This is a genomic window from Pseudomonas putida group bacterium ESBL64, assembly GCF_045277175.1.
GTDB lineage: Bacteria > Pseudomonadota > Gammaproteobacteria > Pseudomonadales > Pseudomonadaceae > Aquipseudomonas > Aquipseudomonas alloputida.
In genome coordinates this window covers 2233489-2347595 of sequence record NZ_CP145799.1, presented here as the reverse complement: position 1 = coordinate 2347595, position 114107 = coordinate 2233489, and the positions used below count along the sequence as shown (strand labels likewise).

The 114107-nt window shown below is 61.7% G+C and carries 108 protein-coding genes and 6 tRNA genes (2 of these 114 only partly in view); 98 read left to right on the top strand and 16 right to left on the bottom strand.

The annotated features are described in order from the left end of the window. From astD to V6093_RS10610, 12 genes are all read left to right on the top strand, one after another. A protein-coding gene (astD, locus tag V6093_RS10665; protein ID WP_004577069.1) for a succinylglutamate-semialdehyde dehydrogenase crosses the window boundary here: on the top strand, nt 1-782 show its 3' portion. Its footprint begins 682 nt before the window's first position; the window shows 782 of its 1464 coding nt (coding positions 683-1464); its start codon lies beyond the left edge, outside the window; the stop codon is at nt 780-782. 23 nt (nt 783-805) lie between these two features. Beyond that, the gene (gene astB / locus V6093_RS10660; protein ID WP_004577068.1) at nt 806-2155 is read left to right on the top strand and encodes an N-succinylarginine dihydrolase; all 1350 of its coding nucleotides are present in this window, start codon (nt 806-808) and stop codon (nt 2153-2155) included. Between the two features lie 14 nt (nt 2156-2169). Continuing rightward, nucleotides 2170-2460 (top strand): topoisomerase II, encoded by a 291-nt coding sequence (locus V6093_RS10655; protein ID WP_003254508.1) that lies wholly within the window; start codon nt 2170-2172, stop codon nt 2458-2460. Between the two features lie 10 nt (nt 2461-2470). Beyond that, nucleotides 2471-3478 carry a succinylglutamate desuccinylase gene (gene astE, locus V6093_RS10650; protein ID WP_003254507.1) on the top strand — a complete coding sequence of 336 codons (1008 nt, stop codon included), beginning with the start codon at nt 2471-2473 and terminating at the stop codon, nt 3476-3478. A gap of 384 nt (nt 3479-3862) precedes the next feature. After that, the gene (gene alaS / locus V6093_RS10645; protein ID WP_003254505.1) at nt 3863-6487 is read left to right on the top strand and encodes an alanine--tRNA ligase; all 2625 of its coding nucleotides are present in this window, start codon (nt 3863-3865) and stop codon (nt 6485-6487) included. Between the two features lie 102 nt (nt 6488-6589). Beyond that, a complete protein-coding gene (locus V6093_RS10640; protein WP_003254504.1) occupies nt 6590-7825 on the top strand; it encodes an aspartate kinase in 1236 nt (411 codons plus the stop codon). 166 nt (nt 7826-7991) lie between these two features. After that, nucleotides 7992-8180 (top strand): carbon storage regulator CsrA, encoded by a 189-nt coding sequence (gene csrA / locus V6093_RS10635; RefSeq protein ID WP_003254503.1) that lies wholly within the window; start codon nt 7992-7994, stop codon nt 8178-8180. A 72-nt stretch (nt 8181-8252) separates the two neighbouring features. Next, nucleotides 8253-8343: transfer RNA gene (locus tag V6093_RS10630), tRNA-Ser, on the top strand. A gap of 106 nt (nt 8344-8449) precedes the next feature. Continuing rightward, nucleotides 8450-8526 (top strand) — tRNA-Arg (locus tag V6093_RS10625). Nucleotides 8527-8597: 71 nt separating this feature from the next. Beyond that, nucleotides 8598-8674: transfer RNA gene (locus V6093_RS10620), tRNA-Arg, on the top strand. A gap of 74 nt (nt 8675-8748) precedes the next feature. Beyond that, nucleotides 8749-8825, top strand: a tRNA-Arg gene (locus V6093_RS10615). Between the two features lie 73 nt (nt 8826-8898). Further along, nucleotides 8899-8975: transfer RNA gene (locus V6093_RS10610), tRNA-Arg, on the top strand. Between the two features lie 20 nt (nt 8976-8995). Here V6093_RS10610 and V6093_RS10605 read toward each other — a convergent pair. Beyond that, nucleotides 8996-9178 (bottom strand): hypothetical protein, encoded by a 183-nt coding sequence (locus V6093_RS10605; RefSeq protein ID WP_127644222.1) that lies wholly within the window; start codon nt 9176-9178, stop codon nt 8996-8998. A gap of 193 nt (nt 9179-9371) precedes the next feature. On the opposite strand from V6093_RS10605, the gene mgtE reads away from it, so the two are divergent. Beyond that, nucleotides 9372-10814: a magnesium transporter gene (gene mgtE / locus V6093_RS10600; protein WP_003254500.1), complete on the top strand. Its 1443-nt coding sequence runs from the start codon at nt 9372-9374 to the stop codon at nt 10812-10814. A 106-nt stretch (nt 10815-10920) separates the two neighbouring features. Here mgtE and V6093_RS10595 read toward each other — a convergent pair whose 3' ends face one another. Continuing rightward, on the bottom strand, nt 10921-11247 hold the full coding sequence (locus V6093_RS10595) for an Arc family DNA-binding protein (RefSeq protein ID WP_003254499.1): 327 nt from the start codon (nt 11245-11247) through the stop codon (nt 10921-10923). Nucleotides 11248-11316: 69 nt separating this feature from the next. Between V6093_RS10595 and V6093_RS10590 the strand changes: the two genes are divergently transcribed. From V6093_RS10590 to V6093_RS10580, 3 genes are all read left to right on the top strand, one after another. Beyond that, nucleotides 11317-11520, top strand: a complete 204-nt coding sequence (locus tag V6093_RS10590; protein WP_014755754.1) for a hypothetical protein — start codon at nt 11317-11319, stop codon at nt 11518-11520. Nucleotides 11521-11591: 71 nt separating this feature from the next. Then, nucleotides 11592-12185, top strand: a complete 594-nt coding sequence (gene phnN, locus V6093_RS10585) for a phosphonate metabolism protein/1,5-bisphosphokinase (PRPP-forming) PhnN (RefSeq protein WP_406669789.1) — start codon at nt 11592-11594, stop codon at nt 12183-12185. A gap of 111 nt (nt 12186-12296) precedes the next feature. Continuing rightward, nucleotides 12297-12373, top strand: a tRNA-Arg gene (locus tag V6093_RS10580). An 82-nt stretch (nt 12374-12455) separates the two neighbouring features. On the opposite strand, the gene V6093_RS10575 is transcribed toward V6093_RS10580, so the two are convergent. Together V6093_RS10575 and V6093_RS10570 are read right to left on the bottom strand one after the other, a co-directional pair. Next, nucleotides 12456-13838, bottom strand: a complete 1383-nt coding sequence (locus V6093_RS10575; protein ID WP_265978553.1) for an amino acid permease — start codon at nt 13836-13838, stop codon at nt 12456-12458. A gap of 312 nt (nt 13839-14150) precedes the next feature. Further along, nucleotides 14151-14678: a hypothetical protein gene (locus tag V6093_RS10570; protein WP_003254492.1), complete on the bottom strand. Its 528-nt coding sequence runs from the start codon at nt 14676-14678 to the stop codon at nt 14151-14153. Between the two features lie 215 nt (nt 14679-14893). On the opposite strand from V6093_RS10570, the gene V6093_RS10565 reads away from it, so the two are divergent. Next, nucleotides 14894-15892: a diguanylate cyclase gene (locus V6093_RS10565; RefSeq protein ID WP_014861695.1), complete on the top strand. Its 999-nt coding sequence runs from the start codon at nt 14894-14896 to the stop codon at nt 15890-15892. Between the two features lie 272 nt (nt 15893-16164). Here the strand turns inward: V6093_RS10565 and lpdA are convergent, their stop codons facing one another. The 4 genes from lpdA to V6093_RS10545 are packed head-to-tail and all read right to left on the bottom strand — an operon-like array spanning nt 16165 to nt 21111. After that, nucleotides 16165-17544, bottom strand: a complete 1380-nt coding sequence (gene lpdA / locus V6093_RS10560) for a dihydrolipoyl dehydrogenase (protein WP_144000356.1) — start codon at nt 17542-17544, stop codon at nt 16165-16167. Nucleotides 17545-17546: 2 nt separating this feature from the next. Then, the gene (locus V6093_RS10555) at nt 17547-18818 is read right to left on the bottom strand and encodes a dihydrolipoamide acetyltransferase family protein (protein ID WP_010955112.1); all 1272 of its coding nucleotides are present in this window, start codon (nt 18816-18818) and stop codon (nt 17547-17549) included. Continuing rightward, a complete protein-coding gene (locus V6093_RS10550) occupies nt 18819-19877 on the bottom strand; it encodes an alpha-ketoacid dehydrogenase subunit beta (protein ID WP_003254487.1) in 1059 nt (352 codons plus the stop codon). A gap of 1 nt (nt 19878) precedes the next feature. After that, the gene (locus V6093_RS10545) at nt 19879-21111 is read right to left on the bottom strand and encodes a 3-methyl-2-oxobutanoate dehydrogenase (2-methylpropanoyl-transferring) subunit alpha (protein ID WP_003254486.1); all 1233 of its coding nucleotides are present in this window, start codon (nt 21109-21111) and stop codon (nt 19879-19881) included. A 198-nt stretch (nt 21112-21309) separates the two neighbouring features. On the opposite strand from V6093_RS10545, the gene bkdR reads away from it, so the two are divergent. From bkdR to V6093_RS10530, 3 genes are all read left to right on the top strand, one after another. Further along, nucleotides 21310-21795 carry a Bkd operon transcriptional regulator BkdR gene (gene bkdR, locus V6093_RS10540; protein WP_003254485.1) on the top strand — a complete coding sequence of 162 codons (486 nt, stop codon included), beginning with the start codon at nt 21310-21312 and terminating at the stop codon, nt 21793-21795. 253 nt (nt 21796-22048) lie between these two features. Further along, nucleotides 22049-23290 (top strand): glutamine synthetase family protein, encoded by a 1242-nt coding sequence (locus V6093_RS10535; RefSeq protein ID WP_173881374.1) that lies wholly within the window; start codon nt 22049-22051, stop codon nt 23288-23290. A gap of 132 nt (nt 23291-23422) precedes the next feature. Next, nucleotides 23423-24757, top strand: a complete 1335-nt coding sequence (locus V6093_RS10530) for an MFS transporter (protein ID WP_047604198.1) — start codon at nt 23423-23425, stop codon at nt 24755-24757. A 93-nt stretch (nt 24758-24850) separates the two neighbouring features. Here V6093_RS10530 and V6093_RS10525 read toward each other — a convergent pair whose 3' ends face one another. The 4 genes from V6093_RS10525 to flgA all read right to left on the bottom strand — a co-directional run bounded on the left by V6093_RS10525 (nt 24851) and on the right by flgA (nt 27422). Continuing rightward, entirely contained in the window at nt 24851-25594 is a 744-nt protein-coding gene (locus V6093_RS10525; protein WP_012051591.1) for a flagellar brake protein, read from the bottom strand. A 79-nt stretch (nt 25595-25673) separates the two neighbouring features. Next, a complete protein-coding gene (locus V6093_RS10520; RefSeq protein WP_012051592.1) occupies nt 25674-26141 on the bottom strand; it encodes a flagella synthesis protein FlgN in 468 nt (155 codons plus the stop codon). A gap of 49 nt (nt 26142-26190) precedes the next feature. Beyond that, the gene (gene flgM, locus V6093_RS10515) at nt 26191-26505 is read right to left on the bottom strand and encodes a flagellar biosynthesis anti-sigma factor FlgM (RefSeq protein WP_003254479.1); all 315 of its coding nucleotides are present in this window, start codon (nt 26503-26505) and stop codon (nt 26191-26193) included. Nucleotides 26506-26669: 164 nt separating this feature from the next. Further along, nucleotides 26670-27422 carry a flagellar basal body P-ring formation chaperone FlgA gene (gene flgA / locus V6093_RS10510; protein WP_003254477.1) on the bottom strand — a complete coding sequence of 251 codons (753 nt, stop codon included), beginning with the start codon at nt 27420-27422 and terminating at the stop codon, nt 26670-26672. A 77-nt stretch (nt 27423-27499) separates the two neighbouring features. Between flgA and V6093_RS10505 the strand changes: the two genes are divergently transcribed. The 61 genes from V6093_RS10505 to V6093_RS10205 all read left to right on the top strand — a co-directional run bounded on the left by V6093_RS10505 (nt 27500) and on the right by V6093_RS10205 (nt 95645). Beyond that, entirely contained in the window at nt 27500-28429 is a 930-nt protein-coding gene (locus tag V6093_RS10505) for a chemotaxis protein CheV (protein WP_003254476.1), read from the top strand. A gap of 51 nt (nt 28430-28480) precedes the next feature. Then, nucleotides 28481-29308, top strand: a complete 828-nt coding sequence (gene cheR, locus V6093_RS10500; protein ID WP_004575768.1) for a protein-glutamate O-methyltransferase CheR — start codon at nt 28481-28483, stop codon at nt 29306-29308. A gap of 472 nt (nt 29309-29780) precedes the next feature. Continuing rightward, complete coding sequence (gene flgB / locus V6093_RS10495) at nt 29781-30191, top strand: flagellar basal body rod protein FlgB (protein ID WP_012051595.1); 411 nt, start codon at nt 29781-29783, stop codon at nt 30189-30191. A gap of 2 nt (nt 30192-30193) precedes the next feature. Then, nucleotides 30194-30637 (top strand): flagellar basal body rod protein FlgC, encoded by a 444-nt coding sequence (flgC, locus tag V6093_RS10490; protein ID WP_012051596.1) that lies wholly within the window; start codon nt 30194-30196, stop codon nt 30635-30637. Between the two features lie 15 nt (nt 30638-30652). Next, nucleotides 30653-31357, top strand: coding sequence for a flagellar hook assembly protein FlgD (gene flgD / locus V6093_RS10485; RefSeq protein ID WP_012051597.1), 705 nt, complete (start codon nt 30653-30655; stop codon nt 31355-31357). A 31-nt stretch (nt 31358-31388) separates the two neighbouring features. Beyond that, complete coding sequence (locus V6093_RS10480) at nt 31389-33143, top strand: flagellar hook-basal body complex protein (protein WP_047604196.1); 1755 nt, start codon at nt 31389-31391, stop codon at nt 33141-33143. Between the two features lie 72 nt (nt 33144-33215). Further along, nucleotides 33216-33404, top strand: coding sequence for a hypothetical protein (locus V6093_RS10475; protein WP_265978559.1), 189 nt, complete (start codon nt 33216-33218; stop codon nt 33402-33404). Between the two features lie 205 nt (nt 33405-33609). Continuing rightward, a complete protein-coding gene (locus V6093_RS10470) occupies nt 33610-34350 on the top strand; it encodes a flagellar basal body rod protein FlgF (protein WP_012051600.1) in 741 nt (246 codons plus the stop codon). Between the two features lie 48 nt (nt 34351-34398). Then, entirely contained in the window at nt 34399-35184 is a 786-nt protein-coding gene (gene flgG, locus V6093_RS10465; RefSeq protein ID WP_012051601.1) for a flagellar basal-body rod protein FlgG, read from the top strand. Between the two features lie 36 nt (nt 35185-35220). Then, entirely contained in the window at nt 35221-35916 is a 696-nt protein-coding gene (flgH, locus tag V6093_RS10460) for a flagellar basal body L-ring protein FlgH (RefSeq protein WP_012051602.1), read from the top strand. A 12-nt stretch (nt 35917-35928) separates the two neighbouring features. Then, the gene (locus tag V6093_RS10455) at nt 35929-37038 is read left to right on the top strand and encodes a flagellar basal body P-ring protein FlgI (protein WP_004575771.1); all 1110 of its coding nucleotides are present in this window, start codon (nt 35929-35931) and stop codon (nt 37036-37038) included. A gap of 11 nt (nt 37039-37049) precedes the next feature. Then, complete coding sequence (flgJ, locus tag V6093_RS10450; protein ID WP_047604194.1) at nt 37050-38204, top strand: flagellar assembly peptidoglycan hydrolase FlgJ; 1155 nt, start codon at nt 37050-37052, stop codon at nt 38202-38204. A 12-nt stretch (nt 38205-38216) separates the two neighbouring features. Further along, complete coding sequence (flgK, locus tag V6093_RS10445; RefSeq protein ID WP_047604193.1) at nt 38217-40247, top strand: flagellar hook-associated protein FlgK; 2031 nt, start codon at nt 38217-38219, stop codon at nt 40245-40247. 13 nt (nt 40248-40260) lie between these two features. Next, nucleotides 40261-41844 (top strand): flagellar hook-associated protein 3, encoded by a 1584-nt coding sequence (locus V6093_RS10440; RefSeq protein ID WP_047604192.1) that lies wholly within the window; start codon nt 40261-40263, stop codon nt 41842-41844. 76 nt (nt 41845-41920) lie between these two features. Next, nucleotides 41921-45487 carry a glycosyltransferase gene (locus tag V6093_RS10435; protein ID WP_108078341.1) on the top strand — a complete coding sequence of 1189 codons (3567 nt, stop codon included), beginning with the start codon at nt 41921-41923 and terminating at the stop codon, nt 45485-45487. 219 nt (nt 45488-45706) lie between these two features. Then, entirely contained in the window at nt 45707-49111 is a 3405-nt protein-coding gene (locus V6093_RS10430; RefSeq protein ID WP_052196239.1) for a glycosyltransferase family 2 protein, read from the top strand. A 248-nt stretch (nt 49112-49359) separates the two neighbouring features. Further along, entirely contained in the window at nt 49360-50307 is a 948-nt protein-coding gene (locus V6093_RS10425; protein ID WP_047604319.1) for a ketoacyl-ACP synthase III, read from the top strand. Between the two features lie 209 nt (nt 50308-50516). After that, nucleotides 50517-51185 (top strand): class I SAM-dependent methyltransferase, encoded by a 669-nt coding sequence (locus tag V6093_RS10420; RefSeq protein WP_047604317.1) that lies wholly within the window; start codon nt 50517-50519, stop codon nt 51183-51185. A 30-nt stretch (nt 51186-51215) separates the two neighbouring features. Then, nucleotides 51216-51794 carry an acyltransferase gene (locus V6093_RS10415; RefSeq protein ID WP_047604190.1) on the top strand — a complete coding sequence of 193 codons (579 nt, stop codon included), beginning with the start codon at nt 51216-51218 and terminating at the stop codon, nt 51792-51794. 174 nt (nt 51795-51968) lie between these two features. Continuing rightward, the gene (locus V6093_RS10410) at nt 51969-53099 is read left to right on the top strand and encodes a DegT/DnrJ/EryC1/StrS aminotransferase family protein (protein ID WP_047604188.1); all 1131 of its coding nucleotides are present in this window, start codon (nt 51969-51971) and stop codon (nt 53097-53099) included. A gap of 103 nt (nt 53100-53202) precedes the next feature. Then, on the top strand, nt 53203-56700 hold the full coding sequence (locus V6093_RS10405; protein WP_052196238.1) for a glycosyltransferase family 2 protein: 3498 nt from the start codon (nt 53203-53205) through the stop codon (nt 56698-56700). 173 nt (nt 56701-56873) lie between these two features. After that, a complete protein-coding gene (locus tag V6093_RS10400; RefSeq protein WP_047604187.1) occupies nt 56874-57716 on the top strand; it encodes a flagellin domain-containing protein in 843 nt (280 codons plus the stop codon). 69 nt (nt 57717-57785) lie between these two features. Then, complete coding sequence (locus tag V6093_RS10395) at nt 57786-58145, top strand: flagellar protein FlaG (protein WP_047604185.1); 360 nt, start codon at nt 57786-57788, stop codon at nt 58143-58145. Nucleotides 58146-58223: 78 nt separating this feature from the next. After that, nucleotides 58224-59621 (top strand): flagellar filament capping protein FliD, encoded by a 1398-nt coding sequence (gene fliD / locus V6093_RS10390; RefSeq protein WP_047604184.1) that lies wholly within the window; start codon nt 58224-58226, stop codon nt 59619-59621. A gap of 134 nt (nt 59622-59755) precedes the next feature. After that, nucleotides 59756-60151, top strand: coding sequence for a flagellar export chaperone FliS (fliS, locus tag V6093_RS10385; protein WP_047604183.1), 396 nt, complete (start codon nt 59756-59758; stop codon nt 60149-60151). A 14-nt stretch (nt 60152-60165) separates the two neighbouring features. Then, nucleotides 60166-60462: a hypothetical protein gene (locus tag V6093_RS10380; RefSeq protein ID WP_012051623.1), complete on the top strand. Its 297-nt coding sequence runs from the start codon at nt 60166-60168 to the stop codon at nt 60460-60462. Nucleotides 60463-60631: 169 nt separating this feature from the next. Then, nucleotides 60632-62107, top strand: coding sequence for a transcriptional regulator FleQ (gene fleQ, locus V6093_RS10375; RefSeq protein WP_003254443.1), 1476 nt, complete (start codon nt 60632-60634; stop codon nt 62105-62107). 202 nt (nt 62108-62309) lie between these two features. After that, on the top strand, nt 62310-63527 hold the full coding sequence (locus V6093_RS10370; protein WP_265978575.1) for a PAS domain-containing sensor histidine kinase: 1218 nt from the start codon (nt 62310-62312) through the stop codon (nt 63525-63527). After that, nucleotides 63527-64882 (top strand): sigma-54 dependent transcriptional regulator, encoded by a 1356-nt coding sequence (locus V6093_RS10365; RefSeq protein ID WP_103462202.1) that lies wholly within the window; start codon nt 63527-63529, stop codon nt 64880-64882. Before V6093_RS10370 ends, V6093_RS10365 begins: the two co-directional genes overlap by 1 nt. A gap of 263 nt (nt 64883-65145) precedes the next feature. Beyond that, nucleotides 65146-65478, top strand: coding sequence for a flagellar hook-basal body complex protein FliE (fliE, locus tag V6093_RS10360; protein ID WP_003254438.1), 333 nt, complete (start codon nt 65146-65148; stop codon nt 65476-65478). A gap of 15 nt (nt 65479-65493) precedes the next feature. Beyond that, nucleotides 65494-67272 (top strand): flagellar basal-body MS-ring/collar protein FliF, encoded by a 1779-nt coding sequence (fliF, locus tag V6093_RS10355; RefSeq protein WP_004577671.1) that lies wholly within the window; start codon nt 65494-65496, stop codon nt 67270-67272. Next, on the top strand, nt 67265-68284 hold the full coding sequence (gene fliG, locus V6093_RS10350) for a flagellar motor switch protein FliG (RefSeq protein ID WP_003254434.1): 1020 nt from the start codon (nt 67265-67267) through the stop codon (nt 68282-68284). Before fliF ends, fliG begins: the two co-directional genes overlap by 8 nt. A gap of 162 nt (nt 68285-68446) precedes the next feature. Further along, nucleotides 68447-69241, top strand: coding sequence for a flagellar assembly protein FliH (fliH, locus tag V6093_RS10345; RefSeq protein ID WP_121783068.1), 795 nt, complete (start codon nt 68447-68449; stop codon nt 69239-69241). After that, nucleotides 69231-70586, top strand: coding sequence for a flagellar protein export ATPase FliI (gene fliI, locus V6093_RS10340; RefSeq protein ID WP_054889680.1), 1356 nt, complete (start codon nt 69231-69233; stop codon nt 70584-70586). Before fliH ends, fliI begins: the two co-directional genes overlap by 11 nt. A gap of 6 nt (nt 70587-70592) precedes the next feature. Next, complete coding sequence (gene fliJ, locus V6093_RS10335) at nt 70593-71045, top strand: flagellar export protein FliJ (RefSeq protein ID WP_406669788.1); 453 nt, start codon at nt 70593-70595, stop codon at nt 71043-71045. Nucleotides 71046-71352: 307 nt separating this feature from the next. After that, on the top strand, nt 71353-71658 hold the full coding sequence (locus V6093_RS10330; protein ID WP_003254426.1) for an STAS domain-containing protein: 306 nt from the start codon (nt 71353-71355) through the stop codon (nt 71656-71658). Nucleotides 71659-71666: 8 nt separating this feature from the next. Then, a complete protein-coding gene (locus V6093_RS10325) occupies nt 71667-73358 on the top strand; it encodes a fused response regulator/phosphatase (RefSeq protein WP_003254425.1) in 1692 nt (563 codons plus the stop codon). A 48-nt stretch (nt 73359-73406) separates the two neighbouring features. Beyond that, complete coding sequence (locus V6093_RS10320; RefSeq protein ID WP_004577674.1) at nt 73407-73754, top strand: Hpt domain-containing protein; 348 nt, start codon at nt 73407-73409, stop codon at nt 73752-73754. Nucleotides 73755-73823: 69 nt separating this feature from the next. Further along, nucleotides 73824-75089: a flagellar hook-length control protein FliK gene (locus V6093_RS10315; protein ID WP_047604176.1), complete on the top strand. Its 1266-nt coding sequence runs from the start codon at nt 73824-73826 to the stop codon at nt 75087-75089. A 219-nt stretch (nt 75090-75308) separates the two neighbouring features. Next, the gene (gene fliL / locus V6093_RS10310) at nt 75309-75806 is read left to right on the top strand and encodes a flagellar basal body-associated protein FliL (RefSeq protein ID WP_003254419.1); all 498 of its coding nucleotides are present in this window, start codon (nt 75309-75311) and stop codon (nt 75804-75806) included. Nucleotides 75807-75815: 9 nt separating this feature from the next. Next, complete coding sequence (gene fliM / locus V6093_RS10305) at nt 75816-76784, top strand: flagellar motor switch protein FliM (protein ID WP_003254418.1); 969 nt, start codon at nt 75816-75818, stop codon at nt 76782-76784. Nucleotides 76785-76831: 47 nt separating this feature from the next. Next, on the top strand, nt 76832-77296 hold the full coding sequence (fliN, locus tag V6093_RS10300; protein WP_003254417.1) for a flagellar motor switch protein FliN: 465 nt from the start codon (nt 76832-76834) through the stop codon (nt 77294-77296). A 12-nt stretch (nt 77297-77308) separates the two neighbouring features. Beyond that, nucleotides 77309-77743 carry a flagellar biosynthetic protein FliO gene (fliO, locus tag V6093_RS10295; protein WP_014860286.1) on the top strand — a complete coding sequence of 145 codons (435 nt, stop codon included), beginning with the start codon at nt 77309-77311 and terminating at the stop codon, nt 77741-77743. Next, nucleotides 77743-78498, top strand: coding sequence for a flagellar type III secretion system pore protein FliP (fliP, locus tag V6093_RS10290; RefSeq protein ID WP_003254415.1), 756 nt, complete (start codon nt 77743-77745; stop codon nt 78496-78498). Before fliO ends, fliP begins: the two co-directional genes overlap by 1 nt. A gap of 21 nt (nt 78499-78519) precedes the next feature. Continuing rightward, entirely contained in the window at nt 78520-78789 is a 270-nt protein-coding gene (gene fliQ / locus V6093_RS10285) for a flagellar biosynthesis protein FliQ (protein ID WP_003254414.1), read from the top strand. Nucleotides 78790-78796: 7 nt separating this feature from the next. Then, on the top strand, nt 78797-79573 hold the full coding sequence (gene fliR / locus V6093_RS10280) for a flagellar biosynthetic protein FliR (RefSeq protein ID WP_003254413.1): 777 nt from the start codon (nt 78797-78799) through the stop codon (nt 79571-79573). A gap of 2 nt (nt 79574-79575) precedes the next feature. Continuing rightward, complete coding sequence (gene flhB, locus V6093_RS10275) at nt 79576-80718, top strand: flagellar biosynthesis protein FlhB (RefSeq protein ID WP_004577675.1); 1143 nt, start codon at nt 79576-79578, stop codon at nt 80716-80718. Between the two features lie 673 nt (nt 80719-81391). Beyond that, nucleotides 81392-83521: a flagellar biosynthesis protein FlhA gene (flhA, locus tag V6093_RS10270; RefSeq protein WP_003254410.1), complete on the top strand. Its 2130-nt coding sequence runs from the start codon at nt 81392-81394 to the stop codon at nt 83519-83521. 11 nt (nt 83522-83532) lie between these two features. Next, entirely contained in the window at nt 83533-84840 is a 1308-nt protein-coding gene (gene flhF / locus V6093_RS10265) for a flagellar biosynthesis protein FlhF (RefSeq protein WP_003254409.1), read from the top strand. A 93-nt stretch (nt 84841-84933) separates the two neighbouring features. Further along, nucleotides 84934-85767: a flagellar synthesis regulator FleN gene (gene fleN, locus V6093_RS10260; protein ID WP_003254408.1), complete on the top strand. Its 834-nt coding sequence runs from the start codon at nt 84934-84936 to the stop codon at nt 85765-85767. Next, nucleotides 85764-86504 carry an RNA polymerase sigma factor FliA gene (fliA, locus tag V6093_RS10255; protein WP_003254406.1) on the top strand — a complete coding sequence of 247 codons (741 nt, stop codon included), beginning with the start codon at nt 85764-85766 and terminating at the stop codon, nt 86502-86504. The genes fleN and fliA overlap by 4 nt, the downstream gene beginning before the upstream one ends. Before the next feature lie 107 nt (nt 86505-86611). After that, on the top strand, nt 86612-86986 hold the full coding sequence (locus V6093_RS10250; RefSeq protein WP_010955070.1) for a chemotaxis response regulator CheY: 375 nt from the start codon (nt 86612-86614) through the stop codon (nt 86984-86986). A 22-nt stretch (nt 86987-87008) separates the two neighbouring features. Then, nucleotides 87009-87797: a protein phosphatase CheZ gene (locus tag V6093_RS10245; protein WP_003254403.1), complete on the top strand. Its 789-nt coding sequence runs from the start codon at nt 87009-87011 to the stop codon at nt 87795-87797. A gap of 12 nt (nt 87798-87809) precedes the next feature. After that, complete coding sequence (locus V6093_RS10240) at nt 87810-90059, top strand: chemotaxis protein CheA (protein ID WP_406669787.1); 2250 nt, start codon at nt 87810-87812, stop codon at nt 90057-90059. Between the two features lie 46 nt (nt 90060-90105). Further along, complete coding sequence (locus tag V6093_RS10235) at nt 90106-91218, top strand: chemotaxis response regulator protein-glutamate methylesterase (protein WP_108078019.1); 1113 nt, start codon at nt 90106-90108, stop codon at nt 91216-91218. Further along, nucleotides 91218-91958: a flagellar motor protein gene (locus V6093_RS10230; RefSeq protein WP_003254399.1), complete on the top strand. Its 741-nt coding sequence runs from the start codon at nt 91218-91220 to the stop codon at nt 91956-91958. Before V6093_RS10235 ends, V6093_RS10230 begins: the two co-directional genes overlap by 1 nt. A 3-nt stretch (nt 91959-91961) precedes the next feature. Beyond that, the gene (gene motD / locus V6093_RS10225) at nt 91962-92819 is read left to right on the top strand and encodes a flagellar motor protein MotD (protein WP_047604168.1); all 858 of its coding nucleotides are present in this window, start codon (nt 91962-91964) and stop codon (nt 92817-92819) included. Nucleotides 92820-93042: 223 nt separating this feature from the next. Continuing rightward, complete coding sequence (locus tag V6093_RS10220) at nt 93043-93831, top strand: ParA family protein (RefSeq protein ID WP_003254396.1); 789 nt, start codon at nt 93043-93045, stop codon at nt 93829-93831. Continuing rightward, nucleotides 93831-94727: a CheW domain-containing protein gene (locus V6093_RS10215; RefSeq protein WP_012051648.1), complete on the top strand. Its 897-nt coding sequence runs from the start codon at nt 93831-93833 to the stop codon at nt 94725-94727. The genes V6093_RS10220 and V6093_RS10215 overlap by 1 nt, the downstream gene beginning before the upstream one ends. Nucleotides 94728-94768: 41 nt before the next feature. Beyond that, nucleotides 94769-95248, top strand: coding sequence for a chemotaxis protein CheW (locus tag V6093_RS10210; protein WP_003254393.1), 480 nt, complete (start codon nt 94769-94771; stop codon nt 95246-95248). 1 nt (nt 95249) lies between these two features. Further along, nucleotides 95250-95645: a DUF2802 domain-containing protein gene (locus V6093_RS10205; protein WP_003254391.1), complete on the top strand. Its 396-nt coding sequence runs from the start codon at nt 95250-95252 to the stop codon at nt 95643-95645. A gap of 113 nt (nt 95646-95758) precedes the next feature. Here V6093_RS10205 and V6093_RS10200 read toward each other — a convergent pair whose 3' ends face one another. The 3 genes from V6093_RS10200 to V6093_RS10190 all read right to left on the bottom strand — a co-directional run bounded on the left by V6093_RS10200 (nt 95759) and on the right by V6093_RS10190 (nt 100429). Then, complete coding sequence (locus tag V6093_RS10200) at nt 95759-98470, bottom strand: dermonecrotic toxin domain-containing protein (protein WP_274083486.1); 2712 nt, start codon at nt 98468-98470, stop codon at nt 95759-95761. A gap of 67 nt (nt 98471-98537) precedes the next feature. After that, a complete protein-coding gene (locus V6093_RS10195) occupies nt 98538-98876 on the bottom strand; it encodes an EscU/YscU/HrcU family type III secretion system export apparatus switch protein (protein ID WP_004577455.1) in 339 nt (112 codons plus the stop codon). Continuing rightward, nucleotides 98873-100429 (bottom strand): flagellar hook-length control protein FliK, encoded by a 1557-nt coding sequence (locus V6093_RS10190; RefSeq protein WP_047604166.1) that lies wholly within the window; start codon nt 100427-100429, stop codon nt 98873-98875. Before V6093_RS10190 ends, V6093_RS10195 begins: the two co-directional genes overlap by 4 nt. 170 nt (nt 100430-100599) lie before the next feature. Here V6093_RS10190 and ccmA point away from each other — a divergent pair, with 170 nt between their 5' ends. The 17 genes from ccmA to V6093_RS10105 all read left to right on the top strand — a co-directional run bounded on the left by ccmA (nt 100600) and on the right by V6093_RS10105 (nt 113735). Next, complete coding sequence (gene ccmA, locus V6093_RS10185; protein ID WP_003254385.1) at nt 100600-101232, top strand: cytochrome c biogenesis heme-transporting ATPase CcmA; 633 nt, start codon at nt 100600-100602, stop codon at nt 101230-101232. Further along, nucleotides 101229-101897: a heme exporter protein CcmB gene (gene ccmB / locus V6093_RS10180; protein WP_012051653.1), complete on the top strand. Its 669-nt coding sequence runs from the start codon at nt 101229-101231 to the stop codon at nt 101895-101897. The genes ccmA and ccmB overlap by 4 nt, the downstream gene beginning before the upstream one ends. A 46-nt stretch (nt 101898-101943) precedes the next feature. Continuing rightward, the gene (locus V6093_RS10175) at nt 101944-102711 is read left to right on the top strand and encodes a heme ABC transporter permease (protein WP_012051654.1); all 768 of its coding nucleotides are present in this window, start codon (nt 101944-101946) and stop codon (nt 102709-102711) included. Further along, nucleotides 102708-102884 carry a heme exporter protein CcmD gene (gene ccmD, locus V6093_RS10170; RefSeq protein WP_003254380.1) on the top strand — a complete coding sequence of 59 codons (177 nt, stop codon included), beginning with the start codon at nt 102708-102710 and terminating at the stop codon, nt 102882-102884. Before V6093_RS10175 ends, ccmD begins: the two co-directional genes overlap by 4 nt. Continuing rightward, nucleotides 102881-103336 carry a cytochrome c maturation protein CcmE gene (gene ccmE, locus V6093_RS10165; RefSeq protein ID WP_003254379.1) on the top strand — a complete coding sequence of 152 codons (456 nt, stop codon included), beginning with the start codon at nt 102881-102883 and terminating at the stop codon, nt 103334-103336. Before ccmD ends, ccmE begins: the two co-directional genes overlap by 4 nt. Then, nucleotides 103333-105321, top strand: coding sequence for a heme lyase CcmF/NrfE family subunit (locus V6093_RS10160; protein WP_003254378.1), 1989 nt, complete (start codon nt 103333-103335; stop codon nt 105319-105321). Before ccmE ends, V6093_RS10160 begins: the two co-directional genes overlap by 4 nt. After that, a complete protein-coding gene (locus tag V6093_RS10155; protein WP_003254377.1) occupies nt 105318-105854 on the top strand; it encodes a DsbE family thiol:disulfide interchange protein in 537 nt (178 codons plus the stop codon). The genes V6093_RS10160 and V6093_RS10155 overlap by 4 nt, the downstream gene beginning before the upstream one ends. Continuing rightward, nucleotides 105851-106327 (top strand): cytochrome c-type biogenesis protein, encoded by a 477-nt coding sequence (locus tag V6093_RS10150; protein WP_014860172.1) that lies wholly within the window; start codon nt 105851-105853, stop codon nt 106325-106327. The genes V6093_RS10155 and V6093_RS10150 overlap by 4 nt, the downstream gene beginning before the upstream one ends. Further along, nucleotides 106320-107516 carry a c-type cytochrome biogenesis protein CcmI gene (gene ccmI, locus V6093_RS10145; protein WP_143494342.1) on the top strand — a complete coding sequence of 399 codons (1197 nt, stop codon included), beginning with the start codon at nt 106320-106322 and terminating at the stop codon, nt 107514-107516. Before V6093_RS10150 ends, ccmI begins: the two co-directional genes overlap by 8 nt. 12 nt (nt 107517-107528) lie before the next feature. Then, nucleotides 107529-107945: a hypothetical protein gene (locus V6093_RS10140; RefSeq protein ID WP_003254373.1), complete on the top strand. Its 417-nt coding sequence runs from the start codon at nt 107529-107531 to the stop codon at nt 107943-107945. Nucleotides 107946-108590: 645 nt separating this feature from the next. Beyond that, complete coding sequence (locus tag V6093_RS10135) at nt 108591-108773, top strand: hypothetical protein (RefSeq protein WP_406669786.1); 183 nt, start codon at nt 108591-108593, stop codon at nt 108771-108773. 38 nt (nt 108774-108811) lie between these two features. After that, nucleotides 108812-109750, top strand: a complete 939-nt coding sequence (locus V6093_RS10130; RefSeq protein ID WP_003254371.1) for a 2-hydroxyacid dehydrogenase — start codon at nt 108812-108814, stop codon at nt 109748-109750. 51 nt (nt 109751-109801) lie between these two features. Beyond that, nucleotides 109802-110590, top strand: a complete 789-nt coding sequence (locus V6093_RS10125) for a PhzF family phenazine biosynthesis protein (RefSeq protein WP_108078025.1) — start codon at nt 109802-109804, stop codon at nt 110588-110590. 139 nt (nt 110591-110729) lie between these two features. Next, a complete protein-coding gene (locus V6093_RS10120) occupies nt 110730-111137 on the top strand; it encodes a GFA family protein (RefSeq protein ID WP_003254367.1) in 408 nt (135 codons plus the stop codon). Between the two features lie 127 nt (nt 111138-111264). Further along, on the top strand, nt 111265-111603 hold the full coding sequence (locus V6093_RS10115) for an FKBP-type peptidyl-prolyl cis-trans isomerase (RefSeq protein WP_003254365.1): 339 nt from the start codon (nt 111265-111267) through the stop codon (nt 111601-111603). A gap of 231 nt (nt 111604-111834) precedes the next feature. After that, entirely contained in the window at nt 111835-112497 is a 663-nt protein-coding gene (locus tag V6093_RS10110) for a histidine phosphatase family protein (RefSeq protein WP_014860678.1), read from the top strand. 44 nt (nt 112498-112541) lie between these two features. Continuing rightward, complete coding sequence (locus V6093_RS10105; protein WP_060546496.1) at nt 112542-113735, top strand: D-amino acid dehydrogenase; 1194 nt, start codon at nt 112542-112544, stop codon at nt 113733-113735. 118 nt (nt 113736-113853) lie between these two features. Here V6093_RS10105 and V6093_RS10100 read toward each other — a convergent pair whose 3' ends face one another. Beyond that, nucleotides 113854-114107, bottom strand: partial view of an aspartate/glutamate racemase family protein gene (locus V6093_RS10100; RefSeq protein ID WP_003254359.1) — the end only. The gene runs 475 nt beyond the window's last position; only the last 254 of its 729 coding nucleotides appear in the window; its start codon lies off the right edge, out of view; the stop codon is at nt 113854-113856.

The window sequence follows — 114107 nt, the reverse complement described above, 5'->3', positions numbered from 1 at the left end:
TGCTGCATCAACAGTTCGCAGGCCGCCCAGACAAGATCCTGGCCCTGGAAATGGGGGGTAACAACCCGCTGGTGGTGGACGAGGTCAAGGACCTCGATGCGGCGGTGTATACCATTGTCCAGTCGGCGTTCATTTCCGCCGGCCAGCGTTGCACCTGCGCGCGGCGCCTGCTGGTGCCGCAAGGCGCCTGGGGCGATGCGCTGATCGCGCGCCTGGTCGAAGTGTGCAAAACCATCACGGTGGGGGCGTTCGATGAACAGCCGGCGCCTTTCATGGGGTCGGTGATTTCGCTGCAGGCGGCTCGGGCGCTGCTTGCCGCCCAGGTTGAACTGGCCGCCAAAGGTGGCGTGAAACTGCTGGAAATGACTCAGCCGCAGGCCGATGCCGCACTGCTGACCCCGGGCATTGTCGATGTCACCGCCGTGGCTGACCGCCCGGACGAAGAGTTTTTCGGCCCGCTGTTGCAGGTGATCCGCTACGCCGACTTCGATGCTGCCATCGATGAAGCCAATAACACCCAGTATGGCCTGGCCGCCGGCTTATTGTCTGATTCGCGAGCCCGCTACCAGTACTTCTGGTTGCGCAGTCGCGCTGGCATCGTCAACTGGAACAAGCAGCTGACGGGGGCTGCCAGCAGCGCGCCGTTCGGTGGTGTGGGTGCCAGTGGCAACCATCGCGCCAGCGCCTATTACGCGGCCGACTACTGCGCTTACCCCGTGGCTTCGCTGGAGACCGCCAGCCTTGCCTTGCCGGCGACCCTGACGCCGGGCGTCACCCTATAACAACAGGTCACGGAGCCTAGCCGATGAAATCCTATGAAGTGAATTTTGATGGCCTGGTGGGGCCTACCCACAACTATGGCGGCCTGTCTTACGGTAACGTGGCTTCGCAGAGCAACAGCCAGCAGGCGTCCAACCCGCGTGAGGCCGCGCGCCAGGGCCTGGCGAAGATGAAAGCGCTGGCCGACATGGGCTTCAAGCAGGGTGTTCTGGCGCCACAAGAGCGCCCGGACGTGGCGGCGCTGCGCCGCCTGGGGTTCAGTGGTAGCGATGCCGACGTTATCCAGCGCGCCGCCCGCGAGGCCATGCCGTTGCTGGTGGCCAGTTGCTCGGCCTCGAGCATGTGGGTGGCCAACGCCGCGACAGTCAGCCCGAGTGCCGACACTGCTGACGGTCGCGTGCACTTCACTGCCGCCAACCTCAACTGCAAATATCACCGTAGCATCGAACACCCGACCACCAGCCGCGTGCTGGGCGCCATGTTCAACAACGAGAAACACTTTGCCCACCACGCTGCGCTGCCTGCCGTGGCACAGTTCGGTGACGAGGGCGCGGCCAACCACACGCGCTTCTGCCGCGCCTATGGCGAGGCTGGCGTGGAATTTTTTGTCTACGGCCGCAGTGCCTTCGACAGCCGTTACCCCGCGCCACAGAAGTACCCGGCCCGACAAACCCTGGAGGCCTCGCAAGCTGTGGCCCGGCTGCACGGCCTGAGCGATGACGGTGTGGTCTACGCTCAACAGAACCCGGCGGTGATCGACCAGGGTGTGTTCCACAATGATGTGATTTCGGTCGGTAACGGCGAGGTGCTGTTCTACCACGAGGACGCGTTTCTCGAGACCGACGCGGTACTTGGGCAACTGCGAGCTAAACTGGCCAGCAAGGGTGGCAACTTCCAGGCCATCTGCGTGCCCAGGGCCGCGGTGGCGGTGGAGGACGCGGTGCGTTCCTACCTGTTCAACAGCCAGCTGCTCAGCCGCGACGATGGTTCCATGCTGCTGGTCGTGCCGGAAGAGTGCCGCAACAACGAGCGGGTCTGGGCCTATCTGGGCCAGCTGACCAGCCAGGGAGGCCCGGTGAAGGAGGTCAAGGTATTCGACCTCAAGCAAAGCATGCAAAACGGCGGCGGCCCCGCCTGCCTGCGTTTGCGCGTGGCTTTGAAAGAAGCGGAACTGGCAGCCGTCAACCAAGGCGTTATCATGACGGCCCCGCTGTATGACACGCTGCTGCAGTGGGTCGACAGGCACTACCGCGATCGCCTTGGCGAAGCAGACCTGGCTGACCCGCAACTGCTGGTGGAATGCCGTACGGCACTGGACGAATTGACCCAGATCCTGAAGTTGGGCTCGGTGTATCCGTTCCAACGCCAACCTTGAAGAGAGACTCTGTAATGACCGACGCCTTGCGCCTGATCCTTGAAGATGAAGACGGCACCCAGCTGGAAACTTCCTGCACCCGCTTTGCTGTGGTCTGGCAAGGCAAGGAAGTGTGGATTCAGCAGGATGGCCGTGGCCAGTTGCTGATCGGCGTGGATGTCGAGGAAGACGACACCGAGTATGCCAACTTGCTGCTGCGCCCGATGGCCACCAATCTGGTCAGCCTGCAGCTGGAAATGGAGCCGGCAGAACTTGGCGAAGACGACGATCACGTTCATGGCCCTGACTGCGGTCACCACCACTAAGGAAGCACCTATGCTCGCCCTTGGCAAATTGCTTGAGCTGACCCTCACCGCTCACGAACCGGCTGAGAAGACCCAAGTGACACCCGGGGGCGCGCGTTTGCGATGGCTGGGGGAGGGCGCGCTCGAAGTGCGTCCGGCCGAAAGCGAAGATTGCGGGCTGGACTTGCTGTTGTCCGCCGGCATTCATGGCAACGAAACAGCGCCGATCGAATTGCTCGAACGGCTGCTGCACGGCGTGGCCAACGGCAAGATCAAACCCAGGGCACGGGTGCTGTTCCTGTTCGGCAACCCGGCGGCGATCCGCAAGGGCGAGCGCTTTATCGAACAGGACATCAACCGCTTGTTCAATGGTCGCCATGAGCTGTCCAGCGGGTTCGAAGCACTGCGTGCTGCCGAGCTTGAACAGTTCGCCCGGGTGTTCTTCAGCAAGCCGGGGCGCAACCGCCTGCATTACGACCTGCATACTGCCATCCGCGGTTCGAAGATCGAGCAATTCGCCTTGTACCCTTATAAAGAGGGGCGCAAGCACTCCCGTCGTGAGCTGGCGCGCCTGGCGGCGGCAGGTATGGAGGCGGTGCTGCTGCAAAGCAAGTCGTCCATCACCTTCAGTGCTTTCACCTACGAACAGCTTGAGGCTGAAGCTTTCACTCTGGAGTTGGGCAAGGCCCGCCCGTTCGGCCAGAACGAGCAGGTGAACCTCGACAAGCTCGAAGAGCGGCTGATCCGCATCATCGAGGCTACCGAGCCCGAAAACGAAAGTTCGCTGGATGGCCTGCAGCTGTTCAGTGTTTCCCGCGAAATCATCAAGCACAGCGACAGCTTCCACCTGCACCTGCCGGCGGACATCGAAAACTTCTCCGAGCTGAGCAAGGGTTACCTGCTGGCTGAAGACCTGGCCGAGATGCGCTGGGTAGTCGAGGAGGAGGGCGCGCGCATCATCTTCCCCAATCCCAAGGTCAGGAACGGCCTGCGCGCCGGCATTCTGATCGTGCCGGATTCGGGGCAGCGGCTGGGGTGAGAGCGGTGTCGCCTGTTTCGCGGGTGAACCCGCTCCTACGGGCATGGCGCCACATTAAGGCCTTGCACATACCTTGTAGGAGCGGGTTTACCCGCGAACCAGGCGACACAGTTTCGGATCCTATCCATGATGAAAACCTTTTAATTCACCGCCTGTTCCCTTTTCCCCTCCCTTAAGCGGTAATTGGCTTGCCAGTGGCGAAACACAGGATTTAGCATCCGGTCATGTCGTTTTCGTTTGCATAGCCCGAAAAACCGTCCAAACGATGGCTTCTATCGTATAAACACACTGCATCAAGACTGCAGGACCGATATAATGCGGCCCTTTGCCGTCGTTTCGTCGACGCGTTTGCCCAACAGGGCCGCCGTTTCCGTGGAAGAACCTATGAAAAGCGCAGAAATCCGTGAAGCCTTCCTTCGCTTCTTCGAAGAGCAGGGACATACCCGAGTCGCCTCCAGTTCGCTGATCCCGAACAACGACCCGACCCTGCTGTTCACCAACGCAGGCATGAACCAGTTCAAGGACTGCTTCCTCGGTGCGGAGAAGCGCGCCTACACGCGTGCTGTCAGCAGCCAGAAGTGCGTGCGTGCCGGTGGCAAGCACAACGACCTGGAAAACGTCGGTTACACCGCGCGTCACCACACCTTCTTCGAAATGCTGGGCAACTTCAGCTTCGGCGACTATTTCAAGCGCGACGCCATTACCTTTGCCTGGACCTTCCTGACGTCTGAGCAGTGGCTGAACCTGCCCAAGGAAAAGCTCTGGGTCACCGTCTACGCCACCGACGACGAAGCCTACGACATCTGGACCAAGGAAGTCGGCGTGCCGGCCGAGCGCATGGTGCGCATCGGCGATAACAAGGGCGCCCCGTACGCCTCCGACAACTTCTGGACCATGGGCGATACCGGCCCGTGCGGCCCATGCACCGAGATTTTCTACGATCACGGCCCGGATATCTGGGGTGGCCCACCTGGCTCGCCAGAAGAAGACGGTGACCGTTACATCGAGATCTGGAACAACGTCTTCATGCAGTTCAACCGCACAGCCGACGGTGTGTTGCACCCGCTGCCAGCGCCGTCGGTGGACACCGGCATGGGCCTGGAGCGCGTCAGCGCCGTGCTGCAGCACGTGCATTCGAACTACGAGATCGACCTGTTCCAGAACCTGCTGGCTGCCGCAGCCCAGGCCATCGGTTGCAGCAATGACGGCCAGGCCTCGCTGAAAGTGGTCGCCGACCACATCCGTTCGTGCGGCTTCCTGATTGCCGACGGCGTGCTGCCGTCCAACGAAGGCCGTGGCTACGTGCTGCGCCGCATCATTCGCCGCGCTTGCCGTCACGGCAACAAGCTGGGCGCCAAGGGCAGCTTCTTCTACCAGATCGTTGCCGCACTGGCCGCTGAAATGGGCGAAGCCTTCCCGGAGCTGAAGAGCCAGCAAGCGCACATCGAGCGCGTGCTCAAGGCCGAAGAAGAGCAGTTCGCCAAGACCCTGGAGCAGGGCCTGCGCATCCTCGAGCAAGACCTGGCCCAGCTGAAAGGCGACGTGGTACCGGGCGACGTGGTGTTCAAGCTGTACGACACCTATGGCTTCCCGATGGACCTGACTGCCGACATCGCCCGTGAGCGTGAGCTGACTATCGACGAAGCCGGCTTCGAGCGTGAAATGGACGCCCAGCGTGAGCGTGCCCGTTCCGCCAGCGCCTTCGGCATGGATTACAACAGCCTGGTCAAGGTCGACAGCGCCACCGAGTTCCTCGGTTACGACACCACCGAGGGCCAGGGCAAGATCATCGCCCTGTACAAGGACGGCCAATCCGTTGACCAGCTGGGTGAAGGCGAGCAGGGCGTTGTGGTGCTCGACCGCACGCCGTTCTACGCCGAGTCCGGTGGCCAGGTCGGTGACAGCGGCTTCCTGCAGGCGGGTGCTGCACGCTTCGACGTGCGTGATACCACCAAGACCGGCGGCGCCTTCCTGCACCACGGCGTGGTCGCCAGCGGTGCGCTGCTGATCGGTTCGCCCGTCGAGGCCAAGGTCGATGCCGACGTACAGCACGCCACCTCGTTGAATCACTCCGCCACCCACCTGCTGCACGAAGCATTGCGCCAGGTACTGGGCGAGCATGTACAGCAGAAGGGCTCGCTGGTCGACAGCCAGCGCCTGCGTTTCGACTTCAGCCACTTCGAAGCGGTGAAGCCGGAGCAGATCAAGCAGCTGGAAGACATCGTCAACCGCGAGATTCGCAAGAACACCCCGGTTGAAACCGAACTGACCGACATCGAAACTGCCAAGGCCAAAGGCGCAATGGCGCTGTTCGGCGAGAAATACGGCGACACCGTGCGTGTGCTGAGCATGGGTGGTGATTTTTCGGTGGAATTGTGCGGCGGTATCCACGCCAAGCGCACCGGTGACATCAGCCTGTTCAAGATCATCAGCGAAGGCGGCGTAGCCTCTGGCGTGCGCCGTATCGAAGCCGTAACCGGTGCCGCTGCGCTGGCTTACCTGAACGCTGCCGAAGAGCAGGTCAAGGAAGCCGCACAACTGGTCAAGGGTAACCGCGACAACCTGATCGACAAGCTGTCGGCTGTGCTTGAGCGCAACCGCCAGCTGGAGAAGCAGCTGGAGCAGCTGCAGGCCAAGGCCGCCAGCGCCGCCGGGGACGATCTCTCCAACGCGGCCGTTGAGGTCAAGGGTGCCAAGGTCCTCGCCGCCCGCCTGGATGGGCAGGATGGCAAGGCCCTGCTGGCCCTGGTCGATCAGCTGAAGAACAAGCTCGGCCACGCAGTGATCCTGCTGGGCAGCGAGCATGAGGGCAAGGTTGTGCTGGTGGCCGGCGTGACCAAGGACCTCTCCAGCCAACTCAAGGCTGGCGATCTGATGAAACAAGCCGCTGCGGCGGTGGGTGGCAAGGGCGGCGGCCGTCCGGACATGGCCCAGGGTGGTGGCGTCGACGTCGCTGCCCTGGACCAGGCCCTGGCGCTGGCCGTGCCATTCGCAGAGCAGGGACTTTGAGATGAGGGGGTGGAGGGTCTAGTGGCCACACAGGCCACTCCCGTCCACCCCTTCATGTTGGATTGTTTTTTGGGGCCCTGTATGGGCTGAGGCACCATTGAAATGGCGTTGATCGTACAGAAATTTGGCGGCACCTCTGTCGGTTCCATCGAGCGGATCGAGCAGGTAGCCGAAAAGGTCAAGAAACACCGTGAAGCGGGCGACGACCTGGTGGTTGTGCTGTCGGCCATGAGCGGTGAAACCAATCGCCTGATCGACTTGGCCAAGCAGATCACCGATCAGCCGGTTCCTCGTGAACTGGACGTGATCGTGTCGACGGGTGAGCAGGTCACCATTGCCCTGCTGACCATGGCCTTGATCAAGCGTGGTGTGCCAGCGGTGTCCTACACCGGCAACCAGGTGCGTATTCTCACCGACAGCTCGCACAACAAGGCGCGCATTCTGCAAATCGACGACCAGAAGATTCGTGCCGACCTCAAGGAAGGTCGCGTGGTCGTGGTTGCAGGCTTCCAGGGTGTCGACGAGCACGGCAGCATCACTACCCTGGGTCGTGGTGGCTCTGATACCACCGGCGTGGCCCTGGCGGCAGCGCTGAAGGCTGATGAGTGCCAGATCTACACTGATGTTGATGGCGTCTACACCACCGACCCGCGCGTCGTGCCACAGGCTCGTCGCCTGGAGAAGATCACCTTCGAAGAGATGCTGGAAATGGCCAGCCTCGGTTCCAAGGTGCTGCAGATCCGTTCGGTGGAGTTCGCCGGCAAGTACAACGTTCCGCTGCGCGTGCTGCACAGCTTCAAGGAGGGTCCGGGTACCCTCATTACCATTGATGAAGAGGAATCCATGGAACAGCCGATCATTTCCGGTATCGCCTTCAACCGTGATGAAGCAAAGCTGACCATTCGCGGCGTGCCGGATACCCCGGGCGTGGCCTTCAAGATCCTCGGCCCGATCAGCGCTTCGAACATCGAAGTCGACATGATCGTGCAGAACGTTGCTCACGATAACACCACCGACTTCACCTTCACCGTGCACCGCAATGAGTACGAGAAGGCGCAGAGCGTACTGGAAAACACTGCGCGCGAAATCGGTGCCCGTGAAGTGATCGGCGACACCAAGATCGCCAAGGTCTCGATCGTTGGCGTCGGCATGCGTTCGCACGCCGGTGTTGCCAGCTGCATGTTCGAAGCCCTGGCCAAGGAGAGCATCAACATCCAGATGATCTCCACTTCCGAGATCAAGGTTTCGGTGGTGCTCGAAGAGAAGTACCTGGAGCTGGCCGTGCGCGCGCTGCATACCGCGTTCGATCTGGATGCTCCTGCCCGACAGGGCGAGTAAGGCGCTGCCTGGAAGGGCGCGGCTTGCCGCGCCCTTCGCGTTTCTGCTCGCCGCGCAGGCCCTGTCCTGCCCTGTGCGGCGAGTAACCGGGGCCATGGTCGTCGTCCGCGACCCGGCCCGATATCCAAGACTGTTACCCCTGAATGTTTTGCGTAAGGAGAAAGCTATGTTGATTCTGACTCGTCGGTGCGCCGAGAGCCTGATCATTGGAGACGGCGAGATCACCGTGACGGTGCTTGGCGTCAAAGGCAACCAGGTGCGTATTGGCGTGAGCGCCCCGAAAGAAGTGGCAGTTCACCGCGAGGAAATCTACCTGCGGATCAAGAAGGAGAAGGATGAAGAGCCAAGCCTTTAATTTTTTTGAAGTTTTTTTCAAAAAAAGGGTTGCAAAGGTGAAAGAGGTTCTTTAATATTCGCCTCGTGTTGCGGTGAGGTGGCCGAGTGGCCGAAGGCGCTCCCCTGCTAAGGGAGTATACCTCATAAGGGTATCGGGGGTTCGAATCCCCCCTTCACCGCCATTATTTGCGTAGGGCGCTGTAAACGGTAGGAACGCTAAGTAGTTGTTTTATAACGAAAAGCTTCTTGCAAAAATGTTTCAGCGACCTATAATGCGCGGCAAGACACGGACTCATAGCTCAGCTGGATAGAGTACTCGGCTACGAACCGAGCGGTCGCAGGTTCGAATCCTGCTGAGTCCGCCACTTTTGAAGTGGCTTTGTTTGCAAGGCTGCTTCAATCAACCAGCGGTATCTGGTCTAAAACTGCCAATCGCGGACTCATAGCTCAGCTGGATAGAGTACTCGGCTACGAACCGAGCGGTCGCAGGTTCGAATCCTGCTGAGTCCGCCACTTTCTTGAAGTGGTTCTGCTTGCAAAGCCATTTCAGTCAACCAGCGGTAATCTGGTTTAAAACTGCCAATCGCGGACTCATAGCTCAGCTGGATAGAGTACTCGGCTACGAACCGAGCGGTCGCAGGTTCGAATCCTGCTGAGTCCGCCACTTTCTTGAAGTGGTTCTGCTTGCAAAGCTACTTCAGTCAGCCAGTGGTAATCTGGTCTAAAACTACCACCACGGACTCATAGCTCAGCTGGATAGAGTACTCGGCTACGAACCGAGCGGTCGCAGGTTCGAATCCTGCTGAGTCCGCCACACCCCATCAGAAAGCCCGCTCAATAGAGCGGGCTTTTTGTTTGTGCGCCAATGAATTCTTGAGCCTGTCGATCTACGCTCTTCTGTAATGATTGCGGTGTAGTCTTGAGCCGCTGAGCGGCCTCAAAAATCAAATGTGCTTTCTCATCCACAACAACCGTCGCACTGATAGCTTCGAGCGTTGTCCCAGCTTTATCACGCAAACGATTGTTCTGGCCAAAAATTTAAGCGATCTGACAGCTTTAGCAGTGTATGATTGCGCCCGTCAGCCCCGCCGGGGCTTGTGGAAAACCACCATGGACTTACCCAGTAGTTACTCGCTAACACGATTCATACAGAAAGATCTGACCGATTGATTCCCTCGGCGTGCTCCGCTGCTGGGAGTGGAGTTCGCCTATGACCGAAGTAGAAGTTAAAAAAGCGCAAGAAAGCCTGCAGGATCGCCTGGCCCAGGTGGTCGAACTGCTGCAGCGTCAGCGCATGGTCGAAGACCTGACCCATCGCCAGGAAGGCGCGCACAATGACCTGGTGGAAAACCTGGTCCACCGCCAGAACCTCGTCGAGCTGCAGCGCAAGCTCGATGACCTGCACCCCGCCGACATCGCCTACATCCTCGAAGCCTTGCCCCTGGAAGATCGCCTGACGGTCTGGCAGCTGGTGCGCTCGGAGCGCGATGGCGACATCCTGCTGGAAGTTTCCGATTCGGTTCGCCAATCGCTGATCGCCGACATGGACGATCACGAGCTGCTGGCTGCCGCCAAGGAGATGGACGCCGACGAACTGGCCGACCTCGCCCCAGAGCTGCCGCGTGACGTTGTTCACGAGCTGATGGAAACCCTCGATGCCCAGCAACGCGAGCGGGTGCGTTCGGCGCTGAGCTACGACGAGGAGCAGGTCGGTGCGCTGATGGACTTCGAGATGGTCACCATCCGCGAAGACGTCAGCCTGGAAGTGGTGCTGCGCTACCTGCGCCGCCTGAAAGAATTGCCGAACCACACCGACAAGTTGTTCGTGGTCGATTACGACGGCATCCTCAAGGGGGTATTGCCGATCAAGCGCCTGCTGGTCAACGACCCGGAGAAGAAGGTGGCGGAGGTCATGGCGACCGACCCTGTCTCCTTCCAGCCCGAGGAAGATGCCTACGATGCAGCGCAGGCTTTCGAGCGTTATGACCTGGTATCCGCCCCGGTGGTGGACAAGAGCGAACGCCTGATCGGCCGTCTGACCATCGACGAAATGGTTGACCTGATTCGTGAGGAAAGCGAGAGCGAAGTCCTCAACATGGCGGGTCTGCGTGAAGAGGAAGATATTTTCGCCTCGGTCTGGCGTTCGTTCCGCAACCGTTGGGCGTGGCTGGCCATCAACCTGATTACCGCGTTCGTTGCTTCGCGAGTGATCGGGTTGTTCGAAGGTTCGATTGAAAAGCTGGTGGCGTTGGCTGCGCTGATGCCGATCGTTGCGGGTATTGGTGGCAACTCTGGTAACCAGACCATCACCATGATCGTCCGCGCCATGGCCCTGGACCAAGTGTCGCCAGGCAATACCAGCCGCTTGATGCGCAAGGAATTGGCGGTGTCGCTGATCAACGGCCTGGTTTGGGGCGGAGTGATTGGTGCGGTGGCTTTCTGGCTGTATGGCAGCTGGTCGCTGGGGGTGGTGATGACTGCAGCGATGACCTTGAACTTGTTGTTGGCAGCGCTGATGGGCGTGCTGATCCCGATGACATTGGCCCGCCTGGGGCGCGACCCTGCGATGGGGGCGAGCGTGATGATCACTGCTGTGACCGACAGCGGTGGTTTCTTCATCTTCCTGGGGCTGGCGACGCTGTTCCTGTTGTAAGCCGATCCTCCCTGTGGGAGCGTCCCGCAGGGAAATGCCTTTGCTGCCAATCAGTCATCCACAAAAAAGCCAGCTTACGCTGGCTTTTTTGTGTTCGCTGCAGGCCTCAGGAAGCGTCTGCGGCCATTTCCACATCGTGAGCGATGAGGGCGACCAGGGCGTTTTGCTGGCGGTGGGACAGTTGGCGGAAACGCTGCAGCAACTCGCGCTCATGCAGGGACAGCTCGGGGCTGTCCAGGCGCATGCTCAGTTCATCACCCAGCGCACCTTCCTGGATAAGGCTCTGCTCCAGGCGTGCAATGATCTCGGAGTTCATGCTGCGGTGGTGGTTGCGCGCTACCTCGGCAATGCGCTCACGCATTCCGTCTGGCAGGCGGACGACGAACTTGTCAGCGGTGCGGCTCGAATAAATAGCCTGTTTCATTGGGCGCATATAAATTGACCAGAGTTTGGTTCAGGGGAAGCGGTTCTCAAATTGGCCGCACGGGATGGAAGTACGACCGTGGCGACGACAAAATGTTCAACCGCCAGTGAAAAATGGATGCTCATCTTGCCTCATGGTCGCCGTTTGCTTGGCGTCAATTATGTGACAAATAGTGAGCCGGATAAAGGCTTTATGCCAGTACCAATTATCAGAAATGAGCACTGGTTTGAAAAGTTTTACATGCTCTGGCTAGCCTGGCCGTCAGTCTTTTGCCGTCAATAATCGGTAAAACGCAGAAAAATGCCCAGAAAAGCCCTAGAATGCGCCGGTTCTCTCCATAGAGCATAGTGGCTATGCAACATGACGCAAGCGACCACCGATCAGGGACGGGCCGGTTGATATTTCTGGTTGGGCCGTCGGGTTCCGGGAAAGACTCCCTGATCGACGCTTCGCGTGAGCAAATGGCCCTCGCCGGGGTAGAAATTGCCCGCCGGGTCATCACCCGTTCGGCCGAAGCCAAAGGCGAAGCTGCCCAAGGGGTCACGCCTGAGCAGTTTGATACCTTGCGTGCGCAGGGTGCGTTTGCCATGCACTGGCGGGCCAATGGCCTGGACTATGGCATACCCCGGCAGGTGGACCAGTGGTTGGCGGCGGGGAGGGCAGTGCTGGTGAATGGCTCGCGGGCTTATCTGCCAGAAGCCCGTCAGCGCTACCCGGATTTGTTGGCCGTGTTGGTCGAGGTCAAGCCTGAGGTGCTGCGCCAGCGCTTGCTGGCCCGGGGCCGGGAAACTGCAGAAGAAGTGGAGCAGCGCCTGGCGCGCAGCGCACGCTTGCAAGCTGCAGCCGACCCGTCGGTGCATGTGCTGGATAATTCTTCCACACTGGAGGCGGCGGTCGCCGCATTTGTTTCGCTGCTTCGCCATCAGGGCGTGCTACCACGGGGATAGCAGCGGCAGAAAAGGATTACGCGAAAAAGCCCAGTTCAGGCATGACAAACGCCAGCATGCTGGTTAACATGCTGGCCATCCCGCTGTGCAGCGTTCGCTGCCGGTCGTAGCGTCTCAGTAGCTCAATTGGATAGAGCATCCCCCTCCTAAGGGGAAGGTTGCAGGTTCAATTCCTGCCTGGGACGCCATTCTCGTCATTCCCATTATTGTCTCCGTCGCCTTTGTCGCCGTCGTGCTGCTGTTGACAGCACCTGCGCTTGGCCAGCGCTGTCATGCATCACGTTCGTGGGCTAACGCCGCGCTTGGGGCCAGCCGCTGACGCATCAGGAAGTACCCCGCCACCACCAGCAGTACCGTCAGCACCGTGAACCAGAATTGGAAACGCGATGCCGGGTCGAACGCCTGGGTGCCGATGACTGCCAGCAAGGCGAACAGCGCAATGATATTGGTGTAGGGGAACAGCCAGGCACGGAAGGCGTTTGGGGCGACCGCTTCGTGGCGGGTTTTCCTGCGCATGGCCACGTGGGCGATGATGATGAAGATCCATACGACCATGACCAGGCTGCCGGTACTCTTGGCCAAGGTCATGAACAGGTCGCCGCCACTGACAAAGTGCACGGTCAGGATCATCGTGCAGATCGACAGGCTCAGCAGCAGTGCATTGATCGGTACGCCCTTGGCACTGGTGCGTGAGAACAGCTTGGGCGCGTGACCGCGCTGGCTCAGCGAGAACAGCATGCGCGAGTTGGAGAACATGAACGAGTTCATCACCGACATGAACGAGACGAACAGCACCAGTTTCATGGCCACTGCAGCACCACCGAACCCGGCCAGGCTGAACAGCGAAACATAGGGCGAGGCCAGGTTGGCCTTGTCGGTCCAGGGCAGGCAAAGGATCAGGATCGACACAGAGCCTACGTAGAACAGCATCACCCGCAGGATCACGCTCTTGATCGCACGGATCACGTTCTGTCGCGGGTTCTCTGACTCACCCGCGGCCACAGCGGCAATTTCGCTGCCGCCCAGGGAGAAAATCACCACGATAACGCCGGCCATCACCGGTGACAGGCCGTTGGGCATGAAGCCGTCATGGGCGGTGAGGTTGATCAGGCCGGGGGCGGGAATCTCACTGTGCAGGCCGAGCAGGATCGAGACGCCCAGCAGCATGAAGATGAGGATGGTGGCGACCTTCATCGCGGCCAGCCAATACTCGACTTCGGCAAACGAACGCACCGAGTAGGCGTTGCTGGCCATGAGTGTCACCAGCATCAGGAAGGCACCTGCCCAGATCGGTAGCCAGGGCAGGAAGTCATGCAGGATGGCGCCCAGCAGTACCGCTTCCAGGGTGATGGTCATCATCGACTTGAACCAGTACAGCCAGCCGACCGCAAACCCTGCCCAGTCACCGAGGTAGGTGTTGGCGTAGGTCGAGAACGACCCTGCATCCGGGTTGCTGCAGGCCATTTCGCCCAGCATGAACATGACCAGGGTGACCACCAGGCCACCAATGAAATACGACAGTATGGCCGCGGGCCCTGCCGATGCGATCAGTGAGCCCGAGCCCATGAACAGCCCTGCACCGATCACCCCACCCAGCGCGATCATGGTGATATGCCGCTGCTTGAGGCTTTGCTTCAAACCGTGTGATTGCATTTCCTTGTCCTCTCTTATTTTAGGAGGGATCCGACATCGTCCCCCTACGCAGGCATCGTCATGCGCCTGCGTCCACGCGTGGCAAATAGCTACCAGCCTGCCACCCTGGACAATAAGGCCAAGGACCTCAAACGAATTCTCTGCACAACATCCTGCCGATTTTTCCTGAGACCGGTGATGGCCCCGTTAGCGTTGCAGTTGACGAAGCCATGCACCACCTGAACATCGACGCCACTGCACGCCTTCAAACCGCTCAGGCTGGGGCGCCTTGGACGAACCGCGGCGCTCTCCTTACCGGCCGCTGGCATTCCCTCACACCGGGCTTGCCGCTTGTTGCTCTTCATCCACGCCGCCGTCCACCTTGGCGACCTGCTCTTGCGCTTTCTCCTCGATCTTGCGCTTGATGTCTTCTTTCATGCGCTGTGCGATCAACTCGTCGACCTTTGCTTTCATTTCGGGCGGCAGGGCGTCGTACTCTTCTTCGGTCAAGCCTATTTCACGCAGCAGTTTTTCCTTGATCATCTCGCCGGGCGACTTGGACATGAAGTCGTGAAATTCCTGCCGGGCAGTCTTGGACGGCAGGGGTTCTCCGATGACCGGCTCGGTGGTCGCAGAACTCAGGTTTTGCAGCATCACCTTGAATTTGGCAAAGGCTTCTGCACGAGCATCCTCTGCGTTTTGCTGAGCGGTGCTGCCTCCATTCTGCTGTTGGCTCGCCGTGTTGGCGGTGGATATTGGCGTGCGGACCGGTGCAATCTGGGCCACTGCCTGCTCATCGCTGGTGGACCGAGGCTGATGGAGCGTGGGCTGCCAGCTGACGCCGTTAGGGGCGATTATCATGTTTCCTCCTTGGAAATCTCGTTGGCAGGTACCAAGCGCAAAAGCCATGCCAGCGCTGTGCCGGTCGAAATCAGGGCGTTGGCACTATTTCGGTTGCACGCGGGTGGGCATATGCTTGCCCGTGATAGGCATCATCTTGCCGCTCGCGGCAATCAACACCACTGTCGGCAGCCCCTTGATCGGAGCGCAGTTGCTGGGCATCAGGGAGAGCGTCCATGAGTCAAGACACCAGGCCGGTACCTGCCGGCTTCAGTGAACAGCAGTTGCACACCTTGTTCGATTTGATCAGCGATGGCATCTGGGACTGGAATGCCAATACCGGCTACGTTTATCGCAACCCGGGTTGGTACAACATGCTGGGTTATGCCAGCCACTCCATGGCCAACTCGGTATTTACCTGGGAAAGCGTGATCCATCCCGAAGACTACCCCCGGGTAATGGCCCATTTCGAGGCCTATATCAATCAGCGCAACGAGCGCTACCGCATTGAATACCGTTGCCGTTGTCAGGACGGCAGCTACATCTGGATCGAAGACAGCGGCTACGTCATCGCGCATAACGAGGACGGTTCCGTGGCACGCATGCTGGGTGCGCATCGCAATATCGACGCTGGCAAGCGCTTGGTGACGCAACTGGAACAGAAGAACCAGTCGCTGGAATTTCAGGTGGCCGAACGCACCCGTGAGTTGTCCTGGGTGAACCAGCAGTTGCAGCGGCAACTGGACGAAAACCGTGAATTGGCCGAACGCGATGCGTTGACCCGTGTTGCCAACCGTTACCGGCTGGAGAGCGCGTTGCAGCGGGAGTGCCAGCGCGCCCAGCGCTTCCGCCAGCCGTTGTCGCTGATTGCCATGGACATGGATGATTTCAAACCGATCAATGACCGCTACGGTCACGCCCGTGGCGATGCGGCGCTGGTCCGGGTGGCCGAAAGCCTGCGCACCTGCTTGCGCGAACTGGACCTGCTGGCGCGCTGGGGCGGCGACGAGTTCGTCATCGTGCTGCCGCAGACCGCATTGGGGGAGGCGCTGGATGTGGCGGCGCGCTTGCGCCAGGTGCTGGAGCAGGTGGAGCCGGTGGGTGATTGCCGGCTGACCATGAGCTATGGCGTGGTGCAATGGCTGGAAGGGGAGGACCAGCACGCGCTGCTGGCGCGTGCCGACAAGGCACTCTACAGGGCCAAGGGGACAGGCAAGAACGCAATTGCCGAGTAGCTAGTGTGGTGTTTCACAAATAACGACCATAATTCGCGGCGCTTTTTGCGCTCATGCGGCGTTGTCGCTCCTCGCCGTAGCTGGGCTACGACTCGTCGCGACGCCTTGCCTGAGCGCAAAAATCGCTCGCGAGTTATTGGCCGTATTTGCAAAACACCACACTAGCCCCTCAAAGAGCGCGCTGTTTTCTGGAGGCTTGGATGACCTGAATGAAAAAAGACCCGCAGCGCCTCTCGGCGCAGCGGGCCAAATCGGCCTCGGCCGCTTCAGTGTCAGATATGCAAGGCGTGGCCCAACGCGCGCAGGGCGGCTTCTTGCACCGCTTCACCCAACGTAGGGTGGGCATGAATGGTGCCGGCCACATCTTCCAGGCGCGCGCCCATCTCCAGCGATTGGGCAAACGCGGTGGACAGCTCGGAAACCGCCACGCCAACCGCCTGCCAGCCCAGGATCAAGTGGTTGTCGCGCCGCGCCACCACGCGCACAAAACCGCTTTTCGATTCCAGGCTCATGGCCCGGCCATTGGCGGCAAACGGGAACTGCGCGACGATGCAGTCCAGGCCCTGCTGGCTGGCTTGTTCCGGGGTCTTGCCGACCACCACCACTTCCGGGTCGGTAAAGCACACGGCGGCAATCGCTGCCGGCTCGAAGCGTCGGGCCTTGCCGGCGATGATTTCGGCGACCATCTCGCCTTGGGCCATGGCCCGGTGCGCCAGCATCGGTTCGCCAGCGACGTCGCCGATGGCCCAGACGTTGTGCATGCTGGTATGACAGCGCTCGTCGATGGCAATGGCGGCGCCGTTCATCTTCAGGTCCAGGCATTCCAGGTTGAAGCCCTTGGTGCGTGGCCGGCGGCCAACGGCCACCAGCACCTGGTCGGCCTCCAGGCGCAGTTGCCCACCCTTGCCGTCGCTGGCCAGCAGGCAGCCATTTTCGTAGCCCTCGACGCTGTGGCCCAGGTGCAACGCGATGCCCAGTTTCTTCAGCGACTCGGCCACCGGGGCGGTCAATTCGCTGTCGTAGGTCGGCAGGATGCGCTCACGTGCTTCCACCACACTCACCTGTGCACCCAGCTTGCGATAGGCAATGCCCAGCTCCAGGCCGATATAGCCACCGCCAACCACTACCAGGTGTTGCGGCAGGGCTTTCGGCGCCAGAGCTTCGGTCGAGGAAATCACCGGGCCACCCAGCGGCAGCATCGGCAGTTCGACACTGCTGGAACCGGTCGCCAGCAACAGATGCTCGCACTGGATACGCTGGCCATCGACCTCGACCTGCTTGCCGTCCAGTACCTTGGCCCAGCCATGCACTACTTTCACCCCGTGCTTTTTCAGCAGGGCGGCAACACCGGTGGTCAGACGGTCGACAATGCCGTCCTTCCAGGTGACGCTTTGGCCGATGTCCAGGCGCGGCGAAGCCACGCTGATGCCCAGCGGCGAGGGTTCGGTAAAGCGCGAGGCCTGGTGAAACTGCTCGGCCACGTGGATCAGCGCCTTGGACGGGATGCAGCCGATGTTCAGGCAGGTGCCGCCCAGTGCCTGGCCTTCCACCAGTACGGTAGGAATGCCCAGTTGCCCGGCGCGGATGGCTGCTACATAGCCGCCAGGGCCGCCGCCGATGATCAACAGGGTAGTCTGGATAATCTGTTGCATGCTCACTCCACGAACAGGCAGGCGGGTTGTTCGAGCAGGCCACGCACGGCCTGGATGAACAGGGCGGCGTCCATGCCATCGACCACGCGATGGTCGAACGAGCTGGACAGGTTCATCATCTTGCGCACGACGATCTGGCCATCGATCACCACTGGCCGTTCGACCATGCGGTTGACCCCGACGATTGCCACTTCCGGGGTGTTGACCACCGGCGTGCTGACGATGCCACCCAAGGCGCCGAGGCTGGTCAGGGTGATGGTCGAACCGGACAGCTCCTCGCGGCTGGCCTTGTTATTACGTGCAGCGTTGGCCAGGCGCGAAATCTCGCCGGCATTGGCCCACAGGCTGCCCGCTTCGGCGTGGCGCAACACGGGTACCATCAGGCCGTTGTCACCTTGGGTGGCAATGCCCACATGCACAGCGCCATGGCGGGTGATGATCTGCGCTTCGTCGTCGTAGGTCGCGTTGATCTGCGGGAAGTCACGCAGCGCCACGACGAGGGCGCGCACCAGGAATGGCAGCAAGGTCAGCTTGCCGCGGCTGTCGCCGTGCTTGCTGTTGAGTTGCTGGCGCAGGGCTTCCAGGGCGGTGACGTCGATTTCCTCGACATAACTGAAGTGCGCGACCCGGCGTTTGGCGTCCTGCATACGCTGGGCGATCTTGCGGCGCAGGCCGATCACCGGCACCTGTTCACTGTCAGTGCGCTTGGCATAACCATCAGGTGCTTGCCCGGCATTGCTTTGCGGCTTGCTCATGAAGGCGTCGAGGTCTTCGTGCAGAATGCGCCCGGCCGGGCCGCTACCATGCACATAACGCAGTTCGATACCGGCGTCCAGGGCGCGTTTGCGCACGGCCGGCGAGGCCAGCGGCTTGTCGCCCGGCTGGCGCGGCACGATGGGCGCAGCTTCGTGGTTGGCGGGCGCCTGGTACACGGCGGGTTTTACGTCTTTCTGCGGTTCCGGCTTGGCTGCAATCGGGGCGGCCGGGGCCTCTACCGGTTTTGGCTGAGGCACGTCCACATGGTTGCCGCTGCCTTCCACTTCGATGCGGATCAGTTCGCTACCGACCGCCATCACTTCCCCGGGCTGGCCACCCAGGGCCAACACCTTGCCGCTGACCGGCGAGGGGATTTCCACAGTGGCCTTGTCGGTCATGACGTCGGCCACCACCTGGTCCTCGGCGATGATGTCGCCGACCTTGACGAACCATTCCACCAACTCGACCTGCGCGATGCCTTCGCCAATGTCCGGCATCTTGATGACGTGCGTGCCCATTCAGACCTCCATGACCTTTTTCAGTGCCGCACCTACCCGCGAAGGGCCGGGGAAGTAAGCCCATTCCTGTGCGTGAGGGTAGGGGGTGTCCCAGCCGGTGACGCGCTCGATCGGCGCCTCCAGGTGGTGGAAGCAGTGCTCCTGCACCAGCGCCACCAGCTCGGCACCGAAGCCGCAGGTGCGGGTGGCCTCGTGCACCACCACGCAACGGCCGGTCTTTTTCACCGACTCGACGATGGTGTCCAGGTCCAGCGGCCACAGGCTGCGCAGGTCGATCACTTCGGCATCGACGCCGCTTTCTTCGGCGGCCACCTGGGCCACGTACACCGTGGTGCCGTAGGTCAGCACGGTCACGTCATTGCCAGGGCGGGTAATGGCGGCCTTGTCTAGCGGTACGGTGTAATAGCCGTCGGGCACGGCGCTATGCGGGTGCTTCGACCATGGGGTTACAGGGCGGTCGTGGTGGCCATCGAACGGGCCGTTGTATAGGCGTTTGGGCTCCAGGAAAATTACCGGGTCGTCGCATTCGATCGAGGCAATCAGCAGGCCTTTGGCGTCATAAGGGTTGGACGGCATCACGGTGCGCAGGCCGCAGACCTGGGTGAACATCGCTTCCGGGCTCTGGCTGTGAGTCTGGCCGCCATAGATGCCGCCGCCGCAAGGCATGCGCAGGGTCAGCGGGGCAATGAACTCGCCGGCCGACCGGTAACGCAGGCGGGCCAGCTCGGAGACGATCTGGTCGGAGGCCGGGTAGAAGTAGTCGGCGAACTGGATCTCCACCACCGGGCGCAGGCCATAGGCACCCATGCCCACGGCGGTACCGACGATGCCGCTCTCGGAGATGGGCGCGTCGAACACGCGCGATTTGCCGTACTTGTTCTGCAGGCCTTCGGTGCAGCGGAACACGCCGCCGAAGTAACCGACGTCCTGGCCGTACACCACCACATTGTCGTCGCGCTCAAGCATGACATCCATGGCCGAGCGCAGGGCCTGGATCATGGTCATGGTAGTGGTGGCCATGGCGGTTTCCGGGTTGATGCTGTTGTTGTGGTCGTTCATCTCAAACCCCCAGTTCCTGGCGTTGACGGCGCAGGTGTTCGGGCATCTCCTTGTACACATCCTCGAACATCGAGGCGGCGCTCGGGATGTGCCCGTTAGCCAGGGTGCCGTACTGCTCGGCTTCTTTCTGTGCGGCAATCACCGCAGCTTCGAGCTCGGCCGTGACGGCCTGGTGTTCTTCTTCGGACCAGTGGCCGATCTTGATCAGGTGCTGCTTCAGGCGGGCGATCGGGTCACCCAGCGGGAAGTGGCTCCAGTCATCGGCAGGGCGGTACTTGGAGGGGTCGTCCGACGTCGAGTGCGGGCCGGCACGGTAGGTGACCCACTCGATCAGGCTTGGGCCCAGGCCGCGGCGGGCGCGCTCGGCAGCCCAGCGCGAGGCGGCGTACACGGCGACGAAGTCGTTGCCGTCAACCCGCAGCGAAGCAATACCGCAACCCACGCCACGGCCGGCAAAGGTGGTCGACTCGCCACCGGCGATGGCCTGGAAGGTGGAAATGGCCCACTGGTTGTTGACCACGTTGAGGATGACCGGGGCGCGGTATACGTGGGCAAAGGTGAGGGCGGTGTGGAAGTCTGACTCGGCAGTAGCGCCGTCACCGATCCACGCCGAGGCGATCTTGGTATCGCCCTTGATCGCCGATGCCATGGCCCAGCCGACCGCCTGCACGAACTGGGTCGCCAGGTTGCCGCTGATGGTGAAGAAGCCGGCTTCGCGCACCGAGTACATGATCGGCAACTGGCGGCCCTTGAGGGGGTCGCGCTCGTTGGACAGCAGTTGGCAGATCATCTCGACCAGCGACACGTCGCGGGCCATCAGGATGCTTTGCTGGCGGTAGGTCGGGAAGCACATGTCGGTGCGGTTCAGCGCCAGCGCCTGGCCGCTGCCGATGGCTTCTTCGCCCAGGCTTTGCATGTAGAAGGACATCTTCTTCTGGCGCTGGGCAACCACCATGCGGCTGTCGAAGATCCTCGTCTTGAGCATGGCGCGCATGCCTTGACGAAGGATCTGCGGGTCAATGTCTTCGGCCCAGGGGCCTTGCGCGTCGCCTTGCTCGTCGAGCACGCGGACCAGGCTGTAGGACAGGTCGGCAGTGTCGGCAGCATCGACATCGATCGCGGGTTTACGGGCTTGACCTGCATCGTTGAGGCGCAGGTAGGAAAAATCGGTCTGGCAGCCTGGCCGGCCGGTGGGCTCGGGCACATGCAAACGCAGGGGGGCGTACTCGTTCATGCTTTTTACGCTCGCTCGGGTATTTGTTTTTGTGAGCTCTGAAGCGGCCGCCGCTGAGTACCGGCTTGTGACTGGTAAGTCAGCGTCACCTACATCTTAGTGGCCCGGCAGGAGAATTTTTCTCTCAAGTTGATTGCCTTTGCTGAGCGGGGCAGATAAACATTCCGCATAAACACAAAAAACCGGTGATTTTGTCTTATGCGCAAACTCGATCGTACTGATATCGGCATTCTCAACAGCCTGCAAGAGAACGCCCGCATCACCAATGCCGAGCTGGCACGCTCGGTGAACCTGTCGCCCACGCCTTGTTTCAACCGGGTGCGGGCCATGGAAGAGCTGGGGGTGATCCGCCAGCAGGTGACCTTGCTGTCGCCTGAGGTGCTGGGGCTGGATGTGAATGTGTTTATCCATGTCAGCCTGGAAAAACAGGTGGAGCAGTCGTTGCATCGGTTTGAAGAAGAGATCGCCGAGCGGCCCGAGGTGATGGAGTGCTACCTGATGACCGGGGACCCGGATTACCTGTTGCGGGTGCTGCTGCCGAGCATCCAGGCGCTGGAGCGGTTTCTCGATTACCTGACGCGCTTGCCGGGGGTGGCCAATATTCGTTCGAGTTTTGCCCTGAAGCAGGTGCGCTACAAGACGGCGTTGCCGTTGCCGGCCAATGGCATGACCTTGCGGGAGTAGGGGGCTGTGCCGGCCTCTTCGCGGGTGAACCCGCTCCTACACGGGGCGCACCCACCTGTAGGCGCGGGGTCACCCGCGAAGAGGCCGACACAGGCACCTATATAGGCTGCTTGATATTTTAAACACCCGCAGCCTATGTTGTTGTCAGCCTACAACAACAAGGACAAGCGTCATGAGCACCGCTCAGCTCCAGGGCATCGATGAAATCGAATGCGTCACCCCCGACCTCAACGGCGTCCCGCGCGGCAAGGTGATGACCGCCGACGGCTTCCTCGAAGGCCGTCGCCTGCAGATGGCCCGGGGTGTGCTGCTGCAGTGCATCATGGGTGGCTACCCAGCGGCGAAGTTCTACGGCAGTGATGACGGCGACCTGGCACTGGTGGCCGAACCCAGTCAGGTCCACCGCCTGCCCTGGAGCAACGACGGCCGTGCCTTGGCCATCTGCGATGCCAACGAGCTGGATGGCCGGCCCTCGGCACTGTCCACCCGGGGCCAGCTAAAAGCCGTGATAGCCCGCTATGCGGCACTGGGCTTGGCGCCGGTAGTGGCAACCGAGCTGGAGTTCTTCGTCTTTGCCCCCAACACAGACCCGCAGCAACCGTTCCTGCCGCCTGTAGGCAGCGATGGCCGCCGCGAGCTGGGCCATTCGGCGTTCAGTGTCAGTTCCAACAACGGCCTGCGCCCGTTCTTCAAGGAGGTGTACCACTGCATGGCCGCGCTCGGCCTGCCACGTGACACCTTCATGCACGAAATGGGTGTCAGCCAGTTCGAGATCAACCTGCTGCACGGCGACCCGCTGCTGTTGGCCGACCAGACCTTCCTGTTCAAGCACCTGCTCAAGGAAGTGGCGCTCAAGCACGGGCTGACCGTAGTCTGTATGGCCAAGCCGCTGGCGCGTACGCCCGGCAGTTCCATGCACATTCACCAGAGCCTGGTCGAGGCCGGCAGCGGGCGTAACGTGTTCAGTGACGAGCAGGGCCTGCCGACAGACACCTTCCACCACTTCATCGGTGGGTTACAGGCGTGCATGGCCGACTTCACCGCCCTGTTCGCGCCCAACGTCAATTCCTACCAGCGCCTGTGCCACCCCTATGCCTCGCCGAACAATGCGTGCTGGTCCGAGGACAATCGCGCTGCTGGCTTGCGCATTCCGGCCAGTGCACCGGTCGCCCGACGGGTGGAGAACCGCCTGCCTGGCGCCGATGCCAACCCGTACCTGGCCATTGCTGCCAGCCTGGCCGCCGGGCTGCATGGCATCGAGCAGCGCTTGCAACCATCGCCAGCCATCCAGGGCGAATTCGAAGTGCCCGAGCACCTGAGCCTGCCGTGCACGCTGCACGCGGCCCTTGAAAGGCTCAAGCGCAGCGCGCTGGCGCGGGAACTGTTCGGCAGCGAGTTCATCGAAGGCTACATTGCCAGCAAGACGCTTGAGCTGAGCGATTTCTTCGACGAGATCACGCCGTGGGAGCGCCGGGTCCTGGCGGCACAGGCCTGAGCGCGACACAACCTGCACCGGGCACGCCCCCGCAATGCCAAATAGCTGTCGGGGGGCCTGCGCCAGGCGGTTTTTGCCTTTATGCTGCTAGCACCCAAAACTGCCACCTGACCAGGGAGCTCCACGGGACGTATGCGAAATGTATGGAAGCCGTTTCAGTCGTTGTATTTCGCCGCGCTGATGATGTTGATCGGCTCGGGCCTGCTCAGCACCTACCTGGCCCTGCGCCTGGCTGCCGACCACGTCGACAGCCTGTGGGTGGGTGCGTTGATGGCGGCCAACTACTTTGGTCTGGCGGTTGGCGGCAAGGTTGGCCACCGGCTGATCGGACGGGTAGGGCACATACGCGCCTATGCCACCTGTGCCGGTATCGTCGGCGCTGCGGTGCTCGGTCATGGCCTGACCAGCTGGCTGCCGGCCTGGGTCGGGCTGCGCATGATCGTCGGCCTGGGGATGATGTGCCAATACATGGTCATCGAGAGCTGGCTCAATGAGCAGGCCGATGTGAAACACCGGGGCGCGGTGTTCAGCGGCTACATGATTGCCTCGTACCTGGGGCTGGTGCTTGGCCAGTTGATTCTGGTGGTGCACCCGCAGCTCGGCCCTGAGCTGCTGATGCTGGTGGCGATGTGCTTTGCCCTGTGCCTGGTGCCCGTGGCGATGACCCGGCGTATTCACCCGGCGCCCTTGCGCCCGGCACCGATGGAGCCGAAGTTTTTCATCAAGCGCGTGCCGCAGTCGCTCAGTACGGTTTTGGGCTCGGGGCTGATTGTCGGCTCGTTCTACGGTCTGGCGCCTTTATATGCGTCAAGCCAGGGGATGAGTACCGAGCAGATCGGTCTGTTCATGGGTAGCTGCATTTTTGCCGGCCTGCTGGTGCAGTGGCCGCTGGGCTGGTTGTCTGACCGTTATGACCGGGCGGTGCTGATTCGGAGTGTGGCAGTGGGGCTGGCGCTGGCTGCTGCGCCATTGGCAATACTGCCCAGTGTGCCGCTGGAGTTGCTGTTCGGTATCGGCTTCCTGATCTCGCTGCTGCAGTTCTGCCTGTACCCGCTGGCGGTTGCCTTTTCCAATGACCACGTGGAAAGCGAGCGCCGGGTATCGCTGACGGCGATGCTGTTGGTGACCTACGGTGTGGGTGCATGCGTCGGCCCGCTGGCGGCAGGCGTTCTGATGAAAGTGCTGGGCGCGCAGATGCTGTATGCCTTCTTCGTGTTCTTTGCCCTGGTGCTGGTCTGGCGCATTCGGCCGAAAGCGGTTACCGGCCTGCATCAGGTGCAGGACGCACCGCTGGGCCACGTGGCGATGCCGGCGGCCGGTTCGCCATTGTCGGCGGCGCTGGACCCGCGAGTGGATGAGCAGACGGTGCAGGACGTGATGCAGGCGCCGGTGGCGGCTGAAGACACCGAGGATGAAGAGAAGGGCGCGCAGCAACAGGCGCCTGAAGAGGTCAGCAAGTCGGTGTAGGAGCGGGTTTACCCGCGAAGAGGCCAGCCCAGCAGAAACACAAATGAAAACGCCACCTCAGCAGGTGGCGTTTTCTGTTTTACCGACCGACGATCAATAATCGTCCTTGTCGAACCGCCGCGCCTCACGCTGCAGCTGGTACACGAAACTCTCGATCTTGCGTTGAGCCTGCCCGCTCAGGTTGTGGAAGCGCACGCCGGCAAAGGTGGTGTTGATGCGCTCTTCATAGTGCAGATGACGCAGCTCGACCATGGTGTCCACCAGGCCCAGTGGGTTGCCTGCCTTGAAACGCTCATACACCTGGCCCAGTTGCAAGCGGTCTTCGACATTGCCTTCAAAGCGCAGTTTGCAGCCTGTGGCCGAGATATCCAGCAGCTTGCCTCGCATGGCGCCGTTGCCCTTGAGGTGAGCGCCGTCGAGGATGATATCGACCAGTTGCGATAGCTTCAGTGCGGCGCGGAAGGCGTTGCGGCGCTGGTGATAGGTCATCTCTTGCGGCAGGGCGCCGCTGTAGCAACGGTGGCCGTCGACTTCGCTGATTTTCAGTGCGTGATCGCATTCCCAGGCGATGCGTACACCATCGTGGAAGCCTTCGACACGGAAGTGCTCGCCGTTCTCGATGAATTTCTCGCCGTCACGGGGGATCATCTCATCCAGTGCCAGGGTGTTGCTTTCGCGGTCCACGTGCACCACATAGCTCTGGAAGCGCTGGCTGCGGTCATGGAAGGTGATGATCAGGGGGTCGTGGCTTTCCTGCAGCTGCCGCAAGTTGGCCGCAATCTCCAAGGGGGTGCTCAACACCTTGGGTGGTTGCGGGGCATCGGATTCATTGAACACAGCTTATCGTTCTCCAGGCAAAAGCGACACACGCAAGTAACGGCATTTTGCCACTATGTTCTGTGCCTTGATAGAAAAATCACACTTGGCTGAGCGCGCGCGGCTTGGCCAGAGGCGAGGTGCTGCCACGGCTGTCGTAGAGCGAAGGCGAGTCGCCGCCCATGAGGATCCGGATCTGGTTGTTGGTGACGTGTTGCTGCACCTGGATGATCCGGCCATTGGTTTCGTTAAGCTGTTGGCAGGCTTGCATCAACTGGCTGATCACGTCCAGTTGTTGCAGGATCAATTCACCGTTAGGCGATTGGGCCGCCACAGCCTCCACGCCGGCGCGATCTGCGCTCAGGCCAAGGCTGGTGAGCAGGTTGTTGCGCCGCAGGCCTTGCTGCTCCAGTAACACGATCAAAGACTGCTTGCGGGCCAGGATATTTTCCAGTGGCGCCATATCGCGGCCATGCAGGGCTACAGACTCCTTCTGCAGAAGGTCGAGCAGTTCCTGCATCGGGGCAATGTCATCTTCGATTAGTTGCAGCAAGGTGGTGTCGTGCATGGCTAACTCTTGGCTTTTCTGGCGTCCGTGAAGTCAGCGCGCCGTACGGTCAGCGCTGGGCTTCGAAATCGAGCAGTTTGCTGGCGACCCGGCCGGCATCGACCTGGTAGCTGCCGTCGGCGATTGCCTGCTTCAACTGGGCCACACGGGCGCTGTTGACCACGGGCTCGTCGCGCAGCTTGTCGCTGATCTTCTGCAACTGCTGTGCCTCCTGGCTGAGGTGTACCGCCTCTCCGCTGGCGCTGGTGTCTTTCACCGCTTCCTGGCTGGCTGCCGGTTTTTCGGCGCTGCCGGACGCGGTGTTGCCGCGCACGCCGCCCGTGACGGACGGAGAGTTATTCAAACGACTGAAGTCGATGACCATGATCAGAAACCTCTGGGTATTTGGACGCTTGCCTTGTTTTCGGCCAACCCGATATAAACTTTAGGCACAAATGCATTGCCGCCTGTCGGCAAGCCCGCGAACCCGTGTTCTGACACAGTTTAGGAAAAGCGGTTCCTCACTGCCAGCGCAATCTGGTGGCTGGCCTACATACTGACCTCGACTTGGCCCGGGCCGGTCACCCTGGCCTTGACCACGCGTTTTGAATTGAGGTTGCGTACCCGGATCTGCTCGCTCAGGCCGCCCTTGCTCAGGGCTTCGCCCGGCATGCGCACACTCAGGCTGCCACTGCGGGCAATGATCACCACCTGGTCACCCTTGCGCACCACCTCGGCCTGTTCCAGGTGTTGCGGGGTGAGCACCTGGTCGATCACCGTGGGGCGCAGCATCTTCATGCCCACCGCCTGGTCCAGCTCGGTCAGAAAGCCCTGGCCCAGGGTGCCGACATCGCGCTCGCGCAGGGCCACGTCACCTTCGCCGACCGTGTTGTCGCGCTTGAGCGGGCGGGTCACCACCACCACGTCGCGGAAAAGTCGCACGGTGGCCGGCACAAATACCGTCCACGGTGCTGCGCCGTTGCAACGTACCCGTACCGTCACCCGGCCCAGCGGCTGGGCCGGGCTTTCCAGTGAGGCGTCCAGCTGCTGACTGCACAACGGCATGCGCAGGCGTGGGTCCAGCGGGTTGACCTGGATTTCATAGCGGCCGGCGGTCTGGGTAGTGGACAGATAATCTTCAACGGTGAATTCAAGAAACCCTTGGGTGACACCGATAAGCTGTTCAGGCAAGGTGAACGCGTTCGCCACCGTGCGAACGCCGGGCATCAGCAGGCACAGCGTGGCCAGCGGGCCAGTCAGCAGGCGTGTCAATCGTCGGGAAAATGTCGTTTTCGTGTGCATGACACTCAAAAAAGCAAAGCCCGTGCCGACTCGCTACCTGAGTTGCAACGAAAGGCTGAAACGTTAAGGAGTCTGGCATGGCGGGTGTTATGGATTCGGTCAACCAGCGCACGCAGCTGGTGGGGCAGAATCGCCTGGAATTGCTGCTGTTCCGCCTCAATGGCGAACAGCTTTACGGCATCAATGTGTTCAAGGTCAGGGAAGTACTGCAATGCCCTGCGCTGACCCTGCTGCCCAAGGCGCACCCTGTGGTGCGTGGCGTTGCCAATATTCGTGGGTCGACCATCCCGATCCTCGACTTGTCGATGGCCACCGGGTTGCGACCGCTGCAGGAAGACACACGCAACAGCTTCGTGATCATCACCGAGTACAACACCAAGACCCAAGGCTTCCTGGTGCATTCGGTGGAGCGCATCGTCAACATGAACTGGGAAGAGATCCATCCGCCACCCAAGGGTACTGGCCGTGATCACTACCTCACCGCGGTCACCCGGGTGGACAACCGCATGGTCGAGATCATCGACGTGGAGAAGGTGCTGGCCGAAGTGTCGCCGTCGTCCGAGTCGGTATCGGCCGGTGTGATCGATGCCGAAGTGCAGGACAAGGCGGTGTTGATGCGGGTGCTGACCGTCGACGACTCGTCAGTGGCGCGCAAGCAGGTCAGCCGTTGCTTGCAGACCGTTGGGGTCGAGGTGGTGGCGCTCAATGATGGCCGTCAGGCGCTGAACTACCTGCGTCAGCTGGTGGATGAGGGCAAAAAGCCGGAAGAAGAGTTCCTGATGATGATCTCGGACATTGAAATGCCGGAAATGGACGGATATACGCTAACCGCGGAGATTCGCAGCGATCCGCGCATGCAAAAATTGCACATCTGCCTGCATACTTCGCTTTCCGGGGTGTTCAACCAGGCAATGGTCAAGAAGGTCGGCGCCGATGACTTCCTGGCCAAGTTCAAGCCGGACGACCTGGCCCAACGGGTGGTCGACCGGATCAAGGCAGCGCATTGAAGCAGCCGGGGGCATGCCCCCGGCACCAGTGATTGAAAAGAGGCGGCAGTAGTGTCTACGGGTAATTTGGATTTCGAACAGTTCCGGGTCTTCCTGGAGAAAGCCTGTGGCATCCTGCTGGGCGAGAATAAGCAGTATCTGGTTTCCAGCCGTCTCAACAAGCTGATGGAACAACAGGGCATCAAGAGCCTGGGTGAGCTGGTGCAGCGCATTCAGGCCCAGCCGCGCGGCGGTTTGCGCGAGCAGGTGGTCGATGCCATGACCACCAACGAGACCCTGTGGTTTCGCGACACCTACCCCTTTGAGGTGTTGAAGAACAAGGTGATCCCCGAGTTCATCCGCAACAACCCCGGCCAGCGCCTGCGCATGTGGTCGGCGGCCTGTTCGTCGGGGCAGGAGCCGTATTCCATCTCGATGGCGATCGACGAGTTCGAGCGCAGCAACCTCGGCCAGTTGAAGATGGGGGCGCAGATCGTCGCCACCGACCTCTCCGGCACCATGCTGACCAACTGCAAGACCGGCGAATACGATAGCCTGGCGATTGCCCGCGGCCTGTCCCAGGAGCGCCTGCAGCGCTACTTCGACCCCAAAGGGCCGGGGCGTTGGGCGGTCAAGCCAGCGATTCGCAGCCGTGTCGAATTCCGCTCGTTCAACCTGCTCGACAGCTATGCCAGTCTGGGCAAGTTCGACATCGTGTTCTGCCGCAATGTGCTGATCTATTTCTCGGCGCAGGTGAAGAAGGACATCCTGCTGCGCATTCACAGTACCCTCAAGCCAGGTGGCTACCTGTTCCTCGGCGCCTCGGAAGCGCTGAACGGCTTGCCGGACCATTACCAGATGGTGCAGTGCAGCCCGGGGATCATCTACCAGGCCAAGTAAGCACGAAGGCCGGTATCGAGAGATGCCGGTCTTTTTGTTTGCCTATCCGCTGTTCCTGCCGAGCTCCCCGTAGGCGCGGGTTTACCCGCGAAGAGGTCGGCCCTGCTGGCCAATCTCCACCCGCCGTTCACCGTTGCTGCCGCTACCGTATTCGCGGGTAAACCCGCTCCTACGACGGATCGGGGGTGGACATAGGTCGGTGGTTGGGCACAGGCCGCGTGTAGGAGCGGGTTTACCCGCGAAGAGGCCCGCACAGGAAAACACTGACGTCAATTTTTTGTTTTGCCGCTTTTGCCGCCCATCAATTGCCGCTTTTGTCACCTCAGGCGGAAGGCCTTTGCCGCTTTTCTGGCATCAACCTGACAGTACTGCGCCGCAATCCTCCCTAAACACGGGCTTTTCAGTGGTTGGCACAGCCCTTGCTATACCTTGCTCAACGAAATTCCGGTCAACCTCTGAAGGTTTCCCCGACATGAGCATCAGTTTCGACAAGGCGCTTGGTATCCACGAAAAGGCCCTGGGCTTCCGCGCTCAGCGCGCCGAGGTGTTGGCCAACAATATCGCCAACGCCGACACGCCCAATTACAAGGCGCGTGACATGGACTTTTCTTCGGTGCTCGCCGCCGAGACCAGCAAGCAGCAAGGCGGCCGCTTCGCCATGGACCGTACCAACAGCCGGCACATCGAAGCCGAAGGCCTCGCCATCGCGGCTGACGATACCCTCAAGTACCGTACACCGCTGCAGCCGTCGATCGACCAGAACACCGTGGACGCGCAGATCGAGCAATCGAACTACACCGAAAACGCGATTGGCTTCCAGGCAAGCTTCACCTTGCTCAACAGTAAATTCAAAGGGCTGGTTTCCGCCCTGCGGGGAGAATGACCATGTCCCTTTCCAGTGTCTTCAACATTGCCGGTAGCGGCATGAGCGCACAGAACACGCGTCTGAACACCGTGGCGTCCAACATCGCCAACGCCGAGACCGTGTCTTCGAGCATCGACCAGACGTACCGCGCCCGTCACCCGGTGTTCGCCACCACTTTCCAGAATGCACAGGCCGGCAGCAGCCAGTCGCTGTTCGAAGACCAGGGCGAGGCAGGGCAGGGCGTGCAGGTAAAAGGCATCGTCGAAGACCAGAGCACGCTGGAAGCACGCTACGAGCCGAACCACCCGGCGGCGAACAAGGACGGCTACGTCTACTACCCGAACGTCAATGTGGTCGAGGAGATGGCTGACATGATCTCCGCCAGTCGCGCGTTTCAGACCAACGCCGAACTGATGAATACGGCCAAGAGCATGATGCAGAAAGTGCTGACCCTGGGGCAGTGATAAGGAATTCAGACCATGGCAATCGATACTAACGGTGTAAACCTCAATGACGTGCTGTCGGCGTCGGGCGTGGGCACCAGCACCAAAAAGACCACGGACACTGCATCCAAGACCGGCAACGATTCGCTTGGCAAAGATGCCTTTCTGCAGCTGCTGGTCACCCAGATGCAACACCAGAACCCGCTGGACCCGCAGGATAACAGCGAGTTCGTTGCCCAGTTGGCGCAGTTCAGCAGCCTGGAAGGTATTACCTCGCTGAACGATTCGGTCAGCTCCATCACCAGTGCAATGGCCTCGTCCCAGGCGCTTCAAGCGTCGTCGCTGGTAGGGCGCTCGGTGGTGGTTCAGAACGACAAGGCTGTGGTTGATACCGCTGAAAGCTTCAATGCCCAGTTCGTTGTGCCTCAGGCAATCAGTGAAGCGAAGATCACTATCAAGGACAAGGATGGCAACACGGTCAAGACCATCGAGTTGGGTGAGCAGAAAGCCGGTTACGCCGACTTCATCTGGGACGGTACCAACAACAGTGGCGAGAAAGTCGACCCGGGCACTTACACCTTCACCGCTAGCACCACAGTCGATGGCGAGGCGGTGCAAATGAGCACGCTGTTGCCGGCCAAGGTAACCAGCGTCAGCTTCAGTGCCTCAGGAGAAATGGTGCTCAACCTTGCCGGTGTAGGCAAGGTCTCCCTCTCCGACGTGCAAACCATCGGTATCTAAGGCCCGCTAGCGCGGCAAAAGGAGCGAATTCATGTCTTTCAATATCGGCCTTAGCGGTCTGTACGCAGCCAACAAACAACTGGATGTCACCGGCAACAACATCGCCAACGTCAATACCACGGGGTTCAAGGCCTCGCGTGCCGAGTTCGCGGATGTTTATGCGGGCGCCAACCGTCTGGGTGTGGGCAAGAACCAGGTGGGCAATGGTGTGCGACTGGCAGCCATTTCCCAGCAATTCACCCAGGGTGATGTAAACACTACGGGCAACGCGCTGGACATGGGTATCCAGGGCCAGGGCTTCTTCGTGCTGTCTGACAACGGCTCGAAGGTTTACACGCGGGCTGGTTCTTTCCAGCCTAGCAAGGACAACTTCGTCGAGACCTCCGATGGCCTGCGCCTGCAAGGTTACATGGCGGATGCCACCGGCAAGATCCAGAAAAGCGGCCTGACCGACCTGAAAATCGACACATCGGCATTGCAGCCCAAGCCGACCTCGTTGATCGATCAGGGTATCAACCTGAACTCCTCGGCGGCCTCGATTCCTTTCCAGGTGTATGACAACACCAAGCCGCCAGCCATGGCTGCATTCGACCCTGCGGACCCAAGCACTTATCAGCGCTCTAGCACCAGTACCGTGCTGGATGCTGACGGCGTTCAGCACGAAGTGCAGCAGTACTACCGCAAGACCGATACCAACGAATGGACCATGTACACGCTGGTCGATGGTCGAAACCCGTTCGATCCAGCCAGTACCACCCCGCTGGCCGGCACCATCAACTACAACAGTGATGGCACCATCAGCTCCATGCTGGCCGACACCACGGGTGTGCCAAGTGGGGCGTCGTTCACTGTCAGCAATGGTGCATTTGCCATGACCGGCTGGGTGCCGGCCGCTCAGGATGCGAATGGCGACTGGGTTGCCAGTGGCGCGGCAGGTACTGACCAGGCGCTGGGTGTTACCTCGCCTGCCTTGGTGGCGAACAAGCCGTTCGACCCTTCTGACGATACGACCTATACCCGCTCGTTCCCGACCAAGGTGTATGACAGCCAGGGCAACGAACACACCATGGAGCAGTTCTACCGTAAGACGGGCACCAACGAGTGGACCATGTACACGCTCGTTGATGGGCGTAACCCGTTCAATCCGGGGAGTACGGAGCCACTGGTGGGCACGATCGCATTCAACAGTGATGGTTCGGTCAACTCGATGACGGCCGACAATACGGGGCATCCGGTGGGCACCTCGTTCACGGTCGTCAACAATACCTTCAGCATGATTGGCTGGGTGCCGGCAGCCGAAGATGCTTCAGGTAACTGGAGTGCCAATGGCGCGGTGGGCGATGCTGCCGGCATGAAAATGTCGATGGCCAGCACCACCTCCTACAACACTGAAACTGCGCGCATGTCCCAGTCTCAGGACGGTTATGCCACGGGCATTCTGTCCAACCTGAGCATCGACGCGACAGGTGTATTGTTCGCCTCCTTCAGCAATGGCCAGTCGCGCGCCATTGGCCAGGTAGCGCTGGCGAGTTTTGCCAACGAGCAGGGGCTGCAGCAAATCGGCAGTACCCGTTGGACCGAGACCTACAACTCTGGCATTCCGGGTATCGATTCGCCGAAAACCGGTACTTTGGGTGCGATCGAGTCCAACTCCCTGGAAGGTTCCAACGTCAACCTGACGCAAGAGCTGGTTGATCTGATCAAGGCGCAAAGCTACTACCAGGCGAACGCCAAGACCATTTCGACCGAAAGCACCGTGATGCAGACCATCATTCAGATGACTTGATCGTCATCGTTTGAGTGAGTGCAGGCGAACCCCTTTCTCGTGAAGGGGTTCGTTGTTTTTGCAGGAGGGGTGATGAAAAGGCTGTTTGTCGGAATGCTGCTCGCCTGCTGTCTTGGTCAGGTGCAGGCGGCGCCAGCGCCTTACTGGCGATGGGAAAGCCTGGTAGATGGGCGTCTGGTGTGTTCCCAGTGGTCGCCAGGTGAAGGCTGGAGACGCTTTGCCGGGCCCTACAGCAATGCGCGTTGCCGTGACCTGCCGTAGGCACAGGTTTGCCTGCAAATGAAACCTTTTTGCCGCCAACGGCAAAACAGCGCCGGATAACCGGCGGCCGTCGCTGCATGGGCTTTCTCAACTGCCCGTATTCATGGGCTTTTTCCTGCTTTTAGCAAGTTGGTTCGGAACTTGCTTTAGCCCCTGTAGAGCAACGGCGAACGGCAAACGGCCGCCAGTGCAATGGAGGATGATTGTGGACAAGATGCTTTATGTGGCCATGACCGGGGCTAGCCAGAACGCGCTGGCGCAGAAGGCTCATGCCAACAACCTGGCCAACATTTCGACCAATGGTTTTCAGCGTGACCTGGAGCAGGCGCGCTCGATGCCGGTGTTCGGTGACAGCTTTCCGGCGCGTGCCTTTGCCATGACCGAGCGCCCAGGCACTGACTTCAGTGAAGGCCCGATGGTGGAAACCGGCCGTGACCTGGATGTGACTGTGAGCGGTAACGGTTTTATCGCCGTGCAGGCGCCAGATGGCAGCGAAGCGTATGTGCGTACCGGTAGTCTGAACATCGATGCTCTCGGGGTATTGCGTACCGGCAACGGTATGCCTGTGCTTGGCAACGGCGGCCCGATTGCCATCCCGCCCGAGCAGAAGGTCGAAGTCGGCTCCGATGGCACCATCAGCATCCGTTCCATGGGTGAAGACCCGCGCGTGATGGCGGAAGTCGACCGCATCAAGCTGGTCAACCCCGACACCAAAGGCCTGACCAAGGGCCAGGACGGGCTGATTCACACCTCGTCCGGCCAACCCGCGGATGCCGACGTCAACGTGCGGGTGGTTTCAGGTTTTCTGCAGGGCAGCAACGTCAATGCTGTCGAGGAAATGACCTCTGTACTGGCGCTGTCCCGCCAGTTCGAACTGCACGTCAAGATGATGAACGCAGCCAAGGAAGGCGACGAAGCCATGGCGCGTGTTTTGCAACTCGGCTAACCACATTTGAACGGGTGCCGTAATTCAGGCGCACGAGGAGAACACTAAATGCTTCCGGCTCTCTGGGTCGCTAAAACCGGCCTGTCCGCACAGGACACCAACCTGACGGTCATCTCCAACAACCTGGCCAACGTCTCGACCACCGGCTTCAAGCGTGATCGTGCCGAGTTCCAGGACCTGCTGTACCAGATCAAGCGTCAGCCAGGCGCGCAGTCTACCCAGGACAGCGAACTGCCGTCGGGCCTGCAGGTCGGTACCGGTGTGCGCATTGTCGGCACGCAGAAAAACTTCCAGACCGGTAGCTTGCAGACCACGGAAAACCCGCTGGATATGGCTGTCAATGGCCGTGGTTTCTTCCAGATCCTGCAGCCTGACGGCACCGTCTCCTACACCCGCGACGGTACGTTCCACCTGAACTCCGATGGCCAGATCGTCAACGCCGATGGTTTGGCGCTGGAGCCTGCCATCGTGGTCCCGAACGACGCCCAGACCTTCACCGTCGGGCAGGACGGCACCGTGTCGATCACCACCGCCGGCAACCCGGCTGCGCAGGTTATCGGCAACATTCAGACCGCCGACTTCATCAACCCGGCTGGCCTGCAGGCGATGGGTAACAACCTGTTCCTGGAAACCGCTGCCAGTGGTGCACCGCAGGTCGGCACTCCGGGCCTCAATGGCTTCGGCACTACCCTTCAGCAGACGCTGGAAAACTCCAACGTCAGCACGGTGGAAGAGCTGGTGAACATGATCACCACCCAGCGCGCCTACGAGATGAACTCCAAGGTCATCTCCACCGCCGACCAGATGCTGTCGTTCGTTACTCAGCAGCTCTAAGCCCTGTCGCTTTGTTACACCCGTGAGGTTTGCATCATGAATCGTCTGTTGTCCGTGTTCGCCCTGGGGGGGGCGGTGTTGCTGGCAGGTTGCGTCGCACCGACGCCCAAGCCCAACGACCCGTACTATGCGCCGGTGTTGCCGCGCACCCCGTTGCCGGCAGCGGCCAACAACGGTTCGATCTACCAGGCCGGTTTCGAGCAGAACCTGTACAGCGACCGCAAGGCGTTCCGGGTGGGTGACATCATCACCATCACGCTCAATGAGCGCACGTCCGCCAGCAAGAACGCGGGCTCGCAGATCGCCAAGACCAGCAAGACCGACATCGGCCTGACTTCGCTGTTTGGTACCACGCCCAACACCAATAATCCGTTCGGTGGCGGCGACCTTTCGCTGGAGGCCGGTTACAGCGGCGATCGCGCCACCAAGGGCGACAGCAAGGCTACCCAAGGCAACACGCTGACCGGTTCGATCACCGTCACCGTGGCCGAGGTGCTGCCCAACGGCATTATCGCCGTGCGCGGCGAGAAGTGGCTGACCCTGAACACCGGCGAAGAGCTGGTGCGCATTGCCGGCATGATCCGCGCTGACGATATCGCCACCGACAACACCGTGCCGTCCACCCGTGTGGCCGACGCGCGCATCACCTACTCCGGTACCGGTTCGTTCGCCGATGCCAGCCAACCCGGGTGGCTGGACCGCTTCTTCATCAGCCCGCTTTGGCCTTTCTGAGTACGGATGACCATGTTCAACGTAAGGCAGCTGATTGCCACAACCCTGCTTTTGTCCTGCGCCTTCGCTGCCCAGGCCGAGCGTCTGAAGGACATTGCCAGCATCTCTGGCGTACGTTCCAACCAGTTGATTGGTTACGGCCTGGTGGTGGGCCTCAATGGCACGGGTGACCAGACCACCCAGACGCCGTTCACCCTGCAAACCTTCAACAACATGCTGTCGCAATTCGGCATCAAGGTGCCGGCCGGTTCCGGCAACGTACAGCTGAAGAACGTTGCCGCAGTGTCGGTGCATGCCGACCTGCCACCGTTCGCCAAGCCGGGCCAGGTGGTGGACATCACCGTGTCGTCGATCGGTAACTCGAAAAGCCTGCGCGGCGGCAGCCTGTTGATGACCCCGCTCAAGGGTATCGACGGCAATGTCTACGCCATTGCCCAGGGCAACCTGGTCGTGGGCGGCTTTGATGCCGAAGGTCGTGACGGCTCGAAGATCACTGTCAACGTTCCGTCGGCCGGTCGTATTCCGGGTGGTGCCAGTGTCGAGCGTGCGGTGCCGAGTGGCTTCAACCAGGGCAATACCCTGACCCTGAACCTCAATCGCCCCGACTTCACGACCGCCAAGCGCATCGTGGACAAGGTCAACGACCTGCTCGGCCCCGGCGTGGCCCAGGCCGTGGATGGTGGTTCGGTGCGAGTCAGTGCGCCGATGGACCCAAGCCAGCGCGTGGATTATCTGTCGATCCTCGAAAACCTCGAAATCGACCCGGGCCAGGCGGTGGCCAAGGTCATCATCAACTCGCGTACCGGTACCATTGTCATCGGCCAGAACGTCAAGGTGTCGCCGGCGGCGGTAACCCACGGCAGCCTGACCGTGACCATCACCGAAGACCCGATCGTCAGCCAGCCGGGGGCCTTCTCCAATGGCCAGACTGCCGTGGTGCCACGCTCGCGGGTCAATGCCGAGCAGGAAGCCAAGCCGATGTTCAAGTTCGGCCCAGGCACCACGCTGGATGAAATCGTCCGCGCGGTGAACCAGGTGGGCGCAGCGCCCGGCGACCTGATGGCGATCCTCGAAGCCTTGAAGCAGGCCGGCGCCTTGCAGGCCGACCTGATCGTGATCTGAGGACGGCGCGGATGAACAGCAAAAGCCTGGTTTCCGGCAGTGCCGACAGCGGTGCCTACACCGATCTCAATCGCCTGAGTTCGCTCAAGCATGGCGACCGCGACAGCGATGCCAACGTGCGCAAGGTAGCCCAGGAGTTCGAGTCGCTGTTCATCAGCGAAATGCTCAAGGCCTCGCGCAAGGCAAGCGACGTACTGGCCGACGACAACCCGATGAACACCGAAACGGTCAAGCAGTACCGTGACATGTATGACCAGCAACTGGCTGTGAGCATGTCACGCGAAGGTGGTGGTATCGGGCTGCAGGATGTGCTGGTGCGCCAGCTGTCGAAGAACAAGGCCAGCCAGGCCAGCACCAGCCCGTTTCCACGTACCGAGGGCAACGCCCCGGCGCTGTGGGGCAACAAGGTGGCCGAGCCCGTGCATGCCACCCAGTCGACCGCCACCCGCAACGACGTCGCTGCACTCAACGCGCGTCGTCTGGCGCTGCCGAGCAAACTCACCGATCGCCTGCTGGCCGGCATCGTGCCATCGGCGGCCACTGCAAATACCGCCACTGTGCCTGCCCGTGACGGCCAGCAAGTGGCCAAGGCCTTCGCCGTGCCGGACAACGGCCTGCGCATTGTCGGCCGCGCCGTGGCCCAGCCGCCGCTTGCACCGAACAAGGCCTTTGGCGACAGCGATGAATTCGTCGCCACCATGCTGCCGATGGCCGAACAGGCGGCCAAGCGCATTGGTATCGATCCACGCTACCTGGTGGCCCAGGCTGCACTGGAAACCGGGTGGGGCAAGTCGGTCATGCGCAACACCGATGGCAGCAGCAGCCACAACCTGTTCGGCATCAAAGCCACTGGCAACTGGGACGGCGGTGAGGCGAGGGCGATTACCAGCGAGTACCGTGATGGCCAGTTCGTCAAGGAGACGGCGGCGTTCCGTTCGTACGATTCCTACCAGGACAGCTTCCACGACCTGGTGAGCCTGTTGCAGAACAATTCGCGCTATCAAGATGCGGTGAAGGCCGCCGATAAACCAGAGCAGTTCGTGCAAGAGTTGCAAAAGGCCGGGTACGCCACCGACCCGAATTACGCCAGCAAGATCTCGCAGATCGCAAGACAGATGAAGTCGTACGAGCACTACGCAATGCTCGGTACTGCAACGAAACTTTAAGGGCATGGAACCATGGCGAGTCTGATCAACATTGGTATGTCGGGGCTGGGTGCCGCGCAATCGGGGATGTACACCCTCGGTAACAACATCGCCAACGCCGATGTCGAAAGCTACTCGCGCCAGCAGAACGTGCAGAAGACCAAGGGCGGCCAGCAGGTCGGCCAGGTTTTCATCGGCAGTGGCACCACCCTGGCGGACGTGCGCCGGGTGTACAACGCGTTCATCGAGAACCAGCTGCGCACGACCACCTCGCTGAGCAGTGAGGCGTCCTCGTACCTGGATCAGATCACGCCGCTGGATACCTCGCTGTCCAGTAGCGATACCGGTATTACCGCCGCGCTGAAAACATTCTTCACTGCCATGCAGGATGCGGCGGCCAAGCCGGCGGAAGACTCTTCGCGCCAATTGCTGTTGTCCAGCGCACAGTCCCTGGCCAAGCGTTTCAACACCTTGTCGTCACAGCTCAATCAGCAGTTGAGCAACGTAAACAGCAACATGGCTGGGATTGCCGATCAGGTCAACAACCTGACCAAGACCATCGCAGAACTGAACACTCAGATCACGCGGGTCAGTGCTACTGCCGGCCAGCCCAACGATCTGCTTGACCAGCGAGATGGTGCGGTGCGTGAGCTTAACAAGCTGATTGGCACCGACGTGGTCGAGCGTGAAGGCAACTACGATGTTTACCTGAAGAACGGGCAGGCGCTGGTACTGGGCAAGACCACCCAGACCTTGGGCGTGGAGCCGAGCGCGGCCGACCCGACCCGTTCGAACCTGATCCTCAACCGCGGCTCGACCAAGATGGACATTACCAGTAGCGCCACGGGTGGCGAGCTGGGGGGCTTGATCCGCTACCGTACCGATACCCTCGACCCGGCCCTCAATGAGCTGGGGCGCGTGGCGCTGGCAGTGGCCGATGCCATCAACAGTCAGCTTGCCCAGGGTGTCGACAAGAACGGCAACTTCGGCGCCACGTTGTTCGGTGATATCAACAGTGCCAAGGCCATCAGTGAGCGCAGCATCGCCAAGTCGACCAACAGCGCTGGCTCCGGCAACCTGGACGTCACCATCAAAGACCCCGGCAAGCTGTCTACCAGCGATTACCAGGTAACCTTCACAAGTGCCACGGGCTACAGCGTGCGTAAGCTGCCGGAAGGTACCGAGATGGGCCGCTATGACCTCAGTGATGACCCCGCACCTGTGATCGACGGTTTCACCTTGTCGCTCAACGGTGGTGGCTTGGCTGCCGGCGACAGCTTCAAGATTACCCCGACTCGCAATGCCGCTGCAGACATCGAAACTGTCCTTACCGACCCCAAAGGCTTGGCGCTGTCGTCACCGCTTACCGCCACCAGTGGCTCGGGCAACAAAGGCACCGGCGTGATCTCCCAGCCCACGCTGACATCGAAACTTGACATCTATGATGCTGCCCAGCGTTCGCAGTTGCAGACGGGTCTGACCTATTCGACCCCGGTCAAGCTGGTGTTCGGTGACAACACCACTTCGCCCCAGGCTTACAAGATGTACGACGCCAAGGGCACTGAGATCGGCAGCGGCACCATCGTGCCGGGCCAGGAGAACAAGCTGCAATTGTCGGTGCCGATGGTGGATGGCAATGGCAACTCGCTGGGCGGCAACTTCACCTTTGAAATGAGCGTTTCCGGCGCGCCACAGAACGGCGACAGCTATACCGTGGGCCTGACCGGCGCAGGCTCGTCAGACAACCGCAATGCTCAGGCGATCATTGACCTGCAGACCAAGTCCACGATCGAAGTGGGTGCCAATGGCAAGGGCATCAGCTTCACCGATGCCTACGCCAAGCTGGTGTCCAACGTCGGTGGCAAGGCCGGCCAGGCGCAAATGGACAGTGATGCCACCAACGCATTGCACACCTCGGCGCTGGACAGCCGCAACGGCCTGTCGGGCGTGTCGGTGGACGAAGAGGTCGGCAATCTGGTCAAGTTCCAGCAGTACTACACCGCGTCGTCGCAGATCATCAAGGCGGCCCAGGAAACCTTCGCCACCCTGATCAACAGTCTTTAAGGAGCCGTAGATCGTGAGCGTACGCATTTCTACTTCGCAGTTTTACAACACCAGCAGTGCCAACTATCAGCGCACCTTCGCCAATAGCGTGAAGAGCCAGCAGGAGTCCAGCGATGGCATTCGTGTGCGCTCCGGCAAGGACGACCCGGTGGGCGCCGCACGTTTGTTGCAGCTTGAGCAGCAGCAGAGCATGTTGAACCAGTATTCGACCAATACCGTCAATGTGCGTAACGCGCTGGGGACTGCGGAAAGTACCCTGACTTCGATTGGTAACGTACTGCAGCGTGTGAATGAGTTGGCCATTAGTTCCGGTAACGGTGCGTTCACAGATGCTGATCGAAAGGCCAATGCTGACGAACTGGCTTCGTTGGAAGATCAGCTGTTCAACCTGATGAATAGCCGGGACGAAAGTGGCAAGTACATTTTCTCGGGCTCCAAGGGCGATACGCCGCCTTACGTTCGCAATGCGGACGGCACCTACAGTTACCAGGGCGATCAAGGCAAGTTGAACCTGCAGGTGGGAGACATGCTCAGCCTGGCTGCCAACGAAACCGGTTATGACGCCTTCGAGCAGGCGCTCAATACCAGTCGGACCCAGACTCAGCTGACTGCGCCGGCGGTCGATGATGGGCGTATCAACCTGTCCAATGGTCAGGTTGCTGGTAGCTCTACCTACAATGATCGGTTCCGTAGCGGCGAGCCGTACAAGATCGAGTTCATCAGCAGTACCGAGTACAAGATCACCGACGTCAATAACAATGACGTCACGCTCGAAGCCAGCCAGGGCGGCAAGTTCGACCCCAATGGCGACAACGCGACCATCAATTTCCGCGGTGTCGATCTGCGCCTGGACATCACCTTCAAGGATGGTGACAAGGGTAATGAAGATGCCGTTATCGCAGGGCATACCTTCAGCCTGAGCTCCAAGACCGATGAGATTTCCGGCTCCCGCAGCCCTGGCAATACCTCTTCCGATCAGGTGACGGGCGCGACCATCACCGATCAGGCCGCATACAAGGCTGCCTTCCCGGGCGGTGGGGCGGTGCTCAAGTTCACTGGCAGCAGCACCTTCGAACTGTACGCCACGCCGGTCAAGGCTGACAGCCGACCGGTGGCCTCGGGTACGTTGGGCGGGCCGGGCGGTACCACCGCCACTGCGGCAGGGGTCAGCTTCGAGTTGTCTGGCACACCGGACGCCGGGGACTCGTTCGCGGTCAAGGTCGATACCCATCAGACCCAGAACATCCTCGACACCATCGGCAAGCTGCGTACCGCCCTGACCAGCCCGGTGGACGACGACCCGGTGGCCCGACAGAACTTCCTCGCCTCGCTGGATTCGGCGATTGGCAACATCGCCAGTGCCACCAACCAGGTATCGTCGTCGGTCAGTGCGATCGGTGGCCGTGGCCAGGCGCTGGATGTGCAGGTCGAGACCAACGAGGCGCTGAGCACCGAGAACACCAAGACCCAGAGTTCGATCCGCGAAAGCGACCCGGCCGAAGTGATGCTGCGCCTGCAGATGCAGACCAACATGCTGCAAGCGTCACTGCAGGCCTATGCCAAGGTCGCTGGCTTGTCGTTGGTCAACTATATCTGAGTTGACGCCTATCGGTTCATTTCTGTGCGCCATGCCGAAAGGTCTGGCGCACAGTCATTGTTAAAGGTCTTGCGCTGTGATTGAGCTCCCTCTCGTCAGTATTGTCATCCCCGCCTTCAATCCCCGTTACTTCGCCATGGCCCTGCAGAGCGCGGTGCTGCAAACGCAGCAGCGGCTTGAGGTTGTGGTCAGCGACGACAGTGAGGGCGACGAGATCGAGGCCATGGTGGCGGCGGTGCAGGTGCCAGAGGGCGTTGCGCTTCGCTATGAGCGTAATGCCTCGCGGCTGGGCTTCGCGCAGAACCTGGTGCATGCACTGGAGTTGGCGCGTGGTGACTTTGTCAAAGTGCTTTGCGATGACGACAGGCTTTTTCCGCTGTGCGTTGAGCGACAGGTACAGGTGCTGCAGGCGCATGACGATGTGACATTGGTCTTGGCGCAACGGATGTTTGCCGATGCCAGTAACTACGTGTTGCCGATGCGCTTGAACAACGCACGCTTTGCCAGCATTGATAGCCTGTTCAATGGCGGCGATATGCTTGCCCTGCTCGATGGCCGGCCATTGAATTTTCTGGGAAATTTTTCTGGCGCATTGCTGCGTCGTGAGCCGGCACTGGCGTTGCTGCACGCGTTGACGCAAGCGCAGAACGGCTTTGTCGCCTTGCTTGACCAAGCGCTTTTCTGTTGCCTGCTGCGTCGCGGCAATTTCGTGATGCTTAGCGATGTGTTGCTGATCGAACGTTTGCACCCAGAGCGTCTGAGCAACCAGGCGCCGGTCATCGAGGCCCTTGCCCCCGAGTGGGGGTGGCTGCAGCAAATGTTGTCGCAACGGGGGAGCGAGGCGCCGCCTGCGGTTGGCTGGGTGCGCTACGTGACCTTGGACGGTGCGACCGACGCCCGGCGAGACTGGCAGGAAATGAACATGGTGCTGCTCTTGAGCAATTGGCAGACCTGTATGCTCGGGCGTATCGGCAGTGATTGCGACAGTTATGAACAGCTCTACCAGCAGTGGCTGGCCGGCCGCCAGCTCAATCCGGCTCAGCGCCGGCAACTGCCGCGCACTATCCAGTCCTGGCCACGTCAACCGCGCATCAAGGTACTGGTCATCGATGCTGATGGCCGTGAGCAGGCTGTCCGCCACACGCTCGATAGTCTGAATCAGCAGCTCTATGGCGCACAGGCCTGCATCGTCCTGTCGAATATGGAGTCGGATGTGTCGCTGCCGGTGACGCATGTCGCCCTGGAAAGCGACTGGCCACGCCAGCTCAACCAGTTGCTCAAGGCAGGCCATGACGCCGACTGGGTCTATCTGCTGCGGGCGGGCGACCGACTCAGTGAATCCGCCTTGCTGTTGCTGGCGGAGCGCATTGCAGTGTTGCCGGGCCTGATGTGTGTTTATGGCGACGAGGGTGCTTGGGTCGATGGTCTGGCTTGCGAACCGGTGTTCAAACCGGATTTCAATATCGACCTGATGCGCAGCTATCCCTATGTGGGACGTGCTCTGGCCTTCGATTGCAACGCACTGAACGCGCTGGGTGGCCTTGATCCGTCTTTCGGTGAGCTGGCCCCGCATGATCTGCTTTGGCGCATGGTGGAAGCCCATGGGCCGCAGGTCATCGAGCATATTGCCGAGCTGCAGATGCAGTCGGAGTTGAGTTTCGCCCAATGGCTGTCGCAGGAGCAAGTGATCCGGCAAAGCCCGCGGATTGTCAGTGCGCATCTTGACCGAATGGGGGTTGCCCATTGCATGGGTCATGATACGTTGCCCTTGCTCAATCGGGTGGAATACCTTCATTCAGAGCAGCCGTTGGTTTCGATCCTGGTGAGCTGTGGCACCGATCTTGGCGCGCTGCAGCAGTGTGTGATGAGCCTCATGGAGCGTACGGTTTATCCGCGATATGAGCTGTTGCTGCTGGCCGAAGACGGCATGGATCCGCCCATGGCTGCATGGCTTGCGGCCATGACCGAGGTCGGCAATTCGGTCATGCGAGTGTTGGGGGCAGGGCTCGGTGGCGATGCCGCAACGTTGATCAATGCCGCCAGCAGGCAAGCGCTCGGCGACTACCTGGTGATGGTCGCCGCCGATCTGCAGGTGGCCGACGGGCAGTGGTTGAGCGAGTTGTTGCTGCATGCCCAGCGACCCGAGGTGGCGGTGGTGGGCGGCAGGGTGCTGAATGAGTCTGGCAAGCTTGTGCATGCGGGCATTGTGCTGGGGGTCAACGATTCTGCAGGTCCGGTGTGTGTCGGCGAAGACGGCCATGGCCGTGGCTATCTGCAGCGATTGCAGGTGGTGCAGAACTGGAGTGCGGTAAGCGGCGCCTGCATGATGGTGCGCAGGGCCTTGTTCGAGGAGCTGGGTGGCCTGGATACGCCGCGGTTCTCCTCGGGGCTGGCCGAGATCGACCTGTGCATGCGTGCGGGTAGCCAAGGTTATCTGGTGGTGTGGACGCCGTATGCAACCTTGCATTCGCAAGCGCGCGAGCTGTTGCAGGTGCCTGTGGCCGAGCGGCAGATCCAGGAAGACGCCTTCTCTGAACGCTGGTTGCCAGCCGTAGCGCGAGATCCTGCCTACAACCCTAATCTGAACCTGATGTTCGCCAATTTCAGCCTCGACCCTGGCCAGCAGGGTGGCTGGAGCCCTTTCTGTGCCCGGGCGGTGCCTAGCGTTCTGGCGTTACCGGTCAATGCCTCGGCGGTGGGGCAGTATCGTGTCATTCAGCCTTTCCATGAGCTGGAAATGGCAGGCCACATCGTCGGGCGGGTGGCTTACGAAGTGCCGAGTGTGGTGCAACTCGCCCGGATCGATCCCGACGTGATCGTCGTGCAGTTGCGGCACAATGAAGAAACCGTCCGCGATATCGGGCGCATGGCGCGTTTCTCCAACGCCCGACGAATCTTCGAGATCGATGACTATGTAGTCAGTACACCCAAGAAAAACAGCCATGCACGCAACAAGCCCAGTGATATCGAACAGCACCTGCGCAAAGGTATCAGCCTATGCGATCGCGTGGTCGTGACCACCCAGGCGTTGGCCGATGTGCTGTCGGATATGCATCAGGATATTCGCGTCGTGCCCAACATGCTGGACCCTGAGCGCTGGGCAGGTCTACGCAGTCACCGGGCCATATCGTCGAAACCGCGCGTGGGTTGGGGCGGTGGTACAAGCCATGGCGGGGACCTTGAAATCATCGCCGAGGTGGTGCGAGAGCTGGCCGCGGAGGTGGAGTGGGTGTTCTTTGGCATGTGCCCTGATGTGCTCAAGCCTTATGTGCACGAGTTTCATCCGCTGGTGGGGTTGCAGGCCTACCCGTCGAAATTGGCAAGCTTGAACCTCGACCTGGCCTTGGCTCCTCTGGAATTCCATGTGTTCAACGATTGCAAGAGTAACTTGCGCCTCCTCGAGTATGGTGCCTGTGGCTATCCGGTGATCTGCACCGATACCGCTGCCTATCGAGGCGATCTGCCTTGTACGCGTGTGCGCAGCAACAGTACCCGGGAATGGGTGGATGCCATTCGCATGCACCTGCACGATCCCGATGCCAGTTATCGATCGGGCGATGAGCTGCGCGAAGCCGTACAGCGCAATTTCATGCTGCGCGCAGACAACCTCCAGCATTGGCAGTGGGGTTGGCTGGCAGACTGAAACCAGCCCCGGATCTTGCCTTGCCCGAGCTATTGGCGCACTTCCTGCAACTTGCCCGTTAAGCGTCATAAACCCGTCTCCACCTGAGTTACGGCAGTGAGGCGGCGAAAAAATCGTTGGGTGATTTGAATGTACACAACCGTGCCACGGGGCTGACCCGTGGCGGGCCGTTGGGTCGCAGATGGCACCGGCGTGCATTTTTTAGTGAAGGATTTACGTATGCAAGGTCTCTCAGAGCAGCGTGGGCGGATAAGTTGCGCCGAGCGTTTGACATTGGTGGTCATCAGTCGTGGGCACCCTGTGCTGTTGCGCCGTGCCGTGCAGTATCATGCCAGCTTGGTAGACCGCCTGATGGTTGTGGATACGTCCGCGCAGCCTGCGCGCTGGGTCGATCCGTCACAAGTCTATTACTACCATGAGCCGGAGCTGGCATCGGCGAGTGACCAGGCACTGCACGCCTTCGCGGTGCAGCATGTACACACGCCGTTCGTGGCGTTCATCAAGGCCGATGATTTTCTCGTGGCGGATGCCCTTGAGCAGTGCGTGGATTTTCTCGAAGCCAATCTCGACTACGGCTACTGCCATGGCTATGGCCTGGGCTATCTCGCTTCTGGCGTCGGCATCCGCTATTGCCTGCGTCAGCGTAAAGGGCCGGAAGATCATGCCCAGCAAGAGCCGGCTCAGCGCCTGCTTGGCCAGGCCCGACATTTCGTGCCGATGCTCGATGCAGTGATGCGCACTGAGCTGCTTTGCCGCTGGCATGAGCAGGCGCCAGTGCTGGACGGTGAATTGCTCGCGGTCGGCCAGGCCCTGTTCTTCCTGAGCCAGGCCAAGGCGCGGGTATTGCCTGTAGCGTATGGCGTGCGGGCGCTCAACTATCCCGAGGCCGAGATTGAGGCGCGAATCGAGCAAAAACTGCTGGGGACCGATCCCGAGGCGGTTGCGAGTCGCGAGCAGTTGATCGGCGCCATCAGTGCATTGCCGGGCATGGACGGGACGGCTGAGCTCGTGCGCCTGGCTGTCGGCGAAATCGGGCGTTGCCTGGCGGCCAAGGTATCGCTGGTGCTGCAAGAGATCTTCAGCTGCGAGCTGAGTTGGCGCGCAGGTGCCCAGCACCGCTTCCAGCCTGTGCAGTACATGGAGATGCCATTCTACAACCAGGCATTCTTCGAGGTGCTCGAACAGATCGAGTTCCTCGTGCACGCGGTGCCATGTGGCGCGATTCAGACCCAAGTGCTGGAGGCTACCCTGCTTGATCAGCGTGAGCGAGCACGGCCACGCAAAGGGCAGGGGGCAGAGCAACTGAATGAGTGGGCAGGAGAGGCATTTGACCTTTACCCGTTCGATGCTGACCTTGGCCGACAGCAGCTGGCGAATTTGCAGCGCAACGGTGAACAGCAGCTGGCTCGGCGGCTTGAAGCCTGGCTGGAGCGCCTTGAGCAAGCGCAACGTGGCGGCGCGGTGCCGATATTTGAAGAGAGCCTGAGCGGCATGCTGTACCAACGTCTGCATGCCTGGCAACCTGGTGAGAAGCAGCTGCAGATGCTGAATGAGCAACTGGAGAGCGGCTTGCTTGGGCTGGTGCTGCTCGACCTCGAAGGTGACATGGACAAGTTGCAGGTGTCGCTCGATAGCTTGCTTGAGGGTGAGTTCATCCACTATCAGATCGTCGTGCTGACAACCTTGATACCGCCGGTTTCAACCCAGGCATCCGATCGACTGCATTTTGTCAGGGTGCAACCGCGTGACTGGCAGCAGCAGCTCAATCGCCTGGTGGAAAGCGCTGGCTGGAAATGGCTGCTGGTAGCGCAGAACGGGGTCACCTTCACGCCTTACGGGTTGCTCAAAGTGGCTGTCGAGCTGCAGCAGGCCGACGCTTGCCGCGCAGTCTATTGCGATGAACTGCAGCGCTTGCCGGGGGGCACCTTGACCTCGCTCTACCGACCCTCGTTCAACCTCGATCTGCTGTTGTCCTCGCCACGGAGCATGGCGCAACACTGGTTCATCCGCCGTGAGGTTTTCGTTCAGCTTGGTGGCTACAGTGCCCAATTCCCGCACGCTACGGAGCTGGACTTCATACTGCGGATGATCGAAGCGGGTGGCATGTCCGGCATTGGCCACTGTGACGAACTGTTGCTGATCAGCGATCACGACGAGCGCGAAAGCAACCATGACGAGCTCGGCGCATTGCGTCGTCACCTGGCTGCCCGGGGGTATGACCGCGGCGTCGTGCTGCAGCCGCGACCGCGCGCTTACCATCTGCGTTATGGCCATGCGCAGCGCCCGCTGGTGTCGATCCTGGTGCCGACCCGCGATCAGCTGGCCATGGTTTCGCGGTGCGTGGAAAGCATCTTCGAGCGTACCCGTTATCCGCATTTCGAAGTCATCCTGATCGACAACCAGAGTGAGACAGAGGAGGCCAGGCACTGGCTGGACGGGCTGGAGGCGATGCCGGATGCGCGGATTCGCGTGCTGCGCTATCCGCACCCGTTCAATTTCTCTGCGATGAACAATCAGGCTGCAGCGGCTGCGCGCGGCGAGTACCTGGTGTTGTTGAACAACGATACCGAAGTGATCGATGCCAACTGGCTGGACGAATTGCTCAATCATGCCCAGCGCCCGGAAGTGGGAATCGTTGGCGCGCGTCTGCATTATCCGAACGGTAAGCTGCAGCATGCGGGTGTGGTGCTGGGATTGCGTGGCCCAGCTGAGCATCCGTGGCTTGGGCTTGATCCTGAGGCGCCCAGCTACATGGGGCGCAGCCAGCTTGACCAGAACTTCAGTGCGGTCACCGCGGCGTGCCTGATGATCCGCAAGTCGGTCTATGAGCAGGTTGGTGGGCTGGATGAACAGGCGTTCGCTGTTTCCTATAACGATGTGGACCTTTGTCTGAAGGTCGGGCAGGCCGGATTCCTGACGGTCTGGGCCCACCGCGCGGTGGTCATGCACGAAGGCAGTGTCAGCCAGGTCATGCTTGACCCGCATGCCAACAGCGCCAAGCGGGTGCGGTTCGTGAAAGAGCAGCTGGCATTCTACGAGCGCTGGATGCCGATGCTGGTCGATGATCCTGCCTACAATCGTAACTTGTCCCTGGGTGGCAATGGCTTCGCGGTCGACGACAAACCATTGATAGAGCCAGGGCTGCGTGTTCGGCCACTGGTCTTGTTGCTGAACAGCCCTGGCCAGATTGCCAGCCTGGCTCAGCCTTGGGCCGGCTTGAAGGAATGCGCCACGGTGTCGGTCGGGGCGCATAACCTGCAAGTGGCGGAGCTGTTGCGAATGGCGCCGGACGTATTGGTCGTGCCAGCAGGGGAAGGGCGCTGGGATCCGCTGGTATTGGCGCTTTTCGGGCAATACTACAAGGGCGTCAAGGTGCTGGACCTGTCCGCCATGGCCGGGTCGAGCCTGGGCTGTGCCGAGGAACTGCCCGAGTACATTCGCCAAGCCTTGCCAGGGTTTGATCGGGTCTTGGTGGCCGATCCCCAGCTTGCGCGCCTTTTGCAAGGCGTACATGCGGATGTGCGCAAGGTGCCAGTGCTGCTTGAAAGCGCAGCCACAGCCGCAGGGCAGGGGAGCTCGCGGACGCCTCTGACATCTGATCAGTTGCAGGCTTGCCTGCCCTAGCGCGTCGCGGGCATGCAGCGCACCTGGCGCAGGCGCGGGCCTGCGACAGGTGCGTGAGCGTTGCAAATATGAGATGGTTAGCCAAAGGTGTGACTTGCGGGTCACTAAGTGCATCTCTATATCATTACGGTGGCCTCCGGCCGGTCGATGCTGCCGGCCGTTCGCCTGCACTCGCTTGCTGCCCAGGAGGTTGGATTCCCTTGGGCCGAGCGGTGATATAGAGCAGCTAATATTATTGGGAAGCCATGATGATTGGCATCAAGAGCATTGCGAGCTACGTGCCGGCACAAGGCACGGATAATTACGAACAAGGTGCACGTTTCGGCAAGGACGAAACGTTCATTCTGGGTAAGATCGGTTCGGCATTCCTGCCGCGTAAAACCGATGACCAGGAGACATCCGATCTGTGCGTAGAGGCAGCCAATGCGTTGTTTGCCGCTAACCCGCAGTTGTCGCGTGAGGCCATCGATGCGCTGATCGTGGTCACTCAGAACGGTGACGAAGAGGGGCTGCCCCATACCGCAGCCATCGTGCAGGACAAGCTGGGCTTGACCACGCGGGTAGCGGCCTTCGATGTGTCGCTGGGCTGTTCTGGCTACGTTTACGGCCTTTATGCGCTCAAGGGGTTCATGGAAGCGGCGGGCTTGAAGAACGGCTTGTTGATCACGGCAGACCCTTACTCGAAGATCGTCGATCCCGAGGATCGCAACACGGCCATGCTGTTCGGTGATGCGGCTACCGCAACCTGGATGGGCGAAGATGCTCACTGGCAACTGGGCAAGGCCAGCTTCGGTACTGATGGTGCGGGTGCGCCGCACTTGAAAGTGACCGATGGCGTATTCTTCATGAACGGGCGCCAGGTCTTCAACTTTGCCCTGCTCAAGGTGCCTGCGCACCTGCAGGAATTGTTGCAGGCCAGCCAGTTGCAGGCCAAGGATGTCGATGCCTTCTGCATCCACCAAGGCAGCGCCGCCATTGTCGATGCGGTTGCCCGACGTTTTGAGGAGGCTGACGAAGGCGAGGCGCTCAAGGATCGGTTCGTCAAGGACATGATCGAGACGGGCAATACCGTTTCCTCCAGCATTCCGCTGCTGCTCGAGAAGCATGTGCTCGATTCCAGCTTCAAGCGTGTGGCGATCAGCGGCTTCGGTGTCGGGTTGTCGTGGGGCTCGGCTATTTTGCAGCGTTCTGATTGAACCATCGGCTCGGACAGAAAACCGCCCTGCGTTGGCGGTTTTTTTGTGCGCGCTGTTCAGTGGGCAGGTTCATGGCCTGTTGGTAATGCCTTAAGATTTGCGCAGCGCGTCCGATACAGCAGTATCGAATGCGGTTCGGCTGTAGATCCATGACCGCGGACTTTTTCTTGACCGGTGAACCGGCAACTGCCCAGGACGTTCAGCCCCGTATGATTTCCCTCCAGGATCTAAAAGGTTTCATCAGTAATCCGGGTCTGGTCGACAGCATTTCCCAGGTGTGGGCGCTGATTGGCCAGCACTACGAGCAAGCGCAGCAGGCGCTGCCACCGGAGCAGGCGATGAGTCGCTCCGAACTGTCGTTCCATGGCCATGTGCAGTTGTTGGGCTACTTGGCCCTGCTGCTTGATGGCGTAGAAGGCGACGTGGTAGAGATTGGCGTCTGGAAGGGTAAGTCGCTGGTATTGATGAACGAGGTGTGCAACCGCGAGCGCCGAGTGATTGGCATTGACCCGTTCGAACTGCCCAATCAGTTCGAGGAGTTCAGTCACTACCAGTCGCTGCTGTTGCCCGATGCGCATATCCTGCGCGGGTATTCGGAGCATTGTATCGAGCGATTCCAGGCGCTGGCACCGAAGGTCGCGCTGTTGCACATCGACGGGGGGCATGCAGGGCGCAATGTGCTGCTGGATTTCCTCCTGTATTCGCCAAGTGTGGTGCGTGGTGGTTTTGTCGTCTTCGACGATTACGGCGACCATCAGTACTCTCCCGAGGTCGGTCCCGCCGTGGACCTGTTGCGTGCTGCTGGTTACTTCAGGGGCTTCAGTGTGCTGGGCGTCGTCGCTGGTTTCGAGAACAGTTATGTGCTGCAGCGGCTGTAAGCGCACCAGCCGCTGAGCGGAGGAGGGTCTATGGGCTTTTTGAGCAGCGCCGACATCGAGGCAATGGGTTTCTCCCGCGTCGGCGCCAATGTGCGTCTTTCGGACAAGGCCTCTTACTATAATTGCCGCAATATCGCTATTGGCGACAATGTGCGCATCGACGATTTCTGCGTGCTTTCTGCAGGTGCCGGCGGGATAGAAATCCAGAGCCATGTTCACATCGCCGTGTATTGCCTGTTGACGGGGGCCGGAAAAATCACCCTGTGCGACTTCAGTGGCCTTTCTTCGAGGGTTTCGGTGTACAGCAGTAGTGATGACTACAGTGGCGCGAGTTTGACCAATCCGACCGTTCCCGATGCCTTCAAGGGTGTCGTCACTGCGGACGTTTGCCTGGGGCGGCATGTGATCGTCGGGTCTGGAAGTGTCATCCTGCCAGGTGTCGTGCTGGGCGATGGCGTTGCAGTGGGGGCGTTGAGCCTCGTGTCGAAGAGTTGCCCGGCATTCGGCATCTACTCCGGGGTGCCAGCCAGGCGGATCAAGGAGCGTAGACAGGCCCTGCTGTCGCTGGAGGCGCGACTCTTGGCGGGCGAGGACAAGCCGGGGGAGTGAGCCTCTGGCGCACCTGAAGGTGATGCTTCTGGTGGCGGATGGATGATCGAGCGCGATGTTGGCCGGTTTTTTGCTCCGCCAACGCAATCGTCAGGTTCATGACGCGGGCCAGTATCGACGATGGCTGCTGTGCCATGAGCCTCCTCACTCTTTTCTCGCGAGCGACTCGTCGTCATGGCCGATCTGATTACTGTCACCAGCCCACTGCTGCCGCCCCTTGAAGAATTCATGCCCTACTTGCAGGAGATCTGGGATAGCAAGCGCCTGACCAATGGCGGGCCTTTTCACGAGCAGCTGGAACAGGAGCTTGCCGACTATCTGGGGGTTAAGCACCTTTCATTGTTCTGCAACGGCACGCTGGCGTTGGTGGCGGCGCTGCAGGCGCTGCGCATTACCGGTGAAGTGATCACCACCCCTTATTCGTTTGTGGCTACCGCGCATTCGCTGCTCTGGAACAACCTCAAACCGGTTTTCGTGGACATCGACCCGATCAGCAAGAACCTCGACCCCAAGCGGATCGAAGAGGCGATCACGCCTGCCACCACCGCGATCCTGCCGGTGCACTGTTACGGGATACCTTGCGACGTTGAGGGCATTCAGCGAGTGGCGGATACGTACGGGCTGAAGGTCATCTACGATGCCGCCCATGCATTTGGCGTGCGCCAGGATGGTGTCAGCGTTCTCAATCACGGTGATCTATCAATCCTGAGCTTCCATGCCACCAAGGTCTTCAATACCTTCGAAGGGGGCGCCATCATTTGCCCGGATGCCAAGATCAAGCAGCGCATCGACTACCTGAAAAACTTCGGTTTCGCGGATGAAACCACCGTCATGGCGCCTGGCATCAATGGCAAGATGAATGAGGTGCAGGCCGCATTTGGCTTGTTGCAGTTGCGTCATATCGACAGTGCGCTGGGCCAACGCCGCGCGGTTTTCGAACGTTATCGCCAAGGTCTGGAAGGCGTGAAGGGCATCAGCTTGCTGGAGCCGCCGGCAGGCTTGGAGTGGAACTACGCCTACTGCCCGGTATTGATAGACGAGCAGCAATTTGGCTGCAGTCGTGATGCCTTGTACGACCGATATCGTGAACAGTGCATCCTGGTGCGGCGTTACTTCTATCCGTTGATCAGCGAATTTCCCATGTATCGCGGTTTGCCCAGCGCAGCATTGTCGGCTCAGCCACATGCTGTGCATGTGTCTCGCCAGGTGCTTTGCCTGCCGATCTATCCGCAATTGCCCATCGATACTCAGCAAGCCATCATCGATATCGCACTGAGGTGCCATGCCGAGCGTGCGCTTGCCTGACCGTTGCCCCCTCGCGACGCCAATGCCCGGCCACTCCCGCTCAGCATGGGTGTGAGTGGCCGCCGGGCACCGATCACATTTCTACATTCTTTCAGGACTTTCGATGAGCCACCCGGTACTGGTCAGTATTGTGATTCCGGCCTACAAGCCGCAGTTCTTTGAAAAGGCGCTGATGAGCGCCATGCTCCAACAGTACGATGCCATCGAAATCGTCGTGTGCGATGACTGTCGAAGCGATGCCATTGCCAGCATCGTGGAGCACAATCGTTCCAAGAGCCGTTTTCCGATCCGCTATTTCCACAATCCGGTCCCCCTGCTGGAGCCTGGCAACCTGGCGCGAGGGATCAGCGAGGCGCGGGGTGAATACGTCAAGTTTCTTTATGACGACGATCTGCTGATGCCCAATGCGGTGGGCGCGTTGCTGAGTGCACTGCAAGCGCATCCAGGTGCGGTCATGGCTTCGGCCCGACGACGGATGATCGACCCTGACGACAACCCCTTGGGCGACAGCCTGCTTACCCTGTTCCCTTTCAAGGAAAGCGTCATCATCGACGGGAAAGAGCTCGCCTCGTTTCTTGGCCAGCATATCTACAACTTCATTGGCGAGCCCACCTCGGTGATGTGTCGACGCGCCGACGTGCTTGCGTTCGGTGCCGATATCATGGGGATCAATGGTCAATTGATGGAGTGGTTGGGTGACCTGACCCTGTACTTGAAGCTGTTGCGCCAGGGTGACTTGATCATGCTCGTCGATACGTTGGCGTGTTTCCGTGTTTCCAACCTGCAGACCAGCCAGATCGCCCGTGATACGCCGCATGTTGCCGCAGTACCGTATGAGCGCTATGGCAAAGCTGTTCGGGCGCTTGGCTGGATGCGACCGCCGGCGCTGAACGGTACCGTCAAGGTGGCCAGGCTGCAGAGCCCTGAACAGTTCCAGGACCTGCATCTGGCGGACTACTTCTCCTCCGGTGGCGTGCTGCCCATGGGCGCTGCGGACCTGCAGGCATGGGCTCATCCAAGTGCCTCGCAGATGCCGGTGAAGGACTGGCTGGCCCGGCGCACCTTGACGCCGGTGCAGCAAGGTTTGCTGGATCAGCGCCGTCAGCGCATCGCTGGCCAGGCAAGCCTCAGTGTCGTTGTGCTGGAAGATGGTGGTGATGGTCTGGGTACCACCCTGGCGAGCCTGGCAGCCTGGTCGCGGGCCAGCACTGGCCGTCTCGAGCAGCACGTTGTCAGTGGCAGCCCGGCGAGCCGCGTCGCACAATTGAATGCAATCCTGAGCGAAAGCGATTGTGGCTGGCTACTGATTCTGCGCGCCGGGGATGAGCTTCTTGCGTCGGGCACGCTCATGCTGGACCAGCTGTTGGCTGATGCGCCTGAAGCCCGTCTTGTCTATTGCGACGAGCTATATCGCACCCGACATGATCTGCAGCTGGCGTTGCGCCCCGGGCCTAACCTTGACTACCTGCTCAGCGCTCCCGCGATCATGGCGGGGCACTGGTTGTTGCGTCGAGCATCGGCGTTGCAGGCCGGTGGCTTCGATGCCAGCGTTGCGGGCGCCTGCGAATTTGACCTGATCTTGCGACTGATCGAGGCGCAGGGGCTGCAAGGTATCAAGCATTTGCCCGAGCCATTGTTGATTGGCGATGCGCCGGACACGGAGCCGAATGCGGACGAAGTGTCGAGCCTGGTCCGGCACCTGGTGCGACGTGGCTACATGGATGCGCGGGTGACGCCAACTGCTGGTCGGCAGTATCGCATTCACTATGCTCACCCAGAGCAGCCCTTTGTCTCGATCATCCTGTCCGGTGAGTACCCTTTAGCCATTCTGCAGCGCTGCCTGGAAAGCTTGCTGGCGAAAACCCGCTACCCGTTTTTTGAAGTGATTGTTCTCGATCAACCGCTGGCGGACGCGGCAACGCGCCGCTGGTTGTCGGCTTTGCCGACGGTTGGAGGAGGAAAACTGCAGGTTGTTCAAGTGGGCGCAGGTGCCGGGTTTGCAGAGACGATCAATCAGGCAGTCAGTCTGGCGAGAGGCGATTACCTCGTTTTCCTGGAAGGCGATGTCATTGCAATTCACGACGATTGGCTTGAGCAGCTGCTTAACCATGGACAGCGCGAGGAAGTGGCGATTGTGGGGGGGCGGCTGGTTGCTACCGATGGCAAGGTAGTGCAGGCGGGATTGATCGGTGGGCTGCACGGTTCGGTCGGCAGGGCGTTCGATGGCCTCAGAGGTCATCAGCCGGGCTTCATGCAGCGCCAGCAGGTCGAGCAGAACTTCAGCGCCGTCTCACCTTCGTGCATGATGGTGCGCAGGAGCTTGTATGAAGAGGTTGGTGGCCTGGATGCGGTAATGCCAGTAGGGGATCTTGCGGGCTTTGATCTGTGTTGCAGGATTGCGCAACTGGGCTATCTGGTTGTTTGGACGCCGCATGCAACGTTGGTGCAAGAAGGGCGGCAAGGTGCTCAGGGTGCTGACACTGACCACGATAGTGTCCATGATCGCTGGCTGCCGGTACTGGCCGATGATCCGGCCTACAACGCCAACCTGACCTTGAGCGGTGATGCATTCGGCTTGGAGCATCGTGTTGCGCTCAACTGGCGCCCTCTGATGTGGCGGCCGTTGCCGGTTGTGCTTGCCTGTACAGGGCTTGACTGCGAGATGCATGACTCACGCCTGGCGGCTCCGCTGCAGGCCATGTGCGATGCGGGGTTGATTGACGGGGTGCTGAGCGCCGAGTGGCTTGTACCTGCCGAACTGCACCGCCTCAAGCCGGATGCAGTGATCTTTCAGGATAACGTCTGCGCCCTGCCGCTGGACGCCTTGCGCCGTTTGAGGCGCTTGAGCGAAGCATTTTTCATCCTGGATGTGCATGCGTTTCTTTTGCAGGCGCCGTCGAGTGCAACCGTCGATCCGCAACAGCGCTGGAATGAGTTGTGTGAAGCCGCCAGCCTGGTTGACTGTGTTGTAGTTCCGACCCAGGCGCTAGCTGACGCTTTTGCGCCGCTTCATGCCGATGTCCGTCTTTTGCCACCACGCCTGGGCAAGGAGTGGGGGGGCTTGCCGGCGAAGCCTGTGCGGCATGGTAAGGCGCGTATCGGTTGCGCCTTCGACCCGTCGACCAGCCTCGAACCGCAATTGCTCGAAACCGTTGTGCGGGCCTTGGCCGATCAAGTTGAATGGGTACTGTGGGGCGATGTTCCCGCCCCATTGCATGTGCTGGCGACCGAGGTCCATGAGGGGGCGCTGGACAATGATCCGAGGCGCTTGGCAGGGCTGCGTCTGGATCTGGCGCTCGCGCCCCTGGGCGCGAGTGGTCTCGATGGCTGTCGCACGCCACTGGCCTTGTTGCGTTACGGTGCCTGCGGATACCCGGTCATCTGCAGCAGTTCCCCGGCCTATCAGAATGACCTGGACGTATGCCGGGTGGAAAACAGTCCTGAGCAATGGTTGCTGGCAATCGAGCGCCACCTGGCAGATCCATTTGCCTCGATGCAGCAGGCCAGCAGGTTGCAGGAGCAGGTAAGGCGGCAATGGCTGTTCGATGACGTCAGCGCCGCCTTCTGGGCCAAGGGCTGGGCGCGCACTTCACAGCCGTGATGACGGGCAACGTGTTGTTTTTATTGGGCTGGCGAGTTGCCATTAACTTTTTCTGAAAAAAGCCCTAAAGCAACCTGCCAACCCGACGATAAACATTACGAAGGTTCTCTAGGCCACACCCGGCAGATGCCAGGGCCGGAAGCCGTAGTACCCAATCCAACGAGGAATTCGTCATGGCTTTGACAGTAAACACCAATACCACTTCGCTGGGCGTTCAGAAGAACCTGAACCGCGCTACCGACGCACTGGCCACTTCGATGACCCGTCTGTCTTCCGGCCTGAAAATCAACAGCGCCAAAGACGACGCTGCTGGTCTGCAAATCGCTACCCGCATGACTTCGCAGATCCGTGGTCAGACCATGGCGATCAAAAACGCCAACGACGGTATCTCCATTGCCCAGACCGCTGAAGGTGCAATGCAAGAGCAGACCAACATTCTGCAGCGTATGCGTGAACTGGCCGTTCAGGCCAACAACTCGTCCAACAGCGACAAAGACCGTGACGCGCTGAACAAAGAGTTCGCGTCGATGTCCGACGAGCTGACCCGTATCGCCAACAGCACCCAGCTCAACGGCAAGAACCTGCTGAACACTACCGCCACCATGTCGTTCCAGGTTGGTTCGAACACTGGTAGCGAGAACCAGATCTCCATCACCCTGGCCAACCTGACCGCTTCGTCCCTGTCGGTTGACAGCGGTACGATCGCCATTTCCGGTACTGACACCACCATCGGCGCTAGCTTCAGCGCCGCTGTAGATGCCATCGACACCGCTCTGCAGACCATCAACACCAACCGTGCTGACCTGGGTGCCGTGCAGAACCGTCTGACCAGCACCATCAACAACCTGCAGAACATCAACGAGAACGCCGAAGCCGCGCGTGGCCGTGTACAGGACACCGACTTCGCTGCTGAAACTGCCCAGCTGACCAAGCAGCAGACCCTGCAGCAAGCGTCCACCTCGGTTCTGGCTCAGGCCAACCAACTGCCGTCGGCAGTACTGAAACTGCTGGGCTAATCTGCCTGGTAGCTGGCGGGGAAGTGCTCGAGCAGCGCTTCCCCGCCTTTTCTTTGCGAGGTGGTAGACATGGACATGAGCGTCAAGCTGAACCTGTCTTACCCGGCCACACGTTCGGCCGAGCAGGTTGCCGAAAAACCGGTTGTCCGGTCGACGGGGGAAGTCAAATCCGAAGATGACAAAAAAGACCCGCTGGCGGTGCAGGACACCGACAAGGTCAAGGAAGCCGTCGCGGAAATAGAGAAGTTCCTGAAAGCGTCGCAACGCAATCTGGAGTTCTCCATGGATGAAGAGTCCGGGCAGATCGTTGTCAAAGTCATCGCAACCGATAGTGGTAAGCTGATCCGTCAGTTGCCCTCGGAAGAGGCGTTGCGGATCGCACACAGCCTGAGCGATATCAACAGTGTTCTATTCGATGCCAAGGTATGATTGGCGGCGAACATCAATGAAGTAATGCATGTCGCCTCACAGGAGTGAGGTTTATGCGTTGAAGCGAGGGACAAAAGCATGGCAAGCCCGCTAACTTCCAGTTTAGGCCTTGGGTCTGGTCTCAACATCACCGAGATCGTGAGCGTTCTGGTCAAGTCCGATACTGCTGCCAAACAGGCGCAGATCACTCGGCAGACCACCAACAATACTGCGTTTATCTCCGGGGTTGGCGCGCTGCGTAGCGCTCTTACGGCCTTCACTACGGCCATGGGCAAGCTGAACGACAAGACGGCTCCCTCTTTCAACGCCTATGCGGCAACATCCGCCAGCGAAAGTATCGTCAAGGCGACTGCCAGCAATACCGCTGTGGCGGGCACCTACAGTGTGGAAGTGAAGAATCTGGCGACCAGCTCCAAGGTGGCCAGCCAGGCCTTTGTGGGTGGGGCGGATGCGGCCATTCCTCAAGGTGACCTGGTGATCAGTCAGGGCGGCAAGGACTACACCATCTCCGTGGGTGAAAACGCCACGCTTCAGACCGTGCGTGACCAGATCAACAAAGAGTTGGGCGCAAGCGGGTTCTCCGCCAACATCATCGCCGGCAAGGATGGTGCGCGCCTGGTGCTGGGTTCCACGACCACGGGTGCCGGCTCCGATATCTCGGTGAGTGGCCTGGGTCTGGATATCGATGGCACCGAATCGATGGCTTCCAATGGTGCCGGTTACGTCACCGGTGTCGCCATGGATGCGTCGGTCCTGATTGACGGCCTGGAAGTCACCAGTGCAACCAATACCGTCACCGATGCAATCAGCGGGATCAAGCTCGACCTTAATGGTGCCAGTGCCGCTGGTATTGCCACCAAAGTTACGGTGGCTGCCAACAATGATGGCCTGAAAACGTCGATTCAGGGTTTCGTTGACGCCTACAACACTCTGCAGAAGGCCATTACGTCGCTGACCGGCACCTCCAAGGATAGTGATGGCAATACCGTACTGGGTTCGTTGACCAACGACCCGACCACCCGCTCGTTGCTGGGTGACATACGGGGCGTGCTGGCGGAGGTCGGGGCGGGTGATCGCTTGACCACGCTCAGCCAGTTGGGCATCAACACCCAGAAAGATGGCACTCTGGAGTTCAATAACACCAAGTTTACCGCGGCGATGAATGACAAGAAGCTGGGGGGGGAGGTGCAGAACCTGTTCACCGGCACCAACGGCATCTTCGAGCGCATGAACAAGGCCATCGATCCGTACAATTCCACTGATGGGGCCTTGGCCACGCGCAAGGCCAACCTGGACATCGTTGCCAAGAACCTGGCTGACCAGCAGGCCGCGCTGGACCGTCGCACAACGTCGCTGACCGAATCTCTGACCAAGCAGTACGTCGCCCTCGATACCGCCCTGGGCAAGATGAAAGCCCAGTCCGACCAGATCACCTCGATCTTCGAAGCGATCAACGCCCAGGCCAAGAAATCCTGATCGGCTGAACATGCCAAAAGCCCGGCGGCGTCCGCGAGACGCCCCGGGCTTTTGGCTTTTCCCCTAAAGTTTTTTGACGTACAGGCGATACAACAGGTACAAGCACCTTTTTACCGCAGCAACGAGGCAGATCCATGAACCCGATGTTGGCCCTTCGGCAGTACCAGAAAGTCAACGGAGCAGCGCAGACGTCCGAAGCCACCCCGCACCGCCTGGTGCAGATGCTCATGCAGGGCGGCCTTGATCGCATGGCGCAGGCCAAGGGTGCCATTGCCCGCAACGACATCGCGCAAAGGGGCATCCTCATCGGCAAGGCCATCGACATCATCGGCGGCCTGCGTGAAGGCCTGGACCTGGAAAACCATGCTGAAAGCCTGGCCGAACTGGACAGCTTGTACATGTACATGAGTCGTCGCTTGATCGAGGCCAACGTCAAAGGCGACCCGACCATCATCGACGAGGTCGCGCGCCTGCTGATCACTGTAAAGGAAGGCTGGGACGCAATCGGCGATCAGTCGTCGGCCTCCTGATAAAGGAGCATGACATGAGCGAAGTAATCACCCGAATCGAACAGACCCGCGACATGCTGTTGGCGGCGCTGGCTGACCGTGACTGGGAGGCGGTGGGGGAGTTGGACCTGGAATGCCGTTTGCGCATCGGTGACATGGTGTCCGAAGCCAAAGGAAATGAGGCGGACGTGAGTGCCAGTCTCGAGGAATTGCTGGTCGTGTACCGTCAACTAATCGAGGTTGCAAGTGGCGAGCGTCAATCGTTGGTCAATGAAATGACGAAAATCCGTCAGGCGAAGAACGCGGCAAAGGTATACCATTTGTTCACCTGACCACCAATGTTGCAAAAAGCCGTGCGCCATTAATTTGACTGATCGGTGTTTTTTGACTTTACTAGTGGCTGTTTTCGAATTTCAGACGTCCGAACACTGACCATTCAGTCGGAATGATGTCGAGCACGCCCCTGCAGGGCGCCGATATGACTAGGGAAGTTGCTATTGCATGTGGCGTGAAACCAAGATTCTGCTGATCGATGACGACAGCGCGCGCCGCCGCGACCTTGCGGTGGTGCTGAACTTCCTCGGCGAAGAAAACCTCGCATGTGCCAGCCATGACTGGCAGCAGGCGGTCGAGCCATTGTCCTCGAGCCGCGAAGTGCTGTGCGTGCTCATCGGCACCGTGAATGCTCCGGGCAATCTGCTTGGGCTGCTTAAGACAGTGGCTACCTGGGATGAGTTCCTTCCGGTTCTGCTTTTAGGTGAAATTTCTTCCGCCGAGCTGCCGGAAGACCTTCGCCGCCGGGTGCTTTCCAACCTGGAAATGCCGCCAAGCTACAGTCAGCTGCTGGATTCGCTGCACCGTGCTCAGGTTTACCGCGAAATGTACGACCAGGCGCGCGAGCGCGGTCGCCAGCGCGAGCCCAATCTGTTCCGTAGCCTGGTGGGCACCAGCCGTGCCATTCAGCACGTGCGGCAGATGATGCAGCAAGTGGCGGATACCGACGCCAGCGTGCTGATCCTGGGTGAGTCGGGCACCGGCAAGGAAGTGGTGGCGCGCAACCTGCACTACCATTCCAAGCGCCGTGAAGCGCCGTTCGTGCCGGTCAACTGTGGCGCGATCCCGGCCGAGCTGCTGGAGAGCGAACTGTTCGGCCACGAGAAGGGCGCCTTTACCGGGGCCATCACCAGCCGTGCCGGGCGTTTCGAGCTGGCCAACGGCGGTACCCTGTTCCTCGATGAAATCGGCGACATGCCGTTGCCGATGCAGGTCAAGCTGCTGCGTGTGCTGCAGGAACGTACCTTCGAGCGTGTGGGTAGCAACAAGACCCAGAGCATCGACGTGCGCATCATCGCTGCGACGCACAAGAACCTCGAAACCATGATCGAGGACGGCACCTTCCGCGAAGACCTGTACTACCGCCTGAACGTGTTCCCTATCGAAATGGCGCCGTTGCGTGAGCGGGTGGAAGACATCCCGTTGCTGATGAACGAGCTGATTTCACGCATGGAGCACGAGAAGCGCGGTTCCATTCGCTTCAATTCCGCCTCGATCATGTCGCTGTGTCGTCACGGCTGGCCGGGTAACGTGCGCGAGTTGGCCAACCTGGTCGAGCGCATGGCGATCATGCACCCGTACGGGGTCATTGGCGTGTCGGAACTGCCGAAGAAATTCCGCTATGTCGATGACGAAGACGAGCAGATGGTCGACAGCCTGCGCAGCGACCTGGAAGAGCGCGTGGCGATCAATGGCCACACACCCAACTTCAGCAACCACGCCATGCTGCCGCCCGAAGGCCTGGACCTCAAGGACTACCTGGGTAGCCTGGAGCAGGGGCTGATCCAGCAGGCGCTGGACGATGCCAACGGTATCGTTGCGCGCGCGGCTGAACGTTTGCGTATTCGCCGTACCACCCTGGTCGAGAAAATGCGCAAGTACGGCATGAGCCGCCAAGGTGGCGAGGAACAGGCGGAAGATTGAAGCCTGGCGGTTACCTATGATGGCTTCTTCGCGGGCACGCCCGCTCCCACAGGATCGATACACATCTTCAATTCGGTGATATCCCTGTAGGAGCGGGCGTGCCCGCGAAGAGGCCGGCACAAATCCCTATCTCCGGCACGGCTATTGCTACATCGCTGGCAACACACCGTTTTTATGACGGTCAGCCACGCGAGAGAGCACGATGCCCCAGGCCGCCCACGTATCCCGAGCCCCCGATCAGCAGGGGCAAACCCCGGTCGCGCAGGACAGCGGCCAGGGTATCGCGCAAGCCTTTGCCCTGTTCAATCAGGTGTCCAGCCAGCTGAGCCAGTCCTACAGCCTGCTTGAAGCCCGGGTCAGTGAACTCAAAGGTGAGCTGGCCGTGGTCAGCGCCCAGCGCATCGACGAACTGAGTGAAAAGGAACGCCTGGCCAACCGCCTGCAGAACCTGCTCGACTTGCTGCCTGGCGGGGTGATCGTGATCGATGGTCAGGGCCTGGTGCGCGAAGCCAACCCGGCCGCCTGCGAGTTGCTCGGTGAGCCTCTGATCGGCCAATTGTGGCGCCAGGTGATCGCCCGTAGCTTTGCCCCGCGCAAGGACGACGGCCACGAAGTCTCGCTGCGCGACGGTCGCCGCCTGTCAATCGCCACCCGCTCACTGGATGCCGAGCCTGGCCAGTTGGTGCTGCTCAACGACCTGACTGAAACCCGTCGCCTCCAGGACCAGCTGGCTCGCCACGAGCGGCTGTCGTCGTTGGGGCGCATGGTTGCCTCGCTGGCCCACCAGATCCGCACGCCACTGTCGGCAGCCATGCTGTATGCCGGCCACCTGGCCGACAACGAGCAAGCGCTGAGCGTGCAAACCCGTCAGCGCTTCGCCGCGACCTTGAAGGAGCGCCTGCACGAACTGGAACACCAGGTGCGCGACATGCTGGTGTTTGCCCGTGGCGAGTTGCCACTGGGGGACCGGGTGACCCCGAAAGCGCTGTTCCAGGCCCTGCAACAGGCGGCCCAGGCGCATGTGCAGGGGCACGCCGTGCGCTGGCAGTGCGACAGTCATCTGGGTGAGCTGCTGTGCAACCGCGACACCCTGGTCGGCGCCTTGCTCAACCTGATTGAAAATGCCCTGCAGGCCAGCGATGGCCCGGCGCGGCTGAAGGTGCACCTGTACCGCCGCGAACGTAGCTTGCACCTGTGCGTCAGCGATGCCGGCAGTGGCATCGATGCAGGCTTGCTCGGCCGTTTGGGCGAGCCGTTCCTCACCACCAAGGCCACCGGCACCGGCCTGGGCCTGGCCGTGGTCAAGGCGGTGGTGCGTGCGCACCAGGGCACGATCAACCTGCGCTCGAAGGTCGGCCGTGGTACCTGCGTGCGGGTAGAGCTGCCATTGATCGACGGGCAACTGGCGGAGGGGGTGTAATGGCAATCAAGGTGCTGCTGGTCGAGGATGACCGCGTATTGCGCCAGGCGCTGGGCGATACCCTGGAAATCGGCGGTTTCGCCTACCAGGCCGTGGGCAGTGCCGAAGAAGCGCTGGAGGCCGTACTGGATGACGCGTTCAGCCTGGTGGTCAGTGACGTCAACATGCCCGGTATGGACGGGCATCAGTTGCTCAGCCAGCTGCGCCGCCAGCAGCCACAGTTGCCGGTGCTGTTGATGACGGCGCATGCCGCCGTCGAGCGTGCGGTCGAGGCCATGCGCCAAGGCGCCGCCGACTACCTGGTCAAACCGTTCGAGCCCAAGGCGCTGCTCAGCCTCGTGGAGCGGCATGCCGCCGGGCGTGTGACCGGCGAAGAAGGGCCGGTGGCCTGCGAGCCGGCCAGCCGCCAGTTGCTGGAGCTGGCGGCCCGTGTGGCGCGCAGTGACTCGACCGTGCTGATTTCCGGCGAGTCCGGTACTGGCAAGGAAGTGCTGGCGCGCTACATTCACCAGCAGTCGCCGCGCGCGGCGCAGCCCTTCGTGGCGATCAACTGCGCGGCGATCCCCGACAACATGCTCGAGGCCACCCTGTTCGGCCACGAGAAGGGTGCCTTCACCGGAGCTATTGCGGCTCAGGCGGGCAAGTTCGAGCAGGCCGAAGGCGGCACCCTGCTGCTCGACGAAATCTCGGAAATGCCCATGGCCTTGCAGGCCAAGCTGCTGCGTGTGCTGCAGGAGCGGGAGGTGGAGCGGGTAGGCGGGCGCAAGCCGATCAGCCTGGACATTCGGGTGCTGGCCACCACCAACCGCGACCTGGCAGGCGAAGTGGCAGCCGGGCGCTTCCGCGAAGACCTGTACTACCGCCTGTCAGTGTTTCCGCTGGCCTGGCGCCCGCTGCGTGAGCGGCCGGGCGATATCCTGCAGCTGGCTGAGCGCTTGCTGGCGCGCCATGTGGCCAAGATGAAGCACGCCCCGGTGCGCCTCTCGCCAGCGGCGCGGGCCTGCCTGCAAGCCTATGCCTGGCCGGGCAACGTGCGCGAGCTGGACAACGCCCTGCAGCGGGCGTTGATTCTGCAGCAGGGTGGCGTGATCGAGGCGGCGGATTTTTGTCTGGCAGGCGCCATTCCATTGTCGGCTGGCACCGAGCCATCTCTCGAGGTGGTTGCTGATGCCGGCGGCCTGGGGGATGACATGCGTCGCCACGAGTACCAGATGATCATCGACACCCTGCGCGCCGAGCGCGGCCGCCGCAAAGAGGCGGCCGAACGCCTGGGGATCAGTCCGCGGACGTTACGCTACAAGCTGGCGCAGATGCGCGATGCCGGGTTTGACGTCGAGGCCAGCCTGTTCGGCTGACAGGCCAATCATCTGCAACTGGCGCGGACCTCCGTGGGAGCGGCCTTGCGTCGCGATAGGGCCGCAAAGCGGCCCCGGCGATCTTTGCGGCGGAGCTGAAGTCCTGGGGCCGCTTCGCGCCCCTATCGCGACGCAAGGCCGCTCCCACAGGAATTGTGTGAGCCCTGGGAAATGAGTCGCGAAGGCTGGCACCTTTGTTGCTTTAGGTAGGTCATTCGCCGCATGAGTGTCAAAAAAATGCGGCCGCAGGAGAGAGAAGGGTCATGAGCCAAGGTGTTGAATTCAATCGTCTGATGTTGGACATGCGGGCCATGCAGGCCGATGCCATGTCGCTGCCCAAGGTAACTGCCGCCCCCGAGCTGGCGCCAGGGCAAAGCACCTTCGCCGACATGCTCGGCCAGGCCATCGGCAAGGTGCATGAGACGCAGCAGGCCTCGACCCAACTGGCCAACGCGTTCGAAATCGGCAAAAGCGGCGTCGACCTGACTGACGTGATGATCGCTTCGCAAAAGGCCAGCGTGTCGATGCAAGCCATGACCCAGGTACGCAACAAGCTGGTCCAGGCGTACCAGGACATCATGCAGATGCCGGTTTGAGGACGGATGTAACCCATGGCTGAAGCAGTCGTCGAAAACGCCCCCGCCAAAGCTGGCTCGCCAGCGGCCAAGCCGCCGCTGTTTGGCATGGCGTTTCTGGAAAACATCTCGCAGATGCCCATGCTGCGCCAGATCGGCCTCATGGTCGGCCTGGCGGCCAGCGTGGCCATCGGCTTTGCCGTGGTGCTGTGGTCGCAACAACCCGATTACCGTCCGTTGTACGGCAGCCTGTCGGGCATGGACACCAAGCAGGTCATGGACACCTTGGCCGCTGCTGACATCCCCTATAACGTGGAGCCCAACTCGGGGGCCCTGCTGGTCAAGGCCGACGACCTCTCCCGTGCGCGCCTGAAACTGGCAGCCGCCGGCGTGGCGCCGAGCGATGGCAATGTCGGCTTCGAGCTGCTCGACAAGGAGCAGGGCCTGGGCACCAGCCAGTTCATGGAAGCTACCCGCTACCGCCGCAGCCTTGAAGGCGAACTGGCCCGTACCGTTTCCAGCCTCAACAACGTCAAGGCCGCGCGCGTGCACCTGGCCATCCCGAAAAGTTCGGTGTTCGTGCGTGATGAACGCAAGCCCAGCGCCTCGGTACTGGTCGAGCTGTACCCAGGCCGTGCACTGGAAGCCGGGCAGGTGATGGCCATCGTCAACCTGGTCGCCACCAGCGTGCCGGAACTGGACAAATCCCAGGTCACCGTCGTCGACCAGAAAGGCAACCTGCTGTCCGAACAGATTCAGGATTCCGCGCTGACCCAGGCCGGCAAGCAGTTCGACTACAGCCGCCGGGTGGAAGGCATGCTCACCCAGCGTGTGCACAACATTCTACAGCCGGTGTTGGGCAATGACCGCTACAAGGCCGAAGTGTCCGCCGACCTCGACTTCAGCGCGGTCGAGTCCACCTCCGAACAGTTCAACCCCGACCAGCCGGCGTTGCGCAGCGAGCAGTCGGTCGACGAACAACGTGCCAGCAGCCAAGGCCCGCAAGGCGTGCCTGGCGCGCTGAGCAACCAGCCGCCAGGCGCCGCTTCGGCACCGCAGACCACTGGTGGCGCGGCTACCCCGGCTGCTGCCATTCAGCCTGGCCAACCGCTGGTGGATGCCAACGGCCAGCAGATCATGGACCCGGCCACCGGTCAGCCGATGCTCGCGCCGTACCCGTCAGACAAACGTCAGCAAAGCACCAAGAACTTCGAGCTGGACCGTTCCATCAGCCACACCCGCCAGCAGCAGGGGCGCATGACCCGCCTGTCGGTAGCGGTGGTGGTGGACGACCAGGTCAAGATCGACCCGGCCACTGGCGATACCACGCGGGCGCCATGGGGTGCCGAAGACCTGGCGCGCTTTACCCGCCTGGTGCAGGACGCAGTCGGCTTCGATGCCAGCCGGGGCGACAGCGTGACGGTGATCAACGTGCCGTTCGCCGCCGACCGTGGCGAGGAAATCGCCGATATCGCCTTCTACCAGCAGCCGTGGTTCTGGGATATCGTCAAACAGGTGCTGGGCGTGGTGTTCATCCTGGTGCTGGTGTTCGGCGTGCTGCGGCCAGTGCTGAACAACATTACCGGGGGCGGCAAGCAGGCTGCCCCGGACAGCGACATGGAGCTGGGCGGCATGATGGGTCTGGATGGCGAACTGGCCAACGACCGCGTCAGCCTGGGTGGCCCGACAAGCATTCTGCTGCCTAGCCCGAGCGAGGGTTACGAGGCACAGCTCAACGCAATCAAAGGCCTGGTGGCCGAAGACCCGGGCCGTGTGGCCCAGGTCGTGAAAGACTGGATCAACGCCGATGAGTGATAACCGAGCCGTTACCGCCAAGCTGAGCCGCGTCGACAAGGCGGCGATCCTCCTGCTCTCGCTGGGCGAGACCGATGCGGCCCAGGTGCTGCGGCACATGGGCCCGAAGGAAGTGCAGCGGGTGGGGGTGGCCATGGCGCAGATGGGCAATGTGCACCGTGACCAGGTTGAACAGGTGATGAGCGAGTTCGTCGACATCGTCGGCGACCAGACCAGCCTGGGCGTCGGTTCTGATGCGTACATCCGCAAGATGCTCAACCAGGCCCTGGGCGAGGACAAGGCCAACGGCCTGGTCGACCGCATCCTGCTCGGCGGCAATACCAGCGGCCTGGACAGCCTCAAGTGGATGGAGCCGCGTGCCGTGGCCGACGTGATCCGCTATGAGCACCCACAGATCCAGGCCATCGTGGTCGCCTACCTCGATCCGGACCAGGCCGGTGAAGTGCTGAGCAACTTCGACCACAAGGTGCGCCTGGACATCGTCCTGCGCGTGTCATCGCTGAACACCGTGCAACCCGCGGCGCTGAAGGAGCTGAACCAGATTCTCGAGAAGCAGTTCTCGGGCAACTCCAACGCCGCGCGTACCACCCTGGGTGGCATCAAGCGGGCGGCCGACATCATGAACTTCCTCGACAGCTCGGTGGAAGGCGCACTGATGGACGCGATCCGCGAAATCGACAGCGACCTGTCGGAGCAGATCGAAGACCTGATGTTCGTCTTCAACAACCTGGCCGACGTCGACGACCGGGGCATCCAGGCGCTGTTGCGCGAAGTGTCCTCCGACGTGTTGGTGGTGTCGCTCAAGGGCGCCGACGAGCGGGTCAAGGACAAGATCTTCAAGAACATGTCCAAACGTGCTTCGGAGTTGCTGCGCGACGATCTGGAGGCCAAAGGGCCGGTACGGGTCAGCGACGTGGAAACCGCGCAGAAAGAAATCCTCACCATTGCCCGGCGTATGGCCGAGGCCGGCGAGATCGTGCTTGGCGGCAAGGGCGCCGAGGAAATGATCTAAGGTATTCGCGATACCATGGCCGACGCCGCCTTTTGTAGGCGCGGGTTTACCCGCGAAGGCGTCGGCCCTGGCAATCGAGGTTGTCGCTGCCGACGCATTCGCGGGTGAACCCGCTCCTACAAGGGACCGTGTCGGCCGAACATGGTTTGAGAACATGACAGCATGTCCAGCAAAGAACATCACCCCAGCGACTTGATCCGCGCCCGCGACCTCGAGGGCGTGGACGTGTGGACGCTGCCCAGCTTCGACCCGGAACCGGAGCCTGCGCCCGAGCCAGAGCCGGAACCCGAGGTCATCGCGGAAGAAGTCGAGGAAGTGCCGCTGGAAGAAGTCCAGCCACTGACCTTGGAAGAGCTCGAAGCCATCCGTCAGGAGGCCTACAACGAGGGCTTCGCCACCGGTGAGCGCGAAGGTTTCCACAGTACTCAGCTCAAAGTCCGCCAGGAGGCCGAAGAGGCCCTGAAGGCCAAGCTGGAAAGCCTCGAGCGGCTGATGGCCAACCTGATGGAGCCGATCGCCGAGCAGGACACGCAGATCGAGAAAAGCCTGGTGCACCTGATCGCGCACATGAGCCGTCAGGTGATTGGCCGCGAGCTGCGCAACGATTCCAGCCAGATCACTCAGGTGCTGCGCGAAGCGCTCAAGCTGCTGCCCATGGGCGCGGACAATATCCGCATCCACCTCAACCCGCAGGATTTCGAGCTGGCCAAGGCCCTGCGCGAACGCCATGAGGAGAACTGGCGGCTGTTGGAAGACAGCGCGCTGCTACCGGGTGGTTGCCGCATCGAGACGGCCCACAGCCGTATCGATGCCACCATGGAAACGCGTATCGAAAAAGCGGTGGCGCAGCTGTTCGACCAGTTGCACGACCATTCCCTGCACCCGGCGGCGCCAGACATGACGATAGACCTGGACGCGCCGGCCGAGCGTGCCGTGGACAGCCCAGATGCACCTTGAACGCACCAGTTTCGGCAAGCGCCTCGGCTCTTACGCTGAGGCCATCGAGCTGCCTGCCCAGCCCATCGTCGAAGGCCGCTTGCTGCGTATGGTTGGCCTCACCCTGGAAGCCGAAGGCCTGCGCGCAGCAGTGGGCAGCCGCTGCCTGGTGATCAACGATGACAGTTATCACCCGGTGCAGGTCGAGGCCGAAGTCATGGGCTTTGCCGGGCCCAAGGTGTTTCTGATGCCGGTGGGCAGTATCGTCGGCATCGCGCCGGGGGCCCGGGTCGTGCCGCTGGATGACGGCGGCCGTCTGCCCATGGGCATGAGCATGCTGGGCCGGGTGCTCGACGGCGCCGGCCGTGCGCTGGATGGCAAGGGCGGGATGAAGGCCGAGGACTGGGTGCCGATGGACGGCCCGGTGATCAACCCGCTCAACCGCGACCCTATCAGCAAGCCGTTGGATGTGGGCATTCGCAGTATCAACGGCCTGCTTACCGTCGGCCGTGGTCAGCGGCTGGGCCTGTTTGCCGGTACCGGGGTGGGTAAATCGGTGCTGCTGGGCATGATGACCCGCTTCACCGAAGCCGAAATCATCGTGGTCGGCCTGATCGGTGAGCGGGGGCGCGAGGTGAAGGAGTTCATCGAGCACATCCTCGGTGAAGAGGGCCTCAAGCGCTCGGTGGTGGTGGCTTCGCCGGCTGACGATGCCCCGCTGATGCGCCTGCGCGCCGCCATGTATTGCACACGCATTGCCGAGTACTTCCGCGACAAAGGCAAGAATGTGCTGTTGCTGATGGACTCGTTGACCCGTTTCGCCCAGGCCCAGCGGGAAATTGCCTTGGCCATCGGCGAGCCACCGGCCACCCGGGGTTACCCGCCATCGGTGTTCGCCAAGCTGCCCAAGCTGGTGGAGCGGGCAGGCAATGGCGAACCTGGCGGTGGTTCGATCACTGCGTTCTATACTGTGCTGTCTGAAGGCGACGATCAGCAAGACCCGATCGCCGACTCGGCGCGGGGCGTGCTTGACGGCCACTTTGTGCTGTCGCGTCGGCTGGCTGAGGAGGGCCATTACCCGGCCATCGACATCGAAGCGTCGATCAGCCGGGTCATGCCCCAAGTGGTCGATGCCGACCACTTGCGCCAGGCGCAGAAGTTCAAGCAACTGTGGTCGCGCCTGTCGCAAAGCCGCGACCTGATCAGCGTGGGGGCTTACGTGGCCGGCGGTGATCCGGAGACCGACCTGGCCATTGCCTTGCAATCGAAGCTGGTTGAGTTCCTGCGCCAAGGCCTGCGCGAGAATGTGGGCATGGCGCAGAGCCGCGAACAGCTGGGGGCAATTTTCACGCCCCCGGCAGGTTGATAAGCCATGGCGCTGCCCGGACGTGCCGCGCGCCTGGCGCCGGTGGTGGACATGGCCGAAGAAGCCGAGCGCAAGGCGGCTCAGCGCCTTGGTCATTTCCAGCAGCAGGTGGCCACGGCCCAGGCCAAGCTGGCCGAGCTGGAGCGCTTTCGCGAGGATTACCAGCTGCAGTGGATCAACCGCGGCGGGCAAGGGGTCAATGGCAGCTGGCTGGTCAATTATCAGCGTTTTCTGGGGCAGCTGGAAACGGCCATGACCCAGCAGCGGCAAAGCCTGGTCTGGCACCAGAACAACCTCAATAACGCCCGAGGTACCTGGCAGCAGGCCTATGCCCGGGTGGAAGGTTTGCGCAAGCTGGTACAGCGCTACCTGGACGAGGCCCGGCGCGCTGAAGACAAGCGCGAGCAGCGCTTGCTGGATGAGCTGTCGCAGCGCCTGCCGCGGCAAAACCAGCTATAGGTGTTCGCCGCAGGCCTTGCAGCGGAATAATTGGCCCGAAACAAATGCGAGGTCTTGCCCGCGAATGCGGTGGCGGCTGTGACGGTGTATGACCGGGTATGTTGGCTGGCAGGTCCGGCCTATTCGCGGGTGAACCCGCTCCTACCACGGTATTGGGCGACACCACCGATTGATGTAGGAGCGGGTTTACCCGCGAAGAGGCCGTACAGGCCATCAAAGCCACGAGCCTGCATCCGCTTGCCACCCCCACCATCGCCTGCTAAACCTTAGAGCAGTTGCATCCGCCATCATCGAAGGAATCGCTAGCATGGCAGTCGAGACTGATTTTTCGCAGGACGGGAAAAAGCTGACCATCAAGATCAAGGGGCGCTTCGATTTCGGCAAGCATCAGGAGTTTCGCGACGCCTACGAACGCCAGCCCAGGCGCCCGGATTCGGTGGTCGTCGACCTGAAGGACACCACCTACCTCGACAGCTCCGCGCTGGGCATGCTGCTGTTGCTGCGCGACCACGCGGGCGGCGACGAGTCGGATGTGCGGGTAGTGCATGCCAGTTCCGACGTGCGCAAGATTCTCGCTATCTCCAATTTCGAAAAACTCTTCGATATCAGTTGAGTGCCGACATGCCGGCTGAACAGGCGTTGACCGTGCTGGTCGCCGAAGACAGTGCTGTCGATCGCCTTCTGCTTGCGCAGATCGTGCGCCGCCAGGGGCATCAGGTATTCACTGCGGAGAACGGCGAGCAGGCGGTAGCGCTGTACCTCGAGCGGCGCCCGCAACTGGTACTGCTGGACGCCCTGATGCCGGTCATGGATGGCTTCGAGGCGGCGCGGCAGATCAAGGCATTGGCTGGCGAAGCGCTGGTGCCGATCATTTTCCTGACGTCGCTGAATGAAGAAGAGGGGCTGGTGCGTTGCCTGGAGGCGGGGGGCGATGATTTCATGGCCAAGCCCTACAGCGCGGTGATCCTGGCTGCCAAGATTCGCGCCATGGACCGCCTGCGTCGCTTGCAGGCAACGGTACTGGAACAGCGTGACCAGATCACCCGGCATCACCATCACCTGCTTAACGAGCAGCGGGTCGCCAAGGCGGTGTTCGACAAGGTGGCCCACTCTGGTTGCCTTTCTGCGCCCAACATTCGCTACCTGCAATCGCCTTACGCGCTGTTCAATGGCGACCTGATGCTGGCGGCATTTACCCCGGCCGGCGACATGCGTGTGCTGCTTGGCGATTTCACCGGTCACGGCCTGCCGGCGGCGGTCGGCGCCATGCCGATGGCTGAGGTGTTCTACGGCATGACCGCCAAGGGCTACGGCATGGCGCAGATCCTGCGCGAGATGAATGCCAAGCTCAAGCGCATCCTGCCGGTGGACATGTTCTGCTGTGCGCTGCTGCTCAACCTCAGCATGCAGCGCGGCTCGGTGGAGGTATGGAATGGCGGTATGCCTGATGGCTATCGCCTGTCGGTGGATGGCCAAGTGCTGTCGGCACTGAGTTCGCGGCACCTGCCGCTGGGCATTCTGGCCGCTGAGCGCTTCGATGACAGCACAGAGGTGTTGCCGCTGGCACCGGGCGAGCGCCTGTTGCTGCTGTCAGACGGTGTGCTCGATACCGCCGACGACCAGGAGCGCCTGTTTGGCGTACAGCGCCTGCGAGCGGTGCTGGCCGACAACCGCGACCCTGTGCAGTTGTTCGATGAGCTGATGCTGGCCCTGGAGCGTTTTGGTGGGCAGCCACGCGATGACATCAGCTTGTGCGACATTCGCATGTTCACTGCCGAGGAGCGGGTGCCGGCACCGATGATCTACTCTGATAGTGGCCGCTCCAGCCCGCTGGACTGGTCGCTGAGCTTCGAAGTGCGGGGCGAAAGCCTCAAGCGCTTCAACCCTGTGCCTTACCTGGTGCAGTTGTTGCAAGAAATTCATGGCCTGCGCGCGCGTACCGGCAACTTGCACAGTGTGCTTAGCGAGTTGTATGCCAATGCGCTTGAGCATGGTGTGCTGGGCCTGGACTCACAGCTCAAGCGCGATGTGCAAGGCTTTACCGACTATTACCAGGAGCGCGCCCGGCGCCTGGGCTCGCTGACCGAAGGCTTTGTAAGCATCGATTTCAAGGTTGAACCGCATGGCGGCGGTGGGCGTCTGATGATCGAGGTGCGCGACAGCGGTGCCGGCTTCGACGTGCAGCAAGTGCTTGCGCGGCCTTCGCTGGATCAGGGGCTGAGCGGTCGCGGTCTGAATCTGGTGCGGCAGTTGGCCAGTGACGCGCGCTGGAGTGAAGGCGGGCGTTGCGCGCATGTGGAGTTCGTATGGTGAGCCGCGGGTTGGCTCGGGCATAATCTGGCTTGATCAAGGAGTGAACAAGTGACTGACATGCATATTGACCACAAGGTACTCAGTGACCTGCGTGAGGTCATGGAAGATGGCTACCTGCAGTTGGTGCAGACTTTTCTCGACGACTCAGAGCGGCGTCTTGGCCAGCTGCACGCGGCCAAAAGCGCCGAGGAGCTTGGCGCGGCAGCCCACAGTTTCAAGGGCAGCAGCAGCAACATGGGCGCGGTGGCCTTGGCCAGCCTGTGCCAGCAGCTCGAAGAGCGCGCACGGCGGCCCCCGTTATATGGAATTGAAGACTTGATCAGCCGCATCGACATGGAATTCGTCGTGGTGCAGCACTTTTACCGTGGTGAGCAGCAACGTATTTCCGCAGGCTGATACGCGAGTTGGCGCGAGTCTTGCCTGTCTCTGCCCGATGATTTTTGTTTCTGGCGCGGAGACCGCTCGATGCCTGTCGCACCCAACCCTTTGTTGCAAGCCAATGCCATTGCCAAGACCTCGCGTTCGGCCACCGTGCAGGCGGACAAGCCGCTGCAGGCGCTGGGCGACAAGGGCGATGCCTTTGGCCAGGTGATGGCCAAGCAGGGCCGCGACAAGGTTACCGGGCAGGACGACAAGGTCGCTCAAGCCAAGCCCAAGGACAAACCTGATGCGGCAGCCGGCGGCAAGAAAGACCCGGCTGGCAAAGCTGCAGTTGCCGATGACGGCAACAAGTTGCCAGAAGAGGATTCGGCCCAGGCCGATACGGGTGTGCGTGATGCCAGCCTGGTGGCCGGTCAGGTCACTGATGCCCAGCCCGGCGCGCAACTGATCCAGGCTCAGGCCGAGGCGGTGGCGCCGGTGCTGCAGGCGGCCACGGCGCAAACCCAGGTCGCCGCGGCACTGCCTGAAGAGCCGTCCGCCGAGGAGGCCTTCGATCCGGATGCTGACCCCCTGGCCAACCTGCCAACCCTGCGCCTCGCGCTGGAGCACAGTGCCCAGGCCAAGGGTGGCACCTCGGCACATGCCCTTGATGCTGCCCAGGCTCAGGGCGAGGAAGGGCAGGCGGCCGTCAATACCTTGGCGAATTTGGTCGAGAATACCGATGGCGAAAGCGCCGAATCCGGTGACAAGGCCTTTGGCAGCTTGCTTGAGGACGGCCTGAAAGACACCAAGAGTGCCAGCAGCGACACCCGCATCGATGATTTTGCCAACCGCCTGGCCAGCCTGACCCAGGCGGCCACGGCCAAGACCGCCAATGCCGTGCCGGCCAATGCGAACCCGCTGCATCAGCCATTGCCAATGAACCAGAACGCTTGGGCAGAAGGCCTGGTCAACCGGGTCATGTACCTGTCCAGCCAGAACCTCAAGTCGGCTGATATCCAACTGGAGCCAGCAGAACTCGGTCGCCTCGACATTCGCGTCAATGTTGCGGCGGACCAGGCCACCCAGGTCACCTTCATCAGCGGCCACGCCGGCGTACGTGATGCCCTCGACAGCCAGGTGCATCGCCTGCGCGAACTGTTTGCCCAGCAGGGGTTGGCGCAGCCGGATGTCAACGTGGCTGACCAGTCGCGCGGGCAGCAACAACAGCAGGGGCAGGCGCAGGGCAGCAACCTTTCCGGGGTGGCGGCGCGCCGGGCCGAGCAGGGTGGGGTCGAGGCGGTCGATGGCGTCCGGCCTTTGGAGCAGCAGGTGGTTGTCGGCGACAGTGCGGTCGATTACTACGCCTGATAACGGTTGGCCTGGGCTGGCTTCTTCACGGGCGAGCCCGCTCCCACAGGCATTTCGTTGATTTCGAACCCTGTGCGGTAGCGGTGGGAGCGGGCGTGGCCGCGAAGCAGCCAGCACCGCAAAACCTGCTGGAATCCATCCCCTGCAAAATCTGGCATAACACTTGCTCAAGCCAAGCCATCCTCCCTTGAACCCCCCGATGGACGACGGATTATTGGCATGGCGAAGAGCGAAGCAGTCAAAGACCCCGCCACTAAAGGCAAACTCAAGCTGATCCTGCTGGCCGTCGTAGGCCTGCTGCTGGCGATCGGCCTTTCGGTGGGCGCTACCTGGTTCATCATGCACAAGAGCGAGCCCGCTCCGGCCGCCGAGGCCGCGGCCAGCAACGTCAAGCCGGCGGCGATCTACGAGGCGCTGACCCCGGCCTTCGTGGTCAACTTCAACCAGAACGGCCGCCAGCGCTACATGCAGCTGAGCATCACCCTGCAGGCGCGTAACCAGGCCGACCTGGATGCCCTCAAGGTGCACATGCCGGTGATCCGCAACAACCTGGTGATGATGTTCTCCGGGCAAGGGTTCGACACCCTCGCCAGCAGCCCGGTAGGGCAGGAGATGCTGCGTCAGAAGGCCACCGCGGTGGTCCAGGAAGTGGCGCAGAAGGAAGTCGGCAAGCCGGTCATCGACCAGTTGCTGTTCACCAATTTCGTATTGCAGTAGGAGTCCGCAATGGCCGTACAGGACCTGCTGTCCCAGGATGAAATCGATGCCCTGTTGCACGGTGTCGACGACGGGCTGGTGCAGACCGAGAGTGCATCCGAGCCTGGCAGTATCAAAAGCTACGACCTGACCAGTCAGGACCGTATCGTGCGGGGTCGCATGCCGACCCTGGAAATGATCAACGAGCGCTTCGCCCGCTACACCCGTATCAGCATGTTCAACCTGCTACGCCGCTCCGCAGACGTGGCCGTGGGTGGCGTGCAGGTCATGAAGTTCGGCGAATACGTGCACTCGCTGTACGTGCCCACCAGCCTCAACCTGGTCAAGATCAAGCCGCTGCGCGGCACTTCGCTGTTCATCCTCGACGCCAAGCTGGTGTTCAAGCTGGTGGACAACTTTTTTGGCGGCGATGGCCGCCACGCCAAGATCGAAGGGCGTGAGTTCACCCCGACCGAACTGCGTGTGGTGCGCATGGTGCTGGACCAGTGTTTCGTCGACCTCAAGGAAGCCTGGCAGGCGATCATGCCGGTCAGCTTCGAGTACATGAACTCCGAGGTCAACCCGGCCATGGCCAACATTGTCGGCCCCAGCGAGGCGGTGGTGGTGTCCACCTTCCACATCGAACTGGACGGCGGCGGCGGCGATCTGCACGTGACCATGCCGTACTCGATGATCGAGCCGGTGCGGGAAATGCTCGACGCCGGTTTCCAGTCGGACCTGGACGACCAGGACGAGCGCTGGGTCAAAGCCCTGCGCGAGGACGTGCTGGACGTGGCCGTGCCAATGACCGCCACGGTCGCCCGACGCCAGCTGAAGCTACGCGACATCCTGCACATGCAGCCGGGTGACGTGATCCCGGTGGAGCTGCCCGAGCACCTGGTGCTGCGCGCTAACGGGGTGCCAGCGTTCAAGGCGCGGCTGGGCTCGCACAAGGGCAACCTGGCCCTGCAGATCATTGACCCGATCGAACGCCGCTGACGGTGTGCCGGTCGCTTACAACGAATTGAATGCCTGTCGAGGAAATCATGGCTAACGAAAACGAGATCACCTCCCCAGAGGACCAGGCACTGGCCGATGAGTGGGCCGCAGCGTTGGAAGAAACCGGTTCTGCCGGCCAGGCCGACATCGATGCACTGCTGGGCGGGGACACCGGCAGCAGCGGCCCGGGCCGCCTGCCGATGGAAGAATTCGCCAGCTCGCCGAAGCCGAACGAAAATGTCAGCCTCGAAGGCCCTAACCTGGACGTGATCCTGGATATCCCGGTGAACATTTCCATGGAAGTGGGCAGCACCGAGATCAACATCCGCAACCTGCTGCAGCTCAACCAGGGCTCGGTGATCGAGCTCGACCGCCTGGCTGGCGAGCCGCTTGACGTGCTGGTAAACGGCACCTTGATCGCCCATGGCGAAGTAGTGGTGGTCAACGAAAAGTTCGGCATCCGCCTGACCGACGTGATCAGCCCCAGCGAACGTATCAAGAAGTTGCGCTGAGTGAAGGGCACGATGCGCGCCATCGCCGTGGCAGCGGTGCTGTTCGCCAGCCACGCCTGCCTGGCTGCGGCCACGCCAGCGGCCACCCCGGCGGCTCAACCTGGCAGTCTCGGCGGGCAGCTGGCGCAGATGGTCTTGGGCCTGCTGCTGGTGGTGGGCCTGATCTTCTTCCTGGCCTGGCTGCTGCGGCGCCTGCAGAGCACCGCTGTGAAGGGTGGGCAGGTGATCGAGATTGTCGGCAGCCGTGCCATCGGCCCGCGTGACCGCCTGCTGCTGGTGCAGGTGGGCAAGGAGCAGATCCTGATAGGCCATACCCCCGGCACCATCGAGGCCCTGCACGTACTGGCCGAACCCGTGGAAGTGCCGGCAAGCGTCCGTCAGGCGACGCCGGAGTTTGCCCAGCGGCTGATGGAGCTGATGGGCAAGGACCCTAAGGACAACAAGTGATGAGCGGCGCGCTGCGTACGTTGTTGACTCTGGCGCTGCTGCTGGCTGCGCCGCTGGCCCTGGCCGCCGACCCGCTGTCGATCCCGGCCATCACCCTGTCCAACACCCCGGACGGGCAACAGGAATATTCGGTCAGCCTGCAAATCCTGCTGATCATGACCGCGCTGAGCTTCATCCCGGCGTTCGTCATTCTGATGACCAGCTTTACCCGCATCATCATCGTGTTTTCGATTTTGCGCCAGGCCCTGGGCCTGCAGCAGACGCCGTCGAACCAGCTGTTGACCGGCATGGCGCTGTTCCTGACCATGTTCATCATGGCGCCGGTGTTCGATCGGGTGAACCAGGACGCGCTGCAGCCGTACCTGAAGGAGCAGATGACTGCCCAGCAGGCGATCGACAAGGCCCAGGGCCCGCTCAAGGACTTCATGCTGGCGCAAACCCGGCAGAGCGACCTTGACTTGTTCATGCGCCTGTCCAAGCGCACCGACATCGCCGGCCCCGACCAGGTGCCGCTGACGATCCTGGTGCCGGCATTCGTCACGTCGGAGCTCAAGACCGCGTTCCAGATCGGGTTCATGATCTTCATCCCGTTCCTGATCATCGACATGGTGGTGGCCAGCGTGCTGATGGCCATGGGTATGATGATGCTGTCGCCGCTGATCATCTCGCTGCCGTTCAAGATCATGCTGTTCGTGCTGGTCGACGGCTGGGCGCTGATCATGGGCACCCTGGCCAGCAGTTTCGGCGGCGTCTGACGCCGTCAAGGAGAGCCGCCGATGACACCTGAAGTAGCTGTCGACCTGTTCCGTGATGCCCTGTGGCTGACAACCTTGATGGTTGCCGTGCTGGTGGTGCCGAGCCTGTTGGTGGGCCTGGTGGTGGCGATGTTCCAGGCGGCCACGCAGATCAACGAACAGACCCTGAGCTTTCTGCCGCGCCTGCTGGTGATGCTGATCACGCTGATCATTGCCGGGCCGTGGCTGGTGCAGAAATTCATGGAGTACATCACCACGCTCTACACCAACATCCCGCAGCTCATAGGTTGATGCGGCGATGCTGGAACTGACCGACACGCAGATCGGCACCTGGGTCGCCACCTTCATCCTGCCGTTGTTCAGGGTGACCGCGGTGCTGATGACCATGCCGATTTTCGGTACCCGCATGTTGCCGGCGCGGGTGCGCTTGTACGTGTCCGTGGCCATCACCGTGGTAATTGTGCCGGCACTGCCGCCACTGCCTGAATTCGACCCGCTGAGCCTGCGCGGTTTGCTGCTGTGCGCCGAGCAGATCATCGTTGGCGCACTGTTTGGCCTGGCCTTGCAGTTGTTGTTCCAGGCTTTCGTGATTGCCGGGCAGATTGTTGCGGTGCAGATGGGCATGGCCTTCGCCTCGATGGTTGACCCCGCCAACGGGGTCAACGTCACGGTAATCAGCCAGTTCATGACCATGCTGGTGAGTGTGTTGTTCCTGTTGATGAACGGCCACCTGGTGGTGTTCGAGGTGCTGACCGAAAGTTTTACCACCTTGCCGGTGGGGAGTGCGCTGGTGGTCAACCACTTCTGGGAGCTGGCCGGGCGCATGGGCTGGGTGTTCGGTGCCGGCCTGCTGTTGATTCTGCCGGTGATTGCCGCGCTGCTGGTGGTGAACATCGCCTTTGGCGTAATGACCCGCGCAGCGCCACAGCTGAATATTTTCTCCATCGGCTTCCCGCTGACCTTGGTCATGGGCATGTTCGTCTTCTGGGTGGGCCTGGCCGATATACTGTCTCACTATCAGGCATTGGCCAGTGAAACGCTGCAGTGGCTGCGTGAGCTGGCGAGGGCGCGCTGAACATGGCAGAAAGCGAGAGCGGTCAGGACAAGACAGAAGACCCCACCGAAAAGCGCAAGCGCGACGCCCGTGAGAAGGGCGAGGTCGCGCGCTCCAAGGAGCTGAACACGGTGGCGGTGACCCTGGCGGGCGCTGGTGGCCTGCTGGCATTCGGTGGTCACTTGGCCGAAACATTGCTGGCGTTGATGCGCATGAACTTCAGTTTGACCCGCGACATCATCGTCGATGAACGGGCCATGGGGGCCTTTCTGCTGGCCTCGGGCAAGATGGCTATCTGGGCGGTGCAGCCGGTGTTGATCCTGCTGTTCGTGATTTCCTTCGTGGCGCCCATCGCGCTTAGCGGCTTCTTGTTCTCGGGCAGCTTGCTGCAGCCCAAATTCAGCCGCATGAACCCGCTGTCGGGGATCAAGCGCATGTTCTCGATGCAGGCCTTGACTGAATTGCTCAAGGCGCTGGCCAAGTTTTTCGTGATTCTGGTGGTGGCGGTGGTGGTGCTCTCCGGTGACCGCCAGGCCTTGCTGTCGATTGCCAATGAGCCGCTGGAGCAGGCGATCATCCATAGCTTGCAGGTGGTGGGCTGGAGTGCCTTGTGGATGTCGGCCGGGCTGTTGCTGATTGCCGCGGCAGATGTGCCGTTCCAGCTCTACCAGACGCACAAGAAAATGAAGATGACCAAGCAGGAAGTGCGCGACGAGTACAAGGACAGCGAGGGCAAGCCCGAGGTCAAGCAACGTATTCGCCAACTGCAGCGCGAGGTGTCGCAGCGGCGCATGATGGCGGCGGTACCGGATGCAGATGTGATCATCACCAACCCGACGCATTATGCGGTGGCGTTGCAATACGACCCGGAGAAAGGCGGTGCGGCGCCGTTGCTGCTGGCCAAGGGTAGCGATTTCATGGCGTTGAAGATTCGTGAAATTGGCGTGGAGCACAACATCCAGATCCTCGAGTCGCCGGCGCTGGCGCGGGCGATCTATTACTCCACCGAACTTGAGCAGGAGATCCCGGCGGGGCTGTACCTGGCGGTGGCGCAGGTGCTGGCGTATGTGTTCCAGATTCGCCAATACCGCGCCGGCAAGGGCAAGCGCCCAGAGCCGCTGAAGGACGACCTGCCGATCCCGCCGGACCTGCGCCGCGACAGTTGACCTTGTGTCACGGCTTCTGGCTCTTTCGCGGGTAAACCCGCTCCTACCACGGTGGTGGGCACATGTCGGCGGTTGGCGCGCTGTAGGAGCGGGTTTACCCGCGAAAGGGCCGGGCCTGCTGGCCAATCTCCACCCGCCGTTCACCGTTGCTGCCGCTACCGTATTCGCGGGTAAACCCGCTCCTACACCTGATCGGGGATGGACACACATCGGTGATTGGGCGCAGGCCGTCGTGTAGGAGCGGGTTCACCCGCGAAAGGGCCGGGCCTGCTGGCCAATCTCCACCCGCCGTTCACCGTTGCCGCCGCTACCGTATTCGCGGGTAAACCCGCTCCTACACCTGATCGGGGATGGACACACATCGGTGATTGGGCGCAGGCCGTCGTGTAGGAACGGGTTCACCCGCGAAAGGGCCGGGCCTGCTGGCCAATCTCTACCCGCCGTTCACCATTGCCGCCGCTACCGTATTCGCGGGTAAACCCGCTCCTACACCTGATCGGGGATGGACACACATCGGTGATTGGGCGCAGGCCGTCGTGTAGGAGCGGGTTCACCCGCGAAAGGGCCGGCACCGGCAACATAAATCTCCCTTCGAGCAAAGTTGGAAGGCTTCTTGCAAAGCCACGCCCAGGCGCCCCCTGGGCGTCAAAGTTTTGCATCAAGAGGACTCGCGGTGGATCGCACTCAGTTAATCAGCAACGCCCGCAACAACCTGGCCGGGCTCGGCCGGGGCAACCTGGGTGTGCCGCTGTTACTGCTGGTGATGTTGGCAATGATGATGTTGCCGATACCGCCGTTCCTGCTCGACGTGTTCTTCACCTTCAACATCGCCCTGTCGATCGTGGTGCTGCTGGTCTGTGTATACGCCCTGCGCCCGCTCGACTTTGCCGCGTTCCCGACCATCCTGCTGGTGGCCACGTTGTTGCGCCTGGCCCTGAACGTGGCGTCCACCCGTGTGGTCATGCTGCATGGCCAGGAGGGCCACGGCGCTGCCGGTAAAGTGATCCAGGCCTTTGGTGAGGTGGTGATCGGCGGTAACTACGTGGTCGGTGCCGTGGTGTTCGCCATCCTCATGATCATCAACTTCGTGGTGGTGACCAAGGGTGCCGGGCGTATCTCGGAAGTGAGTGCGCGTTTCACCCTCGACGCCATGCCTGGCAAGCAGATGGCCATCGACGCCGACCTCAATGCCGGCTTGATCGACCAGGCCCAGGCCAAGCACCGCCGTGCCGAGGTGGCGCAGGAGGCCGAGTTCTACGGTTCGATGGACGGTGCCAGCAAGTTCGTGCGCGGCGACGCCATCGCCGGCTTGCTGATCCTGTTCATCAACCTGATCGGTGGCATGCTCATCGGCATGCTGCAGCACAATATGTCGTTCAGCGAGGCCGGCAAGGTCTACGCCCTGCTGACCATTGGTGACGGTTTGGTGGCGCAATTGCCATCACTGCTGCTGTCCACCGCCGCCGCGATCATGGTCACCCGTGCTTCAGGCTCTGAAGACATGGGCAAGCTGATCAATCGGCAGATGTTCGATTCGCCCAAGGCGCTGGCGGTGTCGGCGGGGCTGATGATCGTCATGGGCCTGGTGCCGGGCATGCCGCACATTGCCTTCCTCAGCCTCGGCCTGATGGCGGCCGGCGGCGCCTACCTGGTGTGGAAGAAACAGCAACAGGCCAAGGTCAAAGCCCAGCAAGAGGCGCAGCGTCAGCAGGACCTGCTGCCCTCGCCACAGCGCGCGCTGGAAACCAAGGAGCTGGGTTGGGACGACGTCACCCCCATCGACATGATCGGCCTGGAGGTCGGCTATCGGCTGATCCCGCTGGTCGATCGCAACCAGGGCGGCCAGTTGCTGGCGCGGATCAAGGGCGTGCGCAAGAAGCTGTCGCAGGACCTGGGCTTCCTGATGCCCACCGTGCACATTCGTGACAACCTCGACCTGCAACCCAGCGCCTATCGCCTGACCCTGATGGGGGTGATTCTGGCCGAGGCGGAGATCTACCCGGACCGCGAACTGGCGATCAACCCTGGGCAGGTGTTTGGCACCCTCAACGGTATTGCCGCGCGCGACCCGGCGTTTGGCCTGGAAGCGGTGTGGATCGACGTCGGCCAGCGCTCACAGGCGCAGTCGCTGGGTTACACCGTGGTCGATGCCAGCACCGTGGTGGCCACCCACCTCAACCAGATTCTGCAGAAACACTGCCACGAGCTGATCGGCCACGAAGAGGTTCAGCAACTGCTGCAGGTGCTGGCCAAGGCATCGCCTAAACTTGCAGAAGAGCTGGTGCCGGGTGTCATTTCCTTGTCGGGGCTGCTCAAGGTGCTGCAAGCCCTGTTGTCGGAACAGGTGCCAGTGCGCGATATTCGCAGTATTGCCGAGGCTATCGCGAACAACGCCGGCAAGAGTCAAGATACCGCCGCACTGGTGGCGGTGGTGCGCGTCGGATTGTGTCGCGCCATCGTGCAAAGCATTGTCGGCGTTGAGTCGGAGCTTCCAGTGATTACCCTGGAGCCAAGGTTGGAACAGATTTTGCTGAATAGTCTGCAAAGGGCCGGGCAGGGTCAGGAAGATGGTGTTCTTCTGGAGCCTAGCATGGCCGAGAAGCTGCAACGTTCGCTGATCGAGGCGGCCCAGCGCCAGGAAATGCAGGGTCAGCCGGCCATCCTGCTGGTCGCCGGCCCGATCCGCGCCATGTTGTCGCGTTTCGGTCGCCTGGCTGTACCGAATTTGCATGTTCTGGCGTATCAGGAAATACCGGACAACAAGCAAGTCACCATCGTTGCCACCGTGGGCCCTAACGGCTGAGGTAGGGGATAATGCAAGTTAAGCGATTTTTCGCCGCCGATATGCGTCAGGCCATGAAACTGGTCCGTGACGAGCTGGGCGCCGATGCCGCAATCATTGGCAACCGCCGCATTGCCGGTGGTGTCGAGCTGACGGCCGCGCTGGACTACAAGCTGTCCGCCCTGGCCCCGCGTGTGCCCAACGCCGAGCTGGAAGAAGAGCTGCGCAAGACCCACACGCGCATTGCCACTGCCCAGGCCGAGCTGGACCAGCGTCAGGACAGCAGCGACAACAACCGCCAATTGTTCGCCGGGCAATCTTTGACCGCTGCCGAACCGTTGATCGAGCCGCACGTCGATGCCCCTGAGGCCGCCGCCGTACCGGCTGCTGCGCCGGTTGACCCGCGCCTGTTCGATGCCATGCGCTCGGAGCTGTCGGGTCTGCGCGAGCTGCTGGAAGTGCAACTCGGTTCGCTGGCCTGGAATCAGCTGCAGGGCAGCAAGCCGCAGCAGGCCAACCTTTGGCGCCGCCTGCAGCGCATCGGCCTGTCCGGGCCGATCGCCCGCGAGCTGCTGGACCTGACCGCCGAGATCGAGGAACCGCGCCAGGCCTGGCGCATGCTGCTGGCTCACTTGGCGCGGATGATCGAAGTACCTGAAATCGAGCCGATCGAAGAGGGCGGGGTGATCGCCATGGTCGGCCCGGCGGGCATGGGCAAGACCACCACCCTGGCCAAGCTGGCCGCGCGCTACGTGCTCAAGTACGGCGCGCAGAACCTGGCGCTGGTGAGCATGGACAGCTTCCGTATCGGCGCCCAGGAGCAGCTCAAGACCCTGGGCCGCATCCTCAACGTGCCGGTGACTTACGTCGACCCGGGCCAGTCGCTGGCAGCAGCGCTGGAGCCACTGCTGCGCAAGCGCGTGGTGCTGATCGATACTGCCGGCCTGCAGGCCAGCGACCCTGCGCTGCGCATGCAGCTGGAAACCTTGGCCGGGCGTGGCATTGCCGCGAAGAACTACCTGGTGCTGGCCACCACCAGCCAGAAGCAGGTGCTGACCGCCGCCTACCACAGCTACAAGCGCTGTGGCCTGGCCGGCTGCATCCTGACCAAACTCGATGAAACGGCAAGCCTTGGCGATGTGTTGAGCCTTGCCATCAGTCATGAACTGCCAGTGGCCTATCTTACCGATGGCCCACGCATTCCTGACGACCTGCACCTGCCAAGGGGCCACCAGTTGGTCACGCGGGCGGTGAATGTGCAGCAGCAGGACGAGCCCAGCGAAGAGGCCATGGCCGACATGTTCGCTGATCTCTATCACAACCCACGGCGAGCGGGTTGACCATGAAGCGTGTGCAAAGTCGCTATGCCAAGGGGCACGCAGAATTGCCCTACGTGTGGCCTGAGTCCCAGCGAGACAAGGTAAAGAACAGACATGGGTAGCATGCATCCCGTACAGGTGATCGCCGTGACCGGTGGCAAAGGTGGCGTCGGCAAGACTAACGTTTCAGTGAACTTGTCCCTGGCGCTGGCCGAGCTTGGCCGCAGGGTCATGCTGCTGGACGCCGACCTGGGCCTGGCCAATGTCGACGTATTGCTGGGCCTTACCCCCAAACGTACCCTCGCCGATGTGATTGAAGGGCGTTGCGAGCTGCGTGACGTGATGCTGCAGGGCCCCGGCGGTGTGCGCATCGTACCGGCAGCCTCGGGCACCCAGAGCATGGTGCATCTGGCCCCGGCCCAGCATGCCGGGCTGATCCAGGCGTTCAGCGAGATCGGCGACAACCTCGATGTGTTGGTGATCGATACCGCTGCGGGTATCGGTGACTCGGTGGTCAGCTTCGTTCGCGCCGCCCAGGAAGTGCTGCTGGTGGTGTGTGATGAACCTACCTCGATTACCGACGCCTACGCGTTGATCAAGCTGCTCAATCGCGACTATGGCATGAATCGTTTCCGTGTGTTGGCCAACATGGCGCAGAGCCCGCAGGAAGGGCGCAACCTGTTTGCCAAGCTGACCAAGGTCACCGACCGCTTCCTTGACGTTGCCCTGCAGTACGTGGGTGCCGTGCCGTACGACGAGTGCGTGCGCAAGGCGGTGCAGAAGCAGCGTGCCGTCTACGAAGCCTTCCCTCGCTCCAAGTGTGCGCTGGCCTTCAAGGCGATTGCCCAGAAGGTCGACAGCTGGCCGCTGCCGGCCAATCCGCGCGGCCATCTGGAGTTCTTTGTCGAGCGCTTGGTGCAACCCACCAGCGCGGGACCCGTACTATGAACGCCAGCGGCTTCAAGATGTACAGCCGGGCGGCGAAGGACGCCCAGTACGAGCTGATCGAACGCTACGCCCCGCTGGTCAAGCGCATCGCGTACCACCTGTTGGCGCGATTGCCGGCCAACGTGCAAGTCGAGGACCTGATCCAGGCCGGCATGATCGGCCTGCTGGAAGTGGCCAACAAATACGACGCCAGCAAGGGCGCCAGCTTTGAGACCTACGCTGGCATCCGCATCCGCGGGGCCATGCTGGACGAAGTGCGCAAAGGCGATTGGGCACCGCGTTCGGTACACCGCAACACCCGTATGGTCAGTGATGCCATGCGTGCAGTTGAGGCCAGAACAGGCCGTGACGCTAAAGATCATGAAGTTGCTGCCGAACTCCAATTGAGTCTCGATGATTACTACGGGATCTTGAACGATACCCTGGGCAGCCGCCTGTTCAGCTTTGACGACCTGTTGCAGGACGGCGAGCACGAAGGGCTGCATGAGGATGGCGCCAGTGGCCAGGTCGAACCTGCGCGCGGCCTGGAGGAGGAGCGCTTCCAGGCTGCCCTGACCGAGGCTATCGCCAACCTGCCGGAGCGTGAGCGCCTGGTGCTGGCGCTGTACTACGACGAAGAGCTGAACCTCAAGGAAATCGGTGAGGTGCTGGGTGTCAGCGAGTCGCGGGTCAGCCAGTTGCACAGCCAATGTGCCGCGCGCCTGCGCAGCCGCCTGGGGGAATGGCGGGCGCGTTGAGCCCACTGTCGTTGCAGTCGTTTTCCACGTTGTACCGAATTGAATGAGTGCGTGCTCGGTAGGCCGAGCGCGTTTGAGACTGCTTGGAGGTCTAATTGGACAAGAACATGAAAATCCTCATCGTTGACGACTTTTCGACGATGCGGCGGATCATCAAGAACCTGTTGCGTGACCTGGGTTTCACCAACACCGACGAAGCCGATGACGGCACCACAGCGTTGCCGATGCTGGAAAACGGTCACTACGACTTCCTGGTGACCGACTGGAACATGCCGGGCATGTCCGGCATCGACCTGCTGCGTAAAGTGCGTGCCAGCGACAAGCTGAAAAGCATGCCGGTCCTGATGGTGACCGCTGAAGCCAAGCGCGACCAGATCATTGAAGCGGCACAGGCCGGGGTCAATGGGTACGTGGTCAAGCCGTTCACCGCTCAGGTGCTCAAAGAGAAGATCGAGAAGATCTTCGAACGCGTCAACGGCTGAGTCACGTCAGGGGGGGCGCGTCATGGATTCATCACAAACGTCTTTGGGCGAGTTCGAGTCGACCCTGAAGAAGCATGCCCAGGAGTTGGTCGAAAGCCTGGAGCGGGGCCGTTTCGGCGAGGCGGTGCAGTTGATTCACGAACTGAACCAGACCCGCGACCGCGGCCTGTACCAGGAAGTCGGCAAGCTGACTCGCGAGCTGCACAGTGCCATCGTCAGTTTCCAGATCGACCCCACCATGCCACAGGCAGAAGAGGTGTCGCAGATTACCGACGCCACCGAGCGCCTGTCGTATGTGGTCAAGCTCACCGAGGGCGCGGCCAACCGCACCATGGACCTGGTCGAGGAAAGCACACCGGTGCTCAATGAGCTCGCCAGCGAGGCCAAGGCCCTGAGCACCGACTGGCAGCGCTTCATGCGCCGCGAAGTGGCTGCGCCGGAATTCCGTGATCTGGTCAAGCGAGTCGACAGTTTCCTGACGCACAGCGCCGAGGGCAACCGCAAGGTTTCCGGGCACCTCAATGACATTTTGCTGGCCCAGGACTATCAGGACCTGACCGGCCAGGTGATCAAGCGCGTCACCGCACTGGTGACCGAGGTGGAAAGCAACCTGCTCAAGCTGGTGCTGATGGCCAGCCAGGTCGACCGCTTTGCCGGTATAAAACATGACCACGATCAATTGCGTGCAGAAAAAGATCGAGAAAAACATCCGACTCGGGGTGAAGGTCCGCAGATTCATGCCGATAAGCGTGAAGACGTCGTGTCCGGTCAGGACGATGTCGATGATCTGCTGTCCAGCCTTGGTTTTTAAGGAGCACGTTTGATGAGCTTCGGCGCCGATGAAGAAATCCTCCAGGATTTCCTGGTAGAAGCCGGCGAAATTCTTGAGCAATTGTCCGAGCAACTGGTCGAGCTGGAAAGCCGACCTGACGATGCCGACCTGCTCAATGCGATCTTTCGCGGTTTCCACACTGTAAAAGGGGGCGCCGGCTTCCTCCAGCTGAACGAGCTGGTGGAGTGCTGCCATATCGCCGAGAACGTGTTCGACGTCCTGCGCAAAGGTGAGCGCCGGGTCGATGCGGAACTGATGGATGTGGTGCTCGAGGCACTGGATACGGTCAACAGCATGTTTGGCCAGGTGCGCGAGCGTGCCGAAGTGACACCGGCCACCCCCGCACTGCTGGCAGCGTTGTCGCGCCTGGCCGAACCTGGCGCAGCCGAAACTGTTGCAGCGCCTGCACCGGCGCCGGTTGCCGACGTGTCGGTTGCCGCGCCGGCCGAGGCCGAGGAGCAACACCAGGACATCACTGACAGTGAATTCGAGCAGTTGCTCGATTCGCTCGATGCGGTCAAGGCGCAAGCGGCGGCCGACGAGCAGATGCAGGGCGAGACTGTCAGCGGTGCGGGTGATGAAATCACCGACGCCGAGTTCGAATCGCTGCTCGACCAGTTGCACGGCAAGGGCCAGTTCAATGCCGAGGTTGCCGCGCCGCCGGTGGCCGTCAGCAGCGAAGCGGTCAGTGATGAGATCACCGACGCCGAATTCGAATCGCTGCTCGACCAGCTGCATGGCAAGGGCACCTTCCAGGCTGGCGCCTTGCCAGCCGCCCAGGCACCAGCGCCTGCCGCACCCGACAACAGTGCCGCCAGCGATGAAATCAGCGAGCACGAGTTCGAAGCCCTGCTGGACCAGTTGCACGGCAAGGGCAAGTTCGGTGGCGATGTTGCCACTGTAGAGGCCCCGGCTGCTGTCCAGGCGCAAGCGCCGGCTGCCGCCAAGGCCGAAAGCCCGCCAGTGACCAAGCCCGCTGCCGCGCCAGCGCCAGCGCCTGCGCCGGCCAGCAAACCTGCCGCGGCGCCTCGCGCGCCGGCCCCGGCCGCTGAAAAGCATGCCGCCAGCGAAGCGGAAACCACGGTACGCGTCGATACCGCGCGCCTGGACGAGATCATGAACATGGTCGGCGAACTGGTGCTGGTGCGTAACCGTCTGGTGCGCCTGGGCCTGAACAGCGGCGACGAGGCCATGTCCAAGGCCGTGTCCAACCTTGACGTGGTCACCGCCGACCTGCAGACCGCGGTGATGAAAACCCGTATGCAGCCGATCAAGAAAGTCTTCGGCCGCTTCCCGCGCCTGGTCCGCGACCTGGCGCGCCAGTTGAAGAAAGAGATCAATCTGGAGCTGGTCGGCGAAGAGACCGACCTTGACAAGAACCTCGTAGAAGCCTTGGCCGACCCGCTGGTGCACTTGGTGCGCAATGCGGTCGACCACGGTATCGAGATGCCCGAGGAGCGTGAAACGTCTGGCAAGGCACGTACCGGCCGCGTAGTGCTGTCGGCCGAACAGGAAGGCGACCACATCCTGCTGTCGATCTCGGACGATGGCAAGGGCATGGACCCGAACATCCTGCGCGCCAAGGCCGTGGAAAAGGGCCTGATGGACAAGGACGCCGCCGAGCGCCTGAGCGAGTCGGACTGCTACAACCTGATCTTCGCCCCTGGTTTCTCGACCAAGACCGAGATTTCCGATGTGTCCGGGCGTGGCGTGGGCATGGACGTGGTGAAAACCAAGATCTCCCAGCTCAACGGCTCGATCAACATTTTCTCGGCCAAGGGCCAAGGCTCCAAGATCGTCATCAAGGTGCCGCTGACCCTGGCGATCATGCCCACCCTGATGGTGATGTTGGGCAACCAGGCGTTCGCCTTCCCGCTGGTCAACGTCAACGAGATCTTCCACCTCGACCTGTCGCGCACCAACGTGGTCGATGGCCAGGAAGTGGTGATCGTGCGCGACAAGGCGCTGCCGCTGTTCTACCTCAAGCGCTGGCTGGTCCAGGGCCAGGTGCACGAAGAGCAGCACGAAGGCCACGTGGTGATTCTGTCGGTCGGCACCCAGCGCATCGGTTTTGTCGTTGACCAACTGGTGGGCCAGGAAGAAGTGGTCATCAAGCCGCTGGGCAAGATGCTGCAAGGCACCCCGGGCATGTCCGGGGCCACCATTACCGGCGACGGTCGCATCGCGTTGATTCTCGACGTCCCGAGCATGCTCAAGCGTTACGCCGCGCGGCGTATTTGATTTCGGTGGCGCGCCCTGGCGGGTTGCGCCGCCTAATGGAGTGTTTATGGCAGTCAAGGTCCTGGTGGTGGATGATTCTGGTTTCTTCCGCCGCCGTGTCTCGGAAATCCTCTCGGCGGATCCAACGATCCAGGTAGTGGGTACCGCGACCAACGGCAAGGAAGCAATCGACCAGGCGCTGGCGCTCAAGCCCGATGTGATCACCATGGACTACGAAATGCCCATGATGGATGGCATTACCGCCGTGCGGCACATCATGCAGCGCTGCCCGACGCCCGTATTGATGTTCTCGTCGCTGACCCATGAAGGCGCCCGCGTCACCCTCGACGCGCTGGATGCCGGCGCAGTGGACTACCTGCCGAAAAACTTCGAGGACATCTCGCGCAACCCTGACAAGGTCAAGCAGTTGCTGTGCGAGAAGGTGCACACCATTTCGCGCAGCAACCGCAGGATCGGCAGCTATGCCAGAACGGCGCCGGTCGCCGCGCCAGCGCCCGCCAGCACTTTCGCCAGCCAGGCGCAGACGCGCCCGGCAGCGCCTGCCCGTGCAGTGGCCCCGACACCGGCGGCCTCGCACTCGCCGGCACCCAAGCGCAAACCCTACAAACTGGTGGCCATCGGTACCTCCACGGGTGGGCCGGTGGCGCTGCAGCGGGTACTGACCCAGCTGCCGGCCAATTTCCCGGCGCCGATCGTGTTGATCCAGCACATGCCGGCGGCCTTCACCAAAGCGTTTGCCGAACGCCTGGACAAGCTGTGCCGCATCAGCGTCAAGGAAGCCGAAGACGGCGATATGCTGCGCCCGGGCCTGGCCCTGCTGGCCCCCGGTGGCAAGCAGATGATGATCGATGGCCGTGGCACGGTGAAGATCCTGCCCGGCGACGAGCGCCTGAACTACAAACCGTGCGTGGACATCACCTTCGGTTCGGCGGCCAAGTCGTACGGTGACAAGGTGTTGTCGGTGGTGCTCACCGGCATGGGCGCCGATGGCCGCGAGGGCGCGCGCCTGCTCAAGCAGGGGGGCAGCACGGTGTGGGCCCAGGATGAAGCCAGCTGCGTGATTTATGGCATGCCCATGGCCATCGTCAAGGCCAACCTGGCGGATGCCGTGTACAGCCTGGATGAAATCGGCAAGCACCTGGTGGAGGCGTGCGTCTGATGGATGTCCTCAGCCTGATCGGTTTGATTCTGGCTTTCGTTGCCATCGTCGGTGGCAACTTCCTTGAAGGCGGTCATGTCGGTGCTCTGGTCAATGGCCCGGCGGCTCTGATCGTGCTGGGTGGCACCCTGGCGGCGGCGTTGTTGCAGTCGCCGCTGTCGTCGTTCAAGCGTGCCTTGCAGATTTTGCGTTGGATCCTGTTTCCGCCGCGGGTCGATCTGGCGGGCGGCATCGACCGTGTGGTGAACTGGAGCCTGACCGCTCGCAAAGAAGGCCTGCTGGGCCTGGAAGGGGTAGCGGACAGCGAGCCCGACCCCTATGCGCGCAAGGGCCTGCAACTGCTGGTGGATGGCGCCGAGCCGGAAGCAATCCGCAGCATCCTTGAGGTCGACTTCCTTACCCAGGAAGGCCGTGACATCCAGGCAGCCAAGGTATTCGAAAGCATGGGCGGCTATGCGCCGACCATCGGCATCATCGGGGCGGTCATGGGCCTTATCCATGTGATGGGCAATCTGGCCGACCCGTCGCAACTGGGCAATGGCATTGCCGTGGCCTTTGTCGCCACCATTTACGGTGTGGCCAGTGCCAACCTTGTGCTATTGCCGGTCGCCAGCAAGCTCAAGGCCATCGTCATGCGCCAGTCGCGCTACCGTGAAATGCTGCTCGAAGGCCTGCTGTCGATTGCCGAAGGTGAAAACCCGCGCTCGATCGAGCTGAAGCTGCAAGGCTTCATGGAGTAACCCATGCGTCGCCGTCGTCATACCGAGGAACACGAAAACCACGAGCGCTGGCTGGTGTCGTACGCCGACTTCATCACGTTGCTGTTCGCCTTCTTCGTGGTGATGTATTCCATTTCCTCGATCAACGAGGGTAAGTACAAGGTTATTTCCCAGGCTTTGCTAGGGGTATTCAACGACCCCGAGCGCAGCATGAAGCCGATCCCGATTGGCGATGAGCAGCCGCTGAGCGTTCGCCCGGCCCAACCGCTGGTCAAAGACAGCGAGCAGACCGAAGCGGGCCTGGCGGCGACCAATGTCGACCCGTTGAAAACCATCAGCGATGACGTGCGCGATGCCTTCGGCGACCTGATCAACAGCGACCAGATGACTGTGCGCGGCAACGAGCTGTGGGTGGAGATCGAGCTCAACTCGTCGCTGCTGTTTGGCAGTGGTGACGCGATGCCCAGTGACAAGGCGTTTGCGATCATCGAGAAGGTGGCCAACATCCTCAAGCCGTTTGCCAACCCGGTGCACGTCGAAGGCTTCACCGACAACCTGCCGATCCGCACCGCGCAGTACCCCACCAACTGGGAGTTGTCCTCGGCGCGCGCGGCCAGCATCGTGCGGCTGCTGGCCATGGAGGGCGTCAACCCGGCGCGCATGGCTTCGGTGGGCTATGGCGAGTACCAGCCGGTGGCCAGCAACGATACCGCCGAAGGGCGCGCCCGCAACCGCCGGGTGGTACTGGTGATTTCCCGTAACCTGGAAGTGCGCCGCAGCCTGACAGGCTCGGGCAGCGCCAATGCCACACCGGATGCCGCATTGCGCCGCGCTGGCACACAAAGTGCACCGGCAATACAAGCAACGGTAGCGAGGCCGTGATACGTCAATTCCCCGTCGCTGATACGAACACGATTTTGACTGTGCCGCCGCCCCCTGTGGGAGCGGGCATGCCCGCGAAGCCAGCGACTCGGTGAATGGCACCGGCTACGCCGGTGTTCGCGGGCTTGCCCGCTCCCACAGAGGAGAGTGCGAGCTTTGAAGTTTTGCGCATGACGGTTGTTTCTACAGTGTCCCTGCCAAATCAATAGATAGAGTTTGCTTGATGAGAGTCTGGGCAGTAGCCAATCAAAAAGGTGGTGTCGGCAAGACCACCACTACCATTGCCCTGGCCGGCCTGCTGGCCGAGGCCGGCAAGCGCGTGGTTGTCGTCGACCTCGACCCGCACGGCTCGATGACCAGCTACTTCGGGCACAACCCGGACGCCCTGGAGCACAGCTGCTACGACCTGTTCCTGCACAAGGGCACGGTGCCCGAAGGCTTGCCCGGGCAACTGCTGCTGCCCACCAGCGATGAGCGCATTTCGCTGCTGCCGTCGAGTACCGCCCTGGCGGTGCTGGAGCGCCAGTCGCCAGGGCAGAATGGCCTGGGCCTGGTAATCGCCAAGAGTCTGGCGCAGCTGTGGCAGGATTTCGACTATGCCCTGATCGACAGCCCACCCTTGCTGGGTGTGCTGATGGTCAATGCCCTGGCCGCCAGCCAGCAGCTTGTGATCCCGGTACAAACCGAGTTCCTCGCCGTGAAGGGCCTGGAGCGCATGGTCGGCACCTTGGCCATGGTCAACCGTTCGCGCAAGCAGGCGCTGCCGTACCAGATCGTACCGACCCTGTTCGACCGTCGTACCCAGGCGTCGCTGGGCACCCTCAAGTTGCTGCGTGACACCTACGGGCAGCATGTGTGGCAGGGCTACATCCCGGTGGATACGCGCCTGCGTGATGCCAGTCGCAAGGGCGTCACGCCTTCGCAGTTCGACAGCAAGAGCCGTGGGTTGATCGCCTACCGGGCGCTGCTCAAGCACCTGCTCACCTACAAGACCGCAGTGCAGGTGGCCTGATGACTCAAACCCGGCAAACCAGCACCCGGCCCCAGATGGCCCTGCAATCGTACCTGGACGGCCTGCTGCAGGAGGCCACCGAGGCCGAAGACCTGAGCGAGCAGCCGGCAGTGGCGGATGAGTTCGCCGAGGCGGTGCGCGAGGAGCAGGCACGCGATGCCCGACAGCCAGCCCGGCCTGAGCCCGCCGAAGCCGCCGCCGCCAGCTTTGCCCCGCGGCCGTTCGCCGAACCCCGTCTGGCGGTACTGCCCAGCGTGATGCCGGTGGAAGCCCCGGTGGTGACGGTGGTCGAGCAGGAGGTCGTGGCCGAAGCCAGCATCCCGGTACTGGTCGAAGAACAAACCGTGGAACCGGCTGTGCCGCTGGTCGATGTGCATCTGCCGGCACCCAACCTGCCCGTACCCCCGGCCACTGTCGACGGTCGTCCGGTGTGGGCGGCCGAGCCGTTCGAATGCCTGCTGTTCGACGTTGCCGGCCTGACCCTGGCGGTGCCGTTGGTGTGCCTGGGCTCGATCTACACCCTGGCTGGCCAGGAGCTGACGCCACTGTTCGGCCAGCCCGACTGGTTCCTCGGCATCCTGACCTGCCAGGCCGGCAACCTGAAGGTGCTGGACACTGCGCGTTGGGTAATGCCCGACCGCTACCGCGATGATTTTCGCCAGGGCCTGCAGTACGTGATTTCGGTACAGGGCTACGAATGGGGGCTGGCGGTGCATCAGGTCAGCCGCTCGCTGCGCCTGGACCCGTCGGAGATCAAGTGGCGCAGCCAGCGTGGCCAGCGCCCGTGGCTGGCCGGCACCGTAATCGAACACATGTGCGCACTGCTCGACGTCGCCGCACTGGCCGAGCTGATCGCCAGCGGTGCGGTCAAGCAGATGCACGCCAAACAGAAATGACACAGAACATACCGCCAACGGCGGATTTTGAGGGTAGGGGAATGAAAAAGTCGTCTGCACAAGGTTCCGAAGATCCGATCCTGCAGTGGGTTACCTTCCGTCTGGACAACGAGTCCTACGGCATCAATGTGATGCAGGTGCAGGAAGTCCTGCGCTACACCGAGATTGCCCCGGTGCCGGGTGCGCCGAGCTACGTGCTGGGCATCATCAACTTGCGCGGTAACGTGGTGACGGTGATCGACACGCGTCAGCGTTTTGGCCTGATGCCGACCGAAGTGACCGACAACACCCGTATCGTCATCATCGAAGCCGACAAGCAAGTGGTCGGCATTCTGGTCGACAGCGTGGCCGAAGTGGTTTACCTGCGCCAGTCTGAAATCGAGACCGCGCCGAACGTGGGTAACGAAGAGTCGGCCAAGTTCATTCAGGGCGTGTGCAACAAGAATGGCGAACTGCTGATCCTGGTCGAACTGGACAAGATGATGACCGAGGAAGAGTGGTCCGAGCTGGAGAACATCTGAGTTGATCCTAGAGGTTGCTGTCATCTTCCTGGCGCTGGCCTGGGCGCTGAGCCTGTGGTTTTTCCTCAACTACAGCAAGCGCCAGCGCGAGCTGGCTGCGCAGCAGGCCGAGGGCGATGCGCTGCGTGACCAGCGCATCAAGGACTTGGCCAAGCGTCTGGATGACTACCAGAACGGCACTGTGCGCATGGGTGAGGCCATCCATGAGCTGCGTGCGACGGTGGCTACCCTGCCAGACCGGCTGGAGCGCCTCGAGCAGCGCGACCCCAGCAACGTTACCTTTAGCCAGGCGGCCAAGCTGGTGGGGATGGGGGCGAGTGTCGATGAGTTGACCCAGAGCTGCGGCCTGACCCAGGCCGAGGCGGAGTTGATGAGCAAGGTGCACCGGGCTCCTTGACGGGGGCTGACAGGTAGCCTCGTTAGCAGGCTCGTCACCTGGGACATCGAGCGGCGCCCATGCGTCGCTCGATCTGAAGGGCGCCGCCAGGCCCGTTCAGTTCCCCATGCATTTCAGTTGCGAACCCAGGAGTGATTGCCGCCGACGCCGGCAAAACGGTTCAGGGGCAGCAATTGCTTCAGGGCAGCATTGGCCTGTGAGGCGTCGATGAATGGGTAGGTGTTGACGCGTGGCATGATGTGCAAGTTGATGATCTGGCGCAGGGTCCGCAGGCCGGGTAGATGGCGATCGACCATCTCGGTGAGCAGCGCCGGGCCGGTGAGGTAGCTGAGCTTGTTGGCATAGCGGTAGAAATTGCCAGGGTCCTGTTCCAGGCTCGGTCGGCTGTCGTAAAAGTCTGCATGGGTCTGGTAGCGTGCGAGCATTTCATCGGAGATCGCATCCAGCACCGGGTTGCCTGGGTGGCTACCTATGAGGCTGGTGTTGTACAGGCAATTCATGCTCATTTTTTCGTTGCACATCGGCGGTGGCAGCAGCAGCCCATCGGGCGGGGTGTGCAGCTCGACCTGGTCGATCGTTTCGCCCTTGCCGTCCGGCAGCAGGAAATCGTCTACGTCCATGTACAGCCCACCCTCATGGTGCAGCATTCGGTAGCGCAGCACATCCGTCGCCGACGCGTAATTGGTGGCGATGCCACCGTTGCCATCCAGTGCTGCATCGTACTGTGCGTAATAGCGGCTCTGGCGGAAGGCCCGGAAGAAACCTTGCTCTTCAAGCGGCAATACCTGAAGCCCCGGCGCCCGGGCTGCCAATAGCCTTGCGTTCTGTTCGTAGGCGGTAGGCGAAGCCTTCGACAGAAACAGGCGCATGCTGTATTCACTGTCGCTCAGGCGCGCTGCGTTGGCGGCAAGGTTGGCCAGCAATGGCTCGCCAAGGACGTTGTTGCCGACCCAGAGGCTGGATATGAGTTTTGGGATAGGTGCGCTGTCCGGCGCCCGTGTCGGTATTTGCACCGGCAGGGGCAGGTCGACACCCAAGGCGCGCAAAGTGCGCGTGCGCATGGCGTCGGTTACCGGCCGAGGCATGTCGAGCGCCACCAGGTCACGGCTGCCGGGGACTGCCACGTAGGCTTGCGGATCGACCTCGTTGACGTCGTCCTTGAGGATGAACGCATTCCGCTCCATGTCATAGACCACCCGCGCGTTGTAGGTTTCGATGCTGCATTCCAGGTCGTCCAGTTCGCCATCGTAGTGGGGCAACCGTATCACCGCGCCGGCAACCTCCGGGTCGCCGTCATCAAGGGGGGCAATGGGCTCGTGGTTGTGGAAGTACTCCGCGCCTTCTGGCTCTGGAAGCCGCGGTGGGCTGGTCGGGCTCAACGGATAGCCGAGCTGCCCGTTGACCTCGCGCGGCATGACAAAACCATCGCTTTTGAACTCGAACAGGGCCTTGATGCCTGCTGTGCCCTCCGTTGCCAGCGGTACGGCGTTGAACAGCCCCCAGGCGATGTCGCCCACCCCATCCTGTTTGGCTTTCAGGCTGTGGCCGTTGATCACCTGATCCAGGCCCAGACCCAACTGGGCAATGCCACCGAGCGCCAGCAGTGGCGCCAGCCCCGGCACCACCAGGCACAATGGCGCTAGCAGGTTGAGCGTATTGGTGAGGTAGCCTCGCCATTTGGCTTTGGTAACCTGGCTATCGGTGGTGATGACAAAATCGGCATCGTCGTAGCTGCGCTGGCGCTGGCGCTCGGTCAGGGCTGCGAACATATCCCCGGTCAGTTTGGGGTTGTACTTGCCAGGTTTGTAGTTCACGTAGGTTCTGGGGGGCCAGACGCCATCATCGTTGAAATAACCATGTTCAGGCGGCAGCCGGTGCCGAACCGGATAGTCGCCAAGGCCCTCGAGCGCGGTGTCCAGGCCGCTGAAATCGAGGCCCTGAGGGCGGTCGGCAAGCCTGAAGTGTTGTTTGAGTGCCTCGCGTCGGGCGGGGTCCTTGCACTGATCGCCCACCCAGTCCTTGAGCAGGTTCTCGCTGGCGAATTCGAGCAAGGGCGAGCTGTTACCTGGCATGTACAGCAGGGTCAGATCGCTGTGGGGGGCATTGATGTACAGCAGGTCGGTGGCCGCATAGCCATAGATGCTCAGCGTGCTCACCCGTATCTTGAAACGCTGCGGCATCATGCCGGCGGCTTGCCATGCCAGCTCCCTGGCGGCATCACTCAGGCGCCCCTGGCTGACCTGGGCGTTGCAGGCGGCGATGAAATTGAGCTTGCTGGCCAGGCGGTGACTGTCCTGATGCTCCTGCCAGTACGTGTCGAGCATGGCTTTGAACGGCGTGTGAAAATCCAGCGCGTCTATGAAACGCTGGAAAGCTTCAGCCGGTACCTGAACGTGGGTCGAGGCATCGTAACGGGCAGGGGACGATCGCTGGAACAGGCCGTTGTACACTTCGAAGGCTGCGCCCTGATGGCCAAAGCCCAGCGCTGGCAGGCGATCGACCAGCTTCAACGGCCCTTGGGGGAAGGTGCCTGCCCAAGGGTTGGCGAACAGCGCGCCGATGAGGTTGTTATCGGACTCCCCTTGCCAGTTGCCCAGCAGCGCCTGGGTCATGCTCTGGGTCTGCTGGATCGCTGCCACATACCCTTGGTCATCCGGCCGGTAGTGCAGGGTGACCACATCGACGCGATCGGGGTCGATATGCACACCTTGCCCGGCAAGCCACTGCCGGATCAAGCGATTGGCTTCGCGGTCCGGGCGTGGGATGTTGGCCAGATGGTCTACTACGAACTGCACGCCTTTGGCGTTGATTCTGCTGTCGATCATGACGGTCACCTTGTACGTGGGAAGCCGACAAGGTTGGGCGCATGGAGGGGGAGGGGGTGGTAGATAGTTACTGGCCAGTGCCGGGCAGCGGGGGCAATGGTGGGGTGATATCGCGTTCTGTCGGGCGCGGATCATCGAAGCCGGCGGGTACCTTGCCGCGCAGTTGCCAGGCGAAGGCGATGATTTCGGCAATGGTCAGGTACAGCGCTTCGGGTATTTGATCGCCCAGCTCCAGCCGCGCCAGCAGGCGCACCAGCTCGGCGTTTTCGTAGATCGGCACTTCGTGTTCGCGGGCGAGCGCAAGGATGGCCTCGGCCAAGTCCTCGTCGCCCTTGGCGGTGAGGGTCGGTGCCTGATGGCCGTCGTAGTTCAGCGCTATGGCTTGGCGTGGTGTCGTATCGTTCATGCGGTTTCGTCCACCCAGCGTTGTTCCATCCGTGTGCGTGGCCCCTGCGGCGGGATGCCCGGGTGGCACTCCAGGTCGCCGACTTCCAGGCCCCGGGCCACCAGGCGCGCGCGCAGCGCGCCAAGCTGGGCGTCGATCAACCGCGCGGTCTGCTCGCGCTCCGCCCATAGCTGCCCGCTCAGGCGGCCCTCGCTCAGTTGCGCCTGCACTTGCAGGGGGCCGAGCGGGGACAAGTCGAAGGCCAGCTCGATGCGCCACAGGGCTTGCCGAGGGTTTTGGGCTTCATGTTGGCGGTCGGCCTGTTGTTGTGGGGTTTCTTCGCGCTGCAGTTTGACTTGCAGCGGGATGAAGTCCTGGCCGTGGCGGATCGGCACTTCGGTTTGCCAGGTGGTCTGCAGGTTGCCGTTTTCCAGCGTGCCGGTTTGTTGCAGGCTGCTCATGGCGTGGCTCTGCAAACGTGAAACAGCAGCGGCAGCCAGGCGCAGCAGCTGTTGCAGGTCGCCTTCCTCTTCCAGGGCCTTGAGCAGGCGCGACGGTAATGGGAACGCGCCCGGCTGCGGCTTGGGGCTGACCCGCTCGAGCATGCCCAGTGCGCTGCGCGCCAGTATCGGCATGGTCAGGGCCAGGTTGGCGGGGCTCAGAGTGGTGGCTCCTGCCGGGAGGGCAGGGGCCTGGGCCATCAGCCGCAGTAAATGTGCTTTGAGGTCGGTGTCGACGCTGGCGGTGGACCCACTCAGCAGCTTCGCTTCGAGAAAGCTGCCGCTGTTGTTCAGGGCCTGGGCCACTGCCTTGGCGTCGCCCAGTTGTCGGGCGTCCGGCAGGCCGGCCAGCAGGCGTTCGGCGCTGGCGCGCAGCTCGCCATCGACGCCTGGGTCGCGGGTGAGCTGTTGCAGGGTGTTGAGCAGGCCGGGCAGCGAGGCTTGACGGTTTTGCTGTGTCAGCAGCTGTTGGGCAATGCTGAGTTGGTCCTGCCTGCCGCTGAGCGGCACGAAGCGCAATGACTGATCACCCTGCACCAGGGCGCTGAGCAGGCTGCCAATGGCCAGCGGGCGCGGGCTGTCGATGCTCAGCGTGGCACCGGCCTGGGTGCTGTTGAGCAAGCTGACCAGCGCCCGGTACACGGCCGGTTGGCCGGGTGCCTGAGCCAGCGGTTGGTTGGTCAGGACCTTGCCTTGCAGCAAGGTGCCGACCGGCACCTTGCTGGTGTCCAGCTGGGTGAGGGTGGCGACCTGGCTGGCGCTGGCCTGTTGCAACATGATCGCCAGGCGATTGCTTTCGGTCTGGCTGACGGTGATCTGGCTGCCTTGGGGCAGCGGCTGGCTGGCGTTGGCCTGTAATTGGGTCTGCACGCCGTTGGCCTGCATCAGCCTTAGCACCAGCTGAAAGTCCTGGCCCGTCTGGCGCAACGATAAAACCTCGGCTTGCGCGGTTTCGCCGGGGGCCAGCAGCCCGGGCTGCGCCTGGATAAGGCGCAGCAGTTCGCCGGTCGTGCCCGCCTTCATGGCTTGGCTGTTGATCGCGGTTTGTGCGCCGAGACTATTGATTTCAGTCATGATTGTATACAACCTGTCGAGCCCGGCCTCTTGGCAGCGCGGCGGCGCGTGTAATAATGCCGAGCGCCCGTGGTTGCCAGTATAACGGCAGCGCGCGGGGCGACTTGAGACACAAGGGTTCTGGAGCGGTGTTGGCTGCTTCAAAGCCCTACTGAAGATAAGGCGAAACCGTGACCCTTCACCTCCAAGCCGCGGGCCTGGCCTGCGAGCGCGACTGGCGCCTGCTGTTCGAACAGCTCGATTTCGAGCTGGGTGCCGGTGACATGCTGCAGATCAGTGGCCCCAACGGCAGTGGCAAGACCAGCCTGTTGCGCCTGTTGGCCGGGCTGATGCAGCCGACGGCCGGGCAGATTCTGCTGGGTGGCAAGCCACTGGCAGAACAGCGTCATGCCCTGGCCAGCGCCCTGCTGTGGATTGGCCACGCCGCTGGCATCAAGGACTTGCTCACCGCCGAGGAGAATCTCACCTGGCTGTGCGCCCTGCACCAGCCGGCCAGCCGCGAGGCGATCTGGGCGGCGCTGGAGGCTGTCGGCCTGCGCGGTTTCGAAGACGTCCCCTGCCATACCCTGTCGGCCGGTCAGCAGCGCCGTGTGGCCCTGGCCCGGCTGCACCTGGCTTGCCCGCCGCTATGGATTCTCGACGAGCCGTTCACCGCGCTCGACAAGCAAGGCGTGGCGCAGCTTGAAGCGCACCTGGCAGCCCACTGCGAGCAGGGCGGCACGGTGGTGCTGACGACTCACCACACACTGGAACGCAAGCCCTCCGGTTACCGAGAACTGAACCTGGGGCAATGGGCTGCATGAGCGTATTCATTTTGTTACTGCGCCGCGAAGCGCGCCTGCTGTTCCGTCGCCCGGCCGAACTGGCCAACCCGTTGGTGTTCTTCGCCATTGTCGTGGCCATGTTCCCGCTGGCGGTCGGCCCGGAAAGCCAATTGTTGCAAACCTTGTCGCCGGGCCTGGTCTGGGTGGCAGCGTTGCTGGCCGTGTTGTTGTCGCTGGACGGCCTGTTCCGCAGCGATTTCGAAGACGGCTCGCTGGAGCAATGGGTGCTGTCGCCGCACCCACTGGCACTGCTGGTGCTGGCCAAGGTGCTGGCGCACTGGATCTTTTCCGGGCTGGCGCTGGTATTGTTGGCGCCACTGCTGGCACTGATGCTGGGGCTGCCAAGCCATTGCCTGCCGGTGCTGCTCGGTTCGCTGCTGCTGGGTACGCCGGTATTGAGCTTGCTGGGCGCGGTAGGTGCGGCACTGACAGTCGGCCTTAAACGCGGAGGTTTGTTACTGGCGTTGCTGATTCTGCCGTTGTATATCCCTGTATTGATCCTGGGCAGTGGTGCGTTGCAAGCGGCGTTGCAAAATATGCCGGCAACCGGCCATCTGCTCTGGCTCGCCAGCCTGACGGCCCTGGCCGTTACCCTGGCACCCTTTGCGATAGCGGCCGGCCTGAAGATCAGCGTCGGCGAATAACGAGTCCCGGGCTCTCAAGCCCGGCAAATACCCTGGATGTACCCTGATGAAAATAAGCTGGACGTGGTTCCACAAGCTGGGCTCCCCGAAATGGTTCTATGCCATCAGCGGCCGCATGCTGCCGTGGCTGGCCGGTGCTGCCGTGCTCCTGCTGCTGGTCGGCATCACCTGGGGCCTGGCCTTCGCCCCCCAGGACTACCAGCAGGGCAACAGCTTCCGCATCATCTATATCCATGTGCCCGCGGCGATGCTGGCGCAGTCCTGCTATGTGTTGCTGGCGGTGGCCGGGGTGGTGGGGCTGGTGTGGAAGATGAAACTGGCCGACGTCGCCCTGCAGTGTGCCGCGCCCATTGGCGCCTGGATGACCGCCGTGGCGCTGGTTACCGGCGCCATCTGGGGCAAGCCGACCTGGGGCAGCTGGTGGGTGTGGGATGCCCGCCTTACGTCCATGCTCATCCTGCTGTTCCTGTACTTCGGCATTATTGCGCTGGGCCAGGCGATCAGTAATCGTGACAGTGCAGCCAAGGCCTGTGCGGTGCTTGCGATTGTCGGTGTGGTGAATATCCCGATCATCAAGTATTCGGTGGAGTGGTGGAACACCCTGCACCAGGGGGCCACCTTCACCCTTACCGAAAAGCCGGCGATGCCGGCCGAAATGTGGCTGCCGCTGTTGTGCACGGCGCTGGGTTTCTACTGTTTCTTCGGCGCCGTACTGCTGCTGCGCATGCGCCTTGAAGTGCTCAAGCGCGAAGCACGCGCCAGTTGGGTCAGGGACGAAGTATTGAACAGCCTGGGGCGGAGGGCCACACAATGAGCTTTGCCACCTTCGGTGACTTTCTCGCCATGGGCCACCATGGCCTGTACGTGTGGTCGGCCTATGGCATCTGCCTGGCGGTGCTGGCGCTGAACGTTGGTGCGCCACTGCTGGCTCGTCGTCGCTATTTGCAAGAAGAGGCGCGCCGTTTGCGCCGGGAGAACAACCAGTGAATCCGCAGCGCAAGAAACGCCTGTTGCTCATCGTCGGCCTGCTGGTCGGCGTCGGGGTTGCCGTCGGCTTTGCCTTGAGCGCATTGCAGCAGAACATCAACCTGTTCTATACGCCGACCCAGATCGCCAACGGCGAAGCCCCGCTGGACACGCGCATCCGCGCTGGCGGCATGGTCGAGAAAGGCTCGGTGCAGCGCTCGGCCGACTCGCTGGACGTGCGTTTCGTGGTAACCGACTTCAACAAGTCGGTACCCATCACCTACCGCGGCATCCTCCCCGACCTGTTCCGCGAAGGGCAGGGCATCGTCGCCCTTGGCAAGCTCAATGCCGACGGTGTGGTGGTGGCCGATGAAGTGCTGGCCAAGCACGACGAGAAATACATGCCGCCCGAAGTCACCAAGGCCCTGAAGGAAAGCGGCCAGGCCGCTGCCGGCGGGGAGACGAAGCCATGAACGCAGCACTGGTAGTCCCCGAACTGGGCCAGTTGGCGATGATTCTGGCCATCTGCTTTGCCGTCGTGCAGGCCAGTGTGCCGTTGCTTGGCGCGTGGCGTGGCGACAGCCTGTGGATGAGCCTGGCGCGGCCGGCAGCGTGGGGGCAGTTCGCCTTCCTGGCGTTTGCCTTTGCCTGCCTGACCCATGCCTTCATGACAGACAATTTCTCGGTCGCCTATGTGGCCAGCAACTCCAACAGCGCCTTGCCCTGGTACTACAAGTTCAGTGCGGTGTGGGGCGCCCATGAGGGTTCGTTGCTGCTTTGGGCGCTGATCCTCGGCGGCTGGACCTTTGCCGTGTCGGTGTTCTCCCGGCAGTTGCCGCAGGTGATGCTGGCCCGCGTGCTGGCGGTAATGGGCATGATCAGCGTGGGCTTCCTGAGCTTCCTGATCATTACTTCCAACCCGTTCCAGCGCCTGCTGCCGCAGGTGCCGACCGATGGCCGTGACCTCAACCCGCTGCTGCAGGACTTTGGCCTGATCGTTCACCCACCCATGCTCTACATGGGCTATGTGGGCTTCTCGGTGGCCTTCGCGTTCGCCATTGCCGCCTTGCTCGGCGGCCGGCTGGACGCTGCCTGGGCGCGCTGGTCGCGGCCGTGGACCATCGTCGCCTGGGCTTTCCTGGGTGTTGGCATCACCTTGGGGTCGTGGTGGGCCTACTACGAACTGGGCTGGGGTGGCTGGTGGTTCTGGGACCCGGTGGAAAACGCCTCGTTCATGCCTTGGCTGGTGGGCACCGCACTGATCCACTCGCTGGCGGTGACCGAGAAACGCGGGGTGTTCAAGAGCTGGACCGTGCTGCTGGCAATTGCCGCATTCTCCCTGAGCCTGCTGGGTACCTTCCTGGTGCGTTCCGGGGTGCTGACCTCGGTGCACGCGTTTGCCGCCGACCCGTCGCGGGGTATTTTCATCCTGTTTTTCCTGCTGTTCGTGGTCGGCGGGTCGCTCACCCTGTTCGCCCTGCGCGCACCGGTGGTCAAGAGCCAGGTCGGTTTCGCCCTGTGGTCGCGTGAAACGCTGCTGCTGGCCAACAACCTGGTGCTGGTGGTCGCGGCTTCGATGATTCTGCTCGGTACCCTGTACCCATTGGTGCTCGATGCCCTGACCGGGGCCAAGCTGTCGGTCGGCCCGCCCTATTTCGACGCCTTGTTCCTGCCACTGATGGCGCTGCTGATGGTGGTGCTGAGCGTGGGCGTGGTGGTGCGCTGGAAGGACACCCCGGGCAAATGGTTGGTCAGCATGATGACCCCGGTATTGATCGGCAGTGCCATCCTTGCCCCGGTTGCCGGCTTTATCGTCGACGACTTCGACTGGCCGACGCTGACGGCCTTCGCCCTGGCCGCCTGGGTAGTGCTTGGCGGGCTGCGTGACATTTTCGACAAGACCCGCCACAAGGGCCTGGTCAAAGGCCTGCCGGGCCTGGGCCGCAGCTACTGGGGCATGCAACTGGCGCACCTGGGCCTGGCGGTGTGTGCGCTGGGCGTGGTGCTGTCCAGCAACAACAGCGCCGAGCGCGACCTGCGCATGGCGCCGGGCGAAAGCGTGGAGCTGGGTGGCTATCACTTCCTGTTCCAGGGCGCCAAGCACTTCGAGGGGCCGAACTTCATCTCTGACAAGGGCACCATCGTGGTCAGCCGCGATGGCCGTGAAGTGACCACACTGTACCCGGAGAAGCGCCTGTACACCGTGCAACAGTCGATGATGACCGAAGCGGGCATCGACGCCGGCTTTACCCGCGACCTGTACGTCGCGCTTGGCGAGCCACTGGAGAATGGCGCCTGGGCTGTGCGCGTACATATTAAGCCTTACGTCCGCTGGATCTGGCTGGGCGGTCTGCTGACCGGCCTGGGCGGGTTGCTGGCGGCCCTCGACCGGCGCTACCGCGTCAAGGTCAAGACCCGGGTGCGTGATGTCCTGGGCGTGTCTGGAGCAGCTGCATGAAGCGTTGGATCATGGTAGTGCCCCTTGCAGTGTTCCTGCTGGTGGCGGTCTTCCTCTACAAGGGGCTTTTCCTCAAGCCCGACGAGCTGCCTTCGGCAATGATCGGCAAACCGTTCCCGGTGTTTTCCCTGGCGTCGACACAGGGGGACCGCACCCTGACTCAGGCCGACTTGCAGGGGCGCCCGGCACTGGTCAACGTGTGGGCCACCTGGTGCCCGTCGTGCAAGGTCGAGCACCCGTACCTGAACCAGCTGGCACAGCAGGGGGTGGTGATCCATGGGGTCAACTACAAGGATGACAACGCCGCCGCGCAGAAGTGGTTGGCCGAGTTCCACAACCCCTATCAGCTGGATATTCGTGACGAACAGGGCAGCCTGGGCCTGGACCTTGGGGTGTATGGGGCGCCGGAAACCTTCCTGATCGATGCCAAGGGCATCATCCGCTACAAGCACGTCGGCATCGTCGATGCCACGGTCTGGCGTGAACAGCTGGCGCCGTTGTACCAGGGCCTGATTGATGAGGCCAAGCCATGAGGCGTTGGCTGGCAGCTGCGGTGCTGGGCATGAGCCTGGCCGGTGTGGCCAAGGCGGCTATCGACACCTACCAGTTTCGCGACGAGGCAGAGCGCGAGCGTTACCAAGAGTTGACCAAGGAACTGCGCTGCCCCAAGTGCCAGAACCAGGATATTGCCGACTCCAACGCGCCGATTGCTGCCGACCTGCGCCGAGAAATCTTCCGCATGCTTGGCGAAGGCCAGAGCAACCAGCAGATCATCGACTTCATGGTCGACCGCTATGGCGACTTCGTGCGCTACAAGCCGGCGCTCAGCGGGCGTACCTGGCTGCTGTGGTTTGGCCCGGGGATCTTGCTGGCCGGTGGCTTCGTGGTGCTGGCGGTGATCGTACGCCGGCGCCGTGCTACGGCCGTGCAGGGCGCCGATGAGTTGTCTGCCGAAGAACGCGAGCGTCTCGCCAAACTGCTGGAAAAAGAACAGACCCATGATTGAATTCTGGCTTAGCGCGGGCCTTCTGCTGCTCGCTGCCCTCAGCTTTTTGCTGCTCCCGATCTTGCGTGGCCGCCGTCGCCAGCAGGAAGAAGACCGCACGGCCTTGAACGTGGCCCTTTACCAGGAACGTGTCGCCGAGCTGGCGGCCCAACAAGCCGCCGGTGTGCTCGATGAGGCGCAGATGGCCAAGGGCCGGGACGAGGCTGCCCGCGAGCTGCTGGCCGATACCGAAGGCGCCGAGGCCCCGCGCCAGGGGCATTTGGGCAAGGCCCTGCCGCTGCTGGCTGCGGTACTGGTACCGCTGATGGCGCTGGGGCTGTACCTGCATTTTGGGGCGGCCGACAAGGTGGCGCTGACCCAGGAGTTTGCCGAGGCTCCCAAGTCGATGGAAGAAATGACCACGCGCCTTGAACGCGTGGTGCAGGCCCAGCCGGATTCGGCCGAGGCCATGTATTTCCTTGGCCGGGCCTACATGGCCGAGCAGCGCCCGGCCGACGCCGCGCGTACGTTCGAACGGGCCGTGGCCCTGGCTGGGCGCCAGCCCGAGCTGCTGGGGCAGTGGGCCCAGGCCCAGTACTTTGCCGCCAACAAGCAGTGGAGCCCGCAATTGCAGGCGCTGACTGACGAAGCGCTGAAGGCGGACCCCAACGAGGTGACCAGCCTGGGCCTGCGCGGTATTGCCGCGTTTGAAGGCGAGCGCTATCAGGAAGCCATCGACTACTGGAAGCGCTTGCTGGCGCAGTTGCCAGAAGGTGATGCATCGCGAGGGGCCCTGCAGGGGGGGATCGACCGCGCCGCCGAGCGCTTGGGTGGCGCGCCAGTGCAGGCTACCGAGCCTGCACCTGTGGCGGCTCGCCTGAAAGTGCGGGTGGAACTGGCGGCTGCCTTGAAGGACAAGGTTCAGCCGGACGACACGGTGTTTATCTTCGCTCGCGCCAGCAATGGCCCGCCAATGCCACTGGCGGCCAAGCGGGTGACCGTGGCGCAGTTGCCGATCGAGGTGGAGTTGTCTGATGCTGATGCGATGATGCCGCAGATGAAACTGTCGCAGTATGCCGAAGTCCAACTGGTTGCACGTGTTTCACGCGCGGGTCAGCCTACCCAGGGTGAGTGGATTGGCCAGGGGGCGCCGTTGTCTAGCGCCACCCAGGCTACCCAGCGCCTGACCATCGACACTCCAGACCAGTAAGAGAGCAATGCCATGCACAGCACCGTCCGCCTGACCCTGATTACCTTGGCCCTGGGTTTGTCTGCGTGTACGGTGCATGAGCCGTACGAGCAGCCCGCGCCACCGATCGAGCGTGTGCCGCCGTCGGGGCCGGTGGTCAAGCCCTTGCCGGGCAGGCAGCCTGCCACTTCGCCGAGCAAGCCGGCGGCGATACCCAAGCCCATGCCGCGTACCTCGGCCAGCTTTGCGCCACCGCCTGGCGGGGCAAGTCACTGGGATCCCAAGCTGGGTGTATATGTGTTGGAGAAGCAGCCCAATACCTTCTACCGGCAGCGTACGTACTATCGGTTTGATAACGGCTGGAGCTGGTCGTTGAGCCCGAATGGGCCTTGGCAGGAAACTGACAGCAGTGGTGTACCCGGTGGATTAGGGCGCGCGTTCGCGCAGTAACGCTGTTTCTGTATCTGCTTATTCTGCTTCTGCTTCTGCTTCTGCTTTTGCTTGTAAGCGCGCGGTAGTTCAGGCGACGCAGATTGCGACTTCAGGAGGCCGAGCGCAGGGCTTGCGAAGGGAGGTGACGGGCATGGATGCCCGTCAAGCGCTGAGGCCCCATGGATGGGGCCTGCAGCGCGTACTCCCGGGAGCAAGACCGTAGCGAGGGAACCCCGGAGCGTAGCGCAGGGGCCGGATGATAGGAGCCAGCGTTTTTTGGTTACTTTTTGTCGCGTTTGACAAAAAGTGACCCGCCGTAAGGGCGGAAAGGTGACTATGCGCCACGTGCGCAAATGAATACCTACTCGATGTAGATGCCCACATCCAAGAAGCAAGAAGCAAGAAGCAAGAAGCAAGAAGCAAGAAGCGAACTCGTCTGTTTTGACTCAGCGAACCGTCCGTTTGCGATGGCGACGCTGACTCACCTTTTCGCCCTTACGGCGAGTCACTTTTTGTCAAACGCGACAAAAAGTAACCAAAAAACGCTGCGCTCCCATCATCCGGCCCCTGCGCTGCGCTCCGGGGTCCCCTCACTCCGGCCTTGCTCCCGGCAGGACCGCGCCGAAGGCCCCATCCTGGGGCCTCAGCGCTTGACGGGCATCCATGCCCGTCACCTGCCTCCGCAAGGCCTGCGTTCGGCCTCCTGAAGTCGCGAAGATCAAGATCAAGATCAAGATCAAGATCAACAGCAACAGCAACAGCAACAGCAACAGCAACAGCAACAGCAACAGCAACAGCACAGTACAGTTTTGCCTTGTTATTTCCATTGACTGTACCGGCCGGTGACTCCGCATAATGACGCCTCGAATTCACCCGGAGGTGGCATGAGCAAGACAGTCCTGGTACTGGTGGAAACCGTCGACGATTACCTGCCCATGCTGGAGCAGGCCGGTTACCACCTGATCCGTGCCCCTTCGCCGCAACTGCGCGCCGATGCCATTCATCGCCACGCCGAAGAAATCGATGCGGTACTCACCCGTGGGCCGCTGGGGCTATCCGCCACCGAAATTGATGCATTACCCAGATTGCAGATCATCTGCGTGATCGGCGCCGGCTACGAGCAGGTCGACCTGGCCGCCGCCGCCGCACGCGGCATAACCGTCACCAATGGCGCCGGGGCCAATGCCGCAGCCGTCGCCGACCACACCCTGGCCCTGCTGCTGGCGCTGCTGCGCGACATTCCTCGTGCCGATGCCAGCACGCGGCGCGGTGAATGGAACCGGGTGATCAGCCCCTCCGTGAGTGGCAAACGCCTGGGCATTCTCGGCCTCGGCGCAGTGGGGCTGGCGGTCGCCAAGCGGGCCCACTTGGGCTTCGACATGCCCGTCAGCTACCACAGCCGCACACCACGCCAGGATGTGCCCTATGCCTGGTACGACAGCCCTCGGCACTTGGCTGAAGCCGTCGACATCCTGGTGGTGGCCACCCCCGGTGGCGCCAACACCCGGCATCTGGTCGATGCCCACGTCCTTCAGGCCCTGGGCGCTGAAGGCTATCTGGTGAACATCGCCCGTGCCAGCGTGGTCGACACGCAGGCCCTGATTGCCGTATTGCAGCGTGGCCAGCTGGCTGGCGCCGCGCTGGATGTTTTCGATGACGAGCCAGCAGTGCCCGATGCACTCAAGGCCTTGCCCAACACTGTGCTCACACCCCACGTGGCTGGCCAATCGCCAGAAGCCGCGCGCGACACGGTGGCCTTGGTGCTGCGCAACCTGCAGGCGTTCTTTGCCGGTGAGCCAGTTTTGACCCCGGTACGCCCGTAGCCCTTTTCCAGATATCTGCCTGGCAGCGCCCAGGTAACAAGGAGTGTGTGCATGCAACTCGAAATCTTCCAGGTCGATGCCTTTTCCACTGAACCGTTCGGTGGCAACCCGGCCGCAGTGATCCCACTGGAAAGCTGGCTGCCGGACGATGTGCTGCAGCGCATCGCTGAAGAAAACAACCTGTCAGAAACAGCCTACTTCGTGCGCAAAGGCGAAACGTTCGACCTGCGTTGGTTCACCCCCACCGTGGAAGTCGACCTGTGCGGCCATGCTACCTTGGCCTCGGCTTACGTGCTGTTCGAGCAACTGGGTGAGCAGGCGCAAGTACTGCGCTTCAACACCCGCAGTGGCGAGCTGCGTGTCAGCCGCGGCACTGATGGCCTGCTGGCCATGGACTTCCCGGCCAAACAACCCGTAGCGGTGGACACGCCGGCGGGCCTGCTGCAGGCGCTGGGCTTGAGCCAGGCGAAGGCGGTGTACCGTAGCGACGATTATGTGGTGGTGATCGATGACGCCATGCTGCTCGAAACGTTGAAACCCGACTTTGTTGCGCTGTCGGCCTTCGACGTCCGTGGCATTGCCGTGACCGCGGCAGGGCGTGGCTTTGACTTCGTCACCCGCTGGTTCGGCCCGCGGGTTGGTGTGAATGAAGACCCGGTAACCGGCTCGGCGCACACTTCGCTGGCACCGGTATGGGCCCAGAGGCTGGGCAAGAACGTGCTGAGCTGCGAGCAGGGCGGGGCACGCAAAGGGCAGTTGCAGTGCGAAGTGCCGGGCAATGGCCGCGTAATCATTAGTGGGCGGGCGGCGTTGTACCTGCGTGGTACTGCGTACATCTAGCCGTGAGTGCGATGCCCTGTAGCAGACAGCCAGCCCTTTTGGGCTGCGCTGTCTCGCAGAGTACAAAAGCAGCAAGCAAGCGGCTTTCGCGGCGGGCTTCTATAATTGCAGGCCCATCTTTGCATTCGAGGAGCCACCCATGGCCCTGGAAAAACAAGGCACCTGCCTGTGCGGCGACACGCGGCTGACGGTCACCGTCGACAATACCCATATCAGCGCTTGTCATTGCAGCATGTGCCGCAAGTGGACCGGCGGCCCGCTGCTGGTGGTGCACTGCAGCAAGCCTCCGCTGATCGAAGGGCGTGCGCCCAGCGTCTATGATTCGTCCGACTGGGCCCAGCGTGCTTTCTGTGGCCGCTGTGGTACGCACCTGTACTACCGGCTCAAGGCCAACGACTTCCATGCCGTGCCGGTCGGCCTGCTCGATGGCGACCAAGCCTGGGATTTCGACCTGCAGATCTTCGTCGAACAGAAGCCCGCGTGGTACTGCTTCGCCAATCAGACCAAGGAGCTGTCCGGCCAAGAGGTGTTCGAGCAGAACAGCTGATTCAACGTCATGTTTGTCCGGAGGCATTCCGTGGGTGAATGCCTCTGGACATTTCTGCGTGAACTTGCCAAACCGGTGCATTCCTGAGAAAAGGGCGGTTTTGTTTTTCAGCGTTTGGAGTGTACCCGTGAGCCAAGAACTGCAGATCATCGACCTGGTCGAGGGTGATGGCAAAGCCGCCGTCAAAGGTGCCCTGATCACCACCCAGTACACCGGCTGGCTGGCCGATGGCAGCGAGTTCGACTCGTCCTGGTCGCGCGGTAAGCCGTTCCAGTGCGTGATCGGTACCGGCAGGGTAATCAAAGGCTGGGACCAAGGCCTGATGGGCATGCGCGTAGGCGGCAAGCGCAAGCTGCTGGTACCGGCGCACCTGGGGTATGGCGAACGCAGCGTGGGGGCGATCCCGCCGAATTCGGACCTGACCTTCGAGATTGAACTGCTGGAAGTGCTCACGCGGGATGATTGAGTGTTCGCGTTGCAACCCGAGGTTCTTGCACCTTACACAATTGCGCAACACCCAGCCCTTAACCTAGGCCTTGCCTAGGGAACGGCATCCACCTCCAGGGAGGAACCAAACGGGTTCAGGGCACTCTGACCCTCACTCGTGCCAAGGATGGCATTCACTACAAGGACGCCCTCTAACGGGTGGCGATGTGGCGGGTAAACCCGATTTTCTCTGCCACACGAGCCTGCCTTGATGAAGTTGCCAACATTCTTTCGCCGTCGCCGTCACTTGCTGCTGAGCCTGGTGCTCACTGCCATCGCCGCGCCGTTGGCGCTGGAGGCTGTCGAAAGCCGGGCGCAACCGGTGGATGGCACCCAGACCCTGGTGTTTCTGCGTCATGGCGAGAAGCCGGGCGAGGGGCTCGGGCAGTTGAACTGCCAGGGCCTCAACCGTGCGCTGGACCTGGCCACTGTACTGCCCGAGCGCTTCGGCAAGGCCGACTATGTGTTTGCGGCCAACCCCACGCGGCATGTCGAGGAAGGCAGCCGGGATGAAAGCTACAGCTACATCCGCCCATTGATGACCATCACCCCCAGTGCCATCCGCCTCGGCTTACCGGTGAATATCGACTACGGCGCCAACGACACCGCTGAACTGGCCGATGAGTTGCTGAGCGACAAATACCGCAATGCGACCATCTATACCGCCTGGTCCCACGGCTACCTGCCGGAACTGATCAACACGGTGGCCGGCAAGGCCTTGGGGGAGGAGCGGGTGATCACCGAGGACTGGAGCGGCGAAGACTTCGACACCCTCTACGTACTGACCCTGACCTGGCACGATGGCAAGGCCAGCCTGCTGAGCCGCAATGTGCGCCAGGGCCTGAATGACGGTGCGCATAGCTGCCCGACCTGATCCGCTGGTACTGTTTGGCAAGGAAGCCGGAACAGGGATGAGCGATGAAGCAGCGGGTAACGGTGATCGGTGGCGGAGTGGTGGGCCTGGCGACGGCCTACGCGCTGGTTCGGGAAGGGTGGTCGGTTGATCTGATCGAGGCCCGCGACAGCCTGGCGTCGGCCACCAGCTTTGCCAATGGCGGGCAATTGTCCTATCGCTATGTGGCGCCGCTGGCTGATGCCGGGGTGCCGTGGCAGGCGCTGGGCTGGCTGTTGCAGGGCGAGTCGCCATTGCGCTTGCGCTTGCGCATGGACCCGGCCCAGTGGCGCTGGCTGCTGGCATTCACCCTGGCTTGCAGGCGTAGCGTCAATCGCCGTAATGCCGGGCACTTGCTTGAGCTGGCGCTGTACAGCCAGGCCGTTTTGGCGCAGTGGCGCGAACACCAGAACCTGGGGGATTTCGCCTGGCGGCGCAATGGCAAGCTGGTGGCTTTTCGCAGTGAACGGGCCTTTGCCCAAGGCCGGGAACAGTTGACGGACCCGGCCAGTCAGCAGGTGCTGGCGGCTGCCGAGCTGCGCGGGCTGGAGCCTGCCCTGGATGGCGCACCGTTTGTGGGGGGCGTGTTCACGGCGGGCGAAGAGGTTGGCGATTGCCACGTGTTTTGCTTGCGGCTGGAGGCGCTGTTGCGCGCGTCGGGCCAGTGCCGTTTCCTGCTTGGCCGGCCAGTGACGCAATTGGTTCAGCGCCAGGGCCAGGTCGTGGCACTGCAACTGGGCGATCAGCAGCTGGACGTGGAGCAGTTGGTGCTGTGTGCCGGGCATCGCGGCCCAGGCTTGGCATTACCGGGGGTGCAGATACCGGTTTACCCGCTGAAGGGCTACAGCCTGACCGCACCGATCAGCGCCGGGCACCTGCCCCCGGAGGTGAGCCTTACCGACTATGAGCGCAAAATCGTCTATGCACGCCTGGGGCAGCAGCTGCGGGTAGCGGCGATGGTGGACATTGTCGGCTTCGACGAGTCGGTGGACATGCGCCGTTTGCAGAGCATGCGGCGGCTGGCGCTGGAGACGCTGCCGAGGGCGGCGGATTATGGCCAGGCGGTGGAGTGGGCGGGGATGCGACCAGCGACACCTACCGGGGTGCCGATCATAGGTGGGACGGTGTACCGCAACCTGTGGCTGAACCTGGGGCATGGGGCGTTGGGGTTCACCTTGGCCTGTGGCAGTGCGCAGCGTTTGGCCAGGATGATGTGTTAAGCGGGCCGGCCTCTTCGCGGCTAAAGCCGCTCCTACGAGGACCCCACGGTATTCAGGCTTGCGCTGGTCCGGTAGGAGCGGCTTTAGCCGCGAAGAGGCCGGTACAGGCGAAGGATGTCTAGCGGCCGAAGCGCATCGGCCAGCCCACCACTTTCTTCGCCCGTGGCGTCGCATAGGTACGCACTTTGGACGTGCTCAAACCCATGCGCACCAGCGATTCGGCAATGGTCACCGCTGCACTCACACCATCCACCACCGGCACGCCGGTGCGTTGGCGAATCTGCTCGTCCAGCCCGGCCATGCCGCCACAACCCAGGCAGATCACCTCGGCCTTGTCGTCGCGCACGGCGCGTTCGGCCTGCTCGACAATCG

Bases quoted from the DNA above. Each gene is read 5' to 3' on its own strand.
- astB (WP_004577068.1), top strand. From the start codon at position 806: ATGAAATCCTATGAAGTGAATTTTGATGGCCTGGTGGGGCCTACCCAC.
- V6093_RS10655 (WP_003254508.1), top strand. From the start codon at position 2,170: ATGACCGACGCCTTGCGCCTGATCCTTGAAGATGAAGACGGCACCCAG.
- astE (WP_003254507.1), top strand. From the start codon at position 2,471: ATGCTCGCCCTTGGCAAATTGCTTGAGCTGACCCTCACCGCTCACGAA.
- alaS (WP_003254505.1), top strand. From the start codon at position 3,863: ATGAAAAGCGCAGAAATCCGTGAAGCCTTCCTTCGCTTCTTCGAAGAG.
- V6093_RS10640 (WP_003254504.1), top strand. From the start codon at position 6,590: ATGGCGTTGATCGTACAGAAATTTGGCGGCACCTCTGTCGGTTCCATC.
- csrA (WP_003254503.1), top strand. From the start codon at position 7,992: ATGTTGATTCTGACTCGTCGGTGCGCCGAGAGCCTGATCATTGGAGAC.
- mgtE (WP_003254500.1), top strand. From the start codon at position 9,372: ATGACCGAAGTAGAAGTTAAAAAAGCGCAAGAAAGCCTGCAGGATCGC.
- V6093_RS10595 (WP_003254499.1), bottom strand. From the start codon at position 11,247: ATGCGCCCAATGAAACAGGCTATTTATTCGAGCCGCACCGCTGACAAG.
- phnN (WP_406669789.1), top strand. From the start codon at position 11,592: ATGCAACATGACGCAAGCGACCACCGATCAGGGACGGGCCGGTTGATA.
- V6093_RS10575 (WP_265978553.1), bottom strand. From the start codon at position 13,838: ATGCAATCACACGGTTTGAAGCAAAGCCTCAAGCAGCGGCATATCACC.
- V6093_RS10570 (WP_003254492.1), bottom strand. From the start codon at position 14,678: ATGATAATCGCCCCTAACGGCGTCAGCTGGCAGCCCACGCTCCATCAG.
- V6093_RS10565 (WP_014861695.1), top strand. From the start codon at position 14,894: ATGAGTCAAGACACCAGGCCGGTACCTGCCGGCTTCAGTGAACAGCAG.
- lpdA (WP_144000356.1), bottom strand. From the start codon at position 17,544: ATGCAACAGATTATCCAGACTACCCTGTTGATCATCGGCGGCGGCCCT.
- V6093_RS10555 (WP_010955112.1), bottom strand. From the start codon at position 18,818: ATGGGCACGCACGTCATCAAGATGCCGGACATTGGCGAAGGCATCGCG.
- V6093_RS10550 (WP_003254487.1), bottom strand. From the start codon at position 19,877: ATGAACGACCACAACAACAGCATCAACCCGGAAACCGCCATGGCCACC.
- V6093_RS10545 (WP_003254486.1), bottom strand. From the start codon at position 21,111: ATGAACGAGTACGCCCCCCTGCGTTTGCATGTGCCCGAGCCCACCGGC.
- bkdR (WP_003254485.1), top strand. From the start codon at position 21,310: ATGCGCAAACTCGATCGTACTGATATCGGCATTCTCAACAGCCTGCAA.
- V6093_RS10535 (WP_173881374.1), top strand. From the start codon at position 22,049: ATGACCGCCGACGGCTTCCTCGAAGGCCGTCGCCTGCAGATGGCCCGG.
- V6093_RS10530 (WP_047604198.1), top strand. From the start codon at position 23,423: ATGCGAAATGTATGGAAGCCGTTTCAGTCGTTGTATTTCGCCGCGCTG.
- V6093_RS10520 (WP_012051592.1), bottom strand. From the start codon at position 26,141: ATGCACGACACCACCTTGCTGCAACTAATCGAAGATGACATTGCCCCG.
- flgM (WP_003254479.1), bottom strand. From the start codon at position 26,505: ATGGTCATCGACTTCAGTCGTTTGAATAACTCTCCGTCCGTCACGGGC.
- flgA (WP_003254477.1), bottom strand. From the start codon at position 27,422: ATGCACACGAAAACGACATTTTCCCGACGATTGACACGCCTGCTGACT.
- V6093_RS10505 (WP_003254476.1), top strand. From the start codon at position 27,500: ATGGCGGGTGTTATGGATTCGGTCAACCAGCGCACGCAGCTGGTGGGG.
- flgB (WP_012051595.1), top strand. From the start codon at position 29,781: ATGAGCATCAGTTTCGACAAGGCGCTTGGTATCCACGAAAAGGCCCTG.
- flgC (WP_012051596.1), top strand. From the start codon at position 30,194: ATGTCCCTTTCCAGTGTCTTCAACATTGCCGGTAGCGGCATGAGCGCA.
- flgD (WP_012051597.1), top strand. From the start codon at position 30,653: ATGGCAATCGATACTAACGGTGTAAACCTCAATGACGTGCTGTCGGCG.
- V6093_RS10480 (WP_047604196.1), top strand. From the start codon at position 31,389: ATGTCTTTCAATATCGGCCTTAGCGGTCTGTACGCAGCCAACAAACAA.
- V6093_RS10475 (WP_265978559.1), top strand. From the start codon at position 33,216: ATGAAAAGGCTGTTTGTCGGAATGCTGCTCGCCTGCTGTCTTGGTCAG.
- flgG (WP_012051601.1), top strand. From the start codon at position 34,399: ATGCTTCCGGCTCTCTGGGTCGCTAAAACCGGCCTGTCCGCACAGGAC.
- flgH (WP_012051602.1), top strand. From the start codon at position 35,221: ATGAATCGTCTGTTGTCCGTGTTCGCCCTGGGGGGGGCGGTGTTGCTG.
- V6093_RS10455 (WP_004575771.1), top strand. From the start codon at position 35,929: ATGTTCAACGTAAGGCAGCTGATTGCCACAACCCTGCTTTTGTCCTGC.
- flgJ (WP_047604194.1), top strand. From the start codon at position 37,050: ATGAACAGCAAAAGCCTGGTTTCCGGCAGTGCCGACAGCGGTGCCTAC.
- flgK (WP_047604193.1), top strand. From the start codon at position 38,217: ATGGCGAGTCTGATCAACATTGGTATGTCGGGGCTGGGTGCCGCGCAA.
- V6093_RS10430 (WP_052196239.1), top strand. From the start codon at position 45,707: ATGCAAGGTCTCTCAGAGCAGCGTGGGCGGATAAGTTGCGCCGAGCGT.
- V6093_RS10425 (WP_047604319.1), top strand. From the start codon at position 49,360: ATGATTGGCATCAAGAGCATTGCGAGCTACGTGCCGGCACAAGGCACG.
- V6093_RS10420 (WP_047604317.1), top strand. From the start codon at position 50,517: ATGATTTCCCTCCAGGATCTAAAAGGTTTCATCAGTAATCCGGGTCTG.
- V6093_RS10415 (WP_047604190.1), top strand. From the start codon at position 51,216: ATGGGCTTTTTGAGCAGCGCCGACATCGAGGCAATGGGTTTCTCCCGC.
- V6093_RS10410 (WP_047604188.1), top strand. From the start codon at position 51,969: ATGGCCGATCTGATTACTGTCACCAGCCCACTGCTGCCGCCCCTTGAA.
- V6093_RS10405 (WP_052196238.1), top strand. From the start codon at position 53,203: ATGAGCCACCCGGTACTGGTCAGTATTGTGATTCCGGCCTACAAGCCG.
- V6093_RS10400 (WP_047604187.1), top strand. From the start codon at position 56,874: ATGGCTTTGACAGTAAACACCAATACCACTTCGCTGGGCGTTCAGAAG.
- V6093_RS10395 (WP_047604185.1), top strand. From the start codon at position 57,786: ATGGACATGAGCGTCAAGCTGAACCTGTCTTACCCGGCCACACGTTCG.
- fliD (WP_047604184.1), top strand. From the start codon at position 58,224: ATGGCAAGCCCGCTAACTTCCAGTTTAGGCCTTGGGTCTGGTCTCAAC.
- fliS (WP_047604183.1), top strand. From the start codon at position 59,756: ATGAACCCGATGTTGGCCCTTCGGCAGTACCAGAAAGTCAACGGAGCA.
- V6093_RS10380 (WP_012051623.1), top strand. From the start codon at position 60,166: ATGAGCGAAGTAATCACCCGAATCGAACAGACCCGCGACATGCTGTTG.
- fleQ (WP_003254443.1), top strand. From the start codon at position 60,632: ATGTGGCGTGAAACCAAGATTCTGCTGATCGATGACGACAGCGCGCGC.
- V6093_RS10370 (WP_265978575.1), top strand. From the start codon at position 62,310: ATGCCCCAGGCCGCCCACGTATCCCGAGCCCCCGATCAGCAGGGGCAA.
- V6093_RS10365 (WP_103462202.1), top strand. From the start codon at position 63,527: ATGGCAATCAAGGTGCTGCTGGTCGAGGATGACCGCGTATTGCGCCAG.
- fliE (WP_003254438.1), top strand. From the start codon at position 65,146: ATGAGCCAAGGTGTTGAATTCAATCGTCTGATGTTGGACATGCGGGCC.
- fliF (WP_004577671.1), top strand. From the start codon at position 65,494: ATGGCTGAAGCAGTCGTCGAAAACGCCCCCGCCAAAGCTGGCTCGCCA.
- fliG (WP_003254434.1), top strand. From the start codon at position 67,265: ATGAGTGATAACCGAGCCGTTACCGCCAAGCTGAGCCGCGTCGACAAG.
- fliH (WP_121783068.1), top strand. From the start codon at position 68,447: ATGTCCAGCAAAGAACATCACCCCAGCGACTTGATCCGCGCCCGCGAC.
- fliI (WP_054889680.1), top strand. From the start codon at position 69,231: ATGCACCTTGAACGCACCAGTTTCGGCAAGCGCCTCGGCTCTTACGCT.
- fliJ (WP_406669788.1), top strand. From the start codon at position 70,593: ATGGCGCTGCCCGGACGTGCCGCGCGCCTGGCGCCGGTGGTGGACATG.
- V6093_RS10330 (WP_003254426.1), top strand. From the start codon at position 71,353: ATGGCAGTCGAGACTGATTTTTCGCAGGACGGGAAAAAGCTGACCATC.
- V6093_RS10325 (WP_003254425.1), top strand. From the start codon at position 71,667: ATGCCGGCTGAACAGGCGTTGACCGTGCTGGTCGCCGAAGACAGTGCT.
- V6093_RS10315 (WP_047604176.1), top strand. From the start codon at position 73,824: ATGCCTGTCGCACCCAACCCTTTGTTGCAAGCCAATGCCATTGCCAAG.
- fliL (WP_003254419.1), top strand. From the start codon at position 75,309: ATGGCGAAGAGCGAAGCAGTCAAAGACCCCGCCACTAAAGGCAAACTC.
- fliM (WP_003254418.1), top strand. From the start codon at position 75,816: ATGGCCGTACAGGACCTGCTGTCCCAGGATGAAATCGATGCCCTGTTG.
- fliN (WP_003254417.1), top strand. From the start codon at position 76,832: ATGGCTAACGAAAACGAGATCACCTCCCCAGAGGACCAGGCACTGGCC.
- fliO (WP_014860286.1), top strand. From the start codon at position 77,309: ATGCGCGCCATCGCCGTGGCAGCGGTGCTGTTCGCCAGCCACGCCTGC.
- fliP (WP_003254415.1), top strand. From the start codon at position 77,743: ATGAGCGGCGCGCTGCGTACGTTGTTGACTCTGGCGCTGCTGCTGGCT.
- fliQ (WP_003254414.1), top strand. From the start codon at position 78,520: ATGACACCTGAAGTAGCTGTCGACCTGTTCCGTGATGCCCTGTGGCTG.
- fliR (WP_003254413.1), top strand. From the start codon at position 78,797: ATGCTGGAACTGACCGACACGCAGATCGGCACCTGGGTCGCCACCTTC.
- flhB (WP_004577675.1), top strand. From the start codon at position 79,576: ATGGCAGAAAGCGAGAGCGGTCAGGACAAGACAGAAGACCCCACCGAA.
- flhF (WP_003254409.1), top strand. From the start codon at position 83,533: ATGCAAGTTAAGCGATTTTTCGCCGCCGATATGCGTCAGGCCATGAAA.
- fleN (WP_003254408.1), top strand. From the start codon at position 84,934: ATGGGTAGCATGCATCCCGTACAGGTGATCGCCGTGACCGGTGGCAAA.
- fliA (WP_003254406.1), top strand. From the start codon at position 85,764: ATGAACGCCAGCGGCTTCAAGATGTACAGCCGGGCGGCGAAGGACGCC.
- V6093_RS10250 (WP_010955070.1), top strand. From the start codon at position 86,612: ATGAAAATCCTCATCGTTGACGACTTTTCGACGATGCGGCGGATCATC.
- V6093_RS10245 (WP_003254403.1), top strand. From the start codon at position 87,009: ATGGATTCATCACAAACGTCTTTGGGCGAGTTCGAGTCGACCCTGAAG.
- V6093_RS10240 (WP_406669787.1), top strand. From the start codon at position 87,810: ATGAGCTTCGGCGCCGATGAAGAAATCCTCCAGGATTTCCTGGTAGAA.
- V6093_RS10235 (WP_108078019.1), top strand. From the start codon at position 90,106: ATGGCAGTCAAGGTCCTGGTGGTGGATGATTCTGGTTTCTTCCGCCGC.
- V6093_RS10230 (WP_003254399.1), top strand. From the start codon at position 91,218: ATGGATGTCCTCAGCCTGATCGGTTTGATTCTGGCTTTCGTTGCCATC.
- motD (WP_047604168.1), top strand. From the start codon at position 91,962: ATGCGTCGCCGTCGTCATACCGAGGAACACGAAAACCACGAGCGCTGG.
- V6093_RS10220 (WP_003254396.1), top strand. From the start codon at position 93,043: ATGAGAGTCTGGGCAGTAGCCAATCAAAAAGGTGGTGTCGGCAAGACC.
- V6093_RS10215 (WP_012051648.1), top strand. From the start codon at position 93,831: ATGACTCAAACCCGGCAAACCAGCACCCGGCCCCAGATGGCCCTGCAA.
- V6093_RS10210 (WP_003254393.1), top strand. From the start codon at position 94,769: ATGAAAAAGTCGTCTGCACAAGGTTCCGAAGATCCGATCCTGCAGTGG.
- V6093_RS10200 (WP_274083486.1), bottom strand. From the start codon at position 98,470: ATGATCGACAGCAGAATCAACGCCAAAGGCGTGCAGTTCGTAGTAGAC.
- V6093_RS10195 (WP_004577455.1), bottom strand. From the start codon at position 98,876: ATGAACGATACGACACCACGCCAAGCCATAGCGCTGAACTACGACGGC.
- V6093_RS10190 (WP_047604166.1), bottom strand. From the start codon at position 100,429: ATGACTGAAATCAATAGTCTCGGCGCACAAACCGCGATCAACAGCCAA.
- ccmB (WP_012051653.1), top strand. From the start codon at position 101,229: ATGAGCGTATTCATTTTGTTACTGCGCCGCGAAGCGCGCCTGCTGTTC.
- V6093_RS10175 (WP_012051654.1), top strand. From the start codon at position 101,944: ATGAAAATAAGCTGGACGTGGTTCCACAAGCTGGGCTCCCCGAAATGG.
- ccmD (WP_003254380.1), top strand. From the start codon at position 102,708: ATGAGCTTTGCCACCTTCGGTGACTTTCTCGCCATGGGCCACCATGGC.
- V6093_RS10160 (WP_003254378.1), top strand. From the start codon at position 103,333: ATGAACGCAGCACTGGTAGTCCCCGAACTGGGCCAGTTGGCGATGATT.
- V6093_RS10155 (WP_003254377.1), top strand. From the start codon at position 105,318: ATGAAGCGTTGGATCATGGTAGTGCCCCTTGCAGTGTTCCTGCTGGTG.
- V6093_RS10150 (WP_014860172.1), top strand. From the start codon at position 105,851: ATGAGGCGTTGGCTGGCAGCTGCGGTGCTGGGCATGAGCCTGGCCGGT.
- ccmI (WP_143494342.1), top strand. From the start codon at position 106,320: ATGATTGAATTCTGGCTTAGCGCGGGCCTTCTGCTGCTCGCTGCCCTC.
- V6093_RS10140 (WP_003254373.1), top strand. From the start codon at position 107,529: ATGCACAGCACCGTCCGCCTGACCCTGATTACCTTGGCCCTGGGTTTG.
- V6093_RS10135 (WP_406669786.1), top strand. From the start codon at position 108,591: ATGCCCGTCACCTGCCTCCGCAAGGCCTGCGTTCGGCCTCCTGAAGTC.
- V6093_RS10130 (WP_003254371.1), top strand. From the start codon at position 108,812: ATGAGCAAGACAGTCCTGGTACTGGTGGAAACCGTCGACGATTACCTG.
- V6093_RS10125 (WP_108078025.1), top strand. From the start codon at position 109,802: ATGCAACTCGAAATCTTCCAGGTCGATGCCTTTTCCACTGAACCGTTC.
- V6093_RS10120 (WP_003254367.1), top strand. From the start codon at position 110,730: ATGGCCCTGGAAAAACAAGGCACCTGCCTGTGCGGCGACACGCGGCTG.
- V6093_RS10110 (WP_014860678.1), top strand. From the start codon at position 111,835: ATGAAGTTGCCAACATTCTTTCGCCGTCGCCGTCACTTGCTGCTGAGC.
- V6093_RS10105 (WP_060546496.1), top strand. From the start codon at position 112,542: ATGAAGCAGCGGGTAACGGTGATCGGTGGCGGAGTGGTGGGCCTGGCG.